The following is a 115,343-nucleotide window of genomic DNA, read 5'->3' on the forward strand; positions in this document are numbered from 1 at the left end:
AAAACGAGTTGCCACCGACACTAAAGCGAGTGGTAGGTAAAAGGCAAGACCCGCCCCCTATGGCTATTTAATCAATGTAAAATTGTTTGATAGATCGGTTGCTGCTCTAGGATATTAGCTCAGTGATCGTGCTTGCCTTGTTAAATCATACTACCTTCAAATAAAAAGATATTATGACAAAGAGATTGCTATTGGTATGCGGGTTTTGTTAAGCGTTTACTTCTGTTGTGATAAACCAACCAAAATAGATCCGTTGCACAAATCTAAATCAAAAGGAGATGACAAGATATAGGTTCTTAAGTGGAGAAAAATCTCTAAGGTCATGATATAGTGAACAAAAATATATTCGAGTGCATTATGACTGTACAAGCAATCAAAATTACTAACTTACTATCATTCGATGAACTGGTCGTCAATGACTTGAATGACATGAACTGTATTGTTGGTAGGAACAATGTCGGTAAATCTAATTTACTTAAAGTCTTAAAGTTTTTTTACAACAGATTAGAAGGAAAAGAAGAGTTGCCGCCCAAGCTTAACTCAAACTATTCATATAAAGGTTCGATATCAATAACCTTTGATATGACTAGAATCTTTAGAATAGCTAGGAAGCAACCAACCAACACGTATTTCGCATTCATAATTAGAAAGCTCGTTCCATTGCATAAACGAAGTATGTTTGCATTGATGCGATACGATAACGACCATACTACTTATACGTTAACGTTGAATATATATAACGATGGAAAGGTAAAGTGGTCAACAAATGATAAGCAGACGCTAAATCTGATTTTATACCTTTTCCCTTTTTTCCATATTGAACCTAGGCATATGGATCTACATGAATGGGATAGCTTATGGGATCTTGTATCACGATTGAAGTCATTCAACCTGTCAAAAATAGATGAGCAAACTATAATTGACTTTTTTGATAAGTCCATAAACGCTGATGGTGAAAGTTCATATAAAAATTATATATCCGAAATAAATAGTACGATATCCACCAAACCGAGCACACAAAAAGAAAAAGTATTAAGCTATATTAAGGCTGGCTTAAAAGGGTATCGATTTGAGATAGATGAAAGTGATCTTAAATATCACTCAGATGGTACAAATTCCTTTCATTTTGTTAAGACATTTTTAAAAATATTAATTACAATTTCACGAAGAGAATATATAACACCGTTTGTATTTATTGACGAACCTGAGCTTGGGCTTCATCCGAAAATGAATGAGGTGTTAATTCATGATATCTATAACAGCTATAAGTACAATAACGGTCGAGATCACAAAGCAATAAGACCAAGAGTGTTTTTGACTACGCATTCACCAAATATTGTAAAAGAGATAATCAAGAAATTTCGTGATAATCAACGAGTGTTTTGTTTTCAAAAGAGAAATGACTCAACAACATCAATTCATACTTTAAAATCAACGTATGATAGTGAAAGCTTTATTAACACATTTAGCGATAATGAAGCTAGATTGTTTTTTAGTGATTATATTCTATTTGTTGAGGGGGAAAGCGAATTAGAAGTATTTGGCAATATGAGGCTATCGGAGCACTTTCCACATCTAAGAAATATTGATATTTATAAGAGTAGTAGTAATGTCATCGGGGAGAGAGTTAACCCTTCTTACTCTAACTCAGCGATCCCCTACATGTTTCTCTTTGATGCTGATAAGGCTATATCATTAAAAGGTAAGCCGAATAGTTTTGAATTGAAATTACAAAAAAATGGTAATTACTTTAACTTCTGGAAGAAGACTTTAGAGGCTGAGTTTAATAAATACAAACTTGGGTTTAGTAAAAGACAAAAAGACAAGAAGGATAATGTTAAATATTTATTATCGTGTGATAAAAAGAATCTTAAAGTTGATCCTACAAAACAAGATTTCTTAAAGGAAAGTGAGTTTGACAAGGTTTTTTCCGCCGTCAAAAAGCGCCTGTTGGGAAAAGATATATATATTAATAGAACAACTTTGGAAGGGTGTTTAATTCAGAAAGGTAGTGCTGATATTCTATATGGCTGGCTAGATAAAAAGTATGGCACTAATACTCAATCCATTATAACTAGGATTAATAATAGTAAGTACGTAACTGAAGATATGTTAATCGATTATATACGAGTTATTTTCAATGGAAAGTCTAAAGCTCTTACTGACTATAGCCACTTTAATGTCGAAGCGTACAAACAAACCATGCAAAAAGGTAATAAAGTAAGCGGAAACCTAAGATACACTTCTAGACACGCTAAATTGCTAATGAGTTTGCTAGAGCAAGCCACTGTTAAAAATAAAGATCTCGAGAAAACAGACGGATGGACGACTAGCTTTATCAACTATGCTGTTGAATATGTAGAAACGCAATCTTTGCAAAAAAATCAGACATTTGGAAGTACCTTCAAGGTTTACTTCCCTGAGCTTTATGATATTATTCGTATGCTTCAACCCGATAGTAGAGGGGAGATATGAGTTTTCACGAGTATCTGAGGGCTTGCCCCTCCCACTCTTTGTTTCAGGGAGTTCGTCTTCCAGTAACTTTGAGTACAGTCCCAATAGTTACTAATCTGGTCGCGCTGATTAATGTGTCTTATAGTACACACCTACGGTGTAATAGTGTTCTTTTGTATCGGGTTGAAGCAATATAATGAATAAAAAAGTTAGTGATGAATTCTTTAATAAAGCCATCCTAAAAGGTAATGTGGCACTATTAGATGATTTTTCTACCAGTGTCATTGAACGAAAGTCTGGGGCTGATATATTTTTCGAAATATTAAAAGATTCTGATCACAAAATCGTAAATGATAGAATCACAAGGTTTGTTCTATCCAAGCTTCCCGTAAACTCTTCTGCTTGTGGGTTTATCCCTGGTAAGTCTTATTATGACTTCCTAAGACCACACATCGGTGGTTATTACTTCTTGAGACTCGATATAAAGAAGTTTTTCCACTCCATATCTGTGTTGGAAGTTAAAAACCTTCTGAGTCAGTACTTCAGTGATGATAAAAAAGGTGTCAAATACTCGGCGTTAGACATTGCTTATATGTCTATTATTCACAAAGTTAATAACAATTTCGCCGATGATGATATAAAAGGAAAAGAAATACTTCCTATTGGATTTTCGTCTTCCCCTGTCGTTTCTAATATAATTTTTAGAAGAATCGATATTTTGATCCAGAAACTGTGTGAAGATAAAGGGATTGTATACAGTAGATATGCAGATGATATGCTTTTTTCATCGAGCAAGAGTCGATACCTACATTCTGATCAGTTTGAAAGGGACATCTCTATATTTATCTCTACTCTTTCTCTTAAATTAAAAAAAAGAAAAAGAAAGGCAGTAGAGAATACTATATCGCTTAATGGGTATGTGATTCAGAACACCAAGTTAAAGAAAAACCTGTTCTTTGACGTGTACAAAGAAGATCCCATTGGTTCAATTAGACTCTCCGATAAAAAACTAAAACACTTAAAAAAACTATCTGCACTTTTAAGAAAAAATAGAGATTCTGTCTATATCATGGAGAATCTTTTTCAGTTGAACTATAACAAATTTAAAAGAACATATGGCGGAAACATAAACTTCTACATCCAGTACTCTGATGACCAGTTACAACATAAGATAAAAGGTTATCGTTCATATTTAGTTTCCTTGATTAAATACAATGAAAAATACGGATGTGTAGCCAATAACTGCATTGTCAAAGTGAAAGAGTTAGTTCGTGTTTTCGAGTCCAATATAAAATAGTTAAAGATAAAGGCGCGAGCTTAATAGCTAGCGCCTGTTGCAATCCTGCAAGAAATTTATGGGAACTAACGTGGTCAGGTTTTACCTTTTGTTTTGGTGCCTTTGGGCATACATATACTAATCCTACACACGTGCACTAGACCGAAGACTCTAACTCATTTTTGTCCAATTCTGAGTTACGGTGCATGGTTTCGCTTTGCATCGATTATTGGCACGTAGCACACCAAAGATTAATGCTAAGCTTAAAAACTTAGATTTTTTCTAACTCCCCACTTATCTAACTTTTCGTTGTTATCCATCTTAATTCCAGTACAAAAACGAGCAAAAACTTAGATGATTTAGATAAAAGTTAGATTATCGGCTTAGAAGCGTTACCAGCTCTGAATTTTCTAAGTTTTCAATCTAACTTTTAGTTACATGTACTATATTGTCTTCCGACAACTGCTGACTCTAAACATGCACTCGTTAACCTAGCCCGAAACTTAGGAATATTTCCTAAAACCTATCAGATAGTTCGAAATACAGAAACGCTTGGGTTAAGAAGGGTTGAGTTGGAGGAAAAGTCAAAGTACTGGACAAGCATAGGTGAAGAGTAGTTTATTACGGGGCTCAGTAACTTGGCTATCCCCCATTCCAAGTTGACCTACTTTTTCTAATCAGTGTAGTGTCTATTGAGCTGGGCTTATCAGTCACTTCACCCGTTTAGGGCTGTTTGACTAATTGTGGAAGAGATTAGTCAGTATCATATTGCTTAAAAGAGGCTCGAATCATTGAACATATAACTATCAATCTATGTTCAATGCACAGAATCTTCTCCAAATCCAAATCCAAATCCAAATCCAAATCCAAATCCAAATCCAAATCCAAATCCGAAACTAACCGGGATTGACTCCCGGTTGTGAGCTTCGAGAAATTACTAAACTATATAGCCTCTATAATTCGGATAAGTCTCCACATATTGCTTCATGAACTTTTATGACGGCTCTGCAAACCAAGCTGAAGACGAATCAAATCAGCTAGGCGAGGATAGGTATCATTTTGTTTGGTACTAAAAATAACCTTTTTAGTATCAGGGTCAAATCGACCCGCATCCAACGGCTTCCCTTTGGGAGGATGGACATACAAAGTCATTTTCGGTATTAAGCTAGACCACTCGGACTGTGGTTGACAAATGGCCTGCCAATGTTTGTTGTTGTGGGAAAAATCCAAAGATCCGTCTTCAATAGAAGTCCAAAGTTTGATTAACCCCTTTTTATCCTTCTTTTTAGATAGATCGTATCCAAGTTTCGCAATAGCTTTTAGCATTACTGGGTTGAGTAGCAGCGATTCACTCTCTGCATTAGGCTCTAGCACCCCTGGAGCATTTTGAACCGTTTGCCAAAATTTCAACAGAAACCCTTGGTAATTATCTAGATCGACTGGCCTGATAGATTTTGAGGATTGTTTGTTTGCAACGAGTAAACAACAAATCTGGTTTAACGTCTTTAGTTTGAGGTGTCCCCATTTGAGGTGCCCCATAGCAGTTAACTCTTTTTTAATGAACTGATTTACAGGGTCTTGGCTATCGAAATCCAATGCAGTTTCTATGCTGGCATTTTTTCCCTTCGTATTGAGGTGAACAAAATGTTGGCGTTCCTGTTCTAAACTAAGGCCCATAAAAACTTCTGCGCTTAGTGTCACCTGGTTTAGGCCTTTATCCAAAAGGGCACGCCAAAACTCCATCATCACCACAGGTACCCGACCATCAATACCGGTCGGTAAGTTGAATAAACCAGCTTTTGGATAAACGCCTTTAGCACAGATATCACGCAACCAATCGCGGATAATTAACAGCGCGTGGAATCGATGTTGGCCGTCGATGATTGAAAAAACATGGCCGCTGGCTAAAGTAATTCGAAATACTGATTTCAATTCCTGTTCATTATTTCCTTTTTTCTCAATCGGATGGTGAGGGTTCAATTCATCACCGTTTTCTCCGCAGCCACGAATATTCATAACAATCGGCTGTAAAGCTGAAAATTTGGCTTCGCCTACGTACCTAAGAGCCTCTTGAGCCTCTGGAGAAGCTGCGACTTGTGCTCTGCGTTTTTGTGCCTCTGTTTGCTTCTCCCGCTTTGCAGCCCAATCGTTTAACTGCATCGTATACATGCCCCCCAGAATGAATTTTGCTAGGGAAATAGCATGTGGTTTGTACAGTGGGCGCTGAGCGACCAGAACAGCAGCCTCGTCTTCCGAAAGATTATCATCCTCTAGGTAATGATGAAGATTGTAAACCTGAGCTCGCTCTAGTAGATCATTGAGTGTAGGCAGAAGCAAAAGCCTTGGGTTACCTAGGTTAAATCCATATAGGCCGTCAAATTGCTTAGCTGTCGAATCAATGTTTTCAAATTTAGTGAAACCTGCCATTTCTTATCCTGAACTCTGTGTTTTTTACAGTATTGATCGCCTGGTGATGATTTTCAATCCCCTGGATGTTTATTTTTATCGCCAGGGGTGTTTTATTTTAACTCCAGGGGGAATTTTTAATTAAACTTTGTATTTGTTATGCGCTCTGATTGCCAACCCCTTAAGCGCATGCATGGTCACCTTGACGTAACGGGTAGTTATCAACGAGCTTGGCTAAAGCTTCTAGATCACCTTGGATGTTGGTTGCATGCACTCGCGCTCTTACAAAAATCGTGTTGATATAGGGCCTTTCACTGGGAAAGCGTTGAATCACTTCTTGGTACTTCTCGATTTCTCTCAATGCGATGGCTTGTAAGGCTTCCAGCTCATTTCGCTCTTTTTGTAAGGTTTTCAAAAAATCAGAGTTTCCCTTGTCGACTGGCGTGTGTGAGCTAACCGAGTTCTTCAATGGCGGCATCTTTTTTGGGTAAAATTGCGCTGTATGAGCTTTGGGGGTTTTGCTATAGACCGCATTGTGAACGCCCTTCTTATCAGATTTTTTTAAGTAACCATTGAGCAAAAGACGAGAGATTTGTCTGTATGCAAACTTTCTCGCTTCGTTCTTGTCGCCTTGAATACAGCCTGCTTCCAGCAGTGCGTCTCTGAGCCCAGTAACAGTAAAATGATCTAAATCTCTTACGATCAACAGGTTGTAGATATGTTCATTTAATGCCACTGATTTCGACATCTTCAAGCTCCATACGGATTAAACTTAGGATTGCTAAGTATACAGAAATCGGTAAAACTTAGACAATCTAAGTTATCGCAGGTCTACACAATGAAGCCCCAGTGGAAAAAAATCCGATCCCAATTCGCCTCAAAGAAGCTCGCAAACGCGCTGGCATTACTCAAAAAAATCTAGGAGTGATGATTGGTATGGATGAGAGTTCAGCAAGTGGTCGAATGAACCATTACGAGAAAGGTCGTCATACTCCAGATATCAGTACTCTTAAGAAGATGGCTGACGCGCTGGGTGTGCCCTTGAACTATTTCTTTTGTGAAGACGAAGCGTCGGCGGAGCTGGCTTGTTTGATTTCGAATATGAGTGATGAGGATAAGAAAATACTTATCAATCAGCTCACAAAGCGCACATAAAGAATTGACTGGCATGAAAATGCATGACATTTCAATTTCTTAGATAAGTAGAGTCCCACTTTGACGTACTTTCTCAAACGTAGTTTTTGGAACACTACTGCTTAAGTTTACGAACCTTGCATTTGTCGGCTTCCCTTAACCTTCATCGAGCTCGATACTTGTCCTTCAAACTTCTTTAAAAAACCATCTACATTTAGGCCAGAAAAAAACGATAGAGCATACAGCAGTGTCTCTGGATGTTCTGCTGAGGTCGAACCAACTGCAACAAGACCCGCCGTGATAACAAGGTAGGTAGCGTAACCCATTAGGCCGGAAGCAATCGGTCGGAATAGATACCAAACTAACCAAACTGAATCCCATTGCTTTCTTTGACTATAATTCAAGTACACTGCTCGAAGGCAATACAAGACACCACCACTGACTCCAATTAGCACACACTCTATAATAGGTTTAATCGAGACAACCCACTTAGGGGCGCCATCTATACCAGTCAAATACCAGACCCATATGGACACAATTAACAAGGAAAGTAGGTAGACACCCACACCTAAAGCGCCACACAAATCTTTCCATGTGTAATTCTTAGGTTCTACTAGCTTTTCTGAAGCTGACGCTTGCTGTTGTTCATTTAACATTAAATCGATATTCCTTTTTGCCGTCAGTTAAGGCGACATAGCTTTGCGTGATCCCTGTTGTGCTAAGGATCAGCATGATGAAGTAATTAAGTTGATGCTGAGAGTCTAAAAAGGTACTTCGAATCGCTTGTGTGTCATCCGAAGAGGGGGTAGGTCGACTACAGGGGTGAGTATGCCAATCACCGAGATAATGCAGTCCATTTCTGAAATTCTCTTGTATTGTTTTGTTGGCTTCACGTTTATTCCATGAAAAACCAAAGCGTGACCTCTTGTCGGCTTTGCTAGGAGTAGACACAGATTGGACAGTAACGACTCCTGAGCGGATTTCTCCAAATAGAAAGCCACCTGCCTCATCTCTGTTTCCGGTTTGCTTATATTGATGCAACTGACTTATGGCTTTTTCTGAAAAATGCACCGATAGACAATCTAGTGACTGGGAGGTAAATTGAACTGGTGCCATTTTGCTAGAGGACTTTGAGGACTTTTGAACCATCATCGATCTCTCCGTATTTCTGTTCCCAACTATGACTCCATTCACCGCCTACCGAAAGCAGAAGCTTACGACTACCTATCCACACTCGGTAACTATCTGTTTGAATACCTTCACAAGCAAGCTCGGTTACGGCCTCTGCTATCATGCTATGACCGAAGCTAAGCTCTATGCCGCCATACGGTTGGAATATGCCACCACAGAAGTGGGTGGGCTTAGTAGTTCGGTGTTCGAACTTTGCACAGCTCTCTAGTAGGTCGCCAGTATTATCAAATAAAAAGCCATAACTAAAGCTGCCAGCATTATTTATATAGCAATGCGTGGCTACAGCGTGCGCTTCAGTAAAACAGAAAACAACGCAGCACATAAGTTTCCCACTTTCTATTAGCTCCTGTATAGCCTTGTCTGATGCCCATTCCGCTGTTGCACTAATAATTAAGTCACACTCTGTAGTCAGCAAGTCTATGGTCTTATCATCCTCGAACCACTCCCGACTTCCTGCATGTAGTACTTCTACCCATGGGTAGTTCCTTTCTATATGACGTTTACATGCCTCTGCTTTCTTCACACCAACGTAATTCATGCCAAGAAGGTGTCTGCCTACATTTGCGGCCTCAAGTGACTCTCCGTCACACAGCACGAACCTACTGAAGCCAGCCTTGATGAGTAATGGAAGCAAACTAGAGCCGACAGAGCCAAGTCCGATAATGCCAATGGTAGTTCCACTAGTTGTGGATAAGAAGGGGTTAGAGTCTCTACCTAGAACCCATGACGGGTCTCTTCGTTCTACATCTATACCGCGAACACCTAATTGAATACATCTAGTATCTAGGAAGCGTAGGGGGATAATGCTGTCTCTAAAGCCGTTGCCTATTGTGGTTTCGTGTAGATTGAGTTGACCTGCATGACCTCTCGTTCCTATGCCGCTAACGCAACTCATTGCTGTAATGACTGCACCATTAGGGGTGTTTGTCTGGATTAAAAACGCAGGATAGCGACGACTAGAGCCTAATACTATGGCGATTGCCTCTGCTGCCTGAACCGGATCACCGAACTGGGACTCAAGTATAGAAAGAAGTTCTCCGAGATTAGTGGGGTACTCGGATGGCTTCCAAGCCTCACTTAGATTGATAAGTAGGGTAGTTGAGCAAAACTTTTGGTTTGATTTGACCCCAATATTTGTTAGCCAGCTCTTAAGTTGCTCCTCTGTGTCGGCAAAGACAGTGCCTCTATTGCTGTCATACGCCACATGGATCTTACGAGTTGTAAGGATTTTGACGTTGCATAGGCTCGTGGCTTTTTTTTCTTTTGGCGAGGCTTTAAACGATCGACTCCAGTAACTTAGCAATCCAGTGCTAAAGTCATCATCGAGGTTTCCGGAAATTGTCTCTTCTATCAGTAAATGACTATCTTTGATCAAGTGCTCAACATAAGTAATGTCTCGCGGATCAAAAGACACCTCATCACCCCAAACGCAAAGCTTCCCGTGCTCTTCAACGTGTGTGTACTTTAGGACTTCCAGCTTAGGGTGTGTGTAGATATGAGGCGCACAGAAAGGGAAGCTTGGTCTGGCTGCCACTATCAATTGGATTGCCTTGCCATCTTCTGGGTGTTTAATGTCGGTTTGTATGCGCCAATTTGCCGCATACAGGCTTGAGGGTATCCCCAAGCCCTGCAAATCCTTTTCGGGTATTCGTTTAGCCGAGTACCTTGTGAAAAGGAGTTGACCTAACGCATCAATAGAATTTGCGCGTTCATTACGCATATGTGCGTTTTCCGGCTTTTTTAACTGCTGTAGGATTTACAACCTTAGAGAAGTTACGTGCTTCGGACTTTGTTGTCTTCGTAGGCTTGTTGTTGGCAAAAGTTATGAGTAGTGAGTTCGGATTACCATCACTATCTTTACCTTGCTCAGCAACAGCTAAAAACTTCCCACCTTTATTATCAGTTAGGATTTTTTCGTACTCATTCCTAGCTAATTGAGAGGGTGGGGTTGAGTTACCGAATTCGTGACTGCTGCAAAGAGTTAATGCATCTTCGTTGGCAAAGCTCAATGCAGCACGAGCAGACGCATTTAGTTGTGGGTCATCGCATTTTGACTCGCTGTCATTAGATAGTGAACGCCAAGAGCAATGGTGTGGTGCAAGCAGAACATCGTAAGCAAGCTCATGAAGTTGCAATGTCGATTCAAGTTTGTCGTGAAGTACCTCCCAGCACTTAACCTCCGCATCACCACCGATGAGGAAAGATTTTGTACAGGTTGCATTGTAGTGAAGGTCTTCATCATAGAATGTGTGGTCTAAATCGAAACGGATAATAGCACTGGAGTTATTCTTTGTTAGTTCCTCTTCGTCTTCAGCAACTTCTTGCTTGTCGGCAGGTCCAAGCAAATAGGCGTTGAGTGATTGATCATCAATACCGGACATGTGGCCGAATGAAGTGTAAAGCTCAGCTACAATAGACTGAATGTCATCAGTTTTGCCATCTTCATCAGAAGACAAGGTGATAACGCGATTACCATCGCCGCCGATACAGCCGCCTTCACGGTAAAGCTTAACTCGACGTTTTACTTCTGTGTTGAATTTAACTGCATCGTCGCAAAGAGTGTTGTTGCCATCACAGCCTGTTGCAGTCGCGCGACGGAATACACGAGGAGAAGACCAAATTTCATTTATACGAATCTTAGTTGAGTTGTCACCCCAATCATCTGGATTGCCTCTATAAAACATCGTGTTGAAGCCTGTTATGTGGTCTTTGTCTGGATGCGTGAGAACAAAAACGTCAACGTAAGGGCGACCTTTACCGTCAGTGTTTAGGCGGTCTTTTAGCCTTTCCTCTAGGAAGTCGTAATCAGAGCCGGACTTGCGATAGCAGTCAATTAGAATTGTTTTGCCATTTGCTGTAGTGATTAGGGTCATATCTCCGTTACCAACGGGAAAAACCTCAATTGATGGTAGTGTCATAACTTACTCCATTAAAAAGAAGGAGGTAGAGGTGTTAAGTTATTTAAAAATCAAACACAACGCCTGAAAACTATAACTTCGATACGCTTTTTACTATTCCATTAGATACTTATGAGAAAAGAAATCATAATTTTTTTTTGTAACCTGAGAGATCTATCGTGTTGGTTAAAGGAAATGGTTGCCAGAGGAACACTATCAAGATTGAACACAATGTTAAGTTGTTTTCATACTTGTGGTTATTCATGAGCTTCTAATTTAGCAAAGTCACTGATTCATTAGTGTCCAGAACTTCGTTAGAACAGCTCTAACGTTATTGTCTTCTGACAATTAGTGGCTAATATCATCGCTGGGAATAGTATGATTTATAGTAGATGTACTATTTGTAAGTAATTGTTTTTGGCTGGTATTTGTTTTAATGGTAGGAGGGTGTGGGTGCTAATCAGGGAACCCTTGATTCAGCCTCGGTTTATCCGCGAGAAGTGGTAAAAAGGTCATTGGAATTTAATGCTGCAGCGTTGATTTTAGCGCATAATCACCCGTCAGGCGTCGCAGAGCCTAGTCAAGCAGATCGCAGAATAACTCGAAGAATCAGTGATGCATTAGCGCTCGTAGATATTCGGCTGCTAGATCATTTTGTCATCGGAGACGGGGAAATTATTTCCTTTTCTGAGCGTGGTTGGCTGTAATTTCTTCGGAAATCGACTAAAAAGTGCAGAAAGGATCTGCTCGGGACTTGAGCAACTGCTTCTTACTTAGTATAATGCGCGACCTTTGATAGCCCGAGTTAAGTTCTAACAGCTGTTAGTTCAAAGATAATTAGGGTTGATATCGAGCTGAAACGATTTGGAGAAGACAGCAATGTCCAAAGTATGCCAAGTAACTGGCAAGCGTCCTGTAACGGGTAACAACCGTTCGCACGCGCGTAATGCCACCAAGCGTCGTTTTCTGCCGAACCTGCAAACTCATCGTTTCTGGGTAGAAAGCGAAAAACGCTTCGTTAAACTTCGTCTTACCGCCAAAGGTATGCGTATCATCGACAAGAAAGGCATTGATGCCGTTCTTGCTGAAATGCGTACCCGTGGTGAGAACGTTTAAGAGGATTCTGAACCATGGCTAAAGGCATTCGTGAGAAGATCCGCCTAGTATCATCTGCTGGTACTGGTCACTTCTACACTACTGACAAAAACAAGCGTAACATGCCGGGCAAATTTGAGATCAAGAAATTTGATCCAGTTGTTCGTAAGCACGTTATGTACAAAGAAGCAAAAATCAAGTAATTGATTTTTCTGACTTGTTGAAAAAAACCCGGTCTTACCGGGTTTTTTTATATCTGCTATCTATGACGGCTTACAAAGAGTGATAGATAAACCTTGCTGATATCGCATCAGCATGCCCTTCTCGCACCTCGCACCTCGCACCTCGCACCTCGCACCTCGCACCTCGCACCTCGCACCTCGCACCTCGCACTATCACCTTATACGTTTCCTTGCTACGATGGTTTTATAGATTAGGAGGTGTCATGGGATTATCACGACGCGGCTGGAATAATGTTCTGATTATCGGCGCGTTACTCTTTATGGCCGCAGTACAGCTGCCGGAGTTAGTACGTCAGCGCAATGCGCAGCACCAAGATGACGCGGCCATACAGCACTTGTTGCCGAACAATGTACAGATCGAGCAGTTGATTTTTGCTCAGGTGGTGATAGGTAAAGATGATGTTGGACAGTGGCATGCTGACCCTAAAATTACTATCTCTGCGGCTGAATTGGTTGAGCGCTGGGGTGCACTACAGGGAACGCCTATTTCTGACGAGGTTGTCGATCAACTGCAGGTTCAATATCTCGTTCCTCAATCGGTTGAGGTGTGGCTAAAGGGACGTGACGAACCCGTTAGAATCACCCTCTATGAGCTACCGCAGTTTTGGCTGATGCGTACGTCACGGTCAGGATGGGTCGCCATTTCTGTCGAGCGAAATTACCTTTTCCCGTTTGGAGATGAGGATGCCTGAACTACCTGAAGTGGAAGTGACCCGACGTGGTATTACGCCGCACGTCTTAAACCAACGCATTGAGAAGCTGGTTGTACGGCAACGTCAGTTGCGCTGGCCGATCCCAGAAGAGCTGAGCGAGATTGAAGGCGACATGATTCAAGGGGTGTCTCGTCGCGCGAAGTATCTGCTGCTGCATACAAATAAGGGCTGCGTCATTATTCACCTTGGTATGTCAGGCAGTTTACGGGTATTGCCGTCATCAACGCCACCAGACAAGCATGATCATGTTGATTTGTATCTAGGCAGTGGAGAAATGCTGCGTTATAACGATCCACGTCGCTTTGGCGCTTGGTTGTGGCAAAAAGAGGGCGAAAAACATATCTGCCTTGAACGGCTGGGACCTGAGCCATTAGAAGAAGGGTTTAATCCGACGTATCTTCTTGCTCAAGCTAAGGGAAAGCGTGTCGCGATAAAAGTGTTTGTGATGACCAACCAGCACGTGGTGGGGGTGGGGAACATCTATGCCACAGAAGCGCTCTTTATGGCGTGCATTGATCCGCGGCGCGCAGCGGGTAGCTTAACCTTGTCAGAGATGACGACCTTGGTGGCAATGATCAAGCAGGTGTTGGCCCAAGCGATTACCCAAGGTGGCACAACACTGAAAGACTTTCAACAAGCGGATGGCAAGCCGGGGTATTTTGCGCAGGAGTTACTGGTGTATGGTAAAAAAGGTCAACCATGCCCCTGTTGTGATGCGCCGCTAGAAGAGGCAAAGCTCGGCCAGCGGGCATCGGTATTTTGTCCGTTTTGCCAGCGTTAGCCGATCCAGAATTTACTTGGACGATATTCACGGCCTAACTTGAAGAGATGATAGATATTGGTAGCAAGGTTTAGCACCATGTTACGGGCTTTATTGAGCAGCTTCATCAGTGCAAAGTAGTAATTCTTACTGCCTTTGCGCTTTCTGTCGCCAATCACTGAAGGCAGGTTACCGCCCCATAAGCCTGCATTATTAAAGCCAAAAATCGTCTGTTTATGAATCCAAGCATTGCGTAGAAACACGTCGACCGGATAATCAAAGTTCAAGCTATGTTTGATAAATGCCCGCGCTGTTTCTGGAGAAATCGCGTATCCCGTCATGCATTGTGGGATTTTTAAGTATTTCACTAAACGGTGCTCATCTACCGTGCGCACTTGATAGAACATATCATGATTATCCGCGTTCTCGAGGCGAATATACCCACAGTGGGCGATGTTCTGTTTTGCAATCTCTAAGCTTTTAAGGAAAACAGCCGCATCCACATTCAAGTCATCTTCAAAGATAATCACGGGCTCGTTGAGCTCGACGCACTTCTGCCAAGCTAAAAAGTGGCTGGCGTAACAGCCGATTTCGCCCATAGCGGCAGGGCGGCCCATATTGCATTGAAATTGGCGATCGCGGTAGCGCTCAAGTAGTGGGTGTTGTTCAGTCCTTGCATCAACCCCGATGAGAAACTCAAATCCTTTCGGCAGGCAGGATAATCGCTCTTGGATCAGTTTTTGGCGCTCTGTACTCGCGTTTAATGTGATGACAAATGACTTCATTTTTGACTTCTTGCTGGACGGAAAAACGACAGGATAGTGATGCGGCTTTCTTCTGTCTGTATTTTGTTATTGATAAGTGTAACAATATATTTCTGAGTGACGATTGGCAAATAGATGTTAGAACAATTGCAGAATAGCGGGGCTATTTTGCAATTGTTAAACTCAACAAGCTCATACCACATTGGTTGGAATTCTTAGTACTTCTATCTAATTGTTGCATGTATAATGACCCGTTTGGATGAGATTTAGATGTGTTCTGTTTAAGGGCATTTTTTGGTCGTATGTTTGTAGGTATCTAAGGGTACTAAAAAATGCTTGAGTGGGGAAAATGAGGCATAAAACTAACGCTTTGAATAAAGTAGTGATGTATTTACCATTAGCGTGGATGCTAGTGATGATGACAACGAAAGGGCAAGCGGATAAACCTCTAGTTGCTATTGTGCTAGTTACTATTTTGACTGTCTTTTTTTCTGAACATCGAAAAGGTATTGTTCAGCGTTGTGACGCGCCATGGGTGAAAATGCTATTCATGTCGGCACTTTTCGGCACTATCTCTTATTGGGCGCATGGTTATTCATCCCAGGAATTAAGGGCAACAATGATTGCGCTACTATTTTGTGTCGGAATCCCTTTCGGGCTCTACTCAATGCGCGTAATGCAATACTTTCTCACATCAGGAGCTTTAGTGAGTCTCTGTGTTGGGCTTATGACGTGGAATGGAGAGGAGTTTGTTCGTAAACTTTGGCCTGTTAACCCTATTATAGCTGGTACATTGATCGGCATTACATGTGTGCTGGGGGGGGCTTTTTTAATTACAGCAAAAGATAATCGATATCGGACGCTCAATGTTCTCACCATAGCAATTTCGTTAGCTGCGCTCATGTTAACTCAATCTAGAGGTCCGATCTTGGCTGTACTTCCTGTTATTTCAGTGCAATTGTGGGTAGCGTTTACTCGGCATACACTTAATAAAAAGTATCTATGTACCACGATATTGGTACTACTGTGTGGTGTTGTTTTAACGCTCCCTGTGATGACTGACCGGATACAACGAACAATACATGAAGTTGCAACAATTCATGAGAGTCATTCAAAGAACAATATCTCATTGCGCACAGATATGTACAAGTTGGGCCTTCATATGATTAAAGCGCGCCCACTTGAAGGGTACGGTTACACCTATCGAGATAGTGCTGTACTTAATAACCTTCCTTCTGAAGTCGTACCTGAGCATATAATTGTACACTTTCACAATATGTTTATTGATAAATGGGTAGTTTCCGGCATTTTGGGTTTTGTCATTATGATGTTCTTTTATATATATCCATTAAAATTGGCATGGCGAGTGAGAGGTGATTTCTTTTGGCTGTTAGTGTCACCTGTCGCCTATATTATTCTGGCATCATTAACGGATGTGCCGCTTAGAAATGGTGCGACTTGTGTAACATATCTATGCCTCATGGGGATAATAGTCGCGAAAGCAAAGGAGAGTGAGATCGAATGAAATTGTTTTACTATTTAAAGCACCTCAAGTTAGCTCTACTTCCATCTGCTTTTTTCCAGCAACAAAGAAAAGCCCTTGAAGTAAAGTGCCAGGGTCAGGCTAACTATATTGAACAACGGGTTGATTATTACGTTAAACAACGTACTTCTTTTGAGTTGCCTGTCGATGCTGCCACTATTGGTAATTACAAGCGTCGTGGTTTTACCTCATACTATTTTGATCTAAAAGAATTTCTCTACTATTTTCCTCGTAATTTCAAATTAGCTTACTACTTTGGTGATGAGACACACATTGAGCCGCAGCCGACGCTATTTAAAGCGCGGCCGATCGAAGGTGATAACGCAAACTCAGTGTTGTTTAAGCTGGATAAGCGCCGCCACTTTCAGTTTGTCAAAGATAAGTTAGCTTTTGCCGAAAAAAAGGATATGGCTGTGTTTCGTGGGGCGGTGACCCAGCCTCACCGTCTTCGTTTTATGCAGGCCATGTTTGGGCACCCATTGATCGATGCAGGCCAATCGAATGCTTGTGAAACACATCCAGAATGGCAGCAGCCCTTTATGTCCGTAGAGGAGCAGCTTCAATATAAGTTCCTCATTTGCCTTGAAGGCAATGATGTCGCTTCAAACTTAAAGTGGGCAATGTCATCTAACTCTCTGGTGATTACCCCGAAAATGAAATTTGAAACTTGGTTTATGGAAGGGACGCTACAGCCTGGTGTGCATTATGTTGAAGTGGCTGATGATTACAGCGATCTGGAAGAGAAGCTAAATTATTATTTGGCAAACCCACAAGAAGCAGAAAAAATCATTGCGAATGCGCACGCCTATTTGGTGCCGTTTCAAGATCCTGCGTTAGAGCAACTGGTGTGTATTAAAACACTAGAGCGTTATTTTGAGTTATCTGGTCAACATAAGGCTGTGAAATGAAGATTTTAATTGTCGGCCCGTCGTGGGTCGGGGATATGGTGATGTCGCAGGGCCTGTACATCACATTAAAGCAATTGCATCCCGAGGCAGAAATTGATGTGCTAGCACCCGCTTGGTGCAAGCCCATTCTAGAGCGTATGCCTGAAGTTTCTCAGGCACTTGAGATGCCATTAGGGCATGGTCAGTTTGATCTGAAAACCCGTTATCAACTGGGCGTGGCACTGCGCCAAGCTCACTATGACGCAGCGTATGTTCTGCCTAACTCTGCCAAGTCTGCTTTGATCCCGTTTTTTGCGAAAATCCCATCTCGAACTGGTTGGAAAGGCGAGATGCGTTATGGGTTGCTGAATGATGTGCGTTCAAATAAAAAAGCGTTTCAGTACATGCTCGAGCGTTATGTGGCGCTAGCACATCCAAAATCAGCGATGACCGGAACGGGTTGTCTAGGTGCTTTGGCTGATTTACCGCGTCCTTGTTTAACCATCAGCGCCCAGCAAGCTGAGACAAAAGAGAAATTTGCACTAACTAGTTCGCGTAAGGTGATTGGGCTGTGTCCTGGCGCTGAATTTGGCCCCGCAAAGCGTTGGCCAGAAGCGCATTTTGCCGAGGTGGCGACGGCCTTAATTGAAGCTGGTGAGCAAGTGTGGCTATTTGGTTCGCAAAAAGACCGAGAAGTTACTGATGCGATAGTGAATGCCGTGCCTGCAGCGCTGCGCCAGCATTGCCACAATTTGGCGGGAATGACGTCACTGACAGAAGCATTAGATTTGATCGGTGCATGCCATACCGTGATCAGTAATGATTCTGGCTTGATGCATGTGGCCGCAGCCGTGGGTTGTAATGTCGTGGCAGTGTATGGATCAAGCTCGCCCCAATATACGCCACCATTAACTGACAAGTTAGCCATATTAAATACCGAGATTGTTTGCCGTCCGTGCTTTCAACGAGAGTGCCCGAAAGGACACCTGAAATGCTTAACTGATCTCGAACCGCAACGCGTCATTGACGCGGTGCAAAGGTTGCAGGAGCGCATTTTGTGATAGTGCGTGGACTCTATACGTTAATATTGGCATGTTTTAGCCCGATATTATTGTGGGGGTTGTATCGAAAGAAAAAGGGCAAGCCATCGATTGGCAAGCGCTGGGTTGAACACTTTGGTAAAACGCCAGCGGTTAAAGGTCGTCCAATTTGGGTGCACGCCGTTTCTGTCGGTGAAGTCTTAGCCGCTAAATCACTGGTGGCAGAGATTCAAGCGACTTATCCTGATGCGCCGCTGCTAATTACCACCACGACAAGTACTGGCGCCGAACAAGCTAGCCGTTTGCCAGGCCAAGTCATTCATCGTTATATGCCCGTGGATTTTTCGTGGTGTGTCCGTGGCTTTTTAAAAGCAGTATCACCACGGTGCCTACTCATCATCGAGACAGAGTTGTGGCCAAATACTTTGCATCAAGTAAAACGCGCCAAAATTCCTGTGGCGCTAGTCAATGGTCGCTTGTCGGTACGCTCTTACCAAGGCTATGCTCGCTTGCGTGCACTGATCACGCCACTATTGCAGCGACTAGATCTGATTTTGACTGTGCATAAAGCAGATGCTGAGCGCTTTATCTCCTTAGGTGCTGAGAGTCAGAGAACAATGGTTACTGGTTCGATTAAGTTTGATAGCCAACCCAACCCAGAAGCCGTCGCACAAGGCCGTACTTTACGTCAGCGTTTAGGTGGCGAAGCACGCCAAGTCTGGATTGCAGCGAGTACGCACCAAGGGGAAGATGAGATTATTTTAGATGCGTTTTTGCAGTTAAAACAGCAAGTGCCAAGCGCTTTGCTCGTTTTAGTTCCTCGTCACCCAGAGCGGTTTCATACTGTTGAGCAACAAGTGCGACAAAAAGGGTACTCCGTAACAAAGAAAACCGAGTTTAAAGCCAGCGTATTGGCACCCCACATCGATGTTTTCCTTGGTGATACCATGGGAGAAATGATGCCAATGTTGGCCGCCAGTGATGTGGTCTTTATGGGGGGGAGCCTATTAGGTGCGAAGGTGGGAGGGCATAATTTTATTGAGCCTGCTAGCTTGTCGTTACCCATAGTTACCGGTTCAAGTTATTTTAATTTTGCCGATTTGGCACAACAGCTGATCGAAGCGGATGCCTTGACGGTTTGTGACACCGCCAGTGATATTGCGACAGAGACTGCTAATTTATTACAAGTACCGTCGCGACGCCAAGCGCAAGGGGTTGCAGCATTGCACGTTGTCGAACAAAACCGAGGAGCAATTCAGCGCACAATGCTGCAATTGACTTATGTTATTGAGAGAAATACCGATGATTAAGACCTTTATTATTCATGTCAGTAAAGGCTATGAAGAGAGACGCAAGCACATTGATACTCACTTGCCTGAACGCGGTATCACAGAGTATGAATACATGCTACGCGGTGATATCGATGACTTGTCTGATTCTGTGCGCAATGAGTTTTTTGCAGATAACCTAACACTGGCACAAAAGTCTTGTACTTATAAGCATTATTTGGTTATGAAAAAGGTAGTGAAAGAACGAATTCCACAGGCTTTAGTGCTGGAAGATGACGCTTTGTTGGTCGACGGGTTTGTTGAAAAGCTAGCGTTGCTTCGAGAAGAGCTGACTGACAAGCGAAACTATATTGTTAACATAGAAGAAGCTTCAAACTCTGTTCCGTGGAGTGTGCGCATTGATGGTCAACTTTTATATCCTTGCAAAGTTAATAAGCTGGGAGGAGGTTTATTCTTTGATTTAGCTTTTGCTGAAAAAATTGTTACCTTTATTGAGTCACAGATAATTGATGCACCAATCGATGGTTTACTTGGTAATGTCAGGGATATTGTTGGTTATAATTTAATGTGGAGCCAACCTTCTTTGGTTGTGCAAGGGAGCAAAAATGGAATGTTTGCTAGTGAGCTAAGCCAAGAGGCTCAAGGAATTGCCCCTTATTTAAAGAGTTTGTTTAAAGATAATTACCGCAAACACGTAAGGTCACACATAAGTAAGAAGCAAAAGATGCTATTTATAGATGTTAAACATCATGATTAGAGAGGGTTAAATGTCAACAGAGTCTGAATGCCGCTACTTGGTGTATGTTATTTATGGGCATGATGAAACATATTATCAGGGAGCGCGCTTTGGCATCTTATCTTTTCTGTCTCACTGGGAAGGGGGTAATCCTCCACAAGTTGTAGTTCTGACTGAGTGCCCTGAAAAGTTTGAAGGGATGCCAATTGATATTATTGGATTGTCTAATCAACAGATTAGGGAGTGGAGCTTAGATGGTGCATATCGATTTAGAATTAAAAATCGTGCATTACACTTTTTCATTACATCTAGAAGTTTAAGTGAGCAAAGTAAAATTTTGTTTATGGACACTGACTTTTACTTTAGTCAGGCGACAAATATTTTTTATGAGCACATAACAGATCAACAAGCGTTGATGTTTTTCCCTGAAACAAGTATTTCCAACTTGCCTGATGATAATGAATATGCTGTGTTGCGGCAACGGGACTTTGTTATTCAAGGAAAGCAGTATAGAGTTACTGAACAATCCATGATGTGGGCTTCTGCTGTAATTGGTATAACACCTCGGATGATTGAGGCTTTGGAGTATGCGGATCAGCTGATTTTAGCTTTCAGGAAAGCAGGTTGTATGGCACATACGTTGGAGCAATTTGCTTTATCAGAAGCATTAAGTCGTAACGTTAACTTACGAGAAGCAAAGCCTTGGGTACAGCATTATTCTACCAGTGGTCGTAAAGACTATGCTCGAAAAGTACTGCAACGCTTTTTTTCTCGGTATGGCAGCTCACCGTTTGAGGTACAGGTCACAGCATCTAGAGGTGTGAATTTTCGCCGTACCCTAGTGGCCGTTGTTCAGGGGCATATTTATAAAAAGAAAAAGAAATTGCGCAAACTACTTGGCCTGCCAGAAGAGTGATGGCGTTTTATCATTTTGTATTAGAGTTGTAGCTCTGCAAAAGTATTTGCCAGTCTTTTCTGCTAAAAGCAATTTGGGATTTGTCTTTCTCTTTGTAAAAGGATCGTGCCAGTCTGTCTAGGTTGGTCTTTTTCCAATGATTACCTTGCATAATATTGCACTTATCGAAATCAATTAACCAGATCTGTTGGTGGTCATCGAGTAGGATATTGTGTGCATTGAGATCAGTGTGATTCACCTGTGCATCATGAAGGCGACGAATGACATGACCTATGGTCTTCCATATGGCTTGTGGTAGAGAGGTTTCTTGTAATACAGCGACTAAGTCCCGAGAGTTCGGTATTTTTTCTGTCAGAATATCTGCAGTATATATAGCCCCCAAGCGTATGACCCGAGCTGCTGCTGGCTGAGGGACTGGCACCTGATTGGCGTGCAGGTGGACCAATAGAGAAAACTCTTTAAAAGCACGTGTTTGATTTATATCTTTAGGCATTAAGTAACTGTCATGAACCAGTTTGCCAAATAGTCCGCCACGATAGTAATGGCGAAGAGCAAAATCACTCTGTTTTCCCTGTACAAACCAAGTGATACCTCGGCCTTGTGCGCTACCTAGAACTTTATCTTGTTGTTGCCAGTATTGAATATCAAATACTTTCTCAGGTGGCTCTGTTAGAAGACTTGAGTTAAAACAAATGGTTATGTTATCCCGCTGAACGGTTTTTGTAAGAATTGAGTTCGGTTGCATAAGCAGTTAATGTGAAGTTATTGCGCTATCATAGCAAAAATATTATAGAGAGTATTCTGCTATTTCTAGGTCATGATCGGGTAGCTAGCTACATTATCACGCTCATTTTGTGGCATACTAGTGGTCATTTGTCTTAACTTACATCATTTCTTTATGTCATCGTTTGCATTTGAAAAAATATTGGTTATTGCAACGCATTGTATTGGTGATAGCTTGTTATTGTCGGCGTACACGCGAAGCCTGCGCAACGCTTATCCTCAAGCACAGCTAGATGTGCTTGTGAACGAGCGGGGACGAATGGTGTTTGAAGGGAATGCCGATATCAGTAACTTGGTCATTATTCCGTCTCGCCCAAAACTTCGTGACTACCTTCGTCTATTTAAGGTGCATGGACGTTATGACTTGGTTGTCAATGAAATGCTGAATGATCGCACTGCTATTTATAGCGCGCTCTTTGGTAAGGTGCGGTTGGGAGCAGTGGATCTAAAGTCCTCAACTGCTTGGATGAAACAGCGAATCTATCAGTACTATATTATTGAGCGTAATAACTATGAGCATAAGATGAGCCGATGCGCAAGAATGCTTGGTTTAATCAATGTTGATGTGATACCTCACCTTGTCTCTCCTGAAGCAACTTTACCTAAACATGTGCAGTGTAAACTTTCAGAAGATTACATTGTGGTGCATACGCCTTCTTCTAATGAGATCAAGCAGTGGCCAGTGGAGCACTGGCACGAGATGCTAAATTATTTGTTGGATGATGGTTATCAGTTGGTATTGACTGGCGCTGACATTTCTCGCGATCGTCAGATTGCTAGTGCAGTGATTGATGGTATTCGAGATCGCACAGGCTGGATTAGTTGTGTAGGAGAGTTATCTTTGGCACAAACATCTACGGTTATCAAAAATAGTCGTGGTTTTATTGGTCCAGATAGTGGGCCTGGCCATTTGGCATCAGGTTATCTTGTTCCATTGATCTCGTTAATTAGCGTAGCACCTGCGAGTCTGTGGTCTCCTTGGCCATACAATCATCCCGTGAATACAGAGACAAACCTATATCAAAACCGTATTCCTGTGCAGGTGGTGGGTAATGTGGCCGTGCTGCAGTCAACACGAGATTGCGTTCCTTGTTACGGTAATAAATGTCGTATCAGTCATGATCATTACTCACCATGTTTGGTTGATATAAGTCCCAAACAAGTGATTAATACTGTGCGTAAAATGATGCCGCTGAGATGAAGATGATTAAACAAACGCTCAAATCGATATGCATACTGAGACTTTCAGCGATTGGTGATGTGTGCCATGCCGTAGCAATAGTCCAAGCAATTCAACGGCAATATCCAAAAGCTAAAGTTGTCTGGATTATGGGTACGGTAGAAGCGCAATTGCTGGCAGACTTGCCCGGAATTGATGTTGTCGTATTTGACAAGTCCCTTGGTTGGCGTGGGATGAAAGAAGTGTGGCATGCCTTGAAAGGACATCGTTTTGATGTACTGTTGCATATGCAGGTAGCACTAAGGGCTAGCGTATTATCGTTAGGAATTAAGGCTAAACAGCGAGTTGGTTTTAGTTGGCAAAGGGCTAAAGAGGGGCAATGGCTATTTACCAACCGTAAACTACCATCTTCAAACTCTCTTCATGTGCTTGATAATTTTGCTGACTTCTCTCGTTATTTGGGCGTTAAATTTGAAAGGCCGCAGTGGTTTATTCCATTGTCTGATAGCGATATTCAGTTTGCAACAAAACAGGTCACGCCTCCCGCTTTGGTTATTTGCCCTTCAGCCAGCAAAGAGGAACGTAATTGGTTGGTGGAGCGCTATGCAGCGATTGCAGATCACGCTCATCAACGAGGTTTACAGGTTGTGCTATGTGGTGGTCCGACAGAACGGGAGAAATTGCTTGCTAGTGCGATTAGCAATGAATGTGGTTTTTCTCCGGTTGATCTCGTTGGCAAAACCTCACTGAAGCAATTAACCGCAGTGTTACAACGTGCAAGTGTGGTGCTTTGTCCTGATTCTGGCCCTGCCCACCTAGCCACAACTCAGGGAACGCCAGTTATAGGTCTATATGCGCATAGTGATCCCCGCCGCACTGGACCGTACTTATCATCAGCAACCACCATATCGGTCTATAGAGAATTAATTGAATCTCAGACAGGAAAAGCATTAGAGGAACTGCCTTGGGGAACTCGTGCGAAAGGGCAAGATTTGATGGCGAACATAGAACTTCAACCTGTCATTACTGTGTTGGATGACTTGATAGATAAAACAATTATTTAGAGCAAATGTATTATGCGAAAAGCAATCTATCCGGGGACGTTTGATCCGGTAACCAATGGCCATTTTGACTTGATCAAACGTGCTGCGAGTATGTTTGAACATGTGATCGTCGGTGTAGCAGAAAGCCCCAGTAAAAAGACGTTATTCTCGTTAGATGAGCGCGTGCAATTACTGCAAGAGACTTGCCAAGCGCTGCCAAATGTCACTATCGTCGGTTTTAAAGGGCTACTGGTGGACTTCGCTCGTCAGCAGCAAGCAACCATCCTTGTACGTGGACTGCGTACGACCATGGATTTTGAGTATGAATTTGGTTTGACCACCATGTATCGTCGCTTAATGCCTGAACTCGAAAGTCTATTTTTAACCCCATCTGAAGAGTTCGCTTTTTTGTCTGCAACCTTAGTACGTGAAGTGGCGATACACGGTGGTGATATTCAAACGTTTGTACCTGAGTGTGTGCAAAGAGCCGTACAATTAAAGGTAAAAACATGAGAATTCTGCTCTATACAACCGCGACATTGCCCGTTAAAAATTATGGGGGAACCGAGCGTGTCGTTTGGGATCTTGCCTTTGCACTCCATTTGCAAAAGCATCATGTTACCTTATTAGCAGGTAAAGGCACCCAGTGTGAATGGGCGCGAGTGATTGAACGTGACCCTTCTCGACCACTGGCAGAGCAGATACCGGCAGATGTTGATGTGGTGCACTTTCATTCAGCGTTTGAGCCAGTGAACAAGCCCTATATTCTTACCCAACATGGTAACTCTAACGGGCCGATTGATCTCAATACCGTCTTTGTCTCTCGTCAGCATGCTGAAAATCATGGTGCGACCGCGTTTGTGTATAACGGACTCAATTGGGATAATTACGCTAAACCAGACTTACACTCTTATCGTCAACGCTTTCACTTTTTAGGTAAAGCAGCATGGCGAGTAAAGAATGTGCAGGGCGCGATTGATATCACCCGTAAAGCGGGAGAGCAGTTAGATGTCATGGGCGGGCACCGGTTTAATCTTAAAATGGGGTTACGCTTAACTTTTGATCGTCATGTCCGCTTTATGGGCATGGTAGATGATACGGTTAAATCACAAGTCATGTCGCGCTCAAAGGGGCTGATTTTTCCTGTGACTTGGCACGAGCCTTTTGGATTGGCGATCACTGAAAGTCTCTACTTTGGTTGTCCTGTTTTTGCTACGCCATATGGGTCGTTGCCAGAGCTAGTGACTCCAGACGTTGGCTGTTTATCGGCGCAGGAAGATGAACTGGTTGCGGCTGTCAAAAACAGTGCTGATTTTTCTGCCAAGGATTGTCACCATTATGCGCGTGATAGGTTTAATGCTGATGTGATGGCCAGTGCCTACTTAGAGATGTATGAGAAGGTCATGGATAGCCAAGCATTAAATACCTCGATGAAAAGTGTCGTTTCTATATTTAGGCGCCTACCTTACGATAAAGGCTAAATATGCACGATGTTGCGTTTAGTATTATTTAGCACCAGTTAGCTGTTTTTTTAATTTCCATTTCGTTATGCTTGCGCCAATTTAATTTATTGGAGCTCGCATGCGAACGGTAATTACTTACGGAACCTTTGATGTCTTTCATGTTGGTCATGTGAGATTATTGAAGCGATTGAAACAGTTGGGTGACAGACTTGTTGTCGGCGTGTCAACTGATGAGTTTAATCATGCAAAAGGAAAAGCTTCGTGCTTTTCTTATTCTGAACGAGTAGAAATTTTGCGTGCATGCCGATTTGTTGATGAGGTATTTCCTGAGCATAACTGGCAGCAAAAGAGTGAAGATATTTTGACATTTAGTGCTGATATCTTTGCTATGGGCCATGACTGGGAAGGAAAGTTTGATCATTTGAAAGAGTTTTGTGAGGTCATTTATCTTCCTCGAACGGAAGGAATTTCAAGTAGTGAAATTAAGGCTTCATTTATTAATTAACACCCTGAGAAATAAATGAATATTGAAGTAGACAGTCAAACCCGTCAGGTACAGCTAACACAGTTGGCGGTATTAAAAGACCTCATTGCGGTGTTTGACCGAGAAAATATCGAGTATGTTGCTGTAGGTGGAACCGCTTTAGGAGCAATTAGGCATCAAGGCTTTATTCCTTGGGATGATGATATTGATATAGCGATGACGCGCGATAATTACGAGCGTTTTTTGTCATTACAGAGTGAGCTGCCAGAGAGCCTATTCATACAGACAGCAGAGACAGATAAACATTACAGCTTATACTTTGCGAAAGTTCGACGTAATAATACTCGATTTGTCGAAGCGGGCTTCGAGAATGCGAAAATTCATCAAGGTATTTTTATTGATGTATTTCCGTTGGATCGCGGGCTAGATAATACTCAGGATAAAGATGAAATAAATGAGCTTATCCGTCGATTCTCTCGTGTGACGAAGTTTTACGCAGGTATTGTTGGTTGTTTCAAATCTCTGTTTTATAGAGCAATTTATCCGCCATCATTAACAGCATATAAGAAAGTTAACGATGCAATGACACGATATAATCAGCAGGGTGATAAACGTTGGGTTGGCTTTCACGGCGATGACTTTTTTACGGATGCTGAGTTATACCCAGTAAGAAGATTGCCATTTGAAGATATTGAAATCTGCGTACCAAATCAATTGGAAAAATATTTGACGGACAAGTATGGCAACTACATGGAAATACCGCCTGAAAATCAGCGAATTACACATAATCCGGTTGAGATTTCGTTATAACAGAGACAAGTAACCACCACCGGTGGTTACTAGGATTTAGTTCTCTAGCGCCCTTCGTAGGGATCTTTGCCATCAGGCTGAGTTTTCAATAATTTAAGAATCCACATATATTGCTCTGGATAAGGGGCAATTTGCTTCTCGACGCAGGCATTCATAATGCGGGCGTCTACCGCTTCATCCCCAGAAGCCAGTCCCTCGATAGCCGGATGGATTTCAATTTCAAATCGCCCTGTGCTGGCGTTATACATCGATGTGACCGGTACAATGTGCGCTCGTGTCACTTTCGCCAGTTTACCTAGCCCCGGTAAGGTGGCTTTGGTGGTGCCAAAAAAAGGTGCAAACACACTGTTTTCCGGACCATGATCCTCATCAGGCAGATAGTAGCCTAAATACCCATCACGTACAGCCTTAATGAAAGGCTTAATTCCAGTGCTGCGATCGTAGACTCGACCGCCATACTGCACCCGTTGACGGTGCATGAGGTAATCTAGAACTTCATCTTTTTGTTTGTTCGCAAAGGCAGCCACGGGCATGCCATATGAGGCCATCAAAATAGCGGCAATATCGATCGCCCACGTGTGGGGAACAAACAGAATAACGTTTTCGCCTTGCTCGGTATGTTGAGTGAGGTTTTCCATCCCTTTGATATCAGAGTGCTGTTGTAGCCAGTGACGGCTACGTAAGCTGACGGCAGCAAAGCCGAGCAGGTAAGTGCCTGCGGTTGTTAAGCATTGCGTTAATAGCGAGTGGCGCTCTTGCTCGGTTTTCTCAGGAAAACAGGCTTTCAAGTTGTATTTGGCTTTGTATATGGAACCGCGATTTTTTTTAGCCAGTTTGCTGGCCAGTTTCATCGCAATCCAAGCTCGAAAGCGAACAGGCGTTAGTGCTAACGGTAATCCAAGTAGAACCGTTAACCAAGTACCCCAGTACTTAGGTTTAAGCCAAGCGTTTTTAAATGTTGGGTTATAAGCGATAGGGTCGAAGTCGTTACGGGGTGTGCTCATAATGGCCTTCTAAAGGGTGGGCACGCGTGCCCACCGTTATGTGAGTTTAACTGATGATCTGCAAGTATTCAGCGGTACCTTCTGCCACCGTTTTAAAAGCCACATCACAGCCAGCAGCACGTAACTTGGTAAGATCCGCCTGAGTGTATGCTTGATAAGCGCCTTTAAGGTGCTCTGGGAATGGGATGGTTTCAATTTCTCCCTTACCATGGTGGGTAATAACGGCGTTCGCAACGGCTTGGAAAGATTCAGCGCGACCTGTGCCACAGTTGAAAATGCCAGAAACGCCATGTTCAAAGAACCATAGGTTGACTTTACAAACATCGCCGACGTAAACGAAATCACGCTTGAAGGTTTCACTGCCAGCGAACAATTTGGGGTTTTCCCCGCGCTGGATCTGTTCGTTGAGGTGATAGGCGACCGATGCCATGCTGCCTTTATGTTCTTCGCGTGGGCCGTAGACATTAAAGTAGCGGAATCCGGTGATTTGCGACAGGGTTTCACCATGGTCAGCGGCGTCTTTTTGTAAGCGGCGGACATAGTTGTCAAACTGCTGCTTCGAGTAGCCGTAGACATTGAGTGCGCCTTCATATTGGCGTTCTTCAATGAAGTCTTTATCACGTCCACCATAGGTGGCTGCGGATGAGGCGTACAAAAACGGAATATCGCGCTCTAAACAGTAGTGCAATAACTCTTTAGAGTACTCATAGTTGTTGAGCATCATGTACTTGCCGTCCCACTCGGTGGTCGCCGAGCAAGCACCTTGATGGAAGACTGCTTCGATGGAGCCAAAATCATCGCCCGCCATAATCTGCGCAATGAAATCTTCTTTGTCCATGTAGTCTGTAATATCGAGATCGACGAGATTCTTGAACTTCTTTCCGTTCTTTAGATTATCAACAACCAGTATGTCGTTGTGTCCTTGCTCATTTAAGGCTTTTACAAGGTTACTGCCAATCATGCCAGCGCCGCCGGTGACTATAATCATTGGGCTATCCTGCATTATTCATTTCAAATAAAATCATCTACTCGTTCTATGATACCATCAAACTATCGGTTTATGCTGCATAGAGTCTGAGATAGAGATGAAAACCCGCGAACGCATTATTCACGCAGCCCTTGAGCTATTTAACGAGCATGGGGAAGCGAATGTCACTACCAATCATATCGCCGCGCATTTAAAAATTAGCCCTGGAAATCTCTATTACCATTTCCGCAATAAAGAGCAGATTATTGATAGCATCTTTGATGCATATGCGCAGGATTTGCAATTGAGTTTTACCCCTCAAGCACAATACGGCTCTGAAGAGTTGTTGACGTATCTTGATGCCATTTTCATGTTGATGTGGCGCTACCGTTTTTTCTATGCCAATTTGCCCGATATTCTTCGCCGTGACGAGCAGTTACAGGAAAAGTATCTGATCGCACAAGAAATGGTGCACCAAAATGCGGTGACTTTGTTAGAAAGCTTCCGTGAAAATGGACTATTGTCATTAGGTGATAAAGAGATGCAGGGGTTAGCGAACACATTAAAGCTGGTTATCTCCAGTTGGGTCGCTTATCAAACTGCCCAAGCGCCGAAAGCGCGTATCACAAAATCTGTGGTCTATTTGGGCGTACTTCAGATCCTATCGATAGTGAAGCCGTTGACAACGGGGCTGGGCAAACAGCGTGTGATGGAACTTGAATCACATTATAGTGATCAAGCGCAGCAAGATTTGCTTTAGGTGTCACTTTTATACAAGACTTGAATGCCTCCACTCGTAACAATGACCGCACTAATCCGTTTAGACGGTATGATTGTCTAATTACATCGGTATTTCACCGATAATTAAATGGGAGTGCTCATGTCAGCTTCTTTCTATCAGCAAATTCAGCAACAATTGGATGAAGTAAAGGCCGATGGTCTTTACAAAAGTGAGCGGTTAATCACGAGCTCACAACAGGCACAAGTGGATGTGTCTACAGGTGAACAGGTACTTAATTTCTGTGCAAATAACTACTTGGGTCTGGCTAATCATCCTGCGTTGATTGAAGCCGCTCAGTCAGGCATGGATAAGCACGGCTTTGGTATGGCGTCGGTACGCTTTATCTGTGGTACCCAAGACATTCATAAGCAGCTTGAGCAAAAGCTGTCAGACTTTTTAGGAATGGAAGATACCATTCTTTATTCATCGTGCTTTGATGCCAATGCGGGTCTATTTGAGACCATCCTTGGTCCTGAAGATGCGATTATCTCTGATGCGCTTAACCATGCATCCATCATTGATGGCGTGCGTCTGTGTAAAGCGATGCGTTTCCGCTACGCTAACAACGATATGGTTGAGCTAGAAGCACAGCTAAAAGCTGCGCGCGAGAAAGGCGCTCGTCACGTTCTTATCGTGACTGACGGTGTGTTCTCAATGGACGGCGTGGTAGCAAATCTCCCTGCCATTTGTGATTTGGCCGATAAGTATGAAGCGCTAGTGATGGTCGATGACTCTCATGCTGTGGGCTTCATGGGTGACAATGGCCGTGGTACTCACGAATTCCATGATGTTATCGATCGTATCGACATCATCACCGGTACCCTAGGTAAAGCCATGGGTGGCGCTTCTGGTGGTTATACTGCCGGTAAGAAAGAGGTGATTGACTGGTTACGTCAGCGTTCACGTCCATACCTGTTCTCTAACTCGTTAGCTCCAGCGATTGTATCGGCATCTATTCGTGTTATTGACCTGCTAAAAGAGAGTGGTTCACTGCGCGATCAACTATGGGAAAATGCTGCACACTTCCGTACCCGTATGGAAGCAGCAGGCTTTACCATGGGCGGGGCTGATCATGCGATTATCCCAATCATGCTGGGTGATGCCAAAGTGGCGGCAGATTTCGCTGAGCGTGCACTCGTACGTGGTATTTATGTGGTTGGTTTCTCTTTCCCTGTAGTTCCTCGTGGTCAAGCGCGTATTCGTACGCAAATGTCTGCCGCGCATAGCCGTGAGCAACTCGATCAGGCGATTGACGCCTTTATTGAAATTGGTAAAGAGATGGGGCTGATCAAATGAAAGCACTAGCAAAACTAAAAGCAGAACCGGGCATTTGGATGACTGAGGTTGAGAAACCTGAGTTAGGACATAACGACCTGCTAATCCGCATTAAGAAGACCGCGATTTGTGGTACTGATGTTCATATCTACAACTGGGATGAGTGGTCACAAAATACCATTCCTGTGCCTATGGTTGTTGGTCACGAATACGTGGGCGAAGTTGTTGGTATTGGCCAGGAAGTGCGTGGCTTTGAGATTGGCGATCGCGTTTCTGGTGAAGGGCATATCACGTGTGGCCATTGCCGCAACTGTCGTGGTGGCCGTACTCATCTGTGTCGTAATACCACGGGTGTTGGCGTTAACCGTGAAGGGGCATTTGCTGAATATCTGGTTATTCCAGCATTCAACGCGTTTAAGATCCCTGAAGGTATCTCAGATGATCTTGCTTCAATCTTTGACCCATTTGGTAACGCTGTTCACACTGCGCTATCGTTTGACCTGGTCGGTGAAGATGTCCTGATCACCGGTGCTGGCCCTATCGGTATTATGGCAGCCGCTGTGGCAAAACACGTTGGTGCACGTCATGTCGTGATCACCGATGTTAATGAATACCGCTTGGATCTTGCACGCAAGATGGGTGTGACTCGTGCGGTTAACGTTGCAAATGAAAAACTAGAAGATGTGATGGCAGAACTGGGCATGACGGAAGGCTTCGATGTTGGCCTAGAGATGTCTGGCGTTCCTGCTGCATTTAACTCTATGCTGCAAACGATGAATCACGGCGGTCGCGTTGCACTGTTAGGTATTCCACCATCAGATATGGCGGTAGATTGGAATCAAGTGATTTTTAAAGGCTTGGTGATTAAAGGTATCTACGGACGTGAAATGTTCGAAACATGGTACAAGATGGCAAGTTTGATCCAATCAGGCTTAGATCTAACACCAATCATCACCCACCACTACAAAATTGATGACTTCCAGGAAGGTTTCGACGTTATGCGCTCAGGCATGTCAGGCAAAGTTATCCTTGACTGGGAGTAAGGGATTTTAAAGAGATAAGCGCTGTATTGTTGATATATAATTGGTTATATCATCATGAAAATGGTCAATACAGCCTTATTTAGCCTCGAAATAGCCCCAATTTAGCGTCAAATCCCTATTAAGTTAGCCCCATGATCTTTTGGGGCTAAAACCAATCACTATTTCTGTTTTCTTCCGCTAATAACTGAAATTTATCTATTTTTTATTGAGCCAATATTGGTGTTAATAACATTCATGGTTTTCGCAACAACCAAACTAAACCGACATTAGTGACTTGATGAGCGTCTATCTAGATGCTTTCTTTTGCAGTGATCCAAGATCTCGCCAGTCGGTTAAGATTTCGTCCCCATTGTTCGATATTTTATTTCTGACAGTATGTGCTACATCCTAGGTATGGATGACTGGGAATATATTGAAAACTTTGCTGAGCTCATGACCCTACCAATAAGACTGTATCTTCGATTGAGCCTAGGCAGCGTCGAGACAGCTTTTTATGATTGATGACGGTGGCTCAGACCCCTTCCGCGAGTAAAACAATAACGCGCCATCTAATATAAATTATGTGATACGGGTAGTGAAATTGCCTACTTTGGCAGATAATCATCGGGATATTTTGCCCACATTGCCGAGTTGAGGCCTAAAATGGCTATTTTCTTGAGTAATAGCTTACAATTCTTCATAGATATTACATTAATAGCGTTTATCTAAGGTGAATAGGGTTACAGCTAGCTTCATGCCGCAATTAAGTCTTAAACAGGTGACTGATTTCCATAATCTTGACAGACTATTTAAGGTTAAATATAAGCCTTATCTATTAAAGGCAAGGAAATTACTTTGTGAGTTGCCTGTTTAGATATTGATGGTTACCCGTTTTTCGCCCGTATTAAAGTTTTCGGTCAAATTGCAGTGAGATCTGGTTCATGATTTTTATCAATACGATCATTTCATTGTGATAGGAGTCAAGTTTTACATCATGGAAATATTGAATCAAATATATTTATTTTATTGTTTCATCAGAACGCAGCAGATGAGAGACCTATGAAGAAGAGCGATAAAAGAAGGGTAGGTATTATGAATCATCTTTATATTCATGAAGAATGTGATGTGATTAATCTCTCTAGTGTTTTTAATGTGTCTGTAGAAACAATTCGTAGAGATCTGAATGTTCTTGATTCTTCTGGTCAACTTCTTCGCACTCATGGTGGTGCAAAGGTAATGGATAATACCGATATTGGCAGTTCATTTTCAAGAAGGATGAAAACGAATGCCGAAGGAAAGAGGGTTATTGCAAATAACGCACTTGATTACATATTAGAAGGCGAAGTGATTGGTTTAGATGCAAGCTCAGCATCATGGTTTCTTGCGCAGGCAATACCCAATATATCATTGACTGTGATAACTAATTCTCTTGATATAGTTCAAGTTTTGTCAAAGAAAAACAACATCAACACTATTTGCCTAGGTGGTAGTTATTCTGAGAAATACTCTTCTTTTTATGGAAATCTTACAACAAAGAATCTGCAAAGATTATCGATAGATATGCTGTTTATGGCCTGTAGTTCATTCGACCCCATCAAAGGTGTTTGGGAATCAAACGAACATAACGCGACAGTAAAGCAAGCTATGATTAGCTCATCAGATAAGGTTGTTTTACTTGCTGAAAAAAACAAGAGAAATAAAAGAGGATTAATAAAGCTTGCTGACTTTGAAGATATAGACATTATTATTACAGATGATGAATTATGTGCTCTTGATAGTCGAAGCCTGGAAGGTAAAGATATACTCGTAATATAAATTCAGACTAAAGTTAATAAAGATTGTTTATGAGGGAATTATGAATAATAGAACAATAAGTGAAGCAATGCTTTCTGATGACATCCCCCTACGTACTAAAATATCGTATGGCCTAGCAGGCCTTGGTAAGGATATGACTGTCGCCGTAGTAATGATATATGCAATGTATTACTACACGGATATTATTGGCTTAGCTCCGGCGCTCATCGGTACATTATTTTTCGCAGTGAAGTTCTGGGATGCGATTAATGACCCGGTAATGGGAATGCTTGTCGATACAACAGAGTCACGTTTTGGTCGAATCAAGGGTTGGCTGCTTGGTGGTGCGATATTAAACAGTGTGCTCTTGGTTGCTCTGTTTAGCGCCCATCATCTTGAAGGTTCAGTTCTTATTGCTTACGTTATAGTAACTTACATTCTATGGGGTATGGCGTTTACAATGTATGAAATACCGTTTTGGTGTATTTTACCAAACATTGCTAAGACGCAGCGTGCAAAAGAGGGGCTAGTTACATACCCTCGAACCATGATTAGCATTGCTTGGCTAATTATCGGCTCTTTCTTTTTGCAAATTGCCAATAAAATGGGAGGCGGAAATGAGACGGTAGGGATCACGATTTTTGTTATTGTTCTCTCAATTTTCTTCCTGATCTCAGCGGTTAACTTGGCAGTCAACTTTAAAGAGAATGTTGAAGTAGGCAAAAAAGAGAAAACATCGTTCAAAGATGTGTTTAAGATTTTAAAGTCAAATGATCAGTTTTTGGTTCTTTTTGCCGTCGTTTTATCTTTCTTCATGATTGTTAGCACTGTACTGTTCTTTGCTATCTATTATTTCACTTACGTAATCAATAGTACTGAGCTATTTGCATTGTTTATGCTAGTTGCAGGTATTTCTGAAGTTGTCATGCAGCTGTTGGTACCAAAGCTATTAAAATTGACAACTCGTGAAAATCTTACTAAATTGTGTTTCCTACTGCCTCTTATTGGTTGTGCCATTCTGGCTTACTCTGGCTTCTTTGCACCAGAAAGCAAATTATTGGTCGCAACAGGCTCTATTATCATCCGAGCAGCACATGGTATTATGCTCATCCTAATGATATTAATGCTGTCTGATTGTATTGATTACGGAGAATACAAAACAGGTCTTCGCTCTGAAGGTATAATTTTCTCTGCGATGCCAATGCAATTTAAATTTGGCCAAGCAATTGTAAGCTTTATTATGGGAGTTGGACTGTCAATAAGTGGTTATGTGCCGAATGTCGAGCAGTCGCCTGAAACTATTGCTGGAATGCAGGCAATATTCTTCCTTGTTCCTATTGCCGCATGCCTACTTTCTTATGTTATTTATACAAAGTTCTATAAGTTGAAAGGTGACTATCTTGAGAACTATAAGAATATGAGTGCCGAGAGACAAATCAAAGAAGAAGTATTGGTATAGTTTAAAAAATTTAATCATCACTAATAATGTTGGATAATAAAGTTATGAATGTAAATATTAATCAGCGTCAAATTCATTTAGATTTTCATACCAGTGATTTAATTCCAGATGTAGGTAAGCATTTTGATGCAGAGAAATTCGCGAGCACATTGCAAGAAGCAAATGTAAACTCGATAACCTGTTTTGCACGATGCCACCATGGTAATCTATATTATAAGTCAGAAATTCACGCCGATCACATACACAAGAATTTGGCCATTGAAGATTTACTAGGCAAACAGATAGCTGCGTGCCATAGCGTTGGGATTAAGGTACCTATTTACACTCCAATCCAGTGGGACCAAAAAATTGCAACCTTGCACCCTGAATGGTTGATGCGTAATCAAGATGGCAGTGTTATTGTCAATCTAAATGACAGTGCGCCAACGGCTGAGCAAGGATTCTACTCATACCTTTGTGTAAATACAGAGTACGCTGAATTTATTAAAGAGGAGACAGTTGAACTCTTAAATAAATATGATGTTGATGGTCTGTTTTACGATATTGTAAGGGTAAAAGACTGCTCATGTGATGCTTGTGTCGGCATGATGAAAGAGAAAGGCATTGACTATACAGATAAGGCTGAGAGGATTAAGTTCTATACAGAAACGCTTAATAAATTCAGAGAAGAGATGTCTGGATTAGTACGCTCAATCAATCCTGAAGCAACGGTATATTACAATACTAGCCATATTTTCCCCGATTATCGCGAGTTTATTGATACCTTGTCTCATGTAGAGGTAGAGTCCCTTCCTTCTGGGGAATGGGGATATGACCATTATCCTGTCATCGGACGCTATTCTCGTATGTTCGATATGCCGGTTCTGTCAATGACAGGGAAATTTCAAACATCTTGGGGTGATTTTCACTCTTTCAAAAATCTTGAGGCGCTTGAATATGAGTGCTTCCTGCCGACGGCGTTCAATACCGCATGCTCCATTGGCGACCAAATGCATCCAGATGGCACTTTGTCAGAGACCACATATAACTTGATCGGGCAGGTATATAATAAGCTAGAAGAAGCTGAAGCGTATATTATCGGTGCTGAGGCACTGGTCGAAATTGGTTTGTTTAATACCGAGGAGTGCTTTGCCGGACTAGAGCAAAAAGAAGTTGAAGATCCTGATCTGATCTCGAAGTCTCTCACGGCGGCCTCTAATATCCTGCAAGACAGTGGATTCCAATTTGATGTTATTGATTCGACTGTTGAGCTGTCGAAGTACAAGCTTCTCGTTTTCCCTGATGACTACCGCTTGTCGGCGCAGCTCACAGAAAAAGTTAACGCATTTATGGCCACAGGTGGCAAGGTGTTGATGTGTGGTATGACGCCATTTAATGACGAGTTATCTTCGGCGCTGATCCCTGGTGTAGGAGTTAATCCGAAAGGCAGAATCACCCATAAACTTGATTACTTTAAGCGTACAGCAGCGCTTGAGCATCTTCAGGAGCAGGGCATTCCTGAAGAGGAGCTAGTGATGTATTCCGGTAGTGTTGAAGTCTCTGCTGAGCCGGGAAGTACTGTACTTGGCGAGGCCATTGCGCCTTACTTCGACAGGGAAGGGACTAACTTCTGCTCACACCGTCAAACACCTTCGTCGCGTAAGGTTATTCACCCTTCTTTGGTGGCGACTGAGCAGTCTGCATATTTTGGTAATCCGGTATTTGAGATATATGCCGATAAAGGGGCTCGCTGGATCCGTACATTAGTTGCAGATCAATGTAACGCACTGTTGGGTAAGCCGTTAGTTAAGCACAACGGACCAAAATCACTTATTACAACTGTGAATAAACAAGAAAGTCATGGTCGGTATGTTATTCACTTGCTCAATTATGTTCCTGAGTCAAAGTGCCGCGAATTACTGATCGTCGACTCTAAGCCAGTGGTTAATAACTTAACGCTTACTTTAACCCTTGCGGATGTAAAAGAGGTGATTCCGACCGATGAGCTGTTGCAGCTAGAGGATGTTTTGATTGAGGAAGATAGCGTAACCCTAACGATTAAAGAGTTTCAGGGGTATCAGATTATTGAATTACCGTATAAAAGCAGTTAAATAACCTCAGATCTGTATTAAGAGAGTTCTTTTCAAGCCGAGTAATATTAATACTCGGCTTTTTAGGTTATGACCTGTCCCAATAACTAATCCTACACTTCATTAGTATTTCGTGTTTAGTCAAAGATGATCTGGCTAAGTTAGCGCCTAACGTTTACCGCTACTCCATAACGTCGAGATGCTCACTAGCTCCACGTCAAGCAAGGGGAGTTGCTGTTGTAAAATGCGCAGGGTGAGTGGGTGAGGGTGGCCAATAGCAATAGCAAAACCGTGTTGTTGTGCCGCGGCTTCTGCAACTTTTAGTTGTCGAGTGATGAAGTCAGGGTTAACTTCATGATCGATAAAAATATGCCGTTGCAAGGTCGGGATCTGGTAATGACGCGCCGTTGTGGCAGCAAGACTATCAATGGTCGTCATGCTATCGAGAAAGTGGAGGTTATATAACGCCAACACTTGCATCACCCAGTGCATAGGCTCAGGCTGAGCAGTAAGGTATGAGCCCATATGGTTGTTTAAGCCAATCGCATCTGGATACTGTGTGATAGCGCTGCGCAGAATGGACTGCAATCTCTCTTGTGACATAGATTCGAGCAGGGTGGCGGGCTCTAAAGGTGCAGCGCCAGCCGGCTGCATTGGCATATGGATGAGAATATCACGCTGTTGTGACATTGCTGATTGGGCAACGGCTTGGCCGTATGGGGTATCCGGTAAAATGGATAGGCTGATCTCAGGTGGTAAGCTATCGAATTCCGTCGGAAGTGGGCGATAGCCCATATCATCGATAACCAAAGCGAGTAGGGCGGCTTGCAGCCAGCACGGTGTTAAGCACAGTAAACTTACACCAAAACGCATGCCTTCTCCTTATTTTAACCAGGGGTGCGGGTTGATAGGTTGGCCTTTCTGGCGGATTTGGAAGTAGAGTGCGCTCTGATCTTGGCCACCACTATCACCGACTAATGCTAAGGGGTCGCCAGCTTTCACGGTATCACCCACGCTTCGCAACAATGTTTGGTTATAGCCATAGAGGGTCATGGTATCTTTGCCGTGATCGAGCATGATTAATAATCCATAACCACGTAACCAGTCAGCAAAAACCACTTTACCATCTTGTACCGCTTTGACTTCAGTACCAGAAGGGCTGGCAATCACCATGCCTTTCCACTTTAATTGTCCGGTTTGAGCACTATTATAACGATGCACAACGTTACCGCTAACAGGCCAGTCGAGTCGACCTTTGTATTTAGCTAAGCCATCCATCTTAATGGCGGCGCGGCGCGCGGCTTCTGCGGCTTTTGCTGCTTCTTGCTGCAATCTAACTTGGTTGGTTTCCAGCTCTTGCAGGTAGCGTTGCCCCTCTTTGAGTGTGCGCTCTATTTGTGAAACCGTTTTGCGTTGCTGCTGCTGATTGTCTTTTAATGCGAGCTGCTTCTCTTTTAGCTGCGTCAATTGTGTCTGGTTAGCTTGTTGCTGCTGACTGAGTTGATGGCGCTTGAGGCTCAACTCTGTTTCTGTTGCCGCTAGCTGTTCCAGTGTATCTATTCGCGCTTGGCTAAGGTAAGTGGCATAGGTTTGCATGCGTTCGCGTTGTTGCTGTGTGCCGCGATTTAGCAGATCGGCAAGAGGTTGCTGGTGACCTTGCTTGTATTGCACGACCAGTAGCTCTTCAATCAACGCTCTTTGCTTGGCTTGTGTTTGTTCTAATTGATTGAGCTCTTTATTGAGCTGGCTGATATGCTGAGATGTCTGTTGTTGTTGTTGCTCTAAGGTACGTGTTTGCTGGCTGTAGCCAGCGATACGTTTATCGAGGGTTTTTAGTTCGGCTTGCAGTGCCGATAGATCGGTTTGATGCAGTGAAATCTGGTTGGACTGGCGGTCAATCTCTTGTTGTACACCGTCGAGCTGTGCTTGTGAGGCAAGGCTTGGAAGTGACAGGCATAACAAAACGCCAGAGCAAAATGCTCTGGCGAAAATAGAGCGTTTAATCACACTAATCACATTCCGCATGGTTGTGATTATTTCAGATTGAACAGCACCTTACCAGTCATCTCTTCAGGGGTTTCCATCCCTGTGAGTGACAGCATAGTTGGTGCGATATCAGACAAGCTTCCACCTTCAACTGCGGTTACTTCTTTATCGCCAACATAGATAAGTGGTACCGGCAGGTTGGTGTGTGCCGTGTGGATGCCACCCGTTTCAGGGTTAACCATCATCTCGGCATTACCGTGATCGGCTGTGATTAGCATTTGCCCATCCACAGATTTAATCGCTTCAACCACTTCGCCGATGCAGCTATCTAGTGCTTCACACGCTGCAATCGCTGCATCATAAACACCCGTGTGACCCACCATGTCGCCATTTGGATAGTTACAGATGATGTAGTCGTATTCGCCACTTTTGATCGCCGCGACCAACTTTTCAGTTAGTTCAACAGAGCTCATTTCAGGCTGTAGATCGTAGGTGGCAACTTTCGGCGAGTTAACCAGTGAACGAACTTCGCCGTCAAACTCATCTTCTTTACCGCCATTGAAGAAGAAAGTAACGTGCGCGTATTTCTCGGTTTCAGAGATACGAAGTTGCTTCTTATCATGCTTGGATAGCCACTCACCGAGCGTATTCTCAAGCGATGCCGGTGGGAAAGCGATAGAGGCTGGAATATCCGCGGCATATTCGGTCAGCATCACGAAGTCAGCCAAGGCTGGGAATGCTTTGCGTGCGAAGCCAGTGAAATCAGGCATAAAGGTACGCGTGATTTGACGAGCACGGTCAGCACGGTAGTTCATGAAGATAACGGCATCGCCATCTTCCATCGCAGCAGAGGGTTGTCCCTCAGCTTGAATTACTGTCGCTTGAACAAACTCATCGTTTTCATCACGACTGTATGCGGCTTCTAGTCCTTCAACAGCAGAAGAGACAGTAAAGGCGGCATTGGCGTTGGTTAGTAGGTCATAAGCAACTTCAACGCGATCCCAGTTGTTATCACGATCCATAGCGTAGTAACGGCCCACCAAAGACGCAACACGTCCTTTGCCAAGCTGAGCAAACAGAGCATCAAATCGTTCTAGAGATGCTTGTGCACTACGTGGCGGTGTATCGCGACCATCGAGGAAGCAGTGTAGGTAGATTTTCTCGGCACCTCGCTTTGCGGCCATTTCAACGGCTGCAGCGATGTGGTCTTCGTGGCTATGTACGCCACCCGGAGACATTAGCCCCATCAGGTGAACGGCTTTGCCAGCGTTAATCGCTTTGTCCATTGCTGTCACAATGGCGTCGTTTTCAAAGAAGTCGCCATCAGCAATGGATTTTGTGATGCGGGTAAGATCTTGATAGACCACGCGGCCTGCACCGATATTGGTGTGACCCACTTCGGAGTTGCCCATTTGGCCGTCAGGTAGGCCGACATCCATGCCAGAGGCTGAAATCAGCGAGTTTGCGCTGTTTGCCATCAAATCGTCCATAACTGGGGTGTTTGCATTGGCAATTGCATTGCTTTGCGTGTCTTCACGATAACCCCAACCATCTAGGATCACCAAAGCCATTGGCTTTTTCGCAGACATAACCTGTCCTCTTTAAGTAGTTAAAACTCTGTTTGTAATGCGCTAGTCATGTAATTTTACAACAATACCACGCCAGAATTGCAGGTTAAGATCAAACATTCGTCAGGCATGGTGATAACGATTACGTAAAATATATTCATTTTGATTACATAGTGTAAAGGGTGCGGGGGTATTTTTCTGGATTAAAGTCGTCTAATTGACTTGGTGGGTTATCGGTAGGTTAATATCGCGTGCTACACTGCAAAACGATAGTGAGCGTTAGCGCGGTTTTGTATGTCGTGGCTGTACAAGCCCGTTTACGTGGGTATACTCAAGCCTTCATACATTCAGTAACAGAGTTAGTTAAGATGCAACAATACTTGGACTTTGCGACGAACAACCTGATGTTATCCCTGATCTGGGTAGGATTGTTGGTTACCGTGATCACCTCAATTATAAAGCAAAAAACAGCCGCTTATACCGTGGTTGATGCGCAAGGTGCGACAATGCTGGTGAATCGTGAAGAGGGCGTATTTGTCGATATTCGCAGTAAAGATGAATTTGCTCGCGGCCATATTGTCGACGCAATTCACGTTTTGCCAAGCGAGATTAAAGCGCAGACTCTTACATCCCTTGAAAAGCACAAACAAACCCCCATCATCGTTGTATGCAAGACAGGCCAAACGGCGCATGAAAATGCCAACCTGTTAGCGAAGGGCGGTTTTGAGCGTGTTTATCTGCTAAAAGATGGTCTTATTGGTTGGGCAGAGGCAAAAATGCCACTCGTCAACGGTAAGAAAGCGAAGAAAAAATAACCCGATTTTTAATGCAGACAACGCTCTGCATATTTTATTTAGATATATGTAAAGGATTTTCCTATGGCTGAAGCAGCGCAACCAACCCAAGATACACAAAACTTCCAAATTCAACGTATTTTCCTGAAAGATGTCTCTTTTGAAGCGCCAAACTCGCCGGAAATGTTCCAAAAAGAGTGGCAGCCAGACGTTAAACTGGATCTTGATACGCAAAGCCGTCAGCTGACTGAAGGCGTTTATGAAGTGATTTTACGTCTGACTGTAACGGTAAAAAATGCTGATGACACAGCATTTTTATGTGAAGTACAGCAGGGCGGTATCTTCTCTGTTGCTGGTATGGAAGCGCCACAACTTGCGCATTGCCTAGGTGCATTCTGCCCGAACATCTTGTTCCCGTACGCACGTGAAACTATTTCTAGCTTGGTCGTTAAGGGAACTTTCCCACAACTGAACCTAGCACCAGTTAACTTTGACGCATTGTTCATGAACTACCTGCAAAAGCAACAAGCAGCGGGTGAGCAAGGTCAAGCAGAAGCATAATTTGGTGACTGAGATGACCAATAACCCAATCACAATGACCGTATTGGGTGCTGGCTCATACGGTACCGCTCTGGCGATATCTTTAGCGCGTGATGGAGCGAATGTCGTATTGTGGGGCCATGAGCATGAGCACATGGCTCAACTGGAAATTGATCGCCGAAATGAAGAGTTTCTTCCGGGGGTCGATTTTCCTGATAGCCTCATTGTTACCAGTGATTTACAAGCAGCAGTGCAAGCAAGTCGCGATTTATTGCTGGTGGTACCAAGTCACGTCTTTGGCCTCGTACTAGGACAAGTGAAACCATTTCTACGCGATGATTCACGCTTGTGTTGGGCAACCAAAGGGCTAGAGCCGGAAACGGGTCGTTTACTTCAAGACGTTGCCTTTGAGCATTTAGGTGAAGCTATCCCACTGGCGGTCCTTTCTGGCCCGACGTTTGCGATGGAGTTGGCGAAAGGGATGCCTACCGCTATCTCTGTTGCTTCTACGGATGCACAGTTTGTTGCCGATTTGCAAGAGACCATTCACTGCAGCAAAACATTCCGCGTTTACCGCAATCGTGATTTTGTTGGTATGCAGTTGGGTGGCGCGGTCAAAAACGTGATTGCCATTGGTGCAGGTATGTCCGATGGGATCGGCTTTGGTGCGAATGCGCGAACGGCTCTGATCACGCGTGGATTAGCTGAAATGTGTCGCCTTGGTGCTGCATTAGGTGCACAGCCTGAAACCTTTATGGGCATGGCTGGACTGGGTGATTTGGTCTTGACCTGCACGGATAATCAATCGCGTAATCGTCGCTTTGGACTCGGTTTGGGTCAAGGCGGTGATGTTGATACAGTGCAGCAAGAGATTGGTCAAGTGGTCGAGGGTTATCGTAATACCAAAGAGGTATGGATGCTAGCTCAACGTCATGGCGTCGAAATGCCGATTGTGGACCAAATTTATCAGGTTCTTTATCAGGATAAAGACGCCCGACAAGCCGCAAAAGATCTGCTGGCTCGTGACAAGAAGGGTGAATCCTAACGGTATTCGTCTCTGTGAATAAAAAAACGCGCCATTTTGGCGCGTTTTTTTATGGGTGGATTGTATTTTCTACCCACATGGTTACAGTTATAGCAACGAGGTTTTTACAGGTTATACCCACGATGGAATGCCACAAACATCAGGTATGGGAGCTCATCCGTACCGAAGCAAAACAACAGTCAGAGCAAGAGCCGATGTTGGCTAGCTTTTATCATGCCACCATTTTAAATCATGATAATTTGCAGGGGGCATTAAGCTTTATTCTTGCCAATAAGCTCGCGACGCCATCGATGCAGGCCATGGCTGTGCGTGAAGTAGTTGAAGAAGCGTTTCAAAATGATCCTCAAATTGGTGAGGCGGCAGCTTATGATATTAAGGCGATCGTTGAGCGTGACCCTGCTGTGGAAATGTGTTCTATCCCCTTGTTATACCTTAAGGGGTATCATGCCCTGCAAGGCTATCGCGTTGCGAACTGGCTCTGGAAGCAAGGTCGAGTCGCGTTGGCGGTCTATTTGCAGAATCAGATTTCTGTGGTTTGTCAGGTCGATGTTCACCCTGCCGCTAAGATAGGCCGTGGCATTATGTTTGACCATGCGACCGGCATTGTCGTCGGTGAAACGGCGGTTATCGAAAATGACGTGTCGATCTTGCAAGACGTCACGCTCGGTGGTACCGGCAAAGAGAGTGGCGATCGTCACCCTAAGATCCGTGAAGGCGTTATGATTGGTGCCGGTGCCAAGGTGTTGGGTAATATCGAGGTGGGCAAAGGGGCCAAAATCGGCTCCTGTTCAGTGGTATTAAACCCCGTTCCTGCTCATACGACGGTGGCGGGTGTTCCGGCTAAGGTCGTGGGGCGCCCTACGTCAGAGATGCCGGCAATGGACATGGATCAGCAGTTTAATGGCAACAGTAAAACGTTTATTGGTGGTGACGGTATTTAAGGCCGTGATGATTATATCAACCATGATTGCTCGGCCCTGCCAGTGATCCCTGAGAATTTTTTGAGTTAGTTTTTATGTTTCACATCGCACTGTATGAACCACAAATTGCACCGAATACCGGAAATATTATTCGCCTTTGTTCTAACAACGGCTTCCATTTGCACCTTATCGAACCATTAGGCTTTAGTTTGGAAGAGAAACAACTGCGCCGAGCCAGTCTTGATTACAGCGATATGGCGCGGGTGACACGGCATGAAAATTACGCGGCATTCTTACAAGCGATGAGTGAGCGACGTATCTTTGCTTGCACCACGAAAGGTTCAACAAATTACGCTAGCATGTCTTATCAGGATGAGGATGTTTTACTGTTTGGCTCCGAGACATCGGGCTTACCGGATGAGGTGCGAAATGCAGCCTTTGAGCGCATTCGTGTCCCAATGATGGAAGGAGCACGCAGTTTAAACTTGTCTAATACTGTTGCGATTATTAGTTATGAAGCTTGGCGCCAAGTGGGTTTTCCTTCAGGGCAGTAGCTTGCAAAATTAAGGGGCACGCTATGGCATGCGTGCCTTACTCCTTTTAAGCTGCACTGTTATTGATTGGTGATAGCGGCAATGACAGTGTAATACGTAGTCCGCCAAGTGGGCTCTGTGACGCGTCAATGCTGCCATTGTGTTGGCGTACGGCATTTTCGGTTATGGACAACCCTAACCCAGTGCCGCCACTGTGACGGTCTCGCGCCGTAGAAACGCGGTAAAACGGCTTAAATATCTCGCCTCTTTCCGCTTCTGGTACGCCAGCACCATCATCATCAATGATGACGGTTAGGGTATTGTTATCGGCGGTAAACGAGATGCTTATTTCTGTTTGCGCGTACTTAATCGCGTTACGAATCACGTTCTCCAATGCGCTATACAGTAGCGAAGGGTGGGCAAATAAGTGCCACTCTTCTAGCTGGTTCCAGTGTAGTTGCTTGTCGAGCTGCTCAGCTTCAAATCGAGCATCTTTGAGCATTTCGAGCCAGATATCCTCAGCGTTACAGTGCTGAAACTCCATGTGGCTATTGATTTGCATTCGAGACAAGTCCAGCAAGTCACAGATCATGCTTTCTAACCGTTCAGCTTCGGTATCGATACGGTCGATTTCCTTGCTAGAGCCTTGCTTTCTGGCAGCCAGAGCAGCCGCCATTCTCAACCGGGTTAGGGGTGAACGCAGCTCATGTGAAATATCCGACAACAGCCGTTGCTGCCCGTATATCATCTTATTTAGCGTGCTGACCATATGGTTGAAGCTCTGCCCGGTTTTAATGAATTCGCTGGGCCCTTTTTCCAATGAAGGATCTGGCTCCAATTGCCCGCGGCTAACTTTTTCGGCGGCCAGTTGTAAGCGACGAGCTGGTTGGGTCACGGCCCAAGCCAGCCATAGCAAGAAGGGCGTGCTGACCAACATCGTGATTAACAGCATTTTAAATGGCTCGTCTAATAAGCGAATGAACCAAGGTATTTTATTTGTCCCTCTGCGAATGAGGTACATATAGGCACTACCATCTTCTGCATTTAGGATAAAAGGACCAGAGACAATGCCATGGCCAAACCGTTGTTGCTGTGGATTGCTGGGGTCATAGGAGCTGGCTGCAAAGCTAGCGATACCGCGTGCCATTGGCATTGGAACCCGCCCGATAGGATTGCCATCTGGCGAGGTAAAGTGTGCAACATAATTGAGCTCTTTTTGTTTGTTACGGATCAGTTCTATTTTGCGCTCAAGGGGTAGTGATACTTTTGAAAACTGGGCGATTGATTGCTGAGTACCCTCTAAGTGTTGCTGCGGAATATTATGTTGTGACCGAGGATCAAAACGTGGCAGGGCTAACAGTGCGATCACAACGATGAGCAGCGTGCACCAAAATGTGGCAAAGATACGCCCATAGAGACTGGAGAAGCGTGGCAAGTTCATTCACTATCCTCAACCAATAAATAACCTTTACCACGCAGTGTTTTCAAGCGCGGTTTACCATCGGCGCGTTCCGGCAGTTTTTTACGTAAGTTTGATACATGCATATCAATGGCACGGTCGAAAGGAGAGAGGCGCTTACCAAGCACATTTAGGCTTAAATCGGCTTTCGAGATAATGGTGCCCGGCGCTTGAACAAAATAGTGAAGGAGCGCCAGCTCGGTCGCGGTCATCTCAATGAGCTGGTCTTGGCAATAAGCCTCTTGGCGACCGGGGTATATGACAATATCTTGAAAGGAGAGCGTATCATGCTGATTTTTAGTCTCTACCTTAGTGCGTCGAAGGATGGCTCGCATGCGCGCTAGCAGTTCGCGATCACTAAACGGCTTTGGTAGGTAGTCGTCAGCCCCCAACTCAAGGCCAAGCACACGATCAATCTCATCGCCTTTCGCGGTCAGCATCAGTACTGGGGTCGAGTAGTTCTTACGCAGGTGGCGTAGCATGTCCATGCCATTCATCATCGGCATCATGACATCCAACAATACGAGGTCAACCTGCGGAGAGAGTTGTTTTAGCCCTTCCTCGCCGTTACTGGCTTGAATGACATTGAACCCTTCCAGTGTGAGTATGTCGCAGAGCAAGTCGCGCAGCTCTTTGTCGTCATCGACCAATAATATTGTATGCATGCCATCTCCTCCTATTAGAAGCCTAGTATCTATGAAAGCGCAATTGATTGCCAAGCCGACATGATAGAGCTTTACCCATCTTTACGTTCAGTAGGCATTGCTTTACACATAAGCCGCTAAACTAAACTGGTATTCAGTTAGTTTAAACAACAGGAGTAACACCTCATGAAAAACAAAACCCTTATTGCAGTAGCCGTAGCAATACCATTGTTAGCAACCTCAATCGGCGCACTGGCATTTGGTGGCCCTCAGGGTGGAAAGGGTCAACGTGACTTTTGCTCTGCTGATATGTCTAGAGGGTTGCAACAATTGGATTTGAGTGACGCACAAAAAAAGGAAATAGACACGTTGCGTGAAAATTTCCGTGCTGAAAGCGCACAGGACAACGTGACGCGCCAAGCGGTTCGTGACACACATCGCGAAGCAATGCATGCACTGATGCTTGCGCCGGAATTTGATCATGAAGCGGCACAACAGTTGGCCCAACAGATGACAGGGCAACAGCAACAACGTCGAATCGAAATGCTGGAGCAACGCCATGCCCTAATGAGTGTACTAACGGACGAGCAGAAGCAAACCCTCTTAGAGCAGCAACAAAATAACATGGAAACATACCAAGATAGGAAAGGTAAGCGCGATGGTCGTCGTCAAAATTGCCGTGATTGGTGGTAATGATACGGTTGGTTAGCGGAGGGCTCCTCCGCTTTCTTCCTCTTTCTAGTCGTGTATACTTGTCCATCATTTTCAGGTGATGGACTATCTATGAACGCAAAATATGCCAAGCTAGTACAAACGGCAGCCTGGACTGCATCTGGTGTGGCAACACTATTGATGTTAATTAAGTTGGTAACATGGTGGCATACGGGCTCAGTCACTATGTTGGCGTCGCTCGTCGACTCTGTGTTAGATATGGCGGCATCAATTACCAATCTTATTGTCGTGCGCTATGCATTACAGCCTGCCGATCGTGAACATCGATTTGGTCATGGTAAAGCTGAATCTTTAGCGGCGTTGGCGCAAGCGATGTTTATTTCTGGCTCCGCCTGTTTTCTCTTGTTAAGTGGCGTGGAGCGTCTATTTCGTCCGCAAGTCCTACTTGAACCTGGCTATGGGGTGGCAGTGAGTGGCTTTGCTATCGTCGTTACACTAGCCCTGGTCTCTTTTCAAAACTGGGTGGTAAGACAAACCGGTAGTCAGGCCATTGCCGCAGATTCTCTGCATTACAAATCTGATCTTTATATGAATATGGCCATCATGGTCGCACTGGCCTTGAGTTGGTGGGGCTGGATGGAAGCGGATGCATTGTTTGCCATTGGTATTGGTATCTATATTCTTATTGGCGCTTTGATGATGGGCCACCAAGCCGTGCAAACGCTGCTAGATCATCAACTTCCAGCCGCCGAATTAGCCAAAATTCGTAAAATAGCCATTAATGTACAGCGTGTACATGGTGTGCATGAGCTGCGAACTCGGCAATCCGGTCCAATTAAGTTTATTCAGCTACATTTAGAGTTAGACGATGATTTAAAGTTGATCGATGCACATCGAGTTGCCGACCAAGTGGAAGACCTATTAGAAGTCGCTTTTCCTGGTGCTGATATTATTATTCATCAAGATCCGGTATCCGTGGTGGGAACAAAACGAGAGCAGAAAGGAGAAATTCCCTAACATTTCTATAGCATGTGATTGCTAAACAATGGAATAATTATGGATTCAATCACAAAGTCGGGATTGATCCTGATGTGAATCAACAAATTTTTTTATCAAAATTGTAATACTCCTACGTTAGGTAAGAAAGTTACAGTAGTAATGCGGGATAAGCAGCGTGCTGTTGGATTGGGAAGGGGAACCCCAATCACCCGTTTCTAGGAATTGTTATTAATTCCCAATGTCAGAGGGTAACCATGATTAAGAAGATTGGTGTATTGACCAGTGGTGGTGACGCACCGGGTATGAATGCTGCGGTTCGCGGCGTGGTTCGTTCAGCACTGTCTGAAGGTTTGGAAGTTTACGGTATTTATGATGGCTATTTGGGCCTGCATCAGAACCGAATTGAAAAACTAAATCGGAACAGTGTATCAGACGTGATCAACAAAGGAGGAACGTTCCTAGGTTCGGCACGTTTTCCTGAGTTTAAAGATGAAAAAGTACGTGCTCAAGCCATTGAAAACCTAAAAATGCATGGTATCGATGCATTGGTTGTGATCGGTGGTGACGGTTCATACATGGGGGCGAAGAAGCTAACCGAAATGGGTTACCCATGTATTGGTGTGCCGGGTACGATCGATAATGACGTAGCAGGAACTGACTATACGATTGGTTACCTAACAGCACTGAATACTGTTATTGATGCGATTGACCGTTTACGTGATACGTCTTCGTCTCACCAGCGCATTTCAATTGTTGAAGTAATGGGACGTCACTGTGGTGATTTGACGTTGATGGCATCTATTGCGGGTGGATGTGAGTATATCATTACACCTGAAGTTGGCCTCAACAAGGAAGAGCTGCTATCTAAGATCAAAGAGGGCATCTATAAAGGTAAGAAGCATGCAATTATTGCGATTACTGAGCTGATGACCGATGTCAATGAACTGGCTAAGTACATTGAAGCGGAAACGGGTCGTGAGACGCGTGCAACGATCTTAGGGCACATCCAACGTGGCGGTCAGCCAACGGCGTTCGACCGTGTTTTAGCTTCTCGTATGGGAGCGTTTGCTGTCGATCTGCTGCTGCAAGGCGAAGGTGGTCGTTGTGTTGGTATTCAAGAAGAGAAGATGGTACACCACGATATCATTGATGCTATTGAGAACATGCGCCGTCCGTTTAAGAAAGATCTCTATGACTTAGCAAACAAATTGTTCTAACGTTTATTGAGTTAAAAAAAGCACAGCGACCATATCGGGCTGTGCTTTTTTGTATCAAACGAAAAAGCACGCCAATGAGCGTGCTTTATTTTTCGTCTCGGCTTATGCGTTTTTCGCTTTAGCGGCTGCTTTTGCGATAGCGGCAAAGCTTTCTGCATCAAGTGATGCGCCACCAACCAATGCACCGTCAATGTCTGGCTGTGCAAAGTAAGCTTCTGCATTCTCAGGTTTTACAGAGCCACCGTATTGAATAACAACGTTTTTAGCTACGTCTGCATTCTTTTCAGCAATGTGTGCACGGATTGACGCGTGAATACGTTGTGCATCATCAGCGGTTGCAGCTTTACCAGTACCGATAGCCCAGATTGGTTCGTACGCGATAATTGCGCCGTTTAGTGCTTCAGCACCTAGCAGGTTGATTACAGCGTCGATTTGACGTGCACATACTGCTTCAGTTTCACCTGCTTCGTTTTGTGCTTCTGATTCACCGATGCATAACACTGGCGTTAGGCCGTGCTCTTTTAGGAATGCAAATTTCTTCGCAACGAACTCGTCTGACTCGTTGTGGTACTCACGACGCTCAGAGTGGCCGATGATGATGTGAGACGCACCAAAGTCTTTCAGCATTTCTGGAGAGATATCGCCAGTGAACGCGCCGCTCGCATTAACATCAACATTCTGAGAGCCTAGGATAATTTTGCTGTCAGCTTTGCTGATAAGTTGCTCAGCTAGATCGGTGTACATAACTGGTGGCGCGATAGCCACATCAACACCTTCAACACCAGCTAGTGCTGCGTCCAGACCCTTGATCAGATCCGTGACCATTGTTTTGTTACCGTTTAGCTTCCAGTTACCCATAACAACAGGATGGCGCATAGCTTTTCTCCAATATTAATGAATGTAAAAAAATCACAGCTGTTTAACACTATACCATCAGATTCTGAAAGTTTTACTGCTTAAAATCATGGTAACGCGTGGTTGTTGCGATTGTCTGGGTAGATTTTAAGCAACCATGGCTTGGCTTATCATTCTATTCGCATTAAAAGGGAGTGTCGTGCGTGCCTGTGTTAATGTAACGAGATTGACACAAACTTACAGGGTAAGGAAATCAGGATGCCAAATTTAGTGATGGAATATTCAGAGTCGGTCGCCGAGCAAGTCAATATAGCGGCGTTGTTGGACGACTTACATCAAGTTTGTTTGCAGAGTGCGCTGTTTGAGGATGATGCAATTAAATCACGCTGTTACCCTTGCCACCATTGGCAAATTGGAAGACGAGAAGATAGCTGCGACTTCATTCACGTGGATTTTGCGTTGTTGTCTGGACGCGATGAACAAAGTAAACAACGTTTAGCGGAACAGTTTCTGGGGGTCTTACGTCATCACGCAGGGGCTGTCTTCAGCCTGACCATCGAAATGCGAGATATGGATAAAGCGACGTTTACCAAAGCACTGCAAGCGTAGTGACAGGTATTCATTGTGGTGGGCGTTAGTATGAAGTAAATCCCGGCCTCAGCCTTAGTGTGGTTATTCTGACCTAGGTTTTAATTGATGGATTGATGCCGTGTGTTGTTGCAGTTGGGTGGGATCATTAATGGACAGACTGAGGCGATAAAGCTGTGCTTGCAGCTCTTTTAATAACAATACGTTGGTATGGTTGGGGTTTTTACCGCGTTGAATAACCTGTTGGATGTGGTATTGCTGCGCTCTTAATCGCGGCTGAGCCTCTTCTCTCGCCTCCGAAATTAACGAATTAACCATACGTTCTCGCAAGGCTTCTAGCTTATCAGGATGGTGTTTGGCAAGCTCAACTAGCTCATCAAATGGCGGTAATTTCTCCACTGTTTTGCCTCGCAGAAACGTCGTGTCTATTATTGTAGGCATGAGTGCGAGCAGGGCTGTGTCTCAATATTGAGACGGGACGTATCAATAACTTATATTTTTACCAATAATGCTCCATGGTGATCTGTCCAGGTGAACGACGCAGATTTTTACTTAACCCTTTTTGCTCTAGCGCGGATAGGGTGTCTTTGACCATCTGTGGATTACCACAGATCATCACCTGGCTGTTGTCTGCGCGCAGTTCAAGCCCAACCATTCGTTCCAGCAAGCCATCAGCCAAGGCGTGGGTTATTCTACCGTTCAAGGCGCCGGGAACGGGTTCACGGCTTGCAAAAGGCTGAATGATCAACTGGTCGGGATAACGCTGTTTTAGTTCGTTGAGCTCGCCTTGATAACTCAGATCTGCAGCATAACGAACCGCATGGTTTAAAACCACTTTGCGAAAGCGTCGCCACACGATGTCATCGCGCAAAATAGAGAGAAATGGTCCTAGTGCCGTGCCCGTTGCCATCATCCACAGCACACTGCTATCAGGCACTTCATCGAGAGTAAAAAAACCATTCGCTCTAGCAGTCACCCAAACTTGGTCGCCCGGCGACAGGGCATGTAAGCGAGGTGACAGAAGGCCATCTGCCACACGCGTGGCATAGACTTCAATGCGATTTTCTGTCGGTGGGTTAACAAATGAGTAAGCACGCTGAATCCGCTTGCCATCGATATCAAGGGCGAGTTTAGTGAACTGACCCGCTTTGAATGGCTCAATGTTAGCCTCAAGCGTCAAGCTGAATAGGTCGTTGTTCCAGTGACGATTTTCAATAACTAATGCAGGGATCCAATCAGCCATATGCTCTCCTCAGTTGTTGACCGTAATTCGATAAGCACAACGTCGCTGACCTTGAATGATATGCTCAATGCGGTCAACGGTGCAGGTGGTGCCTAGAAGGCGCTGAAAGATGGTTAACTCAGATTGACACAGCGCGGTGTTATTTTGTGCCGCTTTACAGATAGGGCAGTGATTTTCAATGAGTAAATACTGGCCAGGCGCAGATTCAATCATTTCTGCCATATACCCTTCTTGCTCTCTAAGTTTAGCCAGTGTTTGAACTTTGTCTGTAATTGAGGTGGAATTAATCAGCGCCGTCTTATATTTTTGATAGCTGTTTTCTTCCCGAGCTTGAAGAACGGTTTGTAAGCTTGTTGACCCCAGTGTTTGTTGCACAGCATCGAGAAGTTGTATCGATAATTCGCTGTGCCCATCGGAGAAGTGCTGGTGGCCTTGCTGGGTTAATTTCCAATGCCTCGTAGGGCGACCGACCTTAATGCGTTGGTCATAAAAACTGATGAGACCTTCACTTTCTAAGCTTTGTAAGTGCTGGCGTACGCCCATGGTGGTCATCGACAACTCTGCAGAGAGTTGCTTGGCGGTGGCTTGCCCTTCGCGTTTGAGGAAGTGCAGAATTTTGTCGATCGTTTTCATGCTGACCTGTTAGTTTGTAAAGCTATTTCTTTATAAACTAAGCTTAGCCAAAAAAGTCAATGCGCGACAACTTCTTTTTAATCATTAAGCGGTGCAAGCCGAGCGACTTGCACCAAACGGTAGGCTTAGAGCACCTGCTCTTTCACGCCATCATCTTTGCGATCAAGGTAGTGTGTTGACTTGATGCGACGGATAGTGCGGCATTTGCCACGGATCAGTAAGGTTTCTGTCGTTGCGATATTGCCATTGCGGGTTATCCCCTCGAGCAAATCTCCTTTGGTGATACCGGTACCCGCGAAAACAACATTGTCGCTTTGCGCCATGTCACCCAATGCCAGTACTTTATTGGTTTCAATACCCATTTCAGTACAACGTTTGATCTCTTCTTCACCAAGACGGCGATTTTCTTCGCAATCGCCTTTCACTTCATGACGTGGAAGTAAGCGTCCTTGCATATCGCCGCCGAGCGCACGAATAGCAGCAGCAGAAACCACCCCTTCAGGTGCGCCGCCGATACAGTACATAATATCAACGTCACTGTCTGGCATACAGGTAAGGATAGACGCGGCAACATCGCCATCTGGCACGGCGTAGACACGTACACCCAAGCGCTGCATTTCAGCAATGACATCATCATGGCGAGGCTTAGCTAAAGTAATAACAACAAGTTCTTGTAACGTTTTGCCTAGTGCTTTAGCAATAGCGACAAGGTTATCTTCGAGTGACTTACTTAGATCGATATGTCCGCATGCATCTGGGCCGACGACCAATTTTTCCATGTACATGTCAGGCGCTTTTAAGAAAGAGCCTTTTTCGCCCGCAGCCAGTACAGCCAGTGCGTTGTTCTGCCCCATTGCCGTCATTCGCGTGCCTTCGATAGGGTCAACCGCGATATCTACCGCATCGCCACCGAGACCAACTTTCTCACCGATGTATAGCATAGGTGCATCGTCGATTTCGCCCTCACCAATGACAATTTCGCCATCAATGTCGGTTTTATTTAGCAAGATGCGCATGACTTCTACAGCAGCTTGGTCAGCCGCGTTTTTATCGCCACGGCCAAGCCATTTGTGGCCAGCCAGTGCAGCTCCTTCGGTGACACGAGAAAAAGCCATCGCTAGGTCGCGTTTCATGGTTACTCCGAGATAAAAAAGTAGGTTCTCAATTAATTGGGCGCGATTTTAACACAGCTAAGGAAACGTTTGCGTATTTTGCGTGAGGTTTACGGCATTTTTTCCAGAGGGGTAGAGAGAGCGGAGGTGAAATAACCCGTCAGGATTGAGTAAAAATTGGCGCAAAATCACTCATTCACATTATAAATATGACGAATTGGGTAGCCGTGTATCATTAGCTGGTTACAATAGGGGTCAGTGCCCAGAAAGGTGCGTGTACAATGATGTTCGGCGTAAGCCGATAATAACAAGGTGAAGACTATGTCAATTGAGATCCTAGAGAAGCTGGAAGCGAAAGTGCAAATGGCTGTCGACACAATTTCCTTACTGCAAATGGAAATTGAAGAACTAAAAGAAAAAAACACACAAGTAGGCGAAGAGGCTATTGCGCTGCGTGAAGATCGCGAAGCGTTACAAAGCGAAAATGCAAAACTACGAGATGATCATCAACAGTGGCAAGCGCGTATTCGCACGCTGTTGGGTAAAATGGATGAGGTTGAGTAGCCTAGAATATATTGGGAGGGCAGTTCATGTTAGATGTGCTGCCCTTCCGAAAGATATCACTCTTCGCTGTCGTCGGTCTCAATCTCTAATGGCTCAGGCGATAAAATCACACCGGTGAGATCGGCATAAACGTAATCTTCGGGTAGAAAAGTTACTCCACCAAAGTTAACCGCAACATCTACTTCGCCACCCGTGCCATTATCAGCGCCGACAGGAATGGACGCAAGCGCATGCAAGCCGATATCAAACTCTTCGAGAACCTCGACATGGCGTACGCTGCCGTAGACCAGAAGTCCTTCCCATCCATTGTCGGTTGCTAATTGTGTTAACTCTGCATCAATGAGGGCGCGGCGCAATGAACCACCACCATCAATTAGCAGCACTCGGCCTTCCCCATTCTGCTCTAGGGTTTCGCGGATCAATCCGTTGTCCTCAAAGCATTTGATGGTCGTAACTTGACCACTAAAGGCGCCTCGGCCACCAAATGCACTGAACATTGGCTCCACGACATCTACTTGGTCGAGAAAAATGTCGCATAAGTCAGAAGTACTATATTGCATAAGCTAACATCTTGTTGTGGTTAAAAAATCATCTTGTTTCAGTATAACTTTCTTGTCAGGCATTGCAATCATAGAAGCTAGCATCGGTGAATCACATTAAGTTAATACGACCCCTGCGGCAAAAAATAGATTGGTTAACAGGGCGCATTTTACCATGACTGGCATCATCGGACGTAACGCAGCGCCATCTTTGGAGGTAAACACTGCTCGGCCATGATGCAATAATAGCGGTGCTGCGAAGAGAAACAGCCAACCATAGACAGATTTGAGCTCAATAAGGGCAAACAGGGCAAAACAGAGCATTGCGCTAGCCAGTAGCACTAAGTGATAGGCTCGTCCCCAGCGGGGTCCCATGCGAACAACCAGTGTATGCTTGCCACATGCTTTGTCGTTATCGATATCACGCAGGTTGTTAATGTTGAGCACGCCGACAGCCAGTAGGCCGCATGCTGTCGCAGGCAATAAAATAAGCATATCGATAGTGCCAACTTGTAGATAATAGGTGCCAGCAACGCCGAGCCAGCCGAAAAAGATCAGTACAGAGAGGTCCCCTAATCCGCGGTAACCATAGGGCTTGTCACCCATGGTATAGGCAATGGAGGCAATGATGGCGAAGGCGCCGAGTAAAATAAAGCTGAGTAGGTCTTGTAAATTAGTGGTGGCAAGCAGGAGCAAGGTAAGTCCACTACCAGCGGTGAGTGCAATATTTAAAGCGATCGCTTTTTTCATGGCACTGAGACTAATGCTGCCCGTTTGCAGACCACGGCGAGGACCAAGGCGTTGGTCGTTGTCCGTGCCCTTTACAGTATCGCCATAATCGTTAGCAAGATTGGATAAGATTTGTAACAGCAGAGCCGTCAGTATTGCTAACAAAGTGATGGTTAGTGAAAACTGGTTATCGAGGTTAGCAACAGCACTGCCACAAACGATAGAGGCGATGGCCAGCGGCAAAGTTTTAGGTCGTGCAGCATGAAGCCAAATAGCAAGGGTGGAGGAGGACATGATTACTCATCGTTATAATAAACACGCGCTAATGATAATCTAAATTAACGGTAGTGCTAACAAAAAAACCCAGCCATGTTTGACTGGGTTAGCATTCGCTTTCATCTCGGTTAAAGAATAAAGCGACTGAGATCTTCGTCAGCCACCAGCTCACCAAGGTGCTTTTTCACATAGGCTTCGTCGATGAGCATGCTATCGCCAGCTCTATCGGTCGCTTCAAATGAAATCTCTTCCATTAGGCGTTCCATTACCGTATGCAGGCGGCGAGCACCGATGTTCTCAGTGCTTTCATTGACTTGCCAAGCAGCTTCTGCAATTTGGTTGATGCCGCTTTCATCAAAGCTGATAGTGACACTTTCGGTTTCTAAAAGGGCAGAGTATTGCTCTGTTAAAGACGCTTTCGGCTCGGTTAAAATGCGTTTGAAGTCGCCGCTGCTAAGTGCCTCTAATTCAACACGGATTGGTAAACGCCCCTGTAGTTCAGGGATCAAGTCAGACGGTTTAGCAACCTGGAATGCCCCCGATGCGACAAATAGAATGTGATCCGTTTTTACCATGCCGTGCTTGGTCGTAACCGTCGAGCCTTCGATTAATGGCAGCAAATCTCGTTGCACCCCTTCACGGGACACGTCTGGACCTGATACATCACCGCGCTTACAGATTTTATCGATCTCATCGATAAAGACGATACCGTTATTTTCGACCGCGTAGATTGCTTGCTCTTTGAGCTCTTCAGGGTTAACCAGTTTGGCAGCTTCTTCTTCGGTTGCCAGCTTTAGCGCATCTTTAATTTTCATTTTGCGCTTTTTACTTTCACTTCCACCAGAGAGGTTCTGAAATAGCCCCTGCAGCTGATTGGTCATCTCTTCCATGCCTGGAGGGGCCATAATTTCGACACCGACTTGTGGCGCAGCCACGTCAATATCGATTTCTTTATCATCTAACTTGCCTTCGCGCAGTTTCTTGCGGAACGATTGACGGGTTGAGGAATTGCTATCACTCTCTTCTGCCTTACCCCAAGCATCACGTGCTGGTGGCAGCAGCGCGTCGAGAATGCGTTCTTCTGCTTGCTCTTCAGCGCGAAAGCGTACTTTCTCAGTGGCTTGTTGGTGGGTCATTTTCATGGCCACATCCGTTAGATCACGAATAATAGTTTCAACTTCTTTGCCCACATAGCCCACTTCGGTGAACTTGGTGGCTTCTACTTTAATGAATGGGGCATTGGCCAGCTTGGCAAGGCGTCGAGCTATTTCGGTTTTACCAACGCCGGTCGGGCCGATCATCAAGATATTTTTTGGGGTAACTTCTGGACGCAGCTCATCGCTAAGCTGCATACGACGCCAGCGGTTACGCAGGGCAATTGCCACTGCGCGTTTGGCTTTGTCTTGACCAATAATATGACGATCAAGTTCGTGAACGATTTCGCGGGGGGTCATTTCAGACATGCTGCATCCTGTTATTTTATTTCAAGTTCTTCGACAGTGTGGCTTTGATTGGTGAAGACACAAATATCACCTGCGATAGTCAGTGCTTTTTCTGCAATTGTGCGAGCGTCTAGCTCGGTGTTTTCGAGTAGTGCGATAGCTGCGGCTTGAGCAAAGTTGCCACCAGAGCCAATTGCGATGAGGTCGTTCTCTGGCTGAACGACGTCGCCATTACCCGTGATGATCAGAGAGGCCGTTTCATCAGCGACAGCCAACAGCGCCTCAAGGCGACGCAGAGAGCGATCGGTGCGCCAATCTTTGGCAAGTTCAACTGCTGCTTTAGTGAGGTGGCCTTGGTGCATTTCTAGCTTGCGTTCAAAGCGCTCAAATAGGGTGAATGCATCAGCAGTACCGCCAGCAAACCCTGCCAGTACTTTATTATTGTAGAGTCGGCGTACTTTACGGGCATTACCTTTCATTACGGTATTGCCGAGTGAGACCTGACCGTCTCCTGCAATGACCACTTTGTTGTCGCGGCGAACAGATACGATAGTTGTCACGGTGAACCTCATTGTTATGTTGGCAATGTGATGCCATAAAAGCCATGCTCTTTATCTGGGGATGAAGTCTGTGCTTTTCAAGCATTAAAAAAGCAGCGTAGTGCTGCTTTTTGTTTGCGGGGAATGAATATGATTTAGGCTAGTCCCAGTACCAAATTGCGCAGGGTTCGATACCAGCTCGACGTAATTGGTTACGATCGCGCTCAGCATCACGTTTTCGGTCGTAGGGGCCGAGTACAACTCGGTGCCATTGACCATTTTCACCTTCACTCACTCGCACTTCACTGGTTAGACCTTGAAAGGCGATCATCGCTTTACGTTCTTCAGCAGGAGCGCTTTGGCGATAAGCACCACACTGCATTAGATATGGCCGAGTCGGAGCCTGAGGGGCCTTTTTCTCAACTTCAACCGTCCTATTTTCGAGCAACTCCATATACTGCCACTCTTCTTCGGGTTTTGGTGGAAGGGGCTTGCTGGCTGATGTTGCAGACTTGTCAGCCGGTTTTTCAGTGGGTTTGTTGTCCTGTGTCTTTGATTGAGTCGGCGCTGTGGTGCTGGTTGCGACGGGCTCAGATGCAGGGGTTGTGGATAGAAAATAGAGCCCATAGCCTAATGCGCTGACTAATCCGGCAGCGATAATGGCCCACTTTATAGGGAATGGGGTATTGGATGTGGGTTGACGGCGTGATGGTTTCTTTTTTCCCTTACCGCGTTTAACGTAATCTCTGCTTGCCACAATTATTCGTTTGTCATGATCTTAGTTGGGCAATATAGTACAAACTTGCTCCTGCACTGACTAGGGCAGGAGCAACATTCCTATAAAAAACTGATAAGAAGTCGCCACTATTGTGGTGGTGGTGCCGCACTTTCACGAATAACCAACTTCGCATCTAACAATACGGAACCAGACTGTACCTCTTCTCCTTTAAGAAGTTGTAGCAACATTTGCATTGCCTGGCGGCCAATTTCATAACGAGGTTGAGAGACAGTGGTGAGTGGTGGGTCACAGTACTCAGCAAACTGGATATCATCAAAGCCAACGATAGAGAGCTCTTGTGGCACACGTACACCCAAGCGTTTGGCTTGTTGCATTGCACCGATAGCAATGACGTCATTATGGCAAAAAATAGCGGTAGGCGGTTCAGGAAGCGACAGTAGCGATGTCACAGCGCGTGCGCCGGATGCAAAAGAGAAATCACTCTGTACGGTATAGGCCGGATTAAGGGTAATACCTCCTCGACGTAACGCTTGTTGGTAGCCTTGGGTGCGAAATTCACATAATGGAGCATCGCTAGGGCCAGTGATTTGAGCGATGTGCTTATGCCCCATTTGGGTTAGGTAATTCACCGCTTCAAATGCGGCAGTGAGGTTATCAATGTGCACCGTTGGTAGCTCTAGTTCAGGGGCGTACTCACACGCCATCACTAAAGGTGGAAGGTTCTTCTGCTCCGGTTTACTGACATCAAAGGGGAGTTGCGTACCAAGTAAAAGCATCCCATCAGCCTGTTTGGTGAAGACCAAATTGACAAATGAGCTTTCACGTTGTTTTTGTTGTCCACTATCGCCCAGTAACACCAAATAGCCGTTTTCCATCGCAGCTTCTTCGATGCCACGAATAATTTCAGTGAAATAAGGGTCACAGATGTCGGGAATGATCGCCACGATAGTCTTAGACTCATTGCGTCGCAGATTGCGTGCGAGTGAGTTAGGGGAGTACCCGGCTTCCATGACTGCCTGCTCAACTTTTCTTCGTGTAGAGGCCGACACTTTTTCCGGGTTCATCAATGCCCGCGAAACAGTCGCGGTAGAAACTCCGGCAAGCTGGGCAACATCCTTCATTGTCGCCATAACATTAATCCTCGTTATATTTCTCTCGTGTTCAGCAATAGGACAACTCAAAACAAGTCATCAGCTAGCATTGCCAAAGTCTTGCAGGCGTAGCGACAAGAAATCAATGAACCGATGAAAACAGATTAGTCATTACGCCTAGAATCTAAAGCCTTAGAATCATTATCTATTCTATGCTCATGCTTGACTATTAGACACCGTTTGTCTGATTGTTTTTTCATAGAAAAAGTGATGTGCCTCACATACCTATTAACTTATTGGTCGCTCTAAAATAATAATTCATTGATATCATTATTAATAGTATTGAAAACAAACCGACAATAAATGGCTACAAAGAGAGTGATGCAAGGCGACTTCGGGTTGGCGATATAACTAGACCATCTCTTGTGGTTCGACATCGAGCGTCCAGCGAACTTTTTTACTATCGGGGAGGACATTGATGGCAGGACGAGCGATGGATAACAACTGTTGTAGCATGCGCCGAGTAGGTGCTTGCACCAATAACTGCCAGCGGTAGCGTCCTGCTCGGCGAGCCAAAGGTGCTGGGTTGGGGCCCAGAACTTCAATGTCAGGTGAATAGACAGGGCTGGCCAGTAATAACTGTCTAACTTGATACAGAAAAGCCGCCGTCAGGTCATCATTGTTGGCCTCCGCACGGATCATGGCCAGATAGCGATAGGGTGGCAGTGCGGTTTGCTGCCGTTCTCTTAGTGCGTGCAGGGCAAAGTGGTTGTACCCCTGATGTAGCAGAGTGTGAAGCAGGGGGTGCTCAGGGTGATGGGTTTGCAACAGGACTTCGCCTGGCTTACTGGCTCGCCCTGCACGTCCAGCCACTTGAACCAGTAGTTGAGCAAGGCGTTCTGGCGCACGAAAGTCATTACTAAATAGGGCACTGTCAACGTCTAGCAGCGCAACCAAGGTGACGTTCGGAAAATGGTGACCTTTGGCGAGCATTTGCGTGCCGATCAGTATTTGGTATTCGCCGGCATGAATCGCATCTAAGTACTGTTCTAAACTGCCTTTGCGTCGTGTGCTGTCGCGGTCGATACGAATCGTTTTTTGTTGTGGAAATAACGAGGCGAGATGCTGCTCTAGTTGCTCGGTTCCAACACCTGCAGTAACGAGTTGGGTAGACCCGCATGATTGGCATTGTGGCATGAGTGGGCGTTGGGTCGCACAGTGATGGCAGCGCAGCTCTTTACTCTGGGCGTGATAGGTATAGTGGGTATCACAGCGCGGACAGTCCGCAATCCAGCCACAGGCATGGCATAGAAGAGCGGGAGCATAACCGCGTCGGTTAAGAAAGAGCAGAACCTGGTTGCCGGCATTGATGTGCTTGCGCATTTCGGCAATCAAAGAAGCGGATAACCCCCCTTCAAGGTATTGATTTTTAATATCCACGATACCATGGCGAGCGGTACTGGCTTTACCGGCTCGCTGACTAAGAGTTAGGTGGTGATACTTGCTTTGCTGTGCGTTATACAGTGACTCTAAAGAAGGGGTAGCAGAGCCGAGAATGATCGGGATCTGCTCCTTGCTTGCCCGCATAACGGCCAGATCTCGTGCATGGTAGCGCAGGGTGTCTTGTTGCTTGTAAGAAGCGTCGTGCTCTTCATCGATGATGATCATTCCAAGGGCTGCAAACGGGGTGAAGAGCGCAGACCGAGTGCCAATAATAATGCCGGCTTCATGTTCTCGGCCAGCGAGCCATGCTGTCAGTCGTTCACTGTCAGAGAGGCCAGAGTGGACCACAGAGAGAGGAATGCCGGCAAAGCGACGCTGAAAGCGCGAGATCGTTTGTGGGGTAAGGCCAATTTCAGGCACTAGGATGAGTACCTGTTTACGGGCTGCTAAGATGGGTTCAATCACATTAAGGTACACTTCGGTTTTGCCTGAACCCGTAATGCCATCGAGTAGGTAGCAATGGTAGCCTTGCCCAGCATTAATGCTAGCCACGGCCAATGCTTGTTCGGTATTTAGTTGTGGTTTCTCTTGCGTGACATCGGTTGACCACTGTTGCCGCTGCGGTATATGGGTGTGATTGATAACCCAACCTTTTTTTGACATAGCCGTTAACGTAGCATGGGAAACACTGTCGGCGAGTAATTCGCTATGGGGTCGTGCTCCATGTTGTAACAAAGCCAATACCTGCGCTTGCTTTGGTGCGCGTTGAGCAACAATGGTTGGGTTTTGCTCTTGTCCTTCAGAACTTAACGCCCAGCGCTTAATTGGTTTATGGCTGGCAGGTTCCCCCTTGCGCAGCAGAGCAGGCAGAGCCAGACTGACGGTGTCGCCAAAGGGGTATTGGTAATATTGGCTCGCCCACTGTAAAAGCTCGTATAGCGGTGTGGGCAAGATTGGGCATTGATCCAGAACCTCAGACACTTTTTTAAGCTTTTTAAACGGGGAGCTATCCACTAACTCAGTGACAATCCCAACAAGTTCACGGCGCTGAAATGGCACTTTTACTCGCCCACCAACGGTGACCGTTTGTTGTTCGGTGAGCTGATAGTCAAAGCACTTATCTAGTGGTACAGGTAAGGCGACACGTGCAATGCGGGGATTGGTCATTATAGGGCTCCGATTAAAGACAGCTCTAGTGTAATCACTCTGTACAACGGACGCAAAGCAGGAGCCAGTAGACGGCACATTCTAGTTAGAGCATGGGGAAAAAAACAACACATTTAGTTGAACTAAGACAGGTGATAGATTACTATACGCCGCCTGAATTCATTGTTGCAATTTCGTAGCGATGAACATTTATTAACGACGTGTGGTGCCCGGCTTTGGATCGGGAGAGCGACGCGGACTTCACATTGAGGTTTTCCCATGAAACAAGGTATTCACCCAGAATACAAAGCCGTAAACGCAAAATGTTCTTGCGGCAACACTTTCGCTTTCAACTCAACGTTGAAAAAAGGCGAAATTCACCTGGACGTATGTGACAAGTGCCACCCATTCTACACTGGTAAGCAACGTATCGTTGATACCGGCGGCCGTGTTGACAAGTTCAAAAAGCGTTTCGGTGCACTTTCAAGCAAGTAATTGCTGCACAGATTCGGAAAAAGGTTGCTTCGGCAACCTTTTTTTATGCTTGGAATTTGGCGATATTGTGCACCGCAAGCAAAAAATCATCCTCTTGTAGCACGCAGGGTGGGATTTTTTATCTTAGATGGCTTATGATTTGCGCATGTTCCGTCATTGCGACAAATAATCAGGAAAATCACCACTATGTCTGACGATCTTCGCCAGCAGGCATTGCACTATCATGCCTATCCAACACCGGGAAAAATTTCGGTGGAACTAACCAAACCGGCTGACACTGCTATTGATTTGGCATTGGCTTATAGTCCAGGCGTCGCAGAGCCCGTGCGAGAAATCGCTCAAGATGCGGATAATGTTTATAAATATACAGCGAAAGGAAATATGGTTGCTGTTATTTCGAATGGAACGGCGATTTTAGGGTTAGGTAACTTGGGCCCGATGGCATCCAAGCCCGTAATGGAAGGTAAGGCGCTTCTATTTAAGCGTTTTGCTGGCCTTGATGCGATTGATATTGAAGTAAAGCATCGCACAATTGATGAATTCGTTGATACCGTAGCCAATATTGCCGATACGTTTGGCGGGATCAACCTTGAAGACATTAAAGCCCCTGACTGCTTTGAGATTGAGCGCCGTCTTATTGAACGTTGTCAGGTGCCAGTTTTCCATGATGATCAGCACGGTACAGCGATCGTTACTGCGGCTGGAATGTTGAATGCGCTTGAGTTACAAGGAAAATCACTCAAAGAAGCGCGCATTGTTTGTTTGGGGGCGGGAGCCGCAGCGGTTGCGTGTATGGAACTGCTGATCAAGTGTGGCGCACAACGCGAACGCATTTATATGCTCGATCGTAAAGGGGTTATTCATACGCGTCGGGATGATCTGAATGAATATAAGCAGTTGTTTGCCAACAATACAGATAAGCGTACGTTGGAAGACGTTATTGATGGCGCTGATATCTTTGTTGGTGTCTCGGGACCAAACTTGTTGCCACCAGAAGCATTGAAGCTAATGGCTGATAAGCCGGTTGTTTTTGCTTGTTCAAACCCTGATCCAGAGATTAAGCCAGAGTTGGCACATGCAGTGCGTAGTGACCTTATTATGGGGACAGGACGCTCTGATTACCCAAATCAGGTTAACAATGTTCTGTGTTTTCCATTCCTGTTTCGTGGTGCACTAGATGTGCGAGCGCAGGTGATCAATGATGAGATGAAGCTAGCGGCGGTTGAGGCGATTCGTTTGTTAGCGAAAGAGCCAGTACCGCAGGCGGTATTGGATGCCGCTGGCGTTGAAGCATTAAGCTTCGGCCCTGAGTATATTATTCCAAAACCGATGGACCCGCGTTTGCTGTCACGTGTGGCCAAAGCGGTGGCCGTTGCGGCAGTTGAGTCTGGTGTTGCACGAATTGAGATGCCAGCAAACTATATGGAAGCCTAATTAGATTAACCCTAATTTGGAGCCAAAAAAACCAGCCGTGTGGCTGGTTTTTTTTGTTCGAAAAGATTTACTCTTCGGTGAGTTCTTCGAATGCAATGCCCAACTCTTCCATCATGCGTTTAGCTTCAACAGGAATGTCGTCTGGCGAATCTTTACGAATGTCGTCATCCGTTGGTAGCGGTTGTCCCGTATAGGCATGCAAAAAAGCTTCACACAGAAGTTCACTGTTGGTCGCGTGACGCAGATTATTAACCTGACGACGGGTTCGTTCATCTGTCAGAATCTTTAATACTTTCAATGGAATTGAGACTGTAATCTTTTTTACTTGCTCATTTTTTTTACCATGCTCTGCATATGGGCTGATGTATTCACCATTCCACTTCGTCATTCTGCACCTACTTAGCCAGCGATATTAAAATTGTTGAAAGATGTATAAGGGGAATTTTAGCTGCTTTTACTGCCATAAGCAAAGACATATAGACGTCTAGAAGTGTTGACGTCTCACTGCGTACGCAGTAAGGTGGTATAAGGGTTTACGTTTGCAATCTGTGATAATAAAGAAATGCGCAGGTTACTGAAACAAGGATGAGTTTATGAGTGACAAGCAACTGGCGACGATCGCTGTGCGAACCGGTATTGAATCAGACAGTCAATACAATGCGGTCGTTCCTCCAATCTATTTAACCACGAATTACGGGTTTACCCAACTGGGTGAAGTGCCAGAGTATGATTATTCTCGTGGTGGTAATCCTACCCGCGATCTGGTTGGTGATGCGATTGCCCAACTGGAAGGTGGTGCAGGGGCTGTCGTAACAAACTGTGGCACGTCTGCGATCAACTTATTAATTTCAGCCTTACTGGGAGTTGATGATTTGATACTTGCTCCGCATGACTGTTATGGAGGCACTTATCGGTTGTTTAATAGCCGAGCGCAGAAAGGCGACTTCCAGCTTCAATTTGTCGATCAGTACGACGACAATGCGTTTGAGCAAGCACTCCAAGCCAAGCCAGCATTAATTTGGCTTGAAACGCCATCAAACCCCTTGCTACGCATCGTAGATATTGAGAAAGTTTGTAAAAAAGCCCGTGAAATTGGCGCGTTGGTGGTGGTGGATAACACTTTCTTGAGCCCTGTCTGGCAACGGCCATTAACATTAGGCGCTGATTTTGTTGTTCACTCGACGACCAAGTACCTTAATGGTCATTCTGACGTTATCGGTGGCGCATTGGTCGCGCGTGATGAGCAGCAAATAGAAACGCTGCGTTGGTGGGGTAACTGTATCGGAGCGACTGGCGGCGCATTTGATGCCTATTTAACCTTGCGAGGGTTGCGCACCTTGGTGCCGAGAATGCGAATGCATGAGGAAAACTGTCAAGCGGTCCTCGACTGCCTGCAGCATCAAGAGCGTGTTAGTGCCTTATATCATCCTAGTTTGCCTGCTCACCCTGGTCATGATATTGCCGCAAAGCAACAAACAGGGTTTGGTGCCATGTTGAGCTTTGAACTGAGTGCGACGGAGGAAGAGCTGAAGACGTTTCTTCACGCACTACAGCACTTCTCATTGGCGGAGTCGTTAGGCGGGGTTGAGTCGTTAATTTGTCACCCGAGTAGCATGACACATCGAGCGATGTCTGATGAAGCACAAAGAGAGGCAGGTATAGGGGCTGGCTTATTGCGTTTATCGGTCGGGCTGGAAGATAGCCGTGATTTAGTTGCCGACTTGCAGCAAGCGTTTGCTCGCCTAGAGAGGGGGCATAATGAATAAACAACGTCAGTTGCATAAGTTTGGCGGCAGCAGCCTTGCGGATGTTAGTTGTTATCAGCGTGTCGTGGAGTTATTGCGAAACTACTCTACCCAAGAAGATTTGGTTGTGGTGTCCGCTGCGGGAGAGACAACAAATCAACTGCTGGAATTTATTTCTTATTGCGAGCAAGACGGGCGTTTGGCACATGAAACGTTGATGCACATTCGTCAATATCAACAGACCTTGATCCAAGGCTTGCTACCGTCTGATGCTTCCTTATTAGATCGCCTATCTAGTGATATTCGCCAGATTGCTCTATGGGGTGAAAATCCTTTAACCCTAGACCAACAGAGTCATATTCAAGGGTTTGGAGAGGTTTGGTCAGCACGTTTATTAACAGCATTACTTAACCAGCAGCAAATGCCAGCGGTTGCGATTGATTCTCGCACGGTATTGCGCGCTGAGCGAGCGGCTCAACCAGAAGTTGACAGCGCATTATCATGGCCTTTGGTCCAAACAACATTGGCACAGCATCCTGAGCGTCGCATCGTTATTACCGGGTTTATGGTACAAAATGCGGCTGAAGAGACCGTGCTGTTGGGGCGCAATGGCTCAGACTACTCTGCCACTGTACTTGGTGCACTGGCTGGCGTTGAACGCGTGACGATTTGGAGCGATGTCGCTGGCGTTTATAGCGCGGATCCACGAAAAGTCAGTGATGCCTGCTTGCTGCCTCTATTGCGTCTTGATGAAGCCAATGAATTGGCACGATTGGCAGCACCCGTGTTACATAGTCGCACATTACAGCCTGTTTCACAGAGCGCACTGGACCTAACACTGCGTTGTAGCTCACAACCAGAATCTGGATCAACCCGTGTTGAGCGAGTCTTAGCGGCGGGGCGTGGCGCTAAAATTGTCACCTCTCTTGATGATGTTTCGCTGTTAGAGTTAACGATTGAGCGCACACACGATTTTGCGTTAGCGTGGCATGAGATTGATGGGTATTTGCAACGTCAACAACTGCAGCCGCTGGCCAGCTTCGCGAGTGAGGATAAAGGGTTGGTGCAGTTGGCGTATACCGATGAGGTGATCGGCAGTGTCATGACAGTATTGCAGCAAGCTTCGCTAGCGTCTCAAATTCGTTTAAGAGAGGGCTTCAGTGTCGTAGCAGCGGTTGGATCCGGAGTGACGTCGAACCCCGTCCATTGCCACGGTTTCATGCAGCAACTAAAAGCCTTGCCCGTCGAGTTTTTTGCTGAATCTGAACTCGCTCTAAGCTTGGTTGCGGTGGTTCGCGGTGCATTGCCAAAGGCATTACTTCCAGCATTACATTCCACACTATTCCAAGCACAAAAACACATTGGCTTGGTTTTATGTGGCAATGGCAATATTGGTAGCGAATGGTTAAAACTATTTTCTCGACAGCAAGCGATTTTGTCACGCCGTTACGGCAAGCGCTTCTCATTGGTGGCGGTGGTCGATAGCAAGTTGGCGTGGATTGATGGACAAGGCATTGACGCTGCTGGAGTGGCAGAACGCTTCATTGATGAAGCAAAAGCCTATGCGGACGAATCTCTGTTCTCTGGGCTTGCAGGGTTGGATTATGATGAGATGGTTGTCTTGGATGTGACAGCAAGCCATGTATTAGCTCGTCGTTATCCGGAAATCGCGGCACTAGGCATGCACCTCATTTCTGCGAATAAGGTGGCTGGGTCTGCTTCTAAATCCGATTATGCCTTGGTTCAAGATGGCTTTGCTAAGACGGGCCGACATTGGCTCTACAATGCAACGGTAGGTGCAGGGCTTCCTATAAACCACACGGTGCGTGATTTACTCGAAAGTGGTGATCGCATTATTGCATTATCGGGCATTTTTTCAGGCACCTTATCTTGGTTGTTTGAACAGTTTGATGGCAGCGTGCCATTCTCCCATTTGGTGGAGCAAGCTTGGCAGCAAGGATTGACAGAACCTGATCCTCGCGCAGATCTGGATGGCAGTGACGTGATGCGTAAACTGGTTATTTTGGCTCGAGAAGCAGGGCTTGATATTGAACCAGAGCAGGTCACCGTCGAATCATTAGTGCCCGAAGCGCTGAGAGATGGGCGCGTTGATGACTTTTTTGAGCAGGCAGATGTGCTGAACGCCATTTTGGCTGAGCGATGTTTAAAAGCGAGTAGCAATGGGCAAGTTTTGCGTTACGTCGCGCGTTTAGATCGCAATGGAAAAGCCAGAGTGGGAATCGAAGCATTAGCAGAGAATGATGCACTCGCAAACCTATTACCTTGCGATAATATTTTTGCGATAGAAAGTGAGTGGTATCGAGATAACCCGCTGGTTATTCGTGGCCCTGGAGCGGGACGAGAGGTGACGGCAGGGGCTTTGCAGTCTGACTTGAATCGATTGGCTGCATTATTATGAGCGTGACTCGCGTTGTCAGTCGAGAAAAGCCGACATGGCCTTTTTTCACGTTCAATATGAAAATAATTCATGTTAATCGCATTGACATTGGCGACGATTCACGCGATTCTTTGGACATATAGACGTCTAAACGTGTGTGTAGTGCGTTAGCGTTATAAAATAGAGGCAAGAAAAGGAATTTCACGATGGGTTATACACACGCTAGTCAATTGGATGCGTTAAATCAGAATATTGCTGATTTGGATGGGCGCATAAATATCTCTTTTGAGTTTTTTCCGCCCAGCAGTGAAAAGATGGAGCAGACCCTATGGAGTTCAATACATCGTCTTAAGAGCCTGAAGCCTAAGTTCGTTTCTGTCACCTATGGTGCCAACTCTGGAGAGCGGGACCGAACGCACTCAATTATTAAAGAGATAAAAGAATCAACGGGTTTGGAGGCGGCTCCTCACCTAACCTGCATTGATGCGACACGCGATGAACTGCGCAGTATCGCTCGTGACTATTGGGCTAATGGTATCCGCCATATTGTTGCATTGCGCGGTGACCTGCCAGCAGCAGGCGTTAAGCCGGACATGTATGCAGCTGACTTGGTGGCACTACTAAAAGAAGAAGCTGATTTTGATATCTCAGTTGCCGCGTATCCAGAGGTTCACCCTGAAGCGAGCAGTGCACAGGCTGATTTATTGAATTTAAAGCGTAAAATAGATGCAGGGGCCAGTCGAGCCATTACGCAATTTTTCTTTGATATTGAAAGCTACTTGCGCTTTCGAGATCGCTGTGCAGCAGCTGGCATTGAAGCGGAGATTATTCCGGGTATTCTGCCAGTCTCAAACATGAAACAGGCACGCCGATTTGCTGAGGCGAATAATGTTAGGGTACCAGGGTGGATGAGCAAGCAGTACGAAGGCTTGGATGGTGATTTGTTAACACGGCAACTGGTGGGTGCCAGCAATGCGATTGATATGGTGCGAGTATTGAGCCGCGAAGGTGTAAAAGATTTTCACTTTTATACTTTAAATAGAGCGGAAATGACTTACGCGTTATGTCATACCTTAGGGGTGAGAGAACAGTTAGCGTAATTTGCCAGCCGCAAAGACATAAAAAAGGGCACCAATCAGGTGCCCTTTTAATAGATTGCGAGTAACGTCTTAGCCTAGCAAATAAATGCGTTACTGCTCACCGTTAAAGTGCGACAGTGCTTTGTTCACTGTCCATTGCATTCAGTTCCGACACTACCTCTTCTGCCCAAGAGACCCATGCTTCACTGTTGATAATACAGCGGCGCAAGGTCAGGCGATCAAGGCGTGCTTGACGATCTAATGCGGAAGGATCCGCAAAATGCTGTTGCTCAAGCCCACGGTAGTGGTTTAGCAACGTTTGAGTTTCTTCAATTAATCCGAGGATATGCTCCTGCATTGGCATTGAGTTATACACGCTACAAACCAATAGCTTGGCGGATAACTCGTCACGAATGGTTGGATTACGCACTGGCTCTTGGAACCACTCAAATAGTGAGTGACGACCTAATTCAGTAATTGAATAGACCTTGCGATCAGGTTTACCTTCTTGTGGCTGCAATTCGCAGGTGACCAAGTCGTTGGTCGCCATTTTATTCAGCTCGCGGTAAACTTGCTGGTGGCTCGCTTTCCAAAAATAGCCGATGCTGTGTGAAAACTCTTTTGTGATATCGTAACCTGTTGCATCGCGATTGCTAAGCACAGTTAAGATGACGTGTGGTAATGACATTTTATTCTATCCGTTTCAAGAACTACATACGCTCACCTAGGTCGGACATTATCCATCGCTCTAACGGCGCTTATCAGTATCAAGTTGCACTGCCCAAGTGAAGGCGGGTAGCATAGCATCAAATTCAATAAAAACGATACAACGACAGTATAAATCAGCATAATTAACGTCATCAGTGACTAATTTCAAATGCCTGTCAGTATGGTATGTTATGCACTTCGAGCTCATAAATTGTACATTCATGCAGACATGTACAGAAATGTTTAAATCTGCACCTGTTACTAATTGCAACTAGATGCAAATAACCGAACTGCACATCACTAGTTAAGCGCATAAGGCATAGGTTGCAGTGTCATAAATATGATACACAATCGGAAAGGCCAACTTTTACTCCATCTTAATTACAACTTTTATCCATAAAAAAAAGCCGCAACAGAGTTGCGGCTGATAATGGGCTGCTTATGATGTGATGATTAGCCAGTATTGCGCATGCCAGCGGCAATACCCGCAATTGTCACCATTAAGGCTTCTTCCATTTGTGGCGCCAACTCTTCTTGTTGACGGGAACGATAGAGAAGCTCTGCTTGTAACATATTGAGTGGCTCAACATAAATGTTTCGTAAACGGATCGCCTCTTTCCCCCATGGGTTTTCTGCCATGAGGTTATCGCTGTTTTCCACGGCCAATACGGCTTGAATATCGTTACTTAGTTGCTGACGCAAGCGCTCACCGAGTGGCCACAGCGATTGATCAACCAGGCGCTGATCGTAGTACTTGCTGATGGTTTGATTGGTTTTGGTGTAGACCATCTCCAGCATGCCCAAGCGGGTAGAGAAGAAAGGCCATTCTCGACACATCTGTTCCATGAGGGCTTGATGACCTTGTGCAACGGATGCTTGAATCGCTTCTCCGGCACCTAGCCAAGCAGGAAGAACTAAGCGGTTTTGGCTCCATGCAAAAATCCATGGAATGGCGCGTAAGCTCTCTACACCCCCGTTAGGGTTGCGTTTTGCAGGGCGTGAGCCTAAAGGTAATTTACCCAATTCCAGCTCAGGGGTGGTTGAGCGGAAGTATGGAACGAAATCAGCTTCACCACGCACGATGTTGCGGTATGCATCGCAAGAGATTTCAGATAGTGCGTCCATTTGATCTCGCCACTCTTGCTTGGGCGCAGGAGGTGGTAGTAAGTTGGCCTCCAAGATTGCACTGGCATACAAGCTAAAGCTGTTAACCGCCACGTCAGGCAAGCCAAATTTAAAGCGGATCATCTCTCCTTGTTCAGTGACACGTAAGCCACCTTTTAGGCTTTGTGGTGGCTGAGATAGCAGTGCGGCATGTGCAGGAGCACCGCCGCGTCCTACCGTGCCACCACGACCGTGGAACAAGGTGAGCTCGACGCCGGCTTGTTCACAGACATTAACCAACGCTTCCATGGCAGTATATTGTGCCCAACCCGCGGCCATAACCCCGGCATCTTTGGCTGAATCTGAATAACCGATCATCACCATCTGGTGGTTTTGAATAAAGCCACGGTACCAGTCGATGTTTAGCAGCTGGTTAATGACGGCTTCTGCGTTATTGAGATCGTCAAGTGTTTCGAATAGCGGACAAACATCCAAACGGAATGGGCAACCCGCTTCTTGTAGCAATAGGTGAACGGCAAGGACATCGGACGCAGTGCGGGCCATTGAAATGACATAGGCACCCAGTGCTTCGCGAGGCTGTTTGGCAATGATGCGACAAGTGTCAATAACCTCTTGAACCTCTTGGCTGGGTTGCCAATCACGAGGTAGCAGTGGACGCTTAGAAGAGAGCTCTTTAACAAGGAAGGCAACTTTGTCCTGCTCATTCCATTGATCATAATCACCAAGCCCGAGATAACGCGTAAGCTCAGAGATGACATCAGAGTGACGGGTACTTTCTTGGCGAATGTCTAAGCGTACGAGGTGAACACCAAAACATTTGACTCGACGTAGAACATCCAACAAGTGACCATCGGCGATGATTCCCATGCCACATTCATGCAGAGATTCATAACAGGCAAAGAGCGGCTCCCAAAGCTGTGCTTCGGTAGTGATGATCTCACCCACAGGCTCAACATCACCATTAATTCGTGCCTCCATGACATCACGAGTTAAAGTCAACTGAGCACGCAACGTCTTCACAATAGCACGGTAAGCTTCGTGCTCATCGCCAGCAAGCTGGCGAACGGTGTCGTTGCATTTTACCATTGACAGCTCGCTAACCAACTCTTGAATATCCGTAAGGAAGAGATCTGCGGCTTTCCAGCGCGATAGAAGCATCACTTCTCGCGTCACGTCTGCGGTTACAAATGGGTTGCCATCACGATCGCCCCCCATCCATGAGGAGAAGAGTACTGGTGCGGCATCAATCGGTAACCCTTCGCCTAAATGCTGGTGTAATTTCTCATCAAATTGACGTAAGAACTCTGGCACGGCTTGCCAAGCAGAGTTTTCGATAACCGCAAAGCCCCATTTGGCCTCATCCAATGGTGTTGGACGTTGTTGGCGAATAACATCTGAATGCCACATCTGTGCAATGAGCTGCTCTAGGCGGGATTCGGTTTTTGCTCGCTCTGCTGGTGAGATTTCAGACAGTTCTAGTTTCGATAGGCACTTATTGATCTGTACCAGCTTATGGATAGTGGTACGTCTTGCTATTTCCGTTGGGTGCGCGGTGAGTACCAGCTCAATCTTAAGGTCTCGCACAGCTTCAATGGTATCGAGTTGGCTGATGTTTTTGTCATCAAGCTTTTCGAAAAGCGTATCGATGGAGTCAGGGCTGCAGATATGCTCATCGCAATGGCGTGAGATAGTGTGGTACTGCTCTGCTATATTGGTAAGATTTAAGAATTGGCTAAATGCACGAGCGACAGGCAATAGCTCACCGTCGGATAGGTTTTGCAGCTCAGTGATCAGCAGTTGACGATCGTCCTCGCTGCCTGCTCGTGCAGACTTTGATAGTTTACGAATTGCTTCCACTTTCGCGAGAAGTTCATCACCGTGGGCTTCTTTGATCGTGTTACCTAGCAGGTGGCCAAGCATGCTGACATTGCTGCGCAATGCACTGTATTTTTCCTTCATAATGCATCCATCTCGTAATTTTGTTACAAATTAAATTGTAAAATCCTGTACGTAATCTAGCCATGAACCGGTAGTCAGGTCAAATGGAGTTGAATATGTCTGTAAAAAAACCACACATCATTGACCTCTATCATTCAATTGTTCTGTAAAACGGCTATTTTTTAGTCGATTAAACGCCAGTTATGCACCCGATCCTGTGCCCGAAAGCGAAGCGCTGGCATCTTAACGTCCTGCTCGTTGTTATTGTCGCAGAAGCGATTTGTTTGCAGAGTCGATAACGTTTTAACCATCCTAATTATCAATATGACTGAATAAATATAGCCCATTTGTTGACACTTTATGCACGCTAAGGTAAAAATAACAATTCACGGCAAGTGAATAACTATTGACTTGAGCGTGAGGTGGTACATTTGATACCTCTCTTGGATGATTTTCTGGATAATTATAGCGCTAGCTGATTGATGTGTGGTATTGGTCTTCGCTTTGGGTTTGGTTATTCGCACTGTTTTCATGATTCTTTGTCGCTTTTAAAAAATAGTAATTGAAAAGGCTTTAAATATTTATGCACATGACATCTCGAGTTTCCTCTCCGTTGCAAACCATTATTGTCGGGGGGAGCGGATACACTGGGGCTGAACTAGCGGTGATGGTCGAACGCCATCCAGGGCTCATGTTGAGCGGGGTGTACGTCTCAGCCAATAGCGCTGACGCCGGAAAATCATTGGCGGATTTACACGGTCAACTGCGCGGCATCGTTGAACGTCCGGTCATGCCGTTAACGGACGTGGCAGCCAGTGCTCAAGGTGTCGATGTGGTATTTCTGGCAACAGCACATGAAGTCAGCCATGCATTAGCGCCGCAATACTTGGCCGAGGGTTGTACGGTGTTTGATCTTTCAGGTGCGTACCGCGTGCCAGAGCAGAGTTTTTTTACTGATTATTACGGCTTTGAGCATCAATATGCAGATTGGTTAGAAAAAGCGGTATATGGATTAGCCGAATGGCATGCGAGAGAAATTGAAAACGCTCAACTAGTGGCAGTGCCAGGGTGTTATCCGACCGCATCGCAACTGGCGTTGCGTCCTTTGATAAGTGGCGGGTTAATCGATGCTGAGCAGTGGCCCGTGATTAATGCTGTGAGTGGTGTTTCAGGCGCAGGACGAAAAGCTTCAATGACCAACAGCTTTTGTGAAGTAAGCTTGCATGCCTACGGGGTGTTTAGTCATCGCCACCAACCAGAAATCAGTCACCACTTGTCTCAGTCGGTGATATTTACGCCACATTTAGGCAATTTTAAGCGTGGAATATTGGCCACGATTACAGCGAAGCTGGCAGCGGATGTAACAGCAAAAGAGATCGAACAAGCAATGCAGGCGGCCTATGCCGATAAACCCTTTGTACGTTTACTCCCTGCCACGATGGCGCGCATTCAGGACGTAGAAAGAACCCCGTTCTGTGATATTGGCTGGTCAGTTTCTGGACAGCACATTATTTTGACGTCAGCCATCGATAATCTATTGAAAGGAGCATCAAGTCAGGCGATGCAGTGCTTAAATTTGCGGTTTGGCTTTGCTGAAGAGACAGCACTAATTTAGGAGTTGTAGGATGGAATCGTCACCTTTAGTGATTAAATTGGGTGGAGCAGTATTGTCCGACTCTGAGACATTACAACGCTTGTTTGATGCCATTGCCGCGTATCAAGTTGCATCGGGTCGCCCGTTAGTACTTCTTCATGGCGGCGGGTACTTAGTTGATGAACTCATGGAAAAATTGCAACTTCCTACGGTTAAGAAGCAAGGTTTGCGAGTGACGCCATTTGATCAAATTGGCTATATCGCTGGGGCATTGGCTGGAACGGCCAATAAGCTCTTGCTTGGCCAAGCCGTTCGCTCGAAGGTGGCGGCGATTGGCCTGAGTTTGGCCGATGGTGGCCTATGCCAAGTTAGCCCCCTTGATGAAACGCTAGGCGCAGTGGGCCAAGCTGCGCCAGGTAACGGGGCATTGTTGCAGTGCTTGCTTGTAGAAGGTTACCTACCCATTATCAGCTCGATTGGGTTGGATAATGCTGGGCAGTTAATGAATGTAAATGCGGATCAGGCGGCGGTAGCTGTTGCGGCGACGTTGAATGCCGATCTTGTTTTGCTCTCCGATGTTAAAGGCGTGCTGGATGGTAACGGCGAGTTAATTGATGCTTTGACGGAGCCACAAGCGAATGCACTGATTGAAGGTGGGGTGATTCGTGACGGGATGATCGTTAAGGTGCAGGCTGCATTTGAGGCAGCGAAAACATTAGGTAAATCGGTAGAGGTCGCGACTTGGCATAGTCCAGACAAATTGGCGGCCTTGTTTAATGGTGAGCGGATTGGAACCCAGTTTGCGATTAATAAATAATGAATTGAGATAGTGTCGGCACGGAATGACCGCCGCACGGCATCGTGATAGTAAGGAGAGAGAGATGAGCAGCATTAAGAAAGTGGTATTGGCCTATTCTGGCGGTCTGGATACGTCGGCAATTATTCCTTGGTTGAAAGAGAACTATGACTGTGAAGTCGTCGCATTTGTGGCTGATGTCGGTCAGGGTGAAGCAGAGCTAGAAGGCATTGAAGAGAAGGCGATCGCATCGGGTGCATCGTCTTGCTATATCGCGGACTTAAAAGAAGCGTTGGTGGCTGACTATATTTACCCAACATTGAAAACAGGCGCAGTTTATGAGGGTAAATATCTTTTAGGTACATCGATGGCGCGTCCAATTATTGCTAAAGCGCAAGTCGAGTGTGCATTAGAGGTCGGGGCAGATGCGTTGTGCCATGGTTGTACCGGTAAAGGGAATGACCAAGTCCGCTTTGAAAGCTGCTTTGCCGCCCTCGCACCACAATTGAAAGTGATTGCTCCGTGGCGTGAGTGGGAGATGCGTAGCCGTGAAGATCTGCTGAACTACCTGGCTGAGCGTCAAATTCCTTGTAGTGCGTCATTGGAAAAAATCTATTCGCGCGATGCGAATGCTTGGCATATTTCAACAGAAGGCGGGGTATTGGAAGAGACATGGAATCAGCCAAATGACTTGTGCTGGGCATGGACAAAAGATCCCGAGCAGGCACCTGATCAAGCGGAACTGGTAACGGTTAAAGTTGAAAAAGGCCAAATTGTCGCTGTTGATGGTGAAGAAATGTCGCCCTATAACGCTTTGGTATACTTGAATGCTAAAGGGGTTGAGCATGGCGTAGGACGCATCGATATTGTTGAAAATCGTATGGTTGGCATGAAGTCGCGTGGTTGTTATGAAACTCCGGGTGGCACGATTATGATGGAAGCTCTGCGCGCCGTAGAGCAATTGGTGCTGGATAAAGAGTGTTTTGACTTCCGCCAAACCGTGGGCCTTAAGTTTTCTCACTTGGTTTACGACGGTCGCTGGTTTACCCCACTGTGTAATTCATTATTGGCAGCAGCAGATGCCATTGCACAAGATGTCAATGGTGAAGTTGTGCTAAAACTGTACAAAGGTCAAGTGACAGCCGTTCAAAAGCGTTCGGAAAATAGCTTATATTCAGAAGAGTTTGCCACCTTTGGTGAAGATGAAGTTTATGATCAGAGCCATGCAGAAGGCTTTATTCGTCTCTACTCTTTGTCTAGCCGTATCCGTGCATTCAATCAGCAAAAGTAAGCAAGCGAGAAAGAGAGGTTAGCAGGCTGACCTCTCGATAGAAGTAAGACGTCAAATTTTCAGGAGAGAGACTTATGGCATTATGGGGTGGACGTTTCAGTCAGGCGGCAGATACGCGGTTTAAGCAATTTAATGACTCACTGCGTTTTGATTACCGCTTGGCTGAACAGGATATTGTTGGCTCCATCGCCTGGTCAAAAGCGTTGCGTTCTGTGGATGTGCTGAGTGACGATGAGCAGCAGGCACTAGAGTTGGCGCTGAATGAACTGAAATTGGCAGTGATGGAAGATCCAGAGCAAATTTTGCGTTCAGACGCTGAGGATATCCACAGTTGGGTAGAGCAGCAGCTCATTGCTAAAGTGGGTGATTTGGGTAAGAAACTTCATACTGGGCGCTCTCGAAATGATCAGGTCGCAACAGACCTTAAGCTATGGTGTCGCCAGCAAGGGCAGCAGTTATTGCTGACGTTAGACCGATTGCAAAATACGTTAGTGGAAGTCGCGCGTGATCATCAAGCGACGGTATTACCTGGTTATACTCACTTGCAACGGGCGCAACCTGTCACATTTGCGCATTGGTGCTTAGCGTATGTTGAAATGTTTGAGCGTGACTATTCTCGTCTCTCTGATGCGATGCAACGTTTTGATACCTGCCCATTAGGCAGCGGTGCGTTGGCGGGAACGGCTTATCCAATTGATCGCGAAGCACTTGCGCATCAACTCGGTTTTCAGTCGGCAACCCGGAATAGCTTAGACTCTGTTTCTGACCGCGATCATGTGATGGAGCTGATGTCGATTGCGTCAATCTCTATGCTTCATCTCTCACGCATGGCGGAAGATTTGATTTTTTATAACTCGGGTGAGTCGAATTTCATTGAGCTGGCGGATACTGTGACATCTGGTTCATCGTTGATGCCACAAAAGAAAAATCCAGACGCGTTAGAGTTAATCCGTGGCAAAGTGGGGCGGGTATATGGCGCCATGTCTGCAATGATGATGACGGTTAAAGCCTTACCATTGGCATATAACAAGGACATGCAGGAAGATAAAGAAGGCCTGTTTGATGCCCTAGATTCTTGGGCTGACTGCATGGAGATGGCAGCGCTGTGCTTTGAGGGGATCAAGGTTAACCATGAGCGAACACTTGAAGCTGCAATGCAAGGCTACTCAAATGCGACAGAACTAGCTGATTATCTCGTTGCGAAAGGGATTCCGTTTAGAGAGGCACACCATATTGTCGGGATAGCGGTGGTCGCTGCCATCAGTAAAGGCTGCGCACTGGAAGAGCTCAGTTTGGTTGAAATGCAGAGCTTCTCGACGGTCATTGAAGAGGATGTTTACCCCATATTGACCATTGATTCCTGCCTTGAGAAACGTTGCGCTCTGGGTGGTGTGGCGCCGAATCAAGTTGATTTTGCGCTCGAGCAAGCCGAAAAGCGCCTTGAAAAACGTTACTCTCCAGCCGTTAAAGTTCGCGGTGCGCGCTTGACCGATTTGGATGCGATTGAAGGGATGGTGGTGTACTGGTCAGGGTTGGGAGAAAACTTGCCACGTAAGCGTAACGAGTTGGTTCGCGATATTGGCTCTTTTGCTGTAACAGAACATCAAGGGATGGTGACAGGTTGTGCGTCTTTGTATGTCTACGATTCCGGGCTAGCTGAAATTCGCTCACTGGGTATTGAAGCGGGCTGGCAAGGTCAGGGTCAAGGTCGTGCTGTGGTTGAGCACTTGATTGAGAAAGCACGCCAGATGGCGATAAAGAAAGTGTTTGTGCTGACTCGTGTGCCTGAGTTCTTTATGAAACAGAACTTTGTTCCGACATCGAAGACATTGTTACCAGAAAAAGTAATGAAAGATTGTGAGCGCTGCCCGCGTCAACATGCGTGTGATGAAGTGGCATTAGAGGTAAGTCTAGAAGAGCAGCTCATTGCCCGCATTAAAGTGGCTTAGGTAGTTAGTCACCGTAAGCGGTAATGAATGGACAATGTGAAAAGTCAAAGCCAGTGATTGTTCACTGGCTTTTTTGTGCTCGGAAACGGCTTTTCTTAAGCGCGTTTTTATTGGCGATTTTTCACGGCAAAAAGCCGATATTTTGCCGTTGTACAGTTAAAAAAGCGTTTGGATCATGGTAACCCTAAAGCCTTCTCGCCGTGAGCTTGGTGTGATGCATAACGCGAAAAGGTGACGGGCTAACAGCCAGGACCGCAGTCGAGGCAGTGTTTGATCATCTCTGGGCCTATGTGTAACTTGGCATTGAGATCGCGCAACGCTGTTCGTACTCCCTCTTCGATCACCGGGTGGTAGAAGGGCATGTCGAGCATTTGCGAAACAGTCATCTGGTTTTGATGGGCCCACGCAAGCAGATGGGCCAAGTGTTCGGCATTCGGGCCTATCATCTCTGCACCGAGAAAGCGCCCAGTTCCTTGTTCGCCATATACATGAAGTAAGCCTTTATTGCGCAGCATTACCCGTGATCGACCTTGGTTTTCAAATGAAACGGTACCTGTGGTAAAGCAGCCACATCCGCCTAAACGGGTCGTTATATCATGGTAACTTTCACCAACCATGGCAATTTGCGGATCGGAGAAGACGGCAGAAATCTTCGAGCGACGTAGTCCGGCGCGGATATCAGGGAACCGACCTGCATTGTCACCAGCAATGCGACCTTGATCGGCGGCTTCATGGAGAAGCGGCAGTTGGTTGCTGGCATCCCCAGCAATAAATAGATGACTGACGGACGTTTGCAAGGTGAAGTGGTCGGCAATAGGAACACCTCTGGTATCAAGCGCTACTGTGGTGTTTTCAATGTTAAGTTTGTCAGTGTTGGGGCGTCGGCCTGTCGCAGCCACCACATAATCAACCTGTTTGCTAGCGAGCTGACCTTGTTTGTCGAGATACTGGATTTCAACCCGATCATCGATGCGCTGCATGCTTTCTATTTTAACATCGGCATCTAAATAAAACTCTTCATTAAACGTACGATTGGCATAGGCCATTACTTCAGGGTCGGTCAATGGGCCAACTTGCCCACCGAGGCCAAACATGATGACATCGACACCTAAGCGTTTTAGCGCCTGACCAAGCTCTAGGCCGATAACGCCAGGGCCAAAAACGGCAACCGATCGCGGCAGGTCATCCCAGTCAAAGATATCATCATTAACGACAAGGCGTTCCCCTAACTCATCCCAGGCGGCAGGATAGGCTGGCCGAGATCCCGTTGCAATAACGATACGTTTTGCCTCGATCATCGTGTGGTCATCAATGATAAGCGTGTTGTCATCGATAAACTTGGCGTAGCCTCGAATCTTATCGTTTGCTGGGATCTCATCGACACTTTCCAAGACGAAACCGACAAAGCGATCTCGCTCGCGTTTAACGCGTTCCATGACCTCACGACCATTGATCAAGATCTCTCCTTGCGGATGAATGCCAAAAGCAGGCGCTTTTTCTATGTTATGAACGCTTTCGGCTGCTGCAATGAGCAGCTTGGATGGCATGCAGCCAACTCTGGCACAGGTGGTACCATATGGGCCGCCTTCAATCATCACAACGCTGTTAGTGTGCTCTTTTGCTGCACGATAAGCACCAAGTCCTGCGGTTCCGCCACCAATAACGGCGACATCAATAGATATTTTTTTCATGCTTATTTCTCTTATCAAGCGGAAATTTAGCGGGGCTATCCCCGCTGAAAGTGATGGTTAGGTTGTTAATTTATTGGTTTAAGAACGTATCCAGCTCTTCGCTGCCACCAATGTGTTGTCCACCAATAAACACTTGCGGTACCGTGTCGCGGCCAGTAATGGCGCGTAAGCTAACCGTGGTGGCATCTTTACCGAGTACGACCTCTTCATACTGAATGCCATTATCGATCAGCTGTTGCTTTGCTTTGGCACAGAATGGGCAGCCCGGTTTGGAGAAAACGGTCACCGACTCTTGTACTTTGTGGTTTGGAGCAATATAGCCCAGCATCGTATCGGCATCAGAGACTTTGAATGGGTCGCCTGGCTCATTAGGTTCGATGAACATTTTTTCGACCACGCCGTTTTTCACTAGCATGCTGTAGCGCCATGAGCGGTCGCCAAAGCCGAGGTCGTGCTTGTTGGTTAACATGCCCATCCCTTTGGTGAATTCGCCATTGCCGTCAGGAATAAAAGTAATGTTGTCAGCTTCTTGATCGGCTTTCCAAGCATTCATGACAAAGGTGTCGTTGACCGAAACACATAGAATGTCATCGACACCATGTTCAGCAAAGACTGAAGACAGTTCGTTATAACGTGGTAAGTGAGTTGACGAGCACGTCGGTGTGAAAGCCCCTGGCAGGCTAAAGACAATTACCGTTTTGTTGGTAAATAGTTCATCAGTCGTGACGTTAACCCATTGGTCACCGACACGGGTCGGGAAAGTAACGCTTGGAATTTGTTGGCCTTCTTTTGATGTAAACATAATGCTGTCCTGTCTTTTACTTCTAAAGCGATAAGCAGTGAATTCAGTTCTCTGCGTTGATGATGTAAGTATTGCTGTTTTCGTGAGATAGCTCCAATCGCTTGTTGCTATACAATTGATAGGCTGTGACTATTGAAGTGACCAGTATCGACGAGCTTTGAATTGCGCTTGCTGGTGTTAATATGCCGCATTAGGGGCTTTTTATGAGAGAATCATCGGCAAGGGTGAGCAATGGACTAACGTCACCTTAAAGGCCTTGATAGGCGCTATTGCTTGCGGTACTTATTTTTTGCAATGGATGAAACGATGAATATTCGCGATCTTGAATATCTGGTGGCATTGGCCGAGCAGCGTCATTTTCGACGCGCCGCAGAAGCGTGCCATGTCAGCCAGCCAACGCTGAGTGGGCAGATTCGTAAGTTAGAGGGAGAACTCGGCCTTACCTTACTCGAACGAACGAGTCGCAAGGTAATGTTTACTGACTCTGGGATGCAGTTAGTTGCACAGGCGCAAAAAGTGTTGCTGGAAGTGAAAGTACTGCAAGAACTCGCCAGTCAGCAAGGTGAGAGCATGGCGGGCCCAATTCATATTGGTTTGATCCCAACGGTAGGCCCTTATTTGTTGCCGCACATTGTACCCTTGCTACGTGATGCCTTTCCTGACTTAGAGCTATTTCTCCATGAGGGGCAGACCCATCAGCTGGTGGAGCAACTAGAGACCGGAAAACTGGATTGCTTGATATTGGCGGCAGTCAAGGAGACGGAACATTTTATTGAGTTGCCTTTATATGCAGAGCCGATGGTACTAGCACTGCCTGTTGAGCACCCTTGGTGTTTACAACAGAAGTTACCCTTATCCTCGTTATCGGGGCAGACGTTACTGATGCTAGGCAGTGGTCATTGCCTAAGGGATCAAGCGATGGGATTCTGTTTTGCTGCAGGAGCAAACGAGGACGAACGCTTTAAAGCCACGAGCTTAGAGACCTTGCGTAATATGATTGCTGCTGGGGCGGGATTAACACTGCTGCCACATTTGGCGACGCCCGGGAATGGCGAGCGGGATGGGGTTTATTATTTACCCTTGGTGGATCCACAGCCGAGTCGAGAGATTGTGTTAGCCTATCGTCCAGGATCACCACTGCGGCCACGTTATGAAAAATTGGCTAATGTATTGCAACATCATATGCAAGCGAGTGGTTGCTTGAAATAAAAAACGGGGCAAGCCCCGTTTTTTATGTGCTGGCTTAAAACAGCTCTTCAGCGGGAAGGGTTTCGCCAGACTCAAAGATACTAGTTTCAGTTTCATCTACCAGTTCAGTGGGTTCGGTGCCCTCGAGGAAATACTCAAACATTGTGGTGTGATCGCTACGCGGGGTTAATAGCCCAGAATCACGGTCAATGCGCACACGGCTGATATTGTCAGGGATCTGTTTACGCTGTACTGGCGTATCTGCCAGTGCGGTGCGCATAAAGTCGACCCATGCCGGCTGAGCGGTATTGGCACCCGCGGCACCGCCGACGGTTTGACCATCGCCAAGGTTAGAGTTAAGGCTGGTGCGGCCTAAACGGCGGCTATGATCATCAAAACCAACCCAAACGGTTGCGACGACGCCCGGTCCATAACCAGAATACCAGGTATCTCTGGAGTCATTGGTGGTTCCTGTCTTGCCGCCAATATCGCGGCGGCGTAAGGTTTGAGCCCGCCAACCTGTGCCGTTCCAACCACTGCCATGGCGCCAGTCTCCGCCGCCCCAGACATTGCTCTCTAACATTTCGCGTACCAAGAACGCCGTCTGTTCACTGATCACTTGAGGCGCGTGCTGGGGTATGTCGTCTGTGCTATTTTCTAACAGATCTTCTTCCACGCCAAACAGTGAGCTTAACTGTGCTTCTGCGCTTAGTTGAGGGTCACAGTTGTCACGACAGACCTGAGTCGGTTGGGCTTCATATAAGACATTGCCAACCGCATCTTCAACCCGTTCAATGAAGTATGGCTCAACAAAATAGCCGCCATTGGCAAAGACCGCGAACCCTTGCGACATCTCAAGCGGGGTTAAACTGCCGGCCCCTAAAGCGATTGCTTCTGCGCGTGGAAGGTCATCACGCTTAAAGCCAAACTTGGTTAAATAATCAATAGTGTCATCCAGCCCCACACGTTGTAGCACTCTAACTGCCATCACGTTTTTCGATGTTGCTAAACCGATTCGAGCCCGGGTTGGACCGTTGTAGGTGGCTGGTGAGTTTTTTGGCCGCCAAGCAACCCCCATGCTTTGATCCCAACGGTTGATTGGCGCATCATTAATCAGGGTTGCTAATGTCATGCCTTCATCGATTGCAGCAGAGTAGATGAAAGGTTTGATGCTTGAACCGACTTGTCGAATTGATTGGGTTGCTCGGTTAAATTTACTGTGAACAAAATTGAACCCGCCAACCATCGCGAGGACTGCGCCATCGTTCGGTGAGATGGCAGTAAATGCGGTGTTGGCAACAGGAACTTGGCTCAATACCCATTCATCTTCTTGTGGGGCGATATAAATAACGTCTCCCGCGGTGAGAATTTCAGTCGCTACTTTTGGAGCCGGACCTTGACGATCATCGGTAATGAAGCGACGAGCCCATTTCATCGCATCCCAATCTAAGGTGATTTGTTCGCCGTTACGGGTCATCACGGTTGCGTCTTGCTCTGTGACCTCCGTTACCACCGCCGCACGTAGTGCGCCGTAAGTCGGCTGTTGACGTAGCGCGCGACGGATTGCTTCTTCATCGGCAGGCTCGTCGTCTTCGCCCCATAATGACGTAATCGCACCACGATAGCCGTGACGCTGGTCATAACGAAGCAGGTTATCGATGCTCGCTTGCTGTGCTGCCTGCTGTAGTGTGCTGTTTGCCGTTGTATAGATACGATACCCAGAGGTGTAAGCCTCTTCACCGTAGCGTTCAAACATCCAGGCACGGGCATATTCAGAGAAATATGCGGCACTGAGTTCGATATCGGCACCATGATAACGGGCAACAACAGGCTCCGCCCTTGCTTGCTCAAACTCAAATTGAGAAATGTGTTTTTCATCCAGCATGCGGCGAAGTACAACATTACGCCGGAAAGTCGCGCGATCTACCGAGTAGATTGGGTTCATGGTTGACGGCGCTTTTGGCAGACCAGCTAAGGTTGCCATCTCACTGAGGGTAAGCTGATCGAGCGTTTTACCATAATAAACCTGTGCCGCAGCACCAATGCCGTAAGCACGATGACCGAGATAGATCTTATTAAAATAGAGTTCAAGGATCTCATCTTTGGTCAGCAATTGTTCAATATGAATAGCGATGAAAATCTCTTTGATTTTCCGCATTATCTTCTTCTCGTTACTGAGGAAGAAGTTTCGTGCCAGTTGCTGGGTGATGGTACTGGCGCCTTGTTTGGCACTCCCCGATGCAGCCACAACGATGGCTGCGCGAGCAATGCCAATAGGGTCGATACCGTAATGGGTATAGAAGCGGGTATCTTCCGTCGCCAGTAAGGCGTCAATTAAAGGCTGTGGAATTTCATCCATAGTGACAGGAACGCGACGCTTCTCGCCAAACTGCGCCATGAGCTTGCCATCATGACTGTAAACTTGCATTGGTGTTTGCAGTTCAACATCTTTTAACGTCGCCACATCGGGCAGTTCTGGCTTCACGTAAAGGTAGAAGCCAAAAATTGTACCGACTCCAAGAAAAATGCAAAACACTGCAACCCACATCAATCGCTTTATGAACTTCACTTGAGAATTCCCGTTACGCCTTTGTTCGAAGGTTATTAAGTAGTAAGACCATAGTATAAAGATTACTCGAACAAAAATAATAAATAAATTCACACCATTAGATGGAGTGAACGCGAAAGAGTTCGTTTTCATATATCGCGAACATAGGAGCGGTTCCCGACATGTTATTAAACCCTCTCAGCATCGGCTTAGATATTGGTAATTTCAGTATCAAAATGGTGGTGATAGAACTACGCAAACGACAGCCGGTTGTGTTGGCTTTTGAAGAGCAGGTGCTTTCTACACCCATACTTAACGACCAGCATAGTGTTGATCACAATATTTTGTTGTCAGAATTGCGTCAAATTAAGCGTGCTATCCCCAAGCGGGCGCGTCGTGTCAGTATGGCATTACCTGATAGTGCAGTTATCAGTAAAGTGGTTCACTTAGATCAGCAACTGTCTGAGCAAGAGAAACATATTGCTGTCCACCAAGCATTAGCGACCTCATCGCCATTTCCGGTTGAGGATCTGCAATTAGACTATTTTGCTGTTGATATGGGGGAGTCGACATCGACCACCACCAGCACAGCGTATCAAGTTTACGCTTGCCGTAAACAGACTATTGCAGGCCGTATTACAGCGTTAAATAAAGCCAAGCTTCGCCCCTCTGTCATGGAGTTGAAGTCACATGGGTTGATTTGGCTCGCGGATGCACAGCAGGCAGCGTTACCGACGCCGCAAAACTGGGCAGTGGTTGATATTGGAATGAAGCAGAGTGATTTCTGTGTTGGTGTCAGTGGCTCGCAGTTCTACCGACGTGAAATGCCAGTTGCGGTTGCGCAAGTTGCATTAGGTAGCCCGCACTTTGATTGGCAGCATCCTGATGTCATGCTGTGTCAGCGCCTGATGCAGCAACTTGCCGAACAACTTCGACGTCAAATTCAGCTCTATAACTCAACGCACCCTCAAACGCCGTTAAATGGTATTTGGTTATCGGGGGGGGCGAACAATCTACTTGATAATGAGTTACTCGCAAGAGAGCTGGAGATGCCAGTGCAATGGGCCGATCCATTTACCGTATTGCGTTGCCATGAAAAGTCAACGCAAGCCTATCCAGAGCAGAACTATAGTCGCTTTGGCCTCGCGGCTGGGCTGGCATTAAGAGGGCTGCAGGCATGATTAAAATTAACCTTCTCCCTTGGCGCGAATGGCAACAACAGCAGCATCAGCAACGCTTCAAAGCACTGTTGTTCGGCTCAATTATGCTGAGTGGTGCGCTTATTTATGGCACGCATAACTACGCAACAGGTCAGCTACGGGTTCAGCAGCATAGGAACCAAGCGTTTGAACAAGAAATCCGCATGTTGGATTATCAGCTCGCCAAAGTGCCTGCCATGAACCAGCAGCGCAGTGAACTGCTACGGCGTGTGCGTGTTATCAATAACATCCAGCAGCAGCGTAACCAAGTGACGGCGTTGCTTAATTTATTTCCGAAACTGGTTCCTGAAGGCGTCTACCTTGAGCAGCTGTCTGTAGATGGCAGTCGTGTTGAGTTGCGTGGATTGGCGGATAGCAATGCACAACTCGCTAATTTCCTTGCCAATGGTGAAGCCAATAGCCATATCAATAATTTGATTATGCACTCCATTATCACTGAAAAGCAGAGTGCTGCGTCACAACAGATAGCATTCAGAAGTTCATTTGAATGGATCACATCGATACAGGAGGACTCTGATGAGTGATTGGCGGGAGTTAGAGTTTGATGAAATTTTACAGTGGCCAATTGCAGCACAAGCCATTGTTATCTTTCTGCTGAGTATCGTGCTTTGTGTTGGCGGCTTTTTTTATTGGGTGCGGCCGGAGCTGATCACCTTAGATCAACTAAAAGAGCACGAAATGACCCTACATCAACAGCTACGGGCGAAGAGTAATCAAGTTGCCGCTATTCCGTTATTGGAAGAGCAAATAGCCTTGCTGCAAGCGCGCTATGAGCGTGTATTAACGCAGTTACCCGCGGAGCAGGAGTTAGCATCATTAGTCTCTGGCGTGAATGAGATTGGCGTCGAGCATGGGCTGGCATTCCACCGTATCGATTGGGCTAATCGAATTCAACAAGATGATTATGAGGAAATCCCATTGAGCCTGTCTATCTCCGGTGGCTATAACAAATTGGGTGAGTTTAGCGCCGCTATCGCCGCCATGCCTCGTTTGGTGAGTTTGCATGACTTTAGTTTAGGGCGCAATGAGGAAGAACTGCGCATGCAGGTCGCTGCAAAAACCTATCGTTTCTTATCGGAGGTTGAGCGTGAAAAGTTGTGATATCTCTTATTTGAAGCCGTTAGCACGACGCGGATTCGGTTTCGGGCTTCTCTGTGCCGTCGTGCTGCTATCTGGTTGTCGCGCGAATAATGAACCTATTGCTCCGTTGGTGAAACAGATTCGCGCCCGAGCAACGGCAAAAGTGGAAGCGCTCCCGTTGGAGTTTACCTATACCCCATTGGCTTATGAGGTGACAACAGAACGGCAACCGTTTGCCAAGCCAGTCGCAACGCGTTTGGTTGCGAATACTGCGGTAACAGACTGTTGGCAACCGAATATGGCTCGTCACCCCGAGTCGTTAGAGCAGTATTCGTTAGATACCTTGGCGGTTAAGGGCGTGATTGGTGATAAATCCGATCGCTGGGCGCTGATTCAAACGCCAGAAGGTAAGCTGGAGCGAATAAAAACCGGGCAATTTATGGGGCTTAACCGGGGGCTGGTTCAGGTGGTAGATGCCTTTGGCATTGAGGTTCAAGAGAGCCTTCCAGATGGTTTAGGTTGTTGGCAACAACGTTCATTAAAACTGGCAGTTAATCAGCCTGTGAGTGTGTCGCAATGATAGGAAGTGTGAGTAAACAAATGGAATTTTATAAAAACGCGGGAAAGAGTACCATGCGGCAGCGTTCATGGCGCGAGCGGTTAGGCCACGGGTTTTTAGCACTGTTTATGCTGGCCGGTATGATAGGTCATGCTACTGCTGGGACGACCGATGTAAATACCGAGACGGTGTCAACACAAAATGGGCTACCGCTCTCTAATCAGATCGAAAATATTGACTATCGTCGTCATGCTGAGGGGTATGGTGTCATGGTGGTCGATTTTGCGAGTCCGCAGACAATTGTCAATGTTGAGCGACGCAAAAAATCGCTACAGGTTGATATTCTAAATACGAGCTTGCCCAACCATTTACTGTATATTCTGGATGTAAACGACTTTGCGACCGTCGTGAACCAGATTGAAACTTTCATGTTGGAAGATGGCGCACGCATCGTATTGGAGGCGCGAGAGGGCTACGAATACGACTATCAATTGGTCGGTAGCCGCTTAGAGCTAATGGTAAAAGCGTTGCAGACGACCGTTGAACCTGTCGAGGAAGAGGTCGTCTATACCGGTGAGCCTATCTCGATTAACTTCCAAGATATTCCTGTGCGAAATGTGCTGCAGTTGGTCGCTGACTACAATGACTTTAACCTTGTTGTGTCTGATAGTGTGCAAGGCAATGTCACTTTGCGCCTTGATGGTGTGCCATGGGAGCAGGTGCTGGACTTGATTTTGCAAGTGCGTGGTCTAGATAAGCGCGTTGAAGGCAATGTGGTGCTGGTAGCGCCGAAGGCTGAATTAGCAGCATCAGAGCAATTGGCGTTGGAAGCAAAACAAATTGAAGAGAGCTTGTTGCCATTGGAGACACGCTTGTTTGCGATTAACTTTGCTAAAGCGAGTGATATTGCAGCATTGTTGGTTGGCGAAGAGGACAGTGTTTCATTGTTGTCAGCTCGCGGCGCGATCAGTACTGATGAACGAACCAATACCTTGATTGTAAGAGATGTACCAGAGCAATTGGACAGTATCGCTGAGCTGGTCGAAAGTTTGGACGTGGCGATTAGCCAGGTACAAATTGAGGCGCGTATTGTTTCTGTTGATGAAGGGGATTTGTCTGAACTTGGTGTTCGTTGGGGCTTTTTCAATAACAATGGCAGCTTCACTGCGGGCTCGAATATTGAAACCAATATGTTTCATCAAGGGCGACTTGATCCTGATGAAGAGTTTACGGTTGATGACTACATGAGTGTCAATTTGGGCGCGACAGATTCACGTGCATCGAGCATTGCTTTTACGGTGGCCAAGCTGGGTAAGAATTTGCTGCTGGATCTCGAGTTGTCGGCATTGCAAGCGGAAAATAAAGCGGAAATTGTATCAAGCCCGCGCCTAATGACCGTCAATAAAAAGCCTGCGTATATCGAGCAGGGAACAGAAATCCCTTACCTTGAGGCCGCGTCCAGTGGGGCTGCAACCATTGCATTTAGAAAAGCGGTACTCAGTTTGCGCGTTATTCCTCAGATTACTCCGGATGGGCGATTGATCCTTGATCTAGAGGTGACGCAAGACACCCCTGGAGAAACGGTGAAAACTGGCTTTGGGGAAGCGGTATCGATAAGCACTCGCCGTATTGATACTCAGGTGATGGTGGAAGATGGAGAGACGGTCGTTCTCGGTGGTATTTTCCAACATGCAACGATCAAGAGTTCCGATAAAGTGCCATTACTTGGTGATTTACCGGCGGTTGGACGCCTATTCCGTCGTGACTCGGAAAGTATTCAAAAGCGTGAGATGTTGATTTTTGTGACACCACAGATAGTAGCTAAATAGATATACTGTTGATTTAAATACCTTTCTTTATGTTCTTGAGCTGAGTCTATTTGTCTTATCGGAAGCAAAACCGCAACCGATAAGATAAACAGGCTCTAGCTATTGCAAATTGCCCCTGACACCTGAGATAATTCGCGGTCTGATCACGAAATTAATTGTGAGGATATGGTGTTCCGAGCTAGCTACAGCTCGCGAGCAGACTTTTTGATTTAACCGCACGTAAATTGCTAAACATGGCTGAGAAAAGAAATATATTCCTGATAGGCCCGATGGGCGCTGGTAAAAGCACAATTGGTCGTCATTTGGCGCAACAATTACATATGGAGTTTTTTGACTCAGATACTGTAATTGAAGAGCGCACAGGTGCCGATATCAGCTGGGTTTTTGATGTAGAAGGTGAAGAGGGTTTCCGCGTTCGTGAAGAAGGCGTAATCGATGACCTAACTCAAGAGCAAGGCATTGTGCTGGCAACGGGTGGTGGCTCTGTTAAGAGCAAGAATAATCGTAACCGTTTGTCAGCTCGAGGCGTGGTTGTTTATTTAGAAACGACCATTGAAAAGCAGTTAGCGCGAACCCAACGTGATAAAAAGCGTCCGCTACTGCAAACTGATCAACCGCGCGAGGTATTGGAAGCCTTGGCTGAAGAGCGTAATCCGTTATATCAAGAAGTGGCAGATTACGTGGTACGCACCGACGAGCAAAGCGCAAAAGTCGTTGCTAACCAAATTATTAAAATGCTGGAAGAGCGTTAATTCCACTCATAAATAGGGCATACCATGGAACGGTTAAGCGTTAGTCTTGCAGAGAGAAGCTATTCAATCTTTATTGATACTGGGCTGTTCTCTCACTCGTCACTGTTTGATGTTGTTACTGAGCGCCAAGTTGTGGTGATCAGTAATGACACGGTGGCACCGCTGTATGCAGATAAGCTAGAAACCACCTTGGCTTCCCATGCTAGGAAGGTGCATCGGTTAGTTCTGCCGGATGGTGAACAATACAAAACACTTGAGACGTTCAATACGATTATGACCTTCTTGCTCGAACGCAATTTGGGTCGTGATGTGCTATTGGTCGCTTTAGGTGGTGGGGTTATTGGTGATTTGGTGGGCTTTGCTGCGGCCAGTTTTCATCGTGGTGTTGATTTTATTCAAGTGCCAACGACCTTATTGTCTCAAGTTGATTCATCGGTAGGCGGAAAAACGGCAGTCAATCATCCTTTAGGTAAAAATATGATTGGTGCCTTTTATCAGCCTCGTCGTGTCATTATTGATACTGATTGCTTAAGTACATTGCCCGCACGTGAGTTCGCGGCAGGCATGGCTGAAGTGATTAAATATGGCATTATTGCTGATCGTGACTTTTTCGTCTGGCTGGAAAATAACATGCAACGTTTAGTCGCGCTGGAGCAAGCCGCGCTCAGCTATGCGATTCATCGTTGTTGCCAAATTAAGGCGGAAGTGGTGGCGATGGACGAGCGAGAGTCGGGTGTTCGCGCCCTGCTTAACTTGGGTCATACTTTTGGTCATGCGATTGAAGCCGAAATGGGTTATGGCAATTGGCTACACGGCGAAGCTGTTAGTGTTGGAATAATGATGGCAGCACAGACTGCGCATGAGATGGACCGACTTTCTGCTGAAGATGTGCAGCGCATCGAACAATTGCTACGCGATGCACAGCTCCCTATTCATAAACCTGATACTATGACATTTGATGCCTTTATGCGCCACATGGCGCGTGATAAAAAGGTGCTGGCGGGACAGGTTCGGTTTATCTTACCGAATCAAATTGGTGGAGCCGATGTTATCGCTGGCGTTAGTGAAGATGTCTTACGTCGGGTTATCGACGCCAGTTAGAGGGTGTTGTTATGAGTGCAGCAGTATGCCTGCCGCCAGTGGAATTGGAGAGTCAAAACCACATTTTGCACCGACTGCAATTCCTCACTCGTTTTAGTTCTAACCTTATTCAAGTTACTGGGCCCGAGGGGGCCGGTAAGTCTTTTATTTCCCAACAATATCTTAGCCATTGGGCGTTTCCTCAGTCTCGAAAGGCACTGTTAATTTGTCATCCTCAACAGAGTGATGAACAGCATCGACGGATCTTATTAGAGCAATTGTATCGCGGCGCGGTATTTAATGAACAAGACAGTTTGGCGCAAAGTATCTGCCATTTGCACTCGCCGCAGGCTGAAAAGCTGCTGCTGGTTATTGATGATGCGCATCGACTAAGTCCAGTTCTCGTCGCCGAGTTATTGGCGTTAGTACAAGAGGTACAACGTGATGGTGTTGGGCAGGTCAATGTCTTACTGTTTTCGTTAATGGGGCGATTGGATAAGTATTTAAGCCAAGCCTCACATGGACAGGGTATGTTGCCTGTCGAGGTGGAGTTACTCCCATTCGACGAGGCAGAAGCACACCACTTTACTGAACTAATGTTGACGCATTTACGCTCCGACGCAAATGTGCGACGCATCATTAAAATGCAACTTGCAGCTACCGCTGCCTTCCCCGGCTCCATTATTGGACTACTTCATCAGGAGAAAGTAGAGATGTCAACGTCGTCATCGCGTTCATTGTCTTCACTTGCATTACTATTTACCTTGCTGCTTATTCTCGGTGCTAGCGTGGTGTTTTGGTTTTTCCCAACCAATGGTCAAAGTGACCCACAAGTGATATCGGTACTTGATGAAGATGGGCCGATGGAAATAGATAATGTGAAAAGCCAGCCGGGTAACTCAGTTGCGCTGCCGGACTTTAAAGAGACAAAACCAACCACTTCTACCGTCATCGTTGATGGTGTCGAAGATACCAAACCGATGCCACCGGAGTTATTTAGCGATGGAATGACTGTTGGGCGTAAAGATGATCGCGATCGGGTTGTTTTGCCTGGTGAGGTGGTGGACTCGATCATCACTGAGCAGGAAATGGGAGGAGATGGGCGTTTAGCTGTTGCGACGAGCATTGAGCAACAGATTAAGCCTGCTATAGAAGCCGTAACGCTGGATGTAGATGAGGCGTTAGCAGCGCAAGTGAGCGAGCAAGAAGCTGTTGTTGTGGATGAGATGGCAGCAGATCCCGTTGAGCTAGTCCTTTCTGACGCTGAGCTAAGTGCGATTGCACCATCTAACTATGCATTGCAGTTAGCGGCGATGCGCTCGTTATCTGCTACCGCGCAGTTTATTGAGAGTATTGAAATGTCGGATGATGCCAGTGTGTACCAAACGCTGCGCAATGGTGAAACTTGGTATATTGTGGTGACAGGCGCATATGCAAGCGTAGAGCTGGCAAGAACAGCGATAAATAGACTGCCAGCCAAAGCGCAAGCGGTGCAGCCTTGGGTAAAGGCTTACCGTCAGATTCATACTGAGATAGAACAAGTAAATTAACGCTGAGAGATGGTGAAAAATAGGGTACAATCCGCCTCCTTTTGTGTTTTGTTGGTGGTGGAAGAGCTTAAATGAAAAAGCATCGCGCATTCCTGAAGTGGGCTGGCGGCAAGTATTCGCTGGTTGAGGACATTCGTCGCCACCTTCCCGAGTCAACGAAATTGATTGAGCCATTTGTCGGTGCTGGCTCCGTGTTTTTAAACACGGACTATCAGCACTACTTATTGGCGGATATTAATCCAGATTTGATCAATCTGTATAATATCGTTAAACATGACTCTGAGCGTTTTATTGAAGACGCTCAAAAGATGTTTACCCCTGAATATAATCAAAAAGAGACTTATCTCGCGATTCGTAAAGAGTTTAATCAAACTCAGGATCCTTATACGCGCTCGCTTTACTTTTTATACATGAACCGCCACGGCTTTAATGGCTTATGCCGTTACAATAAGAAAGGTGGTTTTAATGTTCCATTCGGTTCATATAAGAAGCCGTATTTCCCGCACCGTGAGTTGGAATTTTTTGCCGAAAAGGCGAAACAAGCAACGTTCATTTGTGAAGGGTACACTGAAACCTTCAAACGCGCCCGTAAAGGCAGTGTTATCTACTGTGATCCACCGTATGCTCCGCTATCAACAACGGCTAATTTTACCTCTTATGCTGGGAATGGTTTTAGCTTAGACGATCAAGCGCGATTGGCAGACTGTGCAGAAGAGGCGGCGAGACGTAAGAAAATTCCGGTGTTGATCTCAAACCATGATACGGCGTTAACTCGTCGGCTCTATCATGGTGCCGATCTCTCTGTGGTAAAGGTGAAGCGTACGATTAGCCGTAATGGCAGCGGTCGCAACAAGGTTGATGAGTTGTTAGCGCTATTTTCTCCTCAAGAATAATTATTCATCTATCTACCTACCTCTTCTTATCGGTATGTTAGGCCAGTACTATCGTGGAATAGACTGGCGATGTTGCCTATCCGCTGATGACATACTTCACAATCTGAACCAAGCCGAGCGTGAAGAAAGCGATCATCATAATGCCGATCACAATATATGGAATGGGGCTGTGTTGGTTGAAGTCGTGTTGTCGCTTTTTATCGGATTGCACACCAATCAACGCAGCGAAGACGCTGAGCATTATCTGCCACCATCGTGATGACTTTCTATTTTTGTCCATGACGAGAGGGTATCCTTTTTGTTGTGATATCGGGTAGAATTGCGCCACGAAAACGTATGCCTACCCTACAAGAGACCAGACATGAAAGATTTTCTTATTGCGCCATCCATATTATCTGCCGACTTTGCCCGTTTAGGCGAAGACGTTGAAAAAGTACTGGCTGCCGGTGCAGACGTGGTGCATTTTGATGTAATGGATAACCATTACGTACCCAACCTAACGTTTGGTGCGCCAGTATGCCAAGCGTTACGTGATTATGGCATCACTGCACCAATTGATGTACACCTAATGGTCAAGCCTGTCGACCGTATCATTCCTGATTTTGCTAAAGCAGGCGCGAGTATGATTACGTTTCATGTTGAAGCATCTGAGCACGTAGATCGTACCTTGCAGCTCATTAAAGAACACGGCTGCCAAGCCGGGCTTGTGTTTAACCCGGCAACACCATTGCATGTCTTGGATTATGTGATCGATAAAGTGGATTTGATTCTACTCATGTCGGTTAACCCAGGATTTGGCGGGCAGTCATTTATTCCAGGGACGTTAGATAAGCTGCGCGAAGTGCGTCGTCGTATCGATGCGTCGGGCCGTGATATCCGTTTAGAAATCGATGGTGGAGTGAAGGCCGATAATATTCGTGAGATTGCAGAAGCAGGGGCGGATATGTTTGTTGCAGGCTCGGCCATCTTCAATCAGCCAGATTACAAAACGGCGATTGATGAAATGCGTGCAGAGCTCGGCAAAGTCAACGGATAATACGATGTCAATTGAAGGGATTCGTCTGATTGCATTTGATCTTGATGGTACGCTGCTTGATAGCGTACCTGATCTTGCGATTGGCTTAGATAGGGCGTTACGTGCGTTCTCCTTGCCGGGAGCGACAGTCGAGCAGGTTAAAGCGTGGATAGGCAATGGTGCTGATGTGCTCGTTGCACGTGGAATGAGCCAATCGTTAACCCCAGCAACCGATCTTGACAGTGCTTTGCATGCTCAGGTGCGTAAAGCCTTTGATGTTGAATACTCTGCCACAGGGCATCGAGGGACGGAGCTATATCAAGGGGTTAAATCAACACTAGCGTATTTCTATGAGCAAGGTTTTACGCTTGCCTTGGTCACCAATAAGCCCTCCCAGTTTGTGCCTAAAGTGTTGGCGCAGCAAGGTATCGACCACTTTTTTAGTGATGTTATTGGTGGTGATACGTTAACAGAGAAGAAACCTAACCCAATGGCACTTCATTGGTTACTGGAAAAGCATCAGTTGTCTGCTGAGCAGCTATTGATGGTTGGCGACTCCAAAAATGATGTCTTAGCGGCTAAAAACGCGGGTTGCCCGGTGATTGGATTAACGTATGGGTACAATCACGGCGAGCCAATCTCGCAAAGTGAACCAAATATTGTCCTAGAACACTTTAGTCAGCTGCGCGATACCGTTAAACTAGGACAGTAGTACAGTTTGGGTGTTTCCCAGCATAGAAATGATTAGCCAAAATAAACGAAATAGGAACTTGCATGACTAAACCCATTGTTTTAAGTGGCGTCCAGCCTTCTGGTGAATTAAGTATTGGTAACTATCTGGGTGCGTTGCGTCAGTGGGAACAGATGCAAGATGACTATGATTGCCAGTATTGTGTTGTTGATTTACACGCAGTGACAGTACGTCAAGATCCAAAGGCGCTATATGAAGCGACCTTGGACGCATTGGCTATCTGTTTAGCCGTTGGTGTAACCCCAGAAAAAAGCACCCTGTTTGTGCAGTCCCATGTACCAGAGCATGCACAATTAGCTTGGATACTAAACTGCTATACCCAGATGGGTGAATTGAGTCGTATGACGCAGTTTAAAGATAAGTCGCAACGTTACGCAAATGACGTTAACGTTGGCCTGTTTGGTTATCCAGTGCTGATGGCGGCGGATATCCTACTTTATGGCGCCAATCAGGTTCCAGTTGGTAGCGATCAAAAGCAACATTTAGAACTGGCGCGTGATATCGCGACACGCTTTAACAACATCTATGGTGATACCTTTGTTGTGCCTGAACCATACATTCCAGAAGTGAATGCACGTGTGATGAGCCTGCAAGATGCGACTAAAAAGATGTCAAAGTCGGATGATAACCGCAAAAACGTGATTACGTTGCTGGAAGATCCGAAGTCTATCATTAAAAAGATCAACAAAGCACAAACGGATACCGAGACGCCACCACGTATCGCATACGACATCGAGAACAAAGCTGGCATCTCTAATTTGATGAGCCTTTACTCTGCCGCAACAGGGCAAAGCTACGCTGAGATTGAAGCGCAGTATGCGGGTGTGGAAATGTATGGGCCATTTAAGAAAGACCTAGGGCAGGCGTTAGTAGCGATGCTCGAGCCAGTACAATCGGAATATCAACGTATTCGTGCTGATCGCGCGTATATGGATGAAGTCATGCGTTCGGGCGCTGAAAAAGCCTCAGCTCGAGCAGCAGAAGTACTGAAGAAAGTCTACGCTGCGGTGGGTTTTGTTCCACGCCCATAATCGCAGGAACATGCCAAGATAAGCCACGCGATTGCGTGGCTTTTTTTATACCAGAGTGAAACCCTTGCCTTTCTGTGTGGAGTCTGCACAATATGCGCTTCTCTAAAAGCCAGGCATTGTGGTGTGTATGCTCCTGATAATTGATAACTATGACTCGTTTACTTACAACCTATATCAGTACTTCTGTGAGTTAGGGGTTGACGTAAACGTGATACGTAATGATGAGATTGATCTGGCAGGAATAGAAGCTCTCGCTCCCTCTCATTTGGTGATATCCCCAGGCCCTTGTACTCCAAACGAAGCCGGCATCTCACTCGATGCCATTCGCCACTTTGCTGGGCGATTACCCATCTTGGGTGTCTGTTTAGGGCATCAGTCAATTGCACAAGTGTTTGGTGCCGATGTGGTTCGTGCTCGCACTCCGATGCATGGTAAGACATCACCGGTTTATCATACGGATAGCGGGCTATTTTCGGATTTGAACTTGCCTGTTACCGTTACGCGTTACCACTCTTTGGTGGTGGAAAACTTACCCGATTGCTTCGATATAACCGCTTGGACGGTGAACGAGGAGGGCGAGCCGGCGGAAATTATGGGTATTCAGCATCAAACGCTGGCACTGTGTGGCGTGCAATTTCATCCAGAAAGTATTTTAACCGAGCAAGGGCATGAGCTACTTGAAAACTTTCTGCGCATGAAAAGCTGATCATTATCACCTTTCAAACATCTTCTCTCTCTTTTCTTGTTTTATAGATAAAAGAAAGATTATGCATCTTTCTTTTACAGACATTTTTCTCATCCTAAGAAGAAACTTACTCTCTTCTCTTTATCTTGTTGCCTTTTTTTTGTTAATCTGCATAAAAATACATATTTATTGACTTTTTAGTCTTTTTGGCTCGTCACTGTTGAGACAATGCACATTGAAGTGATGGAAATAAGGTAAATACTGATCGTAAGCCAGCGATACAGGTAAGGAGAAATAAGATGGAACAGCCGATAAAAAGAAGCCTGTTTGATGAGGTGATGGTGCCTTGCTATGCACCAATGCAGATAATCCCTGTACGCGGTGAAGGTGTGAATGTGTGGGACCAAGACGGTAGCCACTATCTTGATTTCGCCGGTGGGATCGCGGTGAGTTGTTTAGGGCATTGTCATCCAGCGATGGTCAAAGCATTGCACGAGCAGAGCCAAAAGTTATGGCATGTCAGTAATGTAATGACGAACGAGCCAGCTTTAGGTTTGGCGCATACCCTGACCTCGCTGAGTTTTGCTGATAAGGTCTTTTTCGCCAATTCAGGCGCAGAGGCCAACGAAGCGGCACTGAAGTTGGCACGTCGGGTGGCGGTGGAGCGTTATGGTGAACAGAAATCAGAAATTATTGCTTTTAAGCAGGGCTTTCATGGGCGTACTTTCTTTACTGTCACCGTCGGTGGACAAAGTACTTATTCGGATGGTTTTGGCCCTAAACCGCAAGATATTACACATATTACCTATAATGACTTAGACGCATTTAAAGCAACCATCTCTGACCAAACTTGTGCTGTCATTATGGAACCATTACAGGGTGAAGGGGGGGTTATTTCTCCTGATTCGGCATTCATTGCCGGAGTCAGAGCCTTGTGTGATCAGCATAATGCGTTGTTAATTTTTGATGAGGTGCAGACGGGGAACGGCCGAACGGGTGACTTTTATGCCTACCAGGGGATTGGGGTAACGCCGGATATATTAACCACGGCGAAGTCGCTCGGGGGAGGGTTTCCGATTGGAGCGATGCTGACCACCGACGCACTAGCACAGCATTTTACCGTCGGTACGCATGGGTCAACTTATGGGGGCAACCCTTTAGCGTGTGCCGTCGCTCAAGCGGTGGTTGATATTACCAGCACGTCAGAGGTGCTAGATGGCGTGAAGGAAAGAGAACAGTGGTTCCGTCAAGGGTTGGCGCGGATCAATCAACGGTTTGGGCTATTCGAAGAGATCCGTGGCAAAGGGTTACTGTTAGGAGCGGTTCTTAATGCGGACTGGCAAGGTCGGGCGCGTGACATCTTAGTCTCGGCAGGGGAGCAAGGCTTATTGGTGCTCGTCGCTGGGCCAAATGTGGTGCGTTTTACGCCATCATTAGTGATCACGCAAGAAGAGGTTGAGCTGGGGTTAGAGAAACTAGAAGCTGCTATCGCTAAACTGGTGGAGGCGGGGTAGTCATCCCGTTAGTTAAAGGCAACGTTGTTGGTGAGCTGAAGTGATTAGGTGTGATTTGAGGATGTAAAACAAAACGACGGGAGAGAGGCCATGTTAGTGGTACGACCGATAATGGAAAGTGATTACCCAGCGCTGTTAGCGTGTGCTAAGGCGTCGGGACACGGTTTTACGTCACTGCCAGTCAGTGAAGAGTTACTGCGTAATCGAATTGCTCACTCGGTATACAGCTTTACCAAGCAGGTCACTCAGCCCGGCAATGAAGGTTATTTAATGGTCGCAGAAGAGACGGAGACAGGGGAGGTTGTCGGAACAACGGCGATTGAAGCTGCGATAGGGCTTGATGTGCCATTTTATAGCTACCACCTCTCTAAGGTGGTGCATGCGTCACCGAAGTTAGGGGTACATAATGTTGTAGAGGTACTAACGCTGGGTAATCACTACACGGGGTGTACTGAGATCTGCACCCTTTTTCTAAAGCCAGCGTGGCGTCAGGGTTTAAACGGCAAGTTAATGTCTAAATGCCGTTTTTTACTGCTGGCTGAGCACCCTGAACGCTTTTCCGACACGGTGTTTGCGGAGATGCGCGGGGTATCAGATGCCGAGGGAAATTCTCCATTTTGGGCGTGGCTGAAGGAGCATTTCTTCTCGATAGATTTTACATTAGCGGATCATTTAACCGGCATTGGCAAGAAAGGGTTTATCGCCGATTTAATGCCGAAGTTACCGATCTATGTCAACTTGCTGAGTCCAGAAGCACAGGCCGTGATAGGGCAAGTGCATAGCAACACGCTTCCCGCGCTACGTTTGCTCGAACAAGAGGGCTTTTCGTGCCGTGGCTATGTCGATATTTTTGATGGTGGTCCGACGGTAGAGTGTGCGCGTCGACATATTGAATCGGTGCGGCGCTCATTTCGGGCTAGTGTGGATATTGGTGAGCACAATAGCAATCAAGACTACTTGTTGTGTAATGGTCGTTTTGAAGGCTTCCGCGCCACGGTTGCCAAGGTGGCACTCGATTCGGAGTCGAACCGTGCAATTATGTCAGCGGCTGTTGCGCAAGCATTGCAAGTTGAAGCGGGCGATAGCGTCCGCTTGTTGGCTGTCTAGTAAGGAGTCAAGATGACGACACATTATATTGATGGTGCATGGGGTCCTGGTGTTGGCGAGCCTTTTCACTCCCTCAATCCGTTTACTCAGGCAGAAATATGGCACGGTCATGCCGCTGATGATAACCAAGTTGAGGCTGCGGTGACGGCAGCCCGCAAAGCTTTTCCGCTTTGGCGAGCGTTACCGCTGTTGGATCGTTTTGACTATTTATCCCGTTTTGCTGATTTACTGGAAATGCGCAAAGCGGAGTTGGCGGCGCTGATCGCGACAGAAACGGGAAAACCCTTGTGGGAAAGCTTAACGGAAGTGGTAGCAATGAAAGCCAAGATTGCCATCTCTTTGCAGGCGTATAAAGAGCGCAGCGGCGAGACAACCCATCAGCTCTCCGAGGGGCGCACGGTGTTGCGTCACCGTCCATTGGGAGTCTTGGCGATTTTTGGTCCCTATAATTTTCCCGGACACTTGCCGAATGGACATATTATCCCCGCATTGTTGGCGGGCAATACTGTGGTGTTTAAGCCGTCGGAGTTAACCCCACAAACGGCCGAATATATCGTGGGTTTGTGGCACGAGGTCGGATTACCTCGTGGGGTGCTCAATTTGACTCAAGGGCTAATGCCGACAGGTCAGGCTCTAGCCGGAAGCCCGAATATTGATGGGTTGCTATTTACTGGCAGTGCACGAACTGGGCATCTATTGCACCGCCAATTTGCTGGTCAGCCAGAGAAAATGCTAGCGTTGGAGATGGGGGGAAATAACCCTTTGGTGGTGACCACGGCATGTGGTGATATTGGCGCTTGTGTCGATACCATTATTCAGTCGGCTTATTTGAGCGCAGGGCAACGTTGCACCTGCGCTCGGCGTCTTTATATTCCCTATGGTGATGTAGGCGAGCGACTATTGACTACACTGATAGAGGCAGTAAGGAAAATTAAAGTTGGCGACCCATTTGACATGCCTGCGCCCTTTATGGGGCCGATGATATCCATAGATGCGGCACAAGCCATTATGCAGGCGCAGCAAGTGTTACTTGATATGGGGGCGACACCATTGGTGAAAGCGAGCCAGAGACAGGCGATCTTAACCCCTGCCTTACTCGATGTGACAGCTATCGACGCCTTGCCAGATGAAGAGTATTTTGGGCCATTACTGCAGGTGATTCGTTATCACACTTTTGATGAGGCGATAACAATGGCGAACCAGACTCGGTTTGGTTTGTCGGCTGGACTGCTCTCAACGGACGATGCGCAGTGGCATGAATTTATCGAACAGATCCATGCTGGGATTGTTAATCGAAATCGTCCACTCACGGGAGCCAGTAGCAGCGCCCCATTTGGTGGCCCAGGCGCGTCAGGTAATTTACGCCCTAGTGCCTACTACGCTGCCGATTATTGTGCGTACCCAATGGCGTCACTGGAAGCGGATCATGTGCAACTTCCTACACCACGCCTGCCGGGGTTATCCGACGAATAGGCCTGCTCGAAACGAGCGGCGACGGAGGCTTTATGTATCAAAGGATGTTTGAGTTGCTGTGGCAAGATTACGTTGAGCGTTTATGCCCATCGGCACAGAAGGTGCATCATTTACTGAGTGAGGGGGAGCCTTTACGCAATGATCACATTGCATTGCGCACCTTTAACTTGCCAGAGGTTGGTCTGGATGTGATTGCCGCGCCTTTCATTGCGATGGGCTATGTACATAGCGGTGAATACCACTTTGAACAGAAGAAACTTTATGCGGCACATTTTGAGCACCCTGATCCTCAAGCGCCAAAAGTGTTTATTAGTGAATTGCTGGTTGGGCAGTGCTCATGTGAGTTGCAACAAGCCGTACGGGCGTTGGTCGGCCAACTAAAAGCGCCACTTCCCCTGCACAGTGAGGTGCTGCAGCTAGGGCGTCCATGGTCACTGCCGTTGGATACCTATCAATTACTGGCGGCAGAGAGTGAGTATGCCGCTTGGGTTGCAGCCCATGGCTATGGGGCTAATCACTTTACCGTAAGTGTGAACCAGCTATCGACATTTGGTGATTTAGCGGCACTCAATTATTACCTTATGGAAAATGGCTTTGTTATTAACAGTGCAGGGGGAGAAATAAAGGGCTCAGAGAAAGTGATGCTGGAGCAATCTGCAACGATGGCTGATAAGGTGTTAGTGACGTTTGATGATGGTGAGTTGATGATCCCAGGTGGCTTTTATGAGTTTGCCAAGCGTTACCCTGATGGAAGGGGGAATTTGTATCATGGCTTTGTCACGGCATCCGCAGATAAGATTTTCGAGAGCACTTACAGTGTGACATCATGAGGGTCGACAACAAAAAAGCCAGTAGTTATGCACTACTGGCTCTTAAAACTGTCAGCGTACTTTAAGACGAGACATTACATCATGAGATGATTAACGCGTACCGTATACCACGATTGTTTTACCGTGTGCAGAGATTAGATTCTGCTCTTCTAGCATCTTCAAGATACGACCAACGGTTTCACGCGAACAACCAACAATTTGACCAATCTCTTGACGAGTAATTTTGATCTGCATGCCGTCTGGGTGAGTCATAGCGTCAGGTTGACGAGCAAGATTCAACAGAGTTTGTGCAATACGGCCAGTTACATCCAAGAATGCAAGGTCGCCAACTTTTTGGCTGGTGACTTGAAGACGGTTTGCCATCTGTGCAGATAGACGCATTAGGATGTCTGGGTTGACTTGGATCAGTTGACGGAATTTCTTGTAAGAAATTTCTGCAACTTCACAAGGTGACTTCGCTCGAACCCATGCTGTACGCTCTTGACCTTCTTCAAATAGCCCTAACTCGCCAATGAAGTCTCCCTGATTAAGGTAAGAAAGAATCATCTCTTTACCTTCTTCATCTTTGATAAGAACTGCAACAGAACCTTTTACGATGTAGTAAAGGGTTTCACCCTTTTCGCCTGCATGAATCAAAGTACTTTTTGATGGGTACTTATGAATATGACAATGAGATAGGAACCATTCTAAAGTTGGATCAGTTTGCGGTTTACCTGGAACCATATAAATAACTTCCTCTGCGTTTGTTGCCCTACAACGATATCCTTATAATTGAGGGGTAACTCAATGAATGCGGTGCGTTGTCTAGGATTACGAAGCCCGTCGCACAAATGCTGGCGTGCTTGCTAATTTTGTCCATTGAGTTTACCGTGTTTTGGCGCTCATTTCTTGATATAGATCGATCAGAAATGAGCATTTATTAGTCATAAGTGTGCACATGATCACACACTGACGAGATAGTTGGCATTTGCGGGAGAGTAGTATGCAGTCACGCGTGAAATGGGTAGAAGGAATGACGTTCTTAGGGCAGTCAGATTCTGGTCATAGTGTTGTAATGGACGGAAATGGTGGAGAAAAAGCCCCAAGCCCAATGGAGCTAGTATTGATGGCGGCGGGCGGCTGTAGCTCCGTCGATGTGGTTGACGGGCTAAAGAGTGCTGGTCAGCTTGTTAGTGGTTGTGAGGCGACATTAAGCTCAGCTCGTCGTGATGTTGCGCCACGTTATTTTACCGCGGTGAATGTCCATTTTATCGTCATAGGGCATCAGATTGACTCCAGTATTGTAGAGCGTGTTGTCGCTGAATCATTAGAGAAGTATTGCTCGGTTTGTTTAATGCTGGGTAAAGGCGTCGAAATGACCCATTCCTATGAGGTGATTGAGGCATAACCCACCGGAAAAGGCGAGGGGAGCCATCTCCTCGTTAACCAGCGCAGCATGACTGTCTTGCGGCACCAGCATTAAACGGGTTAGCCGACTTTGCCTGTTTCGATGAGGTTGTGAATTAACGGGCGCATGATTAGCTCCATCGCAAAGCTCATTTTTCCGCCAGGGACAACAATGGTATTGTGCCGTGACATAAATGATCCTTGTATCATGGAAAGCAGGTAAGGAAAGTCGACGTTTTTAATGCCTCGAAAGCGAATCACAACAAAGCTCTCGTCCAAGGAGGGGATGCCTTTTGCGTTGAGAGGGTTTGATGTATCGACAGTGGGGACGCGCTGAAAGTTGATATGCGTGCGTGAAAACTGTGGCGTGATATAACTCAGGTAGTCGTCCATGGAGCGGATAATTGACTCCGTTACGGCTTCGCGTGAATGCCCTCTGTCACGTGTGTCTCGTACAAATTTTTGAATCCACTCTAAGTTGACAATAGGTACCATGCCAATGAGCAGGTCGACATGTTGAGCAACATTGGTTTCGCCATCAACAATCCCACCATGTAGCCCTTCGTAAAAGAGGACGTCACTGTTGTCAGGGAGTGTTTGCCACGGGGTAAATGTGCCTGGCATCAGGTTATAAGGGACTGCCTCATCAAACGTGTGCAAGTAGCGGCGGAACTGCCCGGTGCCACTCTCACCATATTGGCGGAAAAAGCGTTCGAGTGCTTCAAAATCATTGGCAGCAGGGCCAAAGTAGCTGATGTGGCGCCCCTGCTCTTTAGCTTTGCGAATTTCGATATCCATTTCTGGGCGAGTAAAACGGTGAAAGCTATCCCCTTCAAGCCAAGCAGGCGTTATCTGCATCATATTAAACATTTTTCGAAACGCTTCTGACGTGGTGGTCGTTCCTGCGCCGGATGAGCCTGTTACCGCGATAATCGGATGCTTTGCAGACATATTTGGTCCATTTTATTCACATGGGTGAAGCATGTTATTAACAGTTTGGGCGGATAATATCAAGTGTCTGCAAGACTTCTGAGATCGCGGCGAAGTTTTATATCGACGCTTTCATGTAATTCAGAGTAAACAATGACCGCTTCGCCATTCTGCAGTAAGCCTTTTAGATTTGCGACTTTTTGGCTAAGGCTGAGTTCGGATTCACCGTAGTCGGTTCCTTCGCGTAAGGCGTAGTTTTCGAGTAGGTTATCGAGGGTTTCTGGATCGATTTGTTGCCAAGGTATAATCATGTTGAATGTCGCCATTAGAAAACGGAAGAATGGTATCACTTAACAGTGTGGTTAACAGTGCGTTGATTACCGCACATGTTGAGCTTCTCATCGTAGTTGGTATTGATAACTTACTTCATTGTATAAGGTCAAGGTTTGGCAGTGGTTAAGGTGCTGGGTTTAGACTGAATAAGCGTTAAACCAGAATGGTACCGTCTGCTCTAACCAAAACACTGGCCGTAACACAGAGCCAGTAATAAAGCCTACATGACCACCGTGAGAGAGCAGCTGATACTCAATATTTTCTGGAAGCTGTGTTGTCGCCGGGATCACCGCTTCATCCATAAAAGGATCATCACTAGCGTGAATAATGCGTAGTGGTTGTGTGATGCGGTGCAACTTGTTGATACCACTGCACTGTTGATAGTAGTCATCGGCACTGTGAAACCCATTCAGTGGGGCAGTGACCTTGTCATCAAATTGCCAGAGGTCAGGCAGGGCGGATATGGCTGCGGGTGACAGAGTAAAGGCCTCTGGGTGGCGCGCGGCTTTATAGGCCGCGTTTCGTTTGAGTGAACGCAGCAAGTAGGTTTGATAAACCTGAGAAAAGCCGTGTTGAATACGGTTAGCGCAGCTGCTTAAATCCAATGGCGCAGAGATAACTTGGGCTGCATCGATGGCCGATTCGGATTGGTACTGCGCGAGGTAGTTGATAAGCATGTTCCCCCCCAGCGAGATCCCAACCGCAAATACTTGGCGTTGAGGGTGGTGGCGACGTAGCCATTGCAACACAAAGCGGGCATCTTTGGTTTGCCCGGAGTGGTAACTTTGCGGATAGTGATTTGGTTCACCACTACATCCACGAAAATGCATCATGACCCCGAGCCAGCCTTGCTGAGCAGCTGCATGCAAAAGGCCGTTGGCATAAGGACTGTAAAAACAGCCTTCTAAACCGTGGAAAAGGACAAATAGCGGCGCGTTTGGCGCCACTGTTTCAGCGGTCCACGCAAGGTCAATAAAGTCACCATCCGGTGTCGTGAGCCGTTGAGTGCGCGGCACAAACAAAGCTTCTCGGCGAAGAAATCGAGGTAACAAGGTTTGCAGGTGCGGGTTGCGAATCCCCTTGGCAGGACGAAAGTGATGACTATGAACCATACAAGCCTTTAATGAGCGGTTCTGCACCAAGCTGCAAGCAGTAGTATGCTAAGTTGCCGGGCTGTGCGTCGGCGTCATTTTGCGCGAGGCGAAAGGCTTCGACAGTACGGAGCAGATCTTCTTGTTGCTGCTGCTCCAACTTGAGTTCAAAGTTGAGAAGTTGCTGGTAGCCCGTTGACTTTAACTGTGACTTCAGTTGCTTGCGCATTTCACGATAAGGCAAGATTAAGGTCTGGCTCGATTCCAGTGCGATAATCAACGTTTGAATCTGCTCTTCGTTTAAGAAGACCTTTTGTTGATCAAGGTAAATCAACAGCAGGGCAAGATTAATATTGCCCTGATAATGATTTTGCAAACACAGACAGGCATGCTTCACGCCATTGCGTTGATAATGTGCAATGCCAAATTGCCAGAATTGATCTGCGGTTATTTGCATGTATCTCGGAACTCCTGCTCCATGCTCTCTAATTGCTCAGTTAGATCCATCCAAGCCATTTCGGTCTCTTCGAGTTGACGCTTCAGATCGGCTTGCTGCTGTAAGCATTCAGTCAGCTTACTTTTGTTCTCTGCGATATAGATATTGCTATCAGCTAGCGCACTTTCGCAGTTATCCAATTTTTCGGTGAGAGATTCTAACGTATCATCCAATTTACTTAACTGTTTACGCAAAGGGGCGGTTTGTTGACGAAACTCTGCCTCTAAACGTTTTTGCTCTTTGCGTGACAGCCCCGCGCTCTTGTCTGCCGCGGGTTCGACTTGCTGCTCTTTACGATCGTTGCGTTGCTGCTCTGTTAGCCACTTGTAGTAGTCGTCTAAATCGCCGCTAAATGGCTCAACACGACGGTCATGAACAAGATAGAGATCATCGGTGGTTGCACGCAATAAATAACGGTCGTGACTGACAATGACCATCGCCCCTTCATAGGATTGCAGTGCTAATGTCAGTGCTTGACGCATATCCAGATCCAAGTGGTTAGTCGGCTCATCGAGCAGTAACAAGTTTGGCTTTTGCCATACGATCAAAGCCAGTACCAGGCGGGCTTTTTCACCACCAGAAAACGGACCGACTTTCGCTAAGGCTTTATCACCATTAAAACCAAACGAACCAAGGAAGTTGCGCAGTTCAAGTTCCCCTTTGTCGGGTGCTAAGCGACTTAAGTGTTCAATCGGCGAGTCGTCCATGCGCAGTGTTTCTACTTGGTGCTGTGCAAAGTAGCCAATTTTTACCCCTTGCGAGTAGGTAAGCTCGCCCGCTTTCTCTTTCAACTCACTCGATAGTAGCTTGATAAGCGTTGATTTACCGGCACCATTGCGTCCCAGTAATCCAATACGACTGCCAGGCACTAGGTTTAAGCGTATATGTTCTAAAATCAGGGTCTCATCGTAACCCGCAGCCACCCCCTCCATCATCAAGATTGGGTTAGGAAGTGCGTTTGGCTCACGGAAAGTGAAGCTAAATGGGTTATCAAATTGCGCTGGAAGTACTTTTTCCATCCGTTCGAGTGCTTTTAAGCGGCTCTGTGCCTGGCGGGCTTTACTGGCTTTGTAGCGAAAGCGATCGATATAGGATTGCATGTGCGCCATCTGCTTCTGCTGTTTGTCAAAGCTGGCTTGTTGCTGTGACAACCTTTCGGCACGCTGTTTCTCAAATGAGGAGTAGTTGCCGGTGTACTCATTCAGGCGTTGCGCCTCAACGTGAATAATCCGATTGACAACGGGATCAAGAAAATCGCGGTCATGGGAAATGAGAATCAATGTGCCTGGGTAACTTTGTAGCCAACGCTCAAGCCACATGACTGCATCGAGGTCGAGGTGGTTGGTGGGTTCATCGAGCAGTAAGAGATCCGAGCGGCAGATAAGGGCTTGGGCTAAGTTAAGACGCATGCGCCAGCCACCTGAAAACTGGGTTAAGTTCCAACCCATTTGCTGTTGTGAAAAGCCAAGGCCATTCAACAGTTCAGCAGCACGAGCGCGGATCGTATAGCCACCAATGACTTCTATTTTGCCATGTAGCTCTGCCGCCAGTGTGCCGTTATGAGCCGCATCGGCAGCCTTTAGCCGTTGTTCTAGATCGCGGTATTCACGATCACCGTCAATAACATATTCAATCGCTTCACGCTCCAGGGCTGGGGTCTCTTGGGCCACCCAAGCTAACTCCCAATTAGCAGGGTATTGGCAGGAGCCTGCATCGATAGACAACTCATGTTTAAGCAGCCCGAATAGGGTGGATTTGCCACAGCCGTTTTTACCAACCAAGCCAACTCTGTCACCAGGGTGGATCGTGGCAGATGCTTGGTCTAGCAAAATATTGCCGCCACGCAGCAGTTGAATATCAGAGATGGTGATCATGGTTGTTCGGGAAGCCGCTCCGTTTTAATACGTTATCGACGGCATCTTATGTGTTGTTGGTCGACTTGTCGATAATTGCACGGCGATATCGACTTTTCAGGTGGTTAATGTAAGGTGGTAAAGGTGTTAATGATTTGAGTTAAAGGATGATGCATTCAAAAATATTGATTCTCTACACCCATCCAGATCCGCAGGAGTCAGTAGCTAATCGTGCGCTATTGAAGGCGGTGGCATCATTGCCACATGTCACCGTGCATGACTTGTATGCACAGTACCCTGATTTTTTCATCGATATAGAATATGAGCAGCAGTTGCTTGCTGATCATGATGTCATTGTCTGTCAGCACCCGTTATATATGTATTCCGCCCCGGCGTTGTTAAAAGAGTGGATTGATAGGGTGTTAAGTAAAGGGTATGCCCACGGTGAGGGGCAGGCGCTGGCGGGGAAAATTTGGCGCAGCGTTATCACGACGGGAGGGGCTGAACAGGCGTTTAGCTCGGAGGGTTATAACCGCTATAGCATTGAAGAAATCGTTCGCCCGTTTGAGCTAACCGCCAAGCTGTGTCAGATGCGGTGGGAAGCGCCCTACGTGGTGCATTGGGCACGGCGTTTAACCTCAGTTGAACTGACGCATTGTGCGCAACACTATCGAGATTGGCTCAGTAATCTGACACATACCCAGGGAGAAAGTTGATGGCCGCCGATTATTTGCAAAGTGGTGTCGTGTTTCTTGCTGCTGCCGTGATTACGGTTCCTCTGGCCCAGCGTTGTGGATTGGGTTCAGTGTTAGGCTACTTATTGGCTGGGATTGCGATAGGGCCATGGGGACTGGCACTGATCCGAGATGTCGAGGCAATTTTGCATTTTGCCGAATTTGGTGTGGTGCTGCTGCTGTTTTTGATTGGACTGGAGCTGAATCCTAAAAAGCTATGGCAAATGCGCAAGCCAATTATTGGCCTTGGAGGAGGGCAGTTATTATTAACAGCGTTGGCGTTGTTGTTGCCAATGTGGTGGTTTGGTATTGAGTTGAATGTGGCTGTGATTATCGCATTGGCGCTTGGACTCTCTTCAACGGCTGTTGCCTTGAAGTTGATTGAAGAGCAAGGGATGGGGGGGAGCGAAGCTGGACAAGCCGGGTTTGCGGTGCTGTTGTTTCAGGATATCGCCGTGATTCCGATATTGGCATTACTTCCTGTTCTTGCCGGAAGTGGAGAGCAGGACGGGCTTGCATCTGGCTATGTGGCTGCCGGTATTGCATTGTTGCTAGTCGGTGGGCACTTTTTGTTGCGACCACTCTTTCGCTGGGTTGTGATGAGCGGTGTGCGTGAGCTGTTTAATGTCGCGGCATTACTGCTGGTGTTTGGTATCTCCCTTCTTATGGACTGGCTCGGTTTGTCGATGGCATTGGGCGCATTTTTGGCGGGCGTACTGTTGGCCGAAAGTGAGTATCGCCATGAGTTGGAAATTGCCATCGAGCCATTCAAAGGGCTGCTGTTAGGGTTGTTTTTTATTGCGGTTGGAATGACGGTCAATCTTGACCTGTTGTGGCAGTTCCCCCTCTATATCGCGTTGGCCGTTATGGTGTTGGTGGGGATTAAGATGGCGGTGTTGTATGTCCTTGCTCACGTTATGGGGCTGGCAGCACGTTCTCGTAGTCAACTGGCAGCAGTGCTGAGCCAAGGTGGTGAATTTGCCTTTGTTATTTTTACCGCGGCGCAAAGTGAGAGTGTACTTAGTGCAGAGTTGAGTGCGATATTGTTGGTGGTGGTGAGTTTATCGATGATGACAACACCGTTGTTGTTGGTGGTGCAGCGACGTTGGTATCAATGGCGCTTTACACTGGCAGGGACAGAAGCTCGTCGACCCAGCGTGGATGATATTAAAAATGATAACCCGCGAGTGATCATTGCTGGATTTGGCCGCTTTGGGCAAGTGGTTGGGCGGTTATTGTTTGCAAATAAGATTGCTGTCACGGTGCTAGAGCGAGATCCTAGTCAGATAACCTTACTGCGCAAATTTGGCTATCGGGTTTACTATGGTGATGCAACGCAACTCAATCTTTTGCGTGCTGCTGGCGCCGATAAAGCCGAAGCCATTGTCGTGTGTACGGACTCGCCAGATGAAGTGCTGGAAGTGGTTGAGTTATGCCAGCACTATTTCCCGCATTTGAAGGTCTTAGCGCGAGCACGTAGCCGTGTTGAGGCTTATCAGCTGTTGAGCCATGGGGTTGAGAACTTCTCTAGAGAGACCTTTGATGGTGCATTGAATTTAGGGCGACAAACCTTGGTCGCATTGGGAATGCACCCTTACAAAGCAAAACGGGCTGAGTCGCATTTTCGCCGTTTAGACTTAACGGTGTTACGTGATCTTCTTCCTCAGCATAGTGACGATAGTTCGTTGGCGTCCCGTGCACAAGAAGCGCGGCAAGAGCTAGAAGAGATTTTTGATCGAGAGATGCAACGTGAGCGTGAAAGCTTAACAGGGTGGGGTCACCATCAAGCAGAGAGTCAGGAGTAAACAGAATGAAAAAACGCTTTATTGCCGGTGCTCATTGCCCCAAGTGCCATTCCGTTGACAGTATTCGCTGGTGGAAAGAGGCTCAAATTGAAACTATCGAATGTGTACAGTGTGGGCATCAGGCGCAGCAGTTACCAGAAGCATTGACAAGCCAGCGTCCCAACGGAGAGACGGTGATAGGGCTATTTAACCCTAAATCGTGAGCTGCTATTGGTGGTAATGACGAATAGAAAGAAGGTGTGACGGGCTCGCCATTCCTTGCTGTTTGGTATTTGCAAGCAAGTGTTGACGACGTGATGGGCAAAGAGGAATTTACTCTGCGACTCGCATCAGAGGGCAAGGTTGGTTATGATGCGCTGGAAAGGTAGATGCGAGCACGTATCTTGTCGAACTTATTTGGAGTCAGTATGAAAGTCGTTAAAGACACCGTAGTAAGCCTAGCCTACACCGTTAAAACTGAAGAAGGTGTGGTCGTAGATCAATCGAGTAAAGAAGCGCCGCTTGATTACCTACACGGGCACAATAATTTGATTGTTGGTCTTGAAAATGCACTAGAAGGCTGTGCTGCTGGTGACAGCTTTAGCGTGACCGTTGCACCAGAAGAGGCATATGGCGAGCACCACGATGCATTGGTTCAGCGTGTTCCAGCTGAAGTCTTTCAGGGTGTGGATGAAATCACGGTCGGTATGCGTTTTCTTGCTGACACCGATCAAGGCCCAATCCCAGTAGAAGTCACAGAAGTGGATGGCGACGAAGTGGTGGTTGACGGTAACCATATGCTGGCGGGTCAAACATTGAGCTTTGACGTGGAAGTGATTGCGCTGCGTGAGGCGACAGAAGAAGAAGTGGCTCACGGTCACCTGCATCAAGAAGGTGGCTGTTGTGGTGGTGGTAGCTGTGGTGATCATGATGATGAAGATCATGAATGCTGTGGTGGCGGCAATTGCGGCGATAGCGAAGAAAAATAAGGCGGTTGTGGCTGTCGCCACTAGTCTGATTTAAAAATAAAAAGGCGCCGGATGGCGCCTTTTTTGTGACTGGGTTTTCTCAACGCTGAGGTAAATGGCATTGAGTTATTAAGCCAAATCGTCAGCCCGTTCACTTAGTAGTGTGGTGGTGGCGTCTCTTCAGATTCGTCGGCCATGTTAGACCCACTGGTTGATTTGACTTTATCGACAAGAAATTTCATCTGGGTCAACATCTTGTCGAGCATCATTTGATGGGCAGTAATTTCGTGATTGAGCTCTTCAATGGTGTGTTCTTGAAAAGCCAGTTTCATCTCTAGCTCATCAATACGGTTTTGTAGTTGATTTGTCTCTTTTGGTGTCATAATTACTCTGCCTGCCAAGCTTGCACTATCCCTGCTGAGGTTGCTGCGCTCACCCGGCCGTCTGGATCAATGCTGACATCATACACCACTGCGTGAGGAGGGCGAGTATTCTGTTTAGGTGCGGCATACCACTGCTTTAATTTTTTGCCGTCTTGGGTGCGCCATAAACTAATTTGCCTTCCAGCGGTCGCCGTGACTAATAAAGTGCCATCATCAGAAAAGCGGGCGACCGTTATTGCCTGTGGGCGTACCGATGTTTGCAATGTCGCTGACTTTTCGCCATTTTGTAGTTGCCAAAGGTAGCCGTTCCCTTCAGCATCTGCGGTAAACGCGAATTGTCCATCACGATGTAAGGCAACGTGACGCACAGCGGCGGGATGAATAAATTGAAATAGAGCTTGGCCGCTGTCGGTATCCCAGAGGTAAGCGCGATTGTCATCACCACCAGAGAGCGCATAACGGCCATTGGGTGATAAGGCAACGGAAGAAACTTTTTTATTATGGGCGAGGAACTCTAAGCGCCGACCAGTGCCCAAGTTGACATGAATCACTTTGCTATTGGCTAAACCGAGCAAAACTTGTTCGCCATTGCTGCTCAGTGCGGCATCCGTGAGCGTGCTATCTGAAATAGTCCAGAGTCCTTGCGCTTGCCCCCAAGCGAGATCCCAGACCGCAAAACTCTGTGTGGTCGCTGTTAAAGCAAAACGGGGTAGGTCTGCTATTTTGGTGAGTATGATGCCTTCGGAATGAAAATCATGCTGAGCAAGTGATAAAAGAGGCTGATGATGAGGCAAATCCCAAAGTACAAGGCCGTCTTGTTTTGAATGTGTAAAGGCAAATTGACTATCACGGCTAAGGGCTGTAGCGATACTGCCTTCTGGGTTCAGTATCCAACGTTGCTGTTCTGACGACCAGAATTTGCACCCATTAAGCGTGAGCAGTGTCCAAAACAGTAAAATTATTCGAATATGGGATAGCATTAAGATATTGATTCGTTATGTTATGTTGCGTTTGCAACTAGTATATTGATTATGACAAGCTTGCACAGCGCAAAATAGTGCAAGCACTAAAGTGAGGGAACTCCCTCAGATGATATGGAGAAATTATGAAACCTGTTCTTAAAATGTCAGCACTCGCTGCCACAATTTTGTTAGCTGTAGGCTGTCAGGGTGAAACTAACGCTGAAACTAACACGACAAAAGCTGACACGGCTGTTGAACAAGTTGCACAAACTTCTGCTGTTGATTTAACCAGCGAAGACGCGAAAGCTGCGTATGCAATTGGTGCGTCGCTAGGGCAATATTTATCGGCGAATTTAGCGCAGCAAGAAGAGTTAGGGCTTGAGCTGAGCAGTGATGATGTTTTGGCCGGTGTACAAGATGCGTTTAATGGCGAAAGCCAAATGACGCCAGAAGAGATGCAAGAGGCGCTTCAAACACTGGATCAACGTGTATCAGAGTTGGTGACTGCGCGTATGGAAGCAGAAGCGACTGCTGCGGTTGAAGCGGGTAATGCATTTCGTACTGAGTTTGCGGCACAAGATGGCAGCGTAGAGACAGATTCAGGCCTAATGTATCAAGTAGTTGAGCAAGGCGAAGGCGCAATGCCGGCAGACACTGACACTGTTGAAGTTCATTATCGTGGAACATTGATCGACGGTACTGAGTTCGATAGTTCATACTCGCGTAATCAAACGGCGTCTTTCCCTTTAAATCAAGTCATTCCTGGATGGACAGAAGGCCTGCAACTAATGCCTGTAGGTTCTAAGTTTAAGTTTGTTATTCCGCCTGAGTTAGCATATGGCGCACAGAACACACCAACAATTCCAGCGAACTCAACGTTGATTTTTGAGGTTGAGCTACTGAGCATCCCATCACAAGATGTTGAGGAAGAGGTCGCGCAGTAAAAGTCACTTTACTTGCTGTAGATCATGTTTTAGACCTCGCATTAGCGGGGTCTTTTTATATGTACATGTTAAAAATCTGATAAACTTACCAGAATATTTTGATTTTTTGCGTGTAAGGGTAGTGCTGTGATGACAACAGATGAAACTCTTGCTCAGGATGTGGTCGTGGATAGTGATTTGATCCAAGATAGCGCTTTCACTGAGCAAGACTACACATTACTTCGCTCATACGAAGCGGTAGTAGACGGGTTAGCGGCATTGATTGGTGGGCATTGTGAAATTGTTCTTCATTCATTAGATAACTTGAACACATCGGCAGTAAAAATTGCGAATGGTGAAATCACAGGGCGCCAGGTTGGGTCTCCTATCACTGATTTGGCGCTGCGAATGTTGAGAGACATTGAAGGCTCTGAACGTAATTTTTCTCGGGCTTATTTTACGCGTGCGAAAGGCGGCGTGTTGATGAAGTCAATTACGATTGCGATTCGTAATGGTGAGGAGCGTGTGATTGGCTTATTGTGTATCAACATTAACTT

At 46.1% G+C, this 115,343-nt stretch carries 111 protein-coding genes and 2 pseudogenes (1 of these 113 running past the window's edge); 71 read left to right on the forward strand and 42 right to left on the reverse strand.

The window, feature by feature from the left end; translation table 11 throughout:
* Positions 1–357 precede the first annotated feature (357 nt).
* Positions 358–2,475, forward strand: a complete 2,118-nt coding sequence (locus ACKLNH_RS13065) for a retron Eco8 family effector endonuclease (RefSeq protein WP_413112703.1) — start codon at positions 358–360, stop codon at positions 2,473–2,475.
* Positions 2,476–2,650: 175 nt separating this feature from the next.
* Positions 2,651–3,751 (forward strand): reverse transcriptase domain-containing protein, encoded by a 1,101-nt coding sequence (locus ACKLNH_RS13070; protein ID WP_413112704.1) that lies wholly within the window; start codon positions 2,651–2,653, stop codon positions 3,749–3,751.
* A gap of 963 nt (positions 3,752–4,714) precedes the next feature.
* Here ACKLNH_RS13070 and ACKLNH_RS13075 read toward each other — a convergent pair.
* Complete coding sequence (locus tag ACKLNH_RS13075) at positions 4,715–6,157, reverse strand: DNA sulfur modification protein DndB (RefSeq protein ID WP_413112705.1); 1,443 nt, start codon at positions 6,155–6,157, stop codon at positions 4,715–4,717.
* A gap of 160 nt (positions 6,158–6,317) precedes the next feature.
* The gene (locus ACKLNH_RS13080) at positions 6,318–6,884 is read right to left on the reverse strand and encodes a hypothetical protein (protein WP_413112706.1); all 567 of its coding nucleotides are present in this window, start codon (positions 6,882–6,884) and stop codon (positions 6,318–6,320) included.
* A gap of 101 nt (positions 6,885–6,985) precedes the next feature.
* Between ACKLNH_RS13080 and ACKLNH_RS13085 the strand changes: the two genes are divergently transcribed.
* Positions 6,986–7,291 (forward strand): helix-turn-helix domain-containing protein, encoded by a 306-nt coding sequence (locus ACKLNH_RS13085; protein ID WP_413112707.1) that lies wholly within the window; start codon positions 6,986–6,988, stop codon positions 7,289–7,291.
* Between the two features lie 107 nt (positions 7,292–7,398).
* Here ACKLNH_RS13085 and ACKLNH_RS13090 read toward each other — a convergent pair whose 3' ends face one another.
* From ACKLNH_RS13090 to mblB, 4 genes are read right to left on the reverse strand one after another with little or no spacing between them, the layout of a single operon-like run.
* Positions 7,399–7,926: a hypothetical protein gene (locus tag ACKLNH_RS13090; RefSeq protein ID WP_413112708.1), complete on the reverse strand. Its 528-nt coding sequence runs from the start codon at positions 7,924–7,926 to the stop codon at positions 7,399–7,401.
* Positions 7,916–8,422: a Mov34/MPN/PAD-1 family protein gene (locus ACKLNH_RS13095; RefSeq protein ID WP_413112709.1), complete on the reverse strand. Its 507-nt coding sequence runs from the start codon at positions 8,420–8,422 to the stop codon at positions 7,916–7,918. The genes ACKLNH_RS13090 and ACKLNH_RS13095 overlap by 11 nt, the downstream gene beginning before the upstream one ends.
* The gene (locus tag ACKLNH_RS13100) at positions 8,391–10,181 is read right to left on the reverse strand and encodes a ThiF family adenylyltransferase (protein ID WP_413112710.1); all 1,791 of its coding nucleotides are present in this window, start codon (positions 10,179–10,181) and stop codon (positions 8,391–8,393) included. Before ACKLNH_RS13100 ends, ACKLNH_RS13095 begins: the two co-directional genes overlap by 32 nt.
* Positions 10,174–11,379, reverse strand: a complete 1,206-nt coding sequence (gene mblB, locus ACKLNH_RS13105) for an anti-phage 6A-MBL system MBL-fold protein (RefSeq protein ID WP_413112711.1) — start codon at positions 11,377–11,379, stop codon at positions 10,174–10,176. The genes ACKLNH_RS13100 and mblB overlap by 8 nt, the downstream gene beginning before the upstream one ends.
* Positions 11,380–11,819: 440 nt before the next feature.
* On the opposite strand from mblB, the pseudogene ACKLNH_RS13110 reads away from it, so the two are divergent.
* From ACKLNH_RS13110 to mutM, 5 genes and pseudogenes are all read left to right on the forward strand, one after another.
* Positions 11,820–12,065: pseudogene (locus ACKLNH_RS13110) on the forward strand (JAB domain-containing protein); the annotation flags it as partial.
* A gap of 172 nt (positions 12,066–12,237) precedes the next feature.
* Entirely contained in the window at positions 12,238–12,474 is a 237-nt protein-coding gene (gene rpmB, locus ACKLNH_RS13115; RefSeq protein ID WP_413112712.1) for a 50S ribosomal protein L28, read from the forward strand.
* Between the two features lie 14 nt (positions 12,475–12,488).
* Positions 12,489–12,656, forward strand: coding sequence for a 50S ribosomal protein L33 (rpmG, locus tag ACKLNH_RS13120; RefSeq protein ID WP_004405486.1), 168 nt, complete (start codon positions 12,489–12,491; stop codon positions 12,654–12,656).
* Positions 12,657–12,898: 242 nt separating this feature from the next.
* Positions 12,899–13,387 carry a hypothetical protein gene (locus ACKLNH_RS13125; protein ID WP_413112713.1) on the forward strand — a complete coding sequence of 163 codons (489 nt, stop codon included), beginning with the start codon at positions 12,899–12,901 and terminating at the stop codon, positions 13,385–13,387.
* Positions 13,380–14,189, forward strand: coding sequence for a bifunctional DNA-formamidopyrimidine glycosylase/DNA-(apurinic or apyrimidinic site) lyase (gene mutM, locus ACKLNH_RS13130; protein ID WP_413112714.1), 810 nt, complete (start codon positions 13,380–13,382; stop codon positions 14,187–14,189). The genes ACKLNH_RS13125 and mutM overlap by 8 nt, the downstream gene beginning before the upstream one ends.
* Here the strand turns inward: mutM and ACKLNH_RS13135 are convergent.
* Entirely contained in the window at positions 14,186–14,953 is a 768-nt protein-coding gene (locus ACKLNH_RS13135) for a glycosyltransferase family 25 protein (RefSeq protein WP_413112715.1), read from the reverse strand. The two genes, mutM and ACKLNH_RS13135, sit on opposite strands and share 4 nt — an antisense overlap.
* Positions 14,954–15,302: 349 nt before the next feature.
* Between ACKLNH_RS13135 and ACKLNH_RS13140 the strand changes: the two genes are divergently transcribed.
* From ACKLNH_RS13140 to ACKLNH_RS13165, 6 genes are read left to right on the forward strand one after another with little or no spacing between them, the layout of a single operon-like run.
* On the forward strand, positions 15,303–16,457 hold the full coding sequence (locus ACKLNH_RS13140; RefSeq protein WP_413112716.1) for an O-antigen ligase family protein: 1,155 nt from the start codon (positions 15,303–15,305) through the stop codon (positions 16,455–16,457).
* Positions 16,454–17,383 carry a glycosyl transferase family 90 gene (locus ACKLNH_RS13145; protein WP_413112717.1) on the forward strand — a complete coding sequence of 310 codons (930 nt, stop codon included), beginning with the start codon at positions 16,454–16,456 and terminating at the stop codon, positions 17,381–17,383. The genes ACKLNH_RS13140 and ACKLNH_RS13145 overlap by 4 nt, the downstream gene beginning before the upstream one ends.
* Positions 17,380–18,423 (forward strand): lipopolysaccharide heptosyltransferase II, encoded by a 1,044-nt coding sequence (gene waaF, locus ACKLNH_RS13150; protein WP_413112718.1) that lies wholly within the window; start codon positions 17,380–17,382, stop codon positions 18,421–18,423. The genes ACKLNH_RS13145 and waaF overlap by 4 nt, the downstream gene beginning before the upstream one ends.
* Positions 18,420–19,712 (forward strand): lipid IV(A) 3-deoxy-D-manno-octulosonic acid transferase, encoded by a 1,293-nt coding sequence (gene waaA, locus ACKLNH_RS13155; RefSeq protein ID WP_413112719.1) that lies wholly within the window; start codon positions 18,420–18,422, stop codon positions 19,710–19,712. The genes waaF and waaA overlap by 4 nt, the downstream gene beginning before the upstream one ends.
* A complete protein-coding gene (locus tag ACKLNH_RS13160; RefSeq protein ID WP_413112720.1) occupies positions 19,705–20,448 on the forward strand; it encodes a glycosyltransferase family 25 protein in 744 nt (247 codons plus the stop codon). The genes waaA and ACKLNH_RS13160 overlap by 8 nt, the downstream gene beginning before the upstream one ends.
* Positions 20,449–20,458: 10 nt before the next feature.
* Positions 20,459–21,343 (forward strand): hypothetical protein, encoded by an 885-nt coding sequence (locus tag ACKLNH_RS13165; protein WP_413112721.1) that lies wholly within the window; start codon positions 20,459–20,461, stop codon positions 21,341–21,343.
* 10 nt (positions 21,344–21,353) lie between these two features.
* On the opposite strand, the gene ACKLNH_RS13170 is transcribed toward ACKLNH_RS13165, so the two are convergent.
* Entirely contained in the window at positions 21,354–22,088 is a 735-nt protein-coding gene (locus ACKLNH_RS13170) for a 3-deoxy-D-manno-octulosonic acid kinase (RefSeq protein WP_413112722.1), read from the reverse strand.
* Between the two features lie 153 nt (positions 22,089–22,241).
* On the opposite strand from ACKLNH_RS13170, the gene ACKLNH_RS13175 reads away from it, so the two are divergent.
* From ACKLNH_RS13175 to ACKLNH_RS13200, 6 genes are all read left to right on the forward strand, one after another.
* Positions 22,242–23,327 (forward strand): glycosyltransferase family 9 protein, encoded by a 1,086-nt coding sequence (locus ACKLNH_RS13175; RefSeq protein ID WP_413112723.1) that lies wholly within the window; start codon positions 22,242–22,244, stop codon positions 23,325–23,327.
* Complete coding sequence (locus tag ACKLNH_RS13180) at positions 23,324–24,370, forward strand: glycosyltransferase family 9 protein (RefSeq protein WP_413112724.1); 1,047 nt, start codon at positions 23,324–23,326, stop codon at positions 24,368–24,370. The genes ACKLNH_RS13175 and ACKLNH_RS13180 overlap by 4 nt, the downstream gene beginning before the upstream one ends.
* Before the next feature lie 12 nt (positions 24,371–24,382).
* Positions 24,383–24,862, forward strand: a complete 480-nt coding sequence (coaD, locus tag ACKLNH_RS13185; protein ID WP_413112725.1) for a pantetheine-phosphate adenylyltransferase — start codon at positions 24,383–24,385, stop codon at positions 24,860–24,862.
* Positions 24,859–25,830 (forward strand): glycosyltransferase, encoded by a 972-nt coding sequence (locus ACKLNH_RS13190; RefSeq protein ID WP_413112726.1) that lies wholly within the window; start codon positions 24,859–24,861, stop codon positions 25,828–25,830. Before coaD ends, ACKLNH_RS13190 begins: the two co-directional genes overlap by 4 nt.
* Positions 25,831–25,930: 100 nt before the next feature.
* On the forward strand, positions 25,931–26,317 hold the full coding sequence (tagD, locus tag ACKLNH_RS13195) for a glycerol-3-phosphate cytidylyltransferase (protein ID WP_413112727.1): 387 nt from the start codon (positions 25,931–25,933) through the stop codon (positions 26,315–26,317).
* A 15-nt stretch (positions 26,318–26,332) separates the two neighbouring features.
* Positions 26,333–27,106 (forward strand): LicD family protein, encoded by a 774-nt coding sequence (locus ACKLNH_RS13200; protein ID WP_413112728.1) that lies wholly within the window; start codon positions 26,333–26,335, stop codon positions 27,104–27,106.
* 44 nt (positions 27,107–27,150) lie between these two features.
* On the opposite strand, the gene lpxM is transcribed toward ACKLNH_RS13200, so the two are convergent.
* Entirely contained in the window at positions 27,151–28,110 is a 960-nt protein-coding gene (lpxM, locus tag ACKLNH_RS13205) for a lauroyl-Kdo(2)-lipid IV(A) myristoyltransferase (RefSeq protein WP_413112729.1), read from the reverse strand.
* 46 nt (positions 28,111–28,156) lie between these two features.
* The gene (rfaD, locus tag ACKLNH_RS13210; RefSeq protein ID WP_413112730.1) at positions 28,157–29,098 is read right to left on the reverse strand and encodes an ADP-glyceromanno-heptose 6-epimerase; all 942 of its coding nucleotides are present in this window, start codon (positions 29,096–29,098) and stop codon (positions 28,157–28,159) included.
* A 97-nt stretch (positions 29,099–29,195) separates the two neighbouring features.
* On the opposite strand from rfaD, the gene ACKLNH_RS13215 reads away from it, so the two are divergent.
* The 7 genes and pseudogenes from ACKLNH_RS13215 (at position 29,196) to ACKLNH_RS13245 (ending at position 37,498) form a co-directional block, all read left to right on the forward strand.
* Positions 29,196–29,837 carry a TetR/AcrR family transcriptional regulator gene (locus ACKLNH_RS13215; protein ID WP_413112731.1) on the forward strand — a complete coding sequence of 214 codons (642 nt, stop codon included), beginning with the start codon at positions 29,196–29,198 and terminating at the stop codon, positions 29,835–29,837.
* A 120-nt stretch (positions 29,838–29,957) separates the two neighbouring features.
* Positions 29,958–31,154 carry a glycine C-acetyltransferase gene (locus ACKLNH_RS13220; RefSeq protein WP_413112732.1) on the forward strand — a complete coding sequence of 399 codons (1,197 nt, stop codon included), beginning with the start codon at positions 29,958–29,960 and terminating at the stop codon, positions 31,152–31,154.
* Positions 31,151–32,176, forward strand: a complete 1,026-nt coding sequence (gene tdh, locus ACKLNH_RS13225; RefSeq protein WP_413112733.1) for an L-threonine 3-dehydrogenase — start codon at positions 31,151–31,153, stop codon at positions 32,174–32,176. The genes ACKLNH_RS13220 and tdh overlap by 4 nt, the downstream gene beginning before the upstream one ends.
* A 277-nt stretch (positions 32,177–32,453) precedes the next feature.
* A pseudogene (locus ACKLNH_RS13230) lies at positions 32,454–32,599 on the forward strand (ISAs1 family transposase); the annotation flags it as partial.
* Between the two features lie 615 nt (positions 32,600–33,214).
* Complete coding sequence (locus ACKLNH_RS13235; protein ID WP_413112734.1) at positions 33,215–33,970, forward strand: DeoR/GlpR family DNA-binding transcription regulator; 756 nt, start codon at positions 33,215–33,217, stop codon at positions 33,968–33,970.
* Positions 33,971–34,010: 40 nt separating this feature from the next.
* Entirely contained in the window at positions 34,011–35,408 is a 1,398-nt protein-coding gene (gene melB / locus ACKLNH_RS13240; RefSeq protein WP_413112735.1) for a melibiose:sodium transporter MelB, read from the forward strand.
* A 44-nt stretch (positions 35,409–35,452) separates the two neighbouring features.
* Positions 35,453–37,498, forward strand: a complete 2,046-nt coding sequence (locus tag ACKLNH_RS13245; protein ID WP_413112736.1) for an alpha-amylase family protein — start codon at positions 35,453–35,455, stop codon at positions 37,496–37,498.
* A 147-nt stretch (positions 37,499–37,645) separates the two neighbouring features.
* On the opposite strand, the gene ACKLNH_RS13250 is transcribed toward ACKLNH_RS13245, so the two are convergent.
* From ACKLNH_RS13250 to gpmM, 3 genes are read right to left on the reverse strand one after another with little or no spacing between them, the layout of a single operon-like run.
* Entirely contained in the window at positions 37,646–38,350 is a 705-nt protein-coding gene (locus tag ACKLNH_RS13250; protein WP_413112737.1) for a divergent polysaccharide deacetylase family protein, read from the reverse strand.
* A 9-nt stretch (positions 38,351–38,359) separates the two neighbouring features.
* Positions 38,360–39,484, reverse strand: coding sequence for a peptidoglycan DD-metalloendopeptidase family protein (locus tag ACKLNH_RS13255; protein ID WP_413112738.1), 1,125 nt, complete (start codon positions 39,482–39,484; stop codon positions 38,360–38,362).
* 26 nt (positions 39,485–39,510) lie between these two features.
* On the reverse strand, positions 39,511–41,052 hold the full coding sequence (gene gpmM, locus ACKLNH_RS13260) for a 2,3-bisphosphoglycerate-independent phosphoglycerate mutase (RefSeq protein ID WP_413112739.1): 1,542 nt from the start codon (positions 41,050–41,052) through the stop codon (positions 39,511–39,513).
* Between the two features lie 347 nt (positions 41,053–41,399).
* Between gpmM and ACKLNH_RS13265 the strand changes: the two genes are divergently transcribed.
* From ACKLNH_RS13265 to ACKLNH_RS13285, 5 genes are all read left to right on the forward strand, one after another.
* Positions 41,400–41,846: a rhodanese-like domain-containing protein gene (locus ACKLNH_RS13265; RefSeq protein ID WP_413112740.1), complete on the forward strand. Its 447-nt coding sequence runs from the start codon at positions 41,400–41,402 to the stop codon at positions 41,844–41,846.
* 63 nt (positions 41,847–41,909) lie between these two features.
* Positions 41,910–42,386, forward strand: a complete 477-nt coding sequence (secB, locus tag ACKLNH_RS13270; RefSeq protein ID WP_413112741.1) for a protein-export chaperone SecB — start codon at positions 41,910–41,912, stop codon at positions 42,384–42,386.
* A gap of 13 nt (positions 42,387–42,399) precedes the next feature.
* Complete coding sequence (gpsA, locus tag ACKLNH_RS13275) at positions 42,400–43,410, forward strand: NAD(P)H-dependent glycerol-3-phosphate dehydrogenase (RefSeq protein ID WP_413112742.1); 1,011 nt, start codon at positions 42,400–42,402, stop codon at positions 43,408–43,410.
* Between the two features lie 122 nt (positions 43,411–43,532).
* A complete protein-coding gene (gene cysE, locus ACKLNH_RS13280) occupies positions 43,533–44,351 on the forward strand; it encodes a serine O-acetyltransferase (RefSeq protein WP_413112743.1) in 819 nt (272 codons plus the stop codon).
* Between the two features lie 74 nt (positions 44,352–44,425).
* Entirely contained in the window at positions 44,426–44,884 is a 459-nt protein-coding gene (locus ACKLNH_RS13285) for a tRNA (cytidine(34)-2'-O)-methyltransferase (RefSeq protein WP_413112744.1), read from the forward strand.
* A 46-nt stretch (positions 44,885–44,930) separates the two neighbouring features.
* Here the strand turns inward: ACKLNH_RS13285 and cpxA are convergent, their stop codons facing one another.
* Positions 44,931–46,304: an envelope stress sensor histidine kinase CpxA gene (gene cpxA / locus ACKLNH_RS13290; RefSeq protein ID WP_413112745.1), complete on the reverse strand. Its 1,374-nt coding sequence runs from the start codon at positions 46,302–46,304 to the stop codon at positions 44,931–44,933.
* Entirely contained in the window at positions 46,301–46,987 is a 687-nt protein-coding gene (locus ACKLNH_RS13295) for a response regulator (RefSeq protein WP_413112746.1), read from the reverse strand. Before ACKLNH_RS13295 ends, cpxA begins: the two co-directional genes overlap by 4 nt.
* A 165-nt stretch (positions 46,988–47,152) precedes the next feature.
* Between ACKLNH_RS13295 and ACKLNH_RS13300 the strand changes: the two genes are divergently transcribed.
* The 3 genes from ACKLNH_RS13300 to pfkA all read left to right on the forward strand — a co-directional run bounded on the left by ACKLNH_RS13300 (position 47,153) and on the right by pfkA (position 49,854).
* Entirely contained in the window at positions 47,153–47,659 is a 507-nt protein-coding gene (locus ACKLNH_RS13300; protein WP_413112747.1) for a Spy/CpxP family protein refolding chaperone, read from the forward strand.
* 90 nt (positions 47,660–47,749) lie between these two features.
* A complete protein-coding gene (fieF, locus tag ACKLNH_RS13305) occupies positions 47,750–48,655 on the forward strand; it encodes a CDF family cation-efflux transporter FieF (RefSeq protein WP_413112748.1) in 906 nt (301 codons plus the stop codon).
* Positions 48,656–48,891: 236 nt separating this feature from the next.
* A complete protein-coding gene (pfkA, locus tag ACKLNH_RS13310) occupies positions 48,892–49,854 on the forward strand; it encodes a 6-phosphofructokinase (protein WP_413112749.1) in 963 nt (320 codons plus the stop codon).
* Between the two features lie 102 nt (positions 49,855–49,956).
* Here pfkA and tpiA read toward each other — a convergent pair whose 3' ends face one another.
* On the reverse strand, positions 49,957–50,730 hold the full coding sequence (tpiA, locus tag ACKLNH_RS13315) for a triose-phosphate isomerase (protein ID WP_413112750.1): 774 nt from the start codon (positions 50,728–50,730) through the stop codon (positions 49,957–49,959).
* 237 nt (positions 50,731–50,967) lie between these two features.
* Between tpiA and ACKLNH_RS13320 the strand changes: the two genes are divergently transcribed.
* The gene (locus ACKLNH_RS13320; protein WP_413112751.1) at positions 50,968–51,318 is read left to right on the forward strand and encodes a 5-carboxymethyl-2-hydroxymuconate Delta-isomerase; all 351 of its coding nucleotides are present in this window, start codon (positions 50,968–50,970) and stop codon (positions 51,316–51,318) included.
* A gap of 63 nt (positions 51,319–51,381) precedes the next feature.
* Here ACKLNH_RS13320 and ACKLNH_RS13325 read toward each other — a convergent pair whose 3' ends face one another.
* The 4 genes from ACKLNH_RS13325 to glpX form a co-directional block, all read right to left on the reverse strand.
* A complete protein-coding gene (locus ACKLNH_RS13325; RefSeq protein WP_413112752.1) occupies positions 51,382–51,696 on the reverse strand; it encodes a DUF3135 domain-containing protein in 315 nt (104 codons plus the stop codon).
* A 100-nt stretch (positions 51,697–51,796) separates the two neighbouring features.
* Positions 51,797–52,540: an FAD-binding oxidoreductase gene (locus tag ACKLNH_RS13330; RefSeq protein ID WP_413112753.1), complete on the reverse strand. Its 744-nt coding sequence runs from the start codon at positions 52,538–52,540 to the stop codon at positions 51,797–51,799.
* Positions 52,541–52,549: 9 nt separating this feature from the next.
* On the reverse strand, positions 52,550–53,173 hold the full coding sequence (locus ACKLNH_RS13335) for a helix-turn-helix transcriptional regulator (RefSeq protein ID WP_413112754.1): 624 nt from the start codon (positions 53,171–53,173) through the stop codon (positions 52,550–52,552).
* Between the two features lie 125 nt (positions 53,174–53,298).
* Complete coding sequence (gene glpX / locus ACKLNH_RS13340) at positions 53,299–54,306, reverse strand: class II fructose-bisphosphatase (protein WP_413112755.1); 1,008 nt, start codon at positions 54,304–54,306, stop codon at positions 53,299–53,301.
* Positions 54,307–54,606: 300 nt separating this feature from the next.
* Between glpX and zapB the strand changes: the two genes are divergently transcribed.
* Entirely contained in the window at positions 54,607–54,849 is a 243-nt protein-coding gene (gene zapB, locus ACKLNH_RS13345) for a cell division protein ZapB (protein ID WP_413112756.1), read from the forward strand.
* 56 nt (positions 54,850–54,905) lie between these two features.
* On the opposite strand, the gene rraA is transcribed toward zapB, so the two are convergent.
* The 7 genes from rraA to priA all read right to left on the reverse strand — a co-directional run bounded on the left by rraA (position 54,906) and on the right by priA (position 62,814).
* Positions 54,906–55,409 carry a ribonuclease E activity regulator RraA gene (gene rraA / locus ACKLNH_RS13350; protein WP_413112757.1) on the reverse strand — a complete coding sequence of 168 codons (504 nt, stop codon included), beginning with the start codon at positions 55,407–55,409 and terminating at the stop codon, positions 54,906–54,908.
* Positions 55,410–55,505: 96 nt separating this feature from the next.
* On the reverse strand, positions 55,506–56,411 hold the full coding sequence (locus tag ACKLNH_RS13355) for a 1,4-dihydroxy-2-naphthoate polyprenyltransferase (RefSeq protein WP_413112758.1): 906 nt from the start codon (positions 56,409–56,411) through the stop codon (positions 55,506–55,508).
* A 110-nt stretch (positions 56,412–56,521) separates the two neighbouring features.
* Positions 56,522–57,856: an ATP-dependent protease ATPase subunit HslU gene (gene hslU, locus ACKLNH_RS13360; RefSeq protein WP_413112759.1), complete on the reverse strand. Its 1,335-nt coding sequence runs from the start codon at positions 57,854–57,856 to the stop codon at positions 56,522–56,524.
* A gap of 11 nt (positions 57,857–57,867) precedes the next feature.
* Complete coding sequence (hslV, locus tag ACKLNH_RS13365; RefSeq protein ID WP_413112760.1) at positions 57,868–58,395, reverse strand: ATP-dependent protease subunit HslV; 528 nt, start codon at positions 58,393–58,395, stop codon at positions 57,868–57,870.
* A gap of 139 nt (positions 58,396–58,534) precedes the next feature.
* The gene (locus ACKLNH_RS13370) at positions 58,535–59,131 is read right to left on the reverse strand and encodes an SPOR domain-containing protein (RefSeq protein WP_413112761.1); all 597 of its coding nucleotides are present in this window, start codon (positions 59,129–59,131) and stop codon (positions 58,535–58,537) included.
* A 107-nt stretch (positions 59,132–59,238) separates the two neighbouring features.
* Positions 59,239–60,243: a DNA-binding transcriptional regulator CytR gene (gene cytR, locus ACKLNH_RS13375; RefSeq protein ID WP_413112762.1), complete on the reverse strand. Its 1,005-nt coding sequence runs from the start codon at positions 60,241–60,243 to the stop codon at positions 59,239–59,241.
* Positions 60,244–60,615: 372 nt separating this feature from the next.
* Entirely contained in the window at positions 60,616–62,814 is a 2,199-nt protein-coding gene (gene priA / locus ACKLNH_RS13380) for a primosomal protein N' (RefSeq protein WP_413112763.1), read from the reverse strand.
* 258 nt (positions 62,815–63,072) lie between these two features.
* Here priA and rpmE point away from each other — a divergent pair, with 258 nt between their 5' ends.
* Together rpmE and ACKLNH_RS13390 are read left to right on the forward strand one after the other, a co-directional pair.
* Positions 63,073–63,288, forward strand: a complete 216-nt coding sequence (gene rpmE, locus ACKLNH_RS13385) for a 50S ribosomal protein L31 (protein WP_413112764.1) — start codon at positions 63,073–63,075, stop codon at positions 63,286–63,288.
* A gap of 186 nt (positions 63,289–63,474) precedes the next feature.
* Complete coding sequence (locus ACKLNH_RS13390) at positions 63,475–64,722, forward strand: malic enzyme-like NAD(P)-binding protein (protein WP_413112765.1); 1,248 nt, start codon at positions 63,475–63,477, stop codon at positions 64,720–64,722.
* 67 nt (positions 64,723–64,789) lie between these two features.
* Here the strand turns inward: ACKLNH_RS13390 and metJ are convergent, their stop codons facing one another.
* Positions 64,790–65,110, reverse strand: coding sequence for a met regulon transcriptional regulator MetJ (gene metJ / locus ACKLNH_RS13395; RefSeq protein WP_413112766.1), 321 nt, complete (start codon positions 65,108–65,110; stop codon positions 64,790–64,792).
* A 205-nt stretch (positions 65,111–65,315) separates the two neighbouring features.
* On the opposite strand from metJ, the gene ACKLNH_RS13400 reads away from it, so the two are divergent.
* From ACKLNH_RS13400 to metF, 3 genes are all read left to right on the forward strand, one after another.
* Entirely contained in the window at positions 65,316–66,488 is a 1,173-nt protein-coding gene (locus ACKLNH_RS13400; RefSeq protein ID WP_413112767.1) for an O-succinylhomoserine (thiol)-lyase, read from the forward strand.
* On the forward strand, positions 66,481–68,886 hold the full coding sequence (locus ACKLNH_RS13405) for a bifunctional aspartate kinase/homoserine dehydrogenase II (protein WP_413112768.1): 2,406 nt from the start codon (positions 66,481–66,483) through the stop codon (positions 68,884–68,886). The genes ACKLNH_RS13400 and ACKLNH_RS13405 overlap by 8 nt, the downstream gene beginning before the upstream one ends.
* A 185-nt stretch (positions 68,887–69,071) precedes the next feature.
* A complete protein-coding gene (gene metF, locus ACKLNH_RS13410) occupies positions 69,072–69,965 on the forward strand; it encodes a methylenetetrahydrofolate reductase (protein WP_413112769.1) in 894 nt (297 codons plus the stop codon).
* A gap of 103 nt (positions 69,966–70,068) precedes the next feature.
* Here metF and ACKLNH_RS13415 read toward each other — a convergent pair whose 3' ends face one another.
* Positions 70,069–70,632 (reverse strand): PadR family transcriptional regulator, encoded by a 564-nt coding sequence (locus tag ACKLNH_RS13415; RefSeq protein ID WP_413112770.1) that lies wholly within the window; start codon positions 70,630–70,632, stop codon positions 70,069–70,071.
* Between the two features lie 473 nt (positions 70,633–71,105).
* On the reverse strand, positions 71,106–73,736 hold the full coding sequence (gene ppc / locus ACKLNH_RS13420; protein ID WP_413112771.1) for a phosphoenolpyruvate carboxylase: 2,631 nt from the start codon (positions 73,734–73,736) through the stop codon (positions 71,106–71,108).
* 568 nt (positions 73,737–74,304) lie between these two features.
* Between ppc and argC the strand changes: the two genes are divergently transcribed.
* The 4 genes from argC to argH all read left to right on the forward strand — a co-directional run bounded on the left by argC (position 74,305) and on the right by argH (position 79,345).
* The gene (gene argC / locus ACKLNH_RS13425) at positions 74,305–75,330 is read left to right on the forward strand and encodes an N-acetyl-gamma-glutamyl-phosphate reductase (RefSeq protein ID WP_413112817.1); all 1,026 of its coding nucleotides are present in this window, start codon (positions 74,305–74,307) and stop codon (positions 75,328–75,330) included.
* A 10-nt stretch (positions 75,331–75,340) separates the two neighbouring features.
* The gene (gene argB / locus ACKLNH_RS13430) at positions 75,341–76,126 is read left to right on the forward strand and encodes an acetylglutamate kinase (RefSeq protein WP_413112772.1); all 786 of its coding nucleotides are present in this window, start codon (positions 75,341–75,343) and stop codon (positions 76,124–76,126) included.
* 64 nt (positions 76,127–76,190) lie between these two features.
* Entirely contained in the window at positions 76,191–77,396 is a 1,206-nt protein-coding gene (locus ACKLNH_RS13435) for an argininosuccinate synthase (protein WP_413112773.1), read from the forward strand.
* A gap of 74 nt (positions 77,397–77,470) precedes the next feature.
* On the forward strand, positions 77,471–79,345 hold the full coding sequence (gene argH, locus ACKLNH_RS13440; protein ID WP_413112774.1) for an argininosuccinate lyase: 1,875 nt from the start codon (positions 77,471–77,473) through the stop codon (positions 79,343–79,345).
* A 239-nt stretch (positions 79,346–79,584) separates the two neighbouring features.
* Here argH and ACKLNH_RS13445 read toward each other — a convergent pair whose 3' ends face one another.
* Positions 79,585–81,036 carry a dihydrolipoyl dehydrogenase gene (locus ACKLNH_RS13445; protein WP_413112775.1) on the reverse strand — a complete coding sequence of 484 codons (1,452 nt, stop codon included), beginning with the start codon at positions 81,034–81,036 and terminating at the stop codon, positions 79,585–79,587.
* A 70-nt stretch (positions 81,037–81,106) separates the two neighbouring features.
* The gene (locus ACKLNH_RS13450; protein WP_413112776.1) at positions 81,107–81,838 is read right to left on the reverse strand and encodes a glutathione peroxidase; all 732 of its coding nucleotides are present in this window, start codon (positions 81,836–81,838) and stop codon (positions 81,107–81,109) included.
* Positions 81,839–82,144: 306 nt separating this feature from the next.
* On the opposite strand from ACKLNH_RS13450, the gene oxyR reads away from it, so the two are divergent.
* The gene (gene oxyR / locus ACKLNH_RS13455; RefSeq protein WP_413112777.1) at positions 82,145–83,047 is read left to right on the forward strand and encodes a DNA-binding transcriptional regulator OxyR; all 903 of its coding nucleotides are present in this window, start codon (positions 82,145–82,147) and stop codon (positions 83,045–83,047) included.
* Positions 83,048–83,081: 34 nt separating this feature from the next.
* Here the strand turns inward: oxyR and ACKLNH_RS13460 are convergent, their stop codons facing one another.
* Positions 83,082–85,595, reverse strand: a complete 2,514-nt coding sequence (locus ACKLNH_RS13460; RefSeq protein ID WP_413112778.1) for a penicillin-binding protein 1A — start codon at positions 85,593–85,595, stop codon at positions 83,082–83,084.
* 161 nt (positions 85,596–85,756) lie between these two features.
* Here ACKLNH_RS13460 and pilM point away from each other — a divergent pair, with 161 nt between their 5' ends.
* The 9 genes from pilM to dam all read left to right on the forward strand — a co-directional run bounded on the left by pilM (position 85,757) and on the right by dam (position 94,537).
* Complete coding sequence (gene pilM / locus ACKLNH_RS13465) at positions 85,757–86,755, forward strand: type IV pilus biogenesis protein PilM (RefSeq protein WP_413112779.1); 999 nt, start codon at positions 85,757–85,759, stop codon at positions 86,753–86,755.
* Positions 86,752–87,318 (forward strand): PilN domain-containing protein, encoded by a 567-nt coding sequence (locus tag ACKLNH_RS13470; protein WP_413112780.1) that lies wholly within the window; start codon positions 86,752–86,754, stop codon positions 87,316–87,318. The genes pilM and ACKLNH_RS13470 overlap by 4 nt, the downstream gene beginning before the upstream one ends.
* Positions 87,311–87,895 carry a type IV pilus inner membrane component PilO gene (locus tag ACKLNH_RS13475; protein ID WP_413112781.1) on the forward strand — a complete coding sequence of 195 codons (585 nt, stop codon included), beginning with the start codon at positions 87,311–87,313 and terminating at the stop codon, positions 87,893–87,895. The genes ACKLNH_RS13470 and ACKLNH_RS13475 overlap by 8 nt, the downstream gene beginning before the upstream one ends.
* On the forward strand, positions 87,882–88,454 hold the full coding sequence (locus ACKLNH_RS13480; protein WP_413112782.1) for a pilus assembly protein PilP: 573 nt from the start codon (positions 87,882–87,884) through the stop codon (positions 88,452–88,454). Before ACKLNH_RS13475 ends, ACKLNH_RS13480 begins: the two co-directional genes overlap by 14 nt.
* Positions 88,455–88,474: 20 nt before the next feature.
* Positions 88,475–90,262 (forward strand): type IV pilus secretin PilQ, encoded by a 1,788-nt coding sequence (locus ACKLNH_RS13485; RefSeq protein WP_413112783.1) that lies wholly within the window; start codon positions 88,475–88,477, stop codon positions 90,260–90,262.
* A 233-nt stretch (positions 90,263–90,495) separates the two neighbouring features.
* On the forward strand, positions 90,496–91,014 hold the full coding sequence (gene aroK, locus ACKLNH_RS13490) for a shikimate kinase AroK (RefSeq protein ID WP_413112784.1): 519 nt from the start codon (positions 90,496–90,498) through the stop codon (positions 91,012–91,014).
* Between the two features lie 24 nt (positions 91,015–91,038).
* Positions 91,039–92,115: a 3-dehydroquinate synthase gene (gene aroB, locus ACKLNH_RS13495; RefSeq protein WP_413112785.1), complete on the forward strand. Its 1,077-nt coding sequence runs from the start codon at positions 91,039–91,041 to the stop codon at positions 92,113–92,115.
* 11 nt (positions 92,116–92,126) lie between these two features.
* Positions 92,127–93,644, forward strand: coding sequence for an SPOR domain-containing protein (locus ACKLNH_RS13500; RefSeq protein ID WP_413112786.1), 1,518 nt, complete (start codon positions 92,127–92,129; stop codon positions 93,642–93,644).
* A gap of 71 nt (positions 93,645–93,715) precedes the next feature.
* Positions 93,716–94,537 (forward strand): adenine-specific DNA-methyltransferase, encoded by an 822-nt coding sequence (dam, locus tag ACKLNH_RS13505; RefSeq protein ID WP_413112787.1) that lies wholly within the window; start codon positions 93,716–93,718, stop codon positions 94,535–94,537.
* 76 nt (positions 94,538–94,613) lie between these two features.
* Here dam and ACKLNH_RS13510 read toward each other — a convergent pair whose 3' ends face one another.
* On the reverse strand, positions 94,614–94,817 hold the full coding sequence (locus ACKLNH_RS13510; protein ID WP_413112788.1) for a DUF2970 domain-containing protein: 204 nt from the start codon (positions 94,815–94,817) through the stop codon (positions 94,614–94,616).
* Positions 94,818–94,898: 81 nt separating this feature from the next.
* Between ACKLNH_RS13510 and rpe the strand changes: the two genes are divergently transcribed.
* The 8 genes from rpe to ACKLNH_RS13550 all read left to right on the forward strand — a co-directional run bounded on the left by rpe (position 94,899) and on the right by ACKLNH_RS13550 (position 102,943).
* On the forward strand, positions 94,899–95,573 hold the full coding sequence (gene rpe, locus ACKLNH_RS13515; protein WP_413112789.1) for a ribulose-phosphate 3-epimerase: 675 nt from the start codon (positions 94,899–94,901) through the stop codon (positions 95,571–95,573).
* A gap of 4 nt (positions 95,574–95,577) precedes the next feature.
* Positions 95,578–96,264, forward strand: a complete 687-nt coding sequence (locus tag ACKLNH_RS13520) for a phosphoglycolate phosphatase (protein ID WP_413112790.1) — start codon at positions 95,578–95,580, stop codon at positions 96,262–96,264.
* A gap of 62 nt (positions 96,265–96,326) precedes the next feature.
* On the forward strand, positions 96,327–97,334 hold the full coding sequence (trpS, locus tag ACKLNH_RS13525) for a tryptophan--tRNA ligase (protein WP_413112791.1): 1,008 nt from the start codon (positions 96,327–96,329) through the stop codon (positions 97,332–97,334).
* A 127-nt stretch (positions 97,335–97,461) separates the two neighbouring features.
* Entirely contained in the window at positions 97,462–98,040 is a 579-nt protein-coding gene (locus tag ACKLNH_RS13530; RefSeq protein ID WP_413112792.1) for an aminodeoxychorismate/anthranilate synthase component II, read from the forward strand.
* A gap of 278 nt (positions 98,041–98,318) precedes the next feature.
* Complete coding sequence (locus tag ACKLNH_RS13535) at positions 98,319–99,533, forward strand: aspartate aminotransferase family protein (protein ID WP_413112793.1); 1,215 nt, start codon at positions 98,319–98,321, stop codon at positions 99,531–99,533.
* Between the two features lie 90 nt (positions 99,534–99,623).
* Positions 99,624–100,640 (forward strand): arginine N-succinyltransferase, encoded by a 1,017-nt coding sequence (astA, locus tag ACKLNH_RS13540; protein WP_413112794.1) that lies wholly within the window; start codon positions 99,624–99,626, stop codon positions 100,638–100,640.
* 12 nt (positions 100,641–100,652) lie between these two features.
* Positions 100,653–102,113, forward strand: a complete 1,461-nt coding sequence (astD, locus tag ACKLNH_RS13545; protein WP_413112795.1) for a succinylglutamate-semialdehyde dehydrogenase — start codon at positions 100,653–100,655, stop codon at positions 102,111–102,113.
* Between the two features lie 32 nt (positions 102,114–102,145).
* Entirely contained in the window at positions 102,146–102,943 is a 798-nt protein-coding gene (locus ACKLNH_RS13550; protein ID WP_413112796.1) for a DUF1338 domain-containing protein, read from the forward strand.
* Between the two features lie 90 nt (positions 102,944–103,033).
* Here the strand turns inward: ACKLNH_RS13550 and crp are convergent, their stop codons facing one another.
* On the reverse strand, positions 103,034–103,666 hold the full coding sequence (crp, locus tag ACKLNH_RS13555) for a cAMP-activated global transcriptional regulator CRP (RefSeq protein WP_413112797.1): 633 nt from the start codon (positions 103,664–103,666) through the stop codon (positions 103,034–103,036).
* 259 nt (positions 103,667–103,925) lie between these two features.
* Between crp and ACKLNH_RS13560 the strand changes: the two genes are divergently transcribed.
* Positions 103,926–104,330: an OsmC family protein gene (locus tag ACKLNH_RS13560; protein WP_413112798.1), complete on the forward strand. Its 405-nt coding sequence runs from the start codon at positions 103,926–103,928 to the stop codon at positions 104,328–104,330.
* Between the two features lie 80 nt (positions 104,331–104,410).
* Here ACKLNH_RS13560 and ACKLNH_RS13565 read toward each other — a convergent pair whose 3' ends face one another.
* The 5 genes from ACKLNH_RS13565 to ACKLNH_RS13585 form a co-directional block, all read right to left on the reverse strand.
* On the reverse strand, positions 104,411–105,280 hold the full coding sequence (locus tag ACKLNH_RS13565) for a phosphoribulokinase (protein WP_413112799.1): 870 nt from the start codon (positions 105,278–105,280) through the stop codon (positions 104,411–104,413).
* Between the two features lie 59 nt (positions 105,281–105,339).
* A complete protein-coding gene (locus tag ACKLNH_RS13570; protein ID WP_413112800.1) occupies positions 105,340–105,570 on the reverse strand; it encodes a YheU family protein in 231 nt (76 codons plus the stop codon).
* 159 nt (positions 105,571–105,729) lie between these two features.
* Positions 105,730–106,704 carry a hydrolase gene (locus ACKLNH_RS13575; RefSeq protein ID WP_413112801.1) on the reverse strand — a complete coding sequence of 325 codons (975 nt, stop codon included), beginning with the start codon at positions 106,702–106,704 and terminating at the stop codon, positions 105,730–105,732.
* Positions 106,694–107,140, reverse strand: a complete 447-nt coding sequence (locus tag ACKLNH_RS13580) for a TIGR02444 family protein (protein ID WP_413112802.1) — start codon at positions 107,138–107,140, stop codon at positions 106,694–106,696. Before ACKLNH_RS13580 ends, ACKLNH_RS13575 begins: the two co-directional genes overlap by 11 nt.
* Entirely contained in the window at positions 107,131–109,053 is a 1,923-nt protein-coding gene (locus ACKLNH_RS13585; protein WP_413112803.1) for an ABC transporter ATP-binding protein, read from the reverse strand. The genes ACKLNH_RS13580 and ACKLNH_RS13585 overlap by 10 nt, the downstream gene beginning before the upstream one ends.
* A 146-nt stretch (positions 109,054–109,199) precedes the next feature.
* On the opposite strand from ACKLNH_RS13585, the gene kefG reads away from it, so the two are divergent.
* The 4 genes from kefG (at position 109,200) to slyD (ending at position 112,539) form a co-directional block, all read left to right on the forward strand.
* Positions 109,200–109,748: a glutathione-regulated potassium-efflux system ancillary protein KefG gene (gene kefG, locus ACKLNH_RS13590; protein WP_413112804.1), complete on the forward strand. Its 549-nt coding sequence runs from the start codon at positions 109,200–109,202 to the stop codon at positions 109,746–109,748.
* A complete protein-coding gene (gene kefB / locus ACKLNH_RS13595) occupies positions 109,748–111,571 on the forward strand; it encodes a glutathione-regulated potassium-efflux system protein KefB (protein ID WP_413112805.1) in 1,824 nt (607 codons plus the stop codon). The genes kefG and kefB overlap by 1 nt, the downstream gene beginning before the upstream one ends.
* A 5-nt stretch (positions 111,572–111,576) precedes the next feature.
* Positions 111,577–111,774 carry a YheV family putative zinc ribbon protein gene (locus tag ACKLNH_RS13600; protein ID WP_413112806.1) on the forward strand — a complete coding sequence of 66 codons (198 nt, stop codon included), beginning with the start codon at positions 111,577–111,579 and terminating at the stop codon, positions 111,772–111,774.
* 204 nt (positions 111,775–111,978) lie between these two features.
* Positions 111,979–112,539, forward strand: coding sequence for a peptidylprolyl isomerase (slyD, locus tag ACKLNH_RS13605; RefSeq protein ID WP_413112807.1), 561 nt, complete (start codon positions 111,979–111,981; stop codon positions 112,537–112,539).
* A gap of 134 nt (positions 112,540–112,673) precedes the next feature.
* On the opposite strand, the gene ACKLNH_RS13610 is transcribed toward slyD, so the two are convergent.
* Positions 112,674–112,901 carry a SlyX family protein gene (locus tag ACKLNH_RS13610; protein WP_413112808.1) on the reverse strand — a complete coding sequence of 76 codons (228 nt, stop codon included), beginning with the start codon at positions 112,899–112,901 and terminating at the stop codon, positions 112,674–112,676.
* A gap of 2 nt (positions 112,902–112,903) precedes the next feature.
* Positions 112,904–113,881, reverse strand: a complete 978-nt coding sequence (locus tag ACKLNH_RS13615; protein ID WP_413112809.1) for a WD40 repeat domain-containing protein — start codon at positions 113,879–113,881, stop codon at positions 112,904–112,906.
* 125 nt (positions 113,882–114,006) lie between these two features.
* On the opposite strand from ACKLNH_RS13615, the gene fkpA reads away from it, so the two are divergent.
* Positions 114,007–114,807, forward strand: coding sequence for an FKBP-type peptidyl-prolyl cis-trans isomerase (gene fkpA / locus ACKLNH_RS13620; RefSeq protein ID WP_413112810.1), 801 nt, complete (start codon positions 114,007–114,009; stop codon positions 114,805–114,807).
* A 129-nt stretch (positions 114,808–114,936) separates the two neighbouring features.
* A protein-coding gene (locus ACKLNH_RS13625; RefSeq protein WP_413112818.1) for a helix-turn-helix transcriptional regulator crosses the window boundary here: on the forward strand, positions 114,937–115,343 show its 5' portion. Its footprint extends 316 nt past the window's final position; only the first 407 of its 723 coding nucleotides appear in the window; the start codon lies at positions 114,937–114,939; the stop codon falls past the right edge of the window.

This window comes from Thaumasiovibrio clandestinus (assembly GCF_047250365.1).
Taxonomy (GTDB): Bacteria; Pseudomonadota; Gammaproteobacteria; order Enterobacterales; family Vibrionaceae; genus Thaumasiovibrio.

Coding starts and splice junctions, on each gene's coding strand:
- fkpA (WP_413112810.1), top strand. CDS start 114,007: ATGAAACCTGTTCTTAAAATGTCAGCACTCGCTGCCACAATTTTGTTA.
- kefG (WP_413112804.1), top strand. CDS start 109,200: ATGATGCATTCAAAAATATTGATTCTCTACACCCATCCAGATCCGCAG.
- ACKLNH_RS13610 (WP_413112808.1), bottom strand. CDS start 112,901: ATGACACCAAAAGAGACAAATCAACTACAAAACCGTATTGATGAGCTA.
- ACKLNH_RS13570 (WP_413112800.1), bottom strand. CDS start 105,570: ATGATTATACCTTGGCAACAAATCGATCCAGAAACCCTCGATAACCTA.
- zapB (WP_413112756.1), top strand. CDS start 54,607: ATGTCAATTGAGATCCTAGAGAAGCTGGAAGCGAAAGTGCAAATGGCT.
- ACKLNH_RS13615 (WP_413112809.1), bottom strand. CDS start 113,881: ATGCTATCCCATATTCGAATAATTTTACTGTTTTGGACACTGCTCACG.
- ACKLNH_RS13190 (WP_413112726.1), top strand. CDS start 24,859: ATGAGAATTCTGCTCTATACAACCGCGACATTGCCCGTTAAAAATTAT.
- ACKLNH_RS13565 (WP_413112799.1), bottom strand. CDS start 105,280: ATGTCTGCAAAGCATCCGATTATCGCGGTAACAGGCTCATCCGGCGCA.
- coaD (WP_413112725.1), top strand. CDS start 24,383: ATGCGAAAAGCAATCTATCCGGGGACGTTTGATCCGGTAACCAATGGC.
- astD (WP_413112795.1), top strand. CDS start 100,653: ATGACGACACATTATATTGATGGTGCATGGGGTCCTGGTGTTGGCGAG.
- ACKLNH_RS13250 (WP_413112737.1), bottom strand. CDS start 38,350: ATGCGTTTTGGTGTAAGTTTACTGTGCTTAACACCGTGCTGGCTGCAA.
- ACKLNH_RS13265 (WP_413112740.1), top strand. CDS start 41,400: ATGCAACAATACTTGGACTTTGCGACGAACAACCTGATGTTATCCCTG.
- ACKLNH_RS13075 (WP_413112705.1), bottom strand. CDS start 6,157: ATGGCAGGTTTCACTAAATTTGAAAACATTGATTCGACAGCTAAGCAA.
- ACKLNH_RS13600 (WP_413112806.1), top strand. CDS start 111,577: ATGAAAAAACGCTTTATTGCCGGTGCTCATTGCCCCAAGTGCCATTCC.
- ACKLNH_RS13415 (WP_413112770.1), bottom strand. CDS start 70,632: ATGTCATTACCACACGTCATCTTAACTGTGCTTAGCAATCGCGATGCA.
- cytR (WP_413112762.1), bottom strand. CDS start 60,243: ATGGCGACAATGAAGGATGTTGCCCAGCTTGCCGGAGTTTCTACCGCG.
- glpX (WP_413112755.1), bottom strand. CDS start 54,306: ATGAAACGCGACCTAGCGATGGCTTTTTCTCGTGTCACCGAAGGAGCT.
- ACKLNH_RS13100 (WP_413112710.1), bottom strand. CDS start 10,181: ATGCGTAATGAACGCGCAAATTCTATTGATGCGTTAGGTCAACTCCTT.
- lpxM (WP_413112729.1), bottom strand. CDS start 28,110: ATGAGCACACCCCGTAACGACTTCGACCCTATCGCTTATAACCCAACA.
- argH (WP_413112774.1), top strand. CDS start 77,471: ATGGCATTATGGGGTGGACGTTTCAGTCAGGCGGCAGATACGCGGTTT.
- gpmM (WP_413112739.1), bottom strand. CDS start 41,052: ATGTCTGCGAAAAAGCCAATGGCTTTGGTGATCCTAGATGGTTGGGGT.
- ACKLNH_RS13065 (WP_413112703.1), top strand. CDS start 358: ATGACTGTACAAGCAATCAAAATTACTAACTTACTATCATTCGATGAA.
- ACKLNH_RS13530 (WP_413112792.1), top strand. CDS start 97,462: ATGCTCCTGATAATTGATAACTATGACTCGTTTACTTACAACCTATAT.
- ACKLNH_RS13475 (WP_413112781.1), top strand. CDS start 87,311: ATGAGTGATTGGCGGGAGTTAGAGTTTGATGAAATTTTACAGTGGCCA.
- fieF (WP_413112748.1), top strand. CDS start 47,750: ATGAACGCAAAATATGCCAAGCTAGTACAAACGGCAGCCTGGACTGCA.
- trpS (WP_413112791.1), top strand. CDS start 96,327: ATGACTAAACCCATTGTTTTAAGTGGCGTCCAGCCTTCTGGTGAATTA.
- ACKLNH_RS13320 (WP_413112751.1), top strand. CDS start 50,968: ATGCCAAATTTAGTGATGGAATATTCAGAGTCGGTCGCCGAGCAAGTC.
- ACKLNH_RS13070 (WP_413112704.1), top strand. CDS start 2,651: ATGAATAAAAAAGTTAGTGATGAATTCTTTAATAAAGCCATCCTAAAA.
- ACKLNH_RS13095 (WP_413112709.1), bottom strand. CDS start 8,422: ATGATGGTTCAAAAGTCCTCAAAGTCCTCTAGCAAAATGGCACCAGTT.
- waaF (WP_413112718.1), top strand. CDS start 17,380: ATGAAGATTTTAATTGTCGGCCCGTCGTGGGTCGGGGATATGGTGATG.
- secB (WP_413112741.1), top strand. CDS start 41,910: ATGGCTGAAGCAGCGCAACCAACCCAAGATACACAAAACTTCCAAATT.
- cysE (WP_413112743.1), top strand. CDS start 43,533: ATGGAATGCCACAAACATCAGGTATGGGAGCTCATCCGTACCGAAGCA.
- metJ (WP_413112766.1), bottom strand. CDS start 65,110: ATGACGAAGTGGAATGGTGAATACATCAGCCCATATGCAGAGCATGGT.
- ACKLNH_RS13355 (WP_413112758.1), bottom strand. CDS start 56,411: ATGTCCTCCTCCACCCTTGCTATTTGGCTTCATGCTGCACGACCTAAA.
- rfaD (WP_413112730.1), bottom strand. CDS start 29,098: ATGATTATAGTCACCGGCGGCGCTGGCATGATTGGCAGTAACCTTGTA.
- hslU (WP_413112759.1), bottom strand. CDS start 57,856: ATGTCTGAAATGACCCCCCGCGAAATCGTTCACGAACTTGATCGTCAT.
- rpmB (WP_413112712.1), top strand. CDS start 12,238: ATGTCCAAAGTATGCCAAGTAACTGGCAAGCGTCCTGTAACGGGTAAC.
- ACKLNH_RS13445 (WP_413112775.1), bottom strand. CDS start 81,036: ATGAAAAAAATATCTATTGATGTCGCCGTTATTGGTGGCGGAACCGCA.
- pfkA (WP_413112749.1), top strand. CDS start 48,892: ATGATTAAGAAGATTGGTGTATTGACCAGTGGTGGTGACGCACCGGGT.
- aroK (WP_413112784.1), top strand. CDS start 90,496: ATGGCTGAGAAAAGAAATATATTCCTGATAGGCCCGATGGGCGCTGGT.
- dam (WP_413112787.1), top strand. CDS start 93,716: ATGAAAAAGCATCGCGCATTCCTGAAGTGGGCTGGCGGCAAGTATTCG.
- ACKLNH_RS13510 (WP_413112788.1), bottom strand. CDS start 94,817: ATGGACAAAAATAGAAAGTCATCACGATGGTGGCAGATAATGCTCAGC.
- ACKLNH_RS13450 (WP_413112776.1), bottom strand. CDS start 81,838: ATGTTTACATCAAAAGAAGGCCAACAAATTCCAAGCGTTACTTTCCCG.
- ACKLNH_RS13080 (WP_413112706.1), bottom strand. CDS start 6,884: ATGTCGAAATCAGTGGCATTAAATGAACATATCTACAACCTGTTGATC.
- ACKLNH_RS13215 (WP_413112731.1), top strand. CDS start 29,196: ATGAAAACCCGCGAACGCATTATTCACGCAGCCCTTGAGCTATTTAAC.
- pilM (WP_413112779.1), top strand. CDS start 85,757: ATGTTATTAAACCCTCTCAGCATCGGCTTAGATATTGGTAATTTCAGT.
- gpsA (WP_413112742.1), top strand. CDS start 42,400: ATGACCAATAACCCAATCACAATGACCGTATTGGGTGCTGGCTCATAC.
- tdh (WP_413112733.1), top strand. CDS start 31,151: ATGAAAGCACTAGCAAAACTAAAAGCAGAACCGGGCATTTGGATGACT.
- ACKLNH_RS13400 (WP_413112767.1), top strand. CDS start 65,316: ATGAGTGACAAGCAACTGGCGACGATCGCTGTGCGAACCGGTATTGAA.
- ACKLNH_RS13245 (WP_413112736.1), top strand. CDS start 35,453: ATGAATGTAAATATTAATCAGCGTCAAATTCATTTAGATTTTCATACC.
- crp (WP_413112797.1), bottom strand. CDS start 103,666: ATGGTTCCAGGTAAACCGCAAACTGATCCAACTTTAGAATGGTTCCTA.
- rpe (WP_413112789.1), top strand. CDS start 94,899: ATGAAAGATTTTCTTATTGCGCCATCCATATTATCTGCCGACTTTGCC.
- melB (WP_413112735.1), top strand. CDS start 34,011: ATGAATAATAGAACAATAAGTGAAGCAATGCTTTCTGATGACATCCCC.
- ACKLNH_RS13330 (WP_413112753.1), bottom strand. CDS start 52,540: ATGGCTGATTGGATCCCTGCATTAGTTATTGAAAATCGTCACTGGAAC.
- ACKLNH_RS13170 (WP_413112722.1), bottom strand. CDS start 22,088: ATGCAACCGAACTCAATTCTTACAAAAACCGTTCAGCGGGATAACATA.
- ACKLNH_RS13300 (WP_413112747.1), top strand. CDS start 47,153: ATGAAAAACAAAACCCTTATTGCAGTAGCCGTAGCAATACCATTGTTA.
- metF (WP_413112769.1), top strand. CDS start 69,072: ATGGGTTATACACACGCTAGTCAATTGGATGCGTTAAATCAGAATATT.
- kefB (WP_413112805.1), top strand. CDS start 109,748: ATGGCCGCCGATTATTTGCAAAGTGGTGTCGTGTTTCTTGCTGCTGCC.
- ACKLNH_RS13090 (WP_413112708.1), bottom strand. CDS start 7,926: ATGTTAAATGAACAACAGCAAGCGTCAGCTTCAGAAAAGCTAGTAGAA.
- cpxA (WP_413112745.1), bottom strand. CDS start 46,304: ATGAACTTGCCACGCTTCTCCAGTCTCTATGGGCGTATCTTTGCCACA.
- argC (WP_413112817.1), top strand. CDS start 74,305: ATGACATCTCGAGTTTCCTCTCCGTTGCAAACCATTATTGTCGGGGGG.
- ACKLNH_RS13220 (WP_413112732.1), top strand. CDS start 29,958: ATGTCAGCTTCTTTCTATCAGCAAATTCAGCAACAATTGGATGAAGTA.
- ACKLNH_RS13535 (WP_413112793.1), top strand. CDS start 98,319: ATGGAACAGCCGATAAAAAGAAGCCTGTTTGATGAGGTGATGGTGCCT.
- aroB (WP_413112785.1), top strand. CDS start 91,039: ATGGAACGGTTAAGCGTTAGTCTTGCAGAGAGAAGCTATTCAATCTTT.
- ACKLNH_RS13200 (WP_413112728.1), top strand. CDS start 26,333: ATGAATATTGAAGTAGACAGTCAAACCCGTCAGGTACAGCTAACACAG.
- ACKLNH_RS13500 (WP_413112786.1), top strand. CDS start 92,127: ATGAGTGCAGCAGTATGCCTGCCGCCAGTGGAATTGGAGAGTCAAAAC.
- ACKLNH_RS13175 (WP_413112723.1), top strand. CDS start 22,242: ATGTCATCGTTTGCATTTGAAAAAATATTGGTTATTGCAACGCATTGT.
- mutM (WP_413112714.1), top strand. CDS start 13,380: ATGCCTGAACTACCTGAAGTGGAAGTGACCCGACGTGGTATTACGCCG.
- ACKLNH_RS13125 (WP_413112713.1), top strand. CDS start 12,899: ATGGGATTATCACGACGCGGCTGGAATAATGTTCTGATTATCGGCGCG.
- ACKLNH_RS13160 (WP_413112720.1), top strand. CDS start 19,705: ATGATTAAGACCTTTATTATTCATGTCAGTAAAGGCTATGAAGAGAGA.
- ACKLNH_RS13335 (WP_413112754.1), bottom strand. CDS start 53,173: ATGAAAACGATCGACAAAATTCTGCACTTCCTCAAACGCGAAGGGCAA.
- ACKLNH_RS13435 (WP_413112773.1), top strand. CDS start 76,191: ATGAGCAGCATTAAGAAAGTGGTATTGGCCTATTCTGGCGGTCTGGAT.
- tpiA (WP_413112750.1), bottom strand. CDS start 50,730: ATGCGCCATCCTGTTGTTATGGGTAACTGGAAGCTAAACGGTAACAAA.
- ACKLNH_RS13180 (WP_413112724.1), top strand. CDS start 23,324: ATGAAGATGATTAAACAAACGCTCAAATCGATATGCATACTGAGACTT.
- ACKLNH_RS13520 (WP_413112790.1), top strand. CDS start 95,578: ATGTCAATTGAAGGGATTCGTCTGATTGCATTTGATCTTGATGGTACG.
- ACKLNH_RS13295 (WP_413112746.1), bottom strand. CDS start 46,987: ATGCATACAATATTATTGGTCGATGACGACAAAGAGCTGCGCGACTTG.
- argB (WP_413112772.1), top strand. CDS start 75,341: ATGGAATCGTCACCTTTAGTGATTAAATTGGGTGGAGCAGTATTGTCC.
- ACKLNH_RS13145 (WP_413112717.1), top strand. CDS start 16,454: ATGAAATTGTTTTACTATTTAAAGCACCTCAAGTTAGCTCTACTTCCA.
- ACKLNH_RS13550 (WP_413112796.1), top strand. CDS start 102,146: ATGTATCAAAGGATGTTTGAGTTGCTGTGGCAAGATTACGTTGAGCGT.
- rpmE (WP_413112764.1), top strand. CDS start 63,073: ATGAAACAAGGTATTCACCCAGAATACAAAGCCGTAAACGCAAAATGT.
- mblB (WP_413112711.1), bottom strand. CDS start 11,379: ATGACACTACCATCAATTGAGGTTTTTCCCGTTGGTAACGGAGATATG.
- ACKLNH_RS13575 (WP_413112801.1), bottom strand. CDS start 106,704: ATGGTTCATAGTCATCACTTTCGTCCTGCCAAGGGGATTCGCAACCCG.
- ACKLNH_RS13165 (WP_413112721.1), top strand. CDS start 20,459: ATGTCAACAGAGTCTGAATGCCGCTACTTGGTGTATGTTATTTATGGG.
- ACKLNH_RS13585 (WP_413112803.1), bottom strand. CDS start 109,053: ATGATCACCATCTCTGATATTCAACTGCTGCGTGGCGGCAATATTTTG.
- priA (WP_413112763.1), bottom strand. CDS start 62,814: ATGACCAATCCCCGCATTGCACGTGTCGCCTTACCTGTACCACTAGAT.
- slyD (WP_413112807.1), top strand. CDS start 111,979: ATGAAAGTCGTTAAAGACACCGTAGTAAGCCTAGCCTACACCGTTAAA.
- ACKLNH_RS13405 (WP_413112768.1), top strand. CDS start 66,481: ATGAATAAACAACGTCAGTTGCATAAGTTTGGCGGCAGCAGCCTTGCG.
- ACKLNH_RS13235 (WP_413112734.1), top strand. CDS start 33,215: ATGAAGAAGAGCGATAAAAGAAGGGTAGGTATTATGAATCATCTTTAT.
- ACKLNH_RS13470 (WP_413112780.1), top strand. CDS start 86,752: ATGATTAAAATTAACCTTCTCCCTTGGCGCGAATGGCAACAACAGCAG.
- ACKLNH_RS13285 (WP_413112744.1), top strand. CDS start 44,426: ATGTTTCACATCGCACTGTATGAACCACAAATTGCACCGAATACCGGA.
- rraA (WP_413112757.1), bottom strand. CDS start 55,409: ATGCAATATAGTACTTCTGACTTATGCGACATTTTTCTCGACCAAGTA.
- astA (WP_413112794.1), top strand. CDS start 99,624: ATGTTAGTGGTACGACCGATAATGGAAAGTGATTACCCAGCGCTGTTA.
- ACKLNH_RS13390 (WP_413112765.1), top strand. CDS start 63,475: ATGTCTGACGATCTTCGCCAGCAGGCATTGCACTATCATGCCTATCCA.
- ACKLNH_RS13560 (WP_413112798.1), top strand. CDS start 103,926: ATGCAGTCACGCGTGAAATGGGTAGAAGGAATGACGTTCTTAGGGCAG.
- oxyR (WP_413112777.1), top strand. CDS start 82,145: ATGAATATTCGCGATCTTGAATATCTGGTGGCATTGGCCGAGCAGCGT.
- ACKLNH_RS13135 (WP_413112715.1), bottom strand. CDS start 14,953: ATGAAGTCATTTGTCATCACATTAAACGCGAGTACAGAGCGCCAAAAA.
- ACKLNH_RS13485 (WP_413112783.1), top strand. CDS start 88,475: ATGGAATTTTATAAAAACGCGGGAAAGAGTACCATGCGGCAGCGTTCA.
- tagD (WP_413112727.1), top strand. CDS start 25,931: ATGCGAACGGTAATTACTTACGGAACCTTTGATGTCTTTCATGTTGGT.
- rpmG (WP_004405486.1), top strand. CDS start 12,489: ATGGCTAAAGGCATTCGTGAGAAGATCCGCCTAGTATCATCTGCTGGT.
- ACKLNH_RS13580 (WP_413112802.1), bottom strand. CDS start 107,140: ATGCAAATAACCGCAGATCAATTCTGGCAATTTGGCATTGCACATTAT.
- ppc (WP_413112771.1), bottom strand. CDS start 73,736: ATGAAGGAAAAATACAGTGCATTGCGCAGCAATGTCAGCATGCTTGGC.